Source organism: Amycolatopsis sp. lyj-23, assembly GCF_046549135.1.
Lineage (GTDB): Bacteria > Actinomycetota > Actinomycetes > Mycobacteriales > Pseudonocardiaceae > Amycolatopsis.
In genome coordinates, this window is record NZ_JAJPWN010000004.1 from 335,186 (window position 1) to 445,577 (window position 110,392).

111 protein-coding genes, 1 tRNA gene and 2 pseudogenes (2 of these 114 cut by a window edge) are annotated in these 110,392 nt (G+C 72.4%); 61 read left to right on the forward strand and 53 right to left on the reverse strand.

The features are described 5' to 3' along the window. From ctaD to ACLJPY_RS10975, 4 genes are all read left to right on the forward strand, one after another. Window positions 1-356 carry the 3' portion of a cytochrome c oxidase subunit I gene (gene ctaD / locus ACLJPY_RS10960; RefSeq protein ID WP_410587909.1) on the forward strand. 1,432 nt of this gene lie to the left of the window's left edge, so 356 of the gene's 1,788 nt are visible here — the last part of the coding sequence; the start codon falls outside the window, past its left edge; its stop codon occupies window positions 354-356. 116 nt (window positions 357-472) lie between these two features. Continuing rightward, the gene (gene serB, locus ACLJPY_RS10965; protein ID WP_410587910.1) at window positions 473-1,702 is read left to right on the forward strand and encodes a phosphoserine phosphatase SerB; all 1,230 of its coding nucleotides are present in this window, start codon (window positions 473-475) and stop codon (window positions 1,700-1,702) included. Next, a complete protein-coding gene (locus tag ACLJPY_RS10970) occupies window positions 1,699-2,478 on the forward strand; it encodes a peptidyl-tRNA hydrolase (protein WP_410587911.1) in 780 nt (259 codons plus the stop codon). Before serB ends, ACLJPY_RS10970 begins: the two co-directional genes overlap by 4 nt. A gap of 16 nt (window positions 2,479-2,494) precedes the next feature. Beyond that, the gene (locus tag ACLJPY_RS10975) at window positions 2,495-2,896 is read left to right on the forward strand and encodes an OsmC family protein (RefSeq protein ID WP_410587912.1); all 402 of its coding nucleotides are present in this window, start codon (window positions 2,495-2,497) and stop codon (window positions 2,894-2,896) included. Here the strand turns inward: ACLJPY_RS10975 and ACLJPY_RS10980 are convergent. The 4 genes from ACLJPY_RS10980 to ACLJPY_RS10995 all read right to left on the reverse strand — a co-directional run bounded on the left by ACLJPY_RS10980 (window position 2,856) and on the right by ACLJPY_RS10995 (window position 6,280). Then, complete coding sequence (locus tag ACLJPY_RS10980; RefSeq protein ID WP_410587913.1) at window positions 2,856-3,137, reverse strand: hypothetical protein; 282 nt, start codon at window positions 3,135-3,137, stop codon at window positions 2,856-2,858. The genes ACLJPY_RS10975 and ACLJPY_RS10980 overlap by 41 nt on opposite strands. Before the next feature lies 1 nt (window position 3,138). After that, window positions 3,139-3,480 (reverse strand): hypothetical protein, encoded by a 342-nt coding sequence (locus ACLJPY_RS10985; RefSeq protein ID WP_103348344.1) that lies wholly within the window; start codon window positions 3,478-3,480, stop codon window positions 3,139-3,141. 58 nt (window positions 3,481-3,538) lie between these two features. Continuing rightward, window positions 3,539-5,587 (reverse strand): ATP-dependent DNA helicase, encoded by a 2,049-nt coding sequence (locus ACLJPY_RS10990; protein WP_410587914.1) that lies wholly within the window; start codon window positions 5,585-5,587, stop codon window positions 3,539-3,541. 105 nt (window positions 5,588-5,692) lie between these two features. Beyond that, window positions 5,693-6,280 carry a biotin transporter BioY gene (locus ACLJPY_RS10995; RefSeq protein ID WP_410587915.1) on the reverse strand — a complete coding sequence of 196 codons (588 nt, stop codon included), beginning with the start codon at window positions 6,278-6,280 and terminating at the stop codon, window positions 5,693-5,695. 210 nt (window positions 6,281-6,490) lie between these two features. Between ACLJPY_RS10995 and ACLJPY_RS11000 the strand changes: the two genes are divergently transcribed. Then, the gene (locus ACLJPY_RS11000) at window positions 6,491-7,108 is read left to right on the forward strand and encodes a choice-of-anchor P family protein (protein WP_410588284.1); all 618 of its coding nucleotides are present in this window, start codon (window positions 6,491-6,493) and stop codon (window positions 7,106-7,108) included. Here the strand turns inward: ACLJPY_RS11000 and ACLJPY_RS11005 are convergent, their stop codons facing one another. Genes ACLJPY_RS11005 through ACLJPY_RS11015 form a run of 3 tightly spaced genes read right to left on the reverse strand, consistent with a single transcriptional unit; the run spans window position 7,109 to window position 9,659 of the window. Then, window positions 7,109-7,753: a bifunctional 4-hydroxy-2-oxoglutarate aldolase/2-dehydro-3-deoxy-phosphogluconate aldolase gene (locus tag ACLJPY_RS11005; protein ID WP_410587916.1), complete on the reverse strand. Its 645-nt coding sequence runs from the start codon at window positions 7,751-7,753 to the stop codon at window positions 7,109-7,111. Further along, a complete protein-coding gene (locus ACLJPY_RS11010) occupies window positions 7,750-8,328 on the reverse strand; it encodes an isochorismatase family protein (RefSeq protein ID WP_410587917.1) in 579 nt (192 codons plus the stop codon). Before ACLJPY_RS11010 ends, ACLJPY_RS11005 begins: the two co-directional genes overlap by 4 nt. A gap of 29 nt (window positions 8,329-8,357) precedes the next feature. Beyond that, complete coding sequence (locus ACLJPY_RS11015) at window positions 8,358-9,659, reverse strand: nicotinate phosphoribosyltransferase (RefSeq protein WP_410587918.1); 1,302 nt, start codon at window positions 9,657-9,659, stop codon at window positions 8,358-8,360. 74 nt (window positions 9,660-9,733) lie between these two features. Here ACLJPY_RS11015 and clpS point away from each other — a divergent pair, with 74 nt between their 5' ends. From clpS to ACLJPY_RS11030, 3 genes are read left to right on the forward strand one after another with little or no spacing between them, the layout of a single operon-like run. After that, window positions 9,734-10,033 carry an ATP-dependent Clp protease adapter ClpS gene (clpS, locus tag ACLJPY_RS11020; protein WP_103348337.1) on the forward strand — a complete coding sequence of 100 codons (300 nt, stop codon included), beginning with the start codon at window positions 9,734-9,736 and terminating at the stop codon, window positions 10,031-10,033. Continuing rightward, a complete protein-coding gene (locus tag ACLJPY_RS11025) occupies window positions 10,030-10,587 on the forward strand; it encodes a DUF2017 domain-containing protein (protein WP_043776746.1) in 558 nt (185 codons plus the stop codon). The genes clpS and ACLJPY_RS11025 overlap by 4 nt, the downstream gene beginning before the upstream one ends. Beyond that, window positions 10,584-11,555, forward strand: a complete 972-nt coding sequence (locus ACLJPY_RS11030; protein ID WP_410587919.1) for a P1 family peptidase — start codon at window positions 10,584-10,586, stop codon at window positions 11,553-11,555. Before ACLJPY_RS11025 ends, ACLJPY_RS11030 begins: the two co-directional genes overlap by 4 nt. Here the strand turns inward: ACLJPY_RS11030 and ACLJPY_RS11035 are convergent. Together ACLJPY_RS11035 and ACLJPY_RS11040 are read right to left on the reverse strand one after the other, a co-directional pair. Then, on the reverse strand, window positions 11,552-11,929 hold the full coding sequence (locus ACLJPY_RS11035; protein WP_410587920.1) for a hypothetical protein: 378 nt from the start codon (window positions 11,927-11,929) through the stop codon (window positions 11,552-11,554). The two genes, ACLJPY_RS11030 and ACLJPY_RS11035, sit on opposite strands and share 4 nt — an antisense overlap. Window positions 11,930-11,964: 35 nt before the next feature. Continuing rightward, a complete protein-coding gene (locus ACLJPY_RS11040) occupies window positions 11,965-12,348 on the reverse strand; it encodes a hypothetical protein (RefSeq protein WP_410587921.1) in 384 nt (127 codons plus the stop codon). 81 nt (window positions 12,349-12,429) lie between these two features. Here ACLJPY_RS11040 and ACLJPY_RS11045 point away from each other — a divergent pair, with 81 nt between their 5' ends. From ACLJPY_RS11045 to ACLJPY_RS11060, 4 genes and pseudogenes are all read left to right on the forward strand, one after another. Continuing rightward, window positions 12,430-12,837, forward strand: a complete 408-nt coding sequence (locus tag ACLJPY_RS11045; RefSeq protein WP_410567957.1) for a Mov34/MPN/PAD-1 family protein — start codon at window positions 12,430-12,432, stop codon at window positions 12,835-12,837. 64 nt (window positions 12,838-12,901) lie between these two features. Further along, window positions 12,902-13,174, forward strand: coding sequence for a MoaD/ThiS family protein (locus ACLJPY_RS11050; RefSeq protein ID WP_176175260.1), 273 nt, complete (start codon window positions 12,902-12,904; stop codon window positions 13,172-13,174). Window positions 13,175-13,177: 3 nt separating this feature from the next. Next, window positions 13,178-14,128, forward strand: coding sequence for a PLP-dependent cysteine synthase family protein (locus ACLJPY_RS11055; protein ID WP_410587922.1), 951 nt, complete (start codon window positions 13,178-13,180; stop codon window positions 14,126-14,128). A gap of 182 nt (window positions 14,129-14,310) precedes the next feature. Continuing rightward, window positions 14,311-15,026, forward strand: a pseudogene (locus ACLJPY_RS11060) (aspartate/glutamate racemase family protein). Between the two features lie 2 nt (window positions 15,027-15,028). Here the strand turns inward: ACLJPY_RS11060 and ACLJPY_RS11065 are convergent. Continuing rightward, entirely contained in the window at window positions 15,029-15,871 is an 843-nt protein-coding gene (locus ACLJPY_RS11065) for an arylamine N-acetyltransferase family protein (protein ID WP_410587923.1), read from the reverse strand. Window positions 15,872-15,962: 91 nt separating this feature from the next. Between ACLJPY_RS11065 and ACLJPY_RS11070 the strand changes: the two genes are divergently transcribed. Genes ACLJPY_RS11070 through rdgB form a run of 5 tightly spaced genes read left to right on the forward strand, consistent with a single transcriptional unit; the run spans window position 15,963 to window position 19,591 of the window. Next, entirely contained in the window at window positions 15,963-16,592 is a 630-nt protein-coding gene (locus tag ACLJPY_RS11070) for a rhomboid family intramembrane serine protease (RefSeq protein ID WP_410587924.1), read from the forward strand. Continuing rightward, complete coding sequence (murI, locus tag ACLJPY_RS11075) at window positions 16,589-17,395, forward strand: glutamate racemase (protein ID WP_410587925.1); 807 nt, start codon at window positions 16,589-16,591, stop codon at window positions 17,393-17,395. Before ACLJPY_RS11070 ends, murI begins: the two co-directional genes overlap by 4 nt. Window positions 17,396-17,424: 29 nt before the next feature. Beyond that, entirely contained in the window at window positions 17,425-18,192 is a 768-nt protein-coding gene (locus tag ACLJPY_RS11080; RefSeq protein WP_410587926.1) for an MBL fold metallo-hydrolase, read from the forward strand. A gap of 23 nt (window positions 18,193-18,215) precedes the next feature. Further along, window positions 18,216-18,992 (forward strand): ribonuclease PH, encoded by a 777-nt coding sequence (rph, locus tag ACLJPY_RS11085; RefSeq protein ID WP_410567968.1) that lies wholly within the window; start codon window positions 18,216-18,218, stop codon window positions 18,990-18,992. Next, the gene (rdgB, locus tag ACLJPY_RS11090; protein ID WP_410587927.1) at window positions 18,989-19,591 is read left to right on the forward strand and encodes an RdgB/HAM1 family non-canonical purine NTP pyrophosphatase; all 603 of its coding nucleotides are present in this window, start codon (window positions 18,989-18,991) and stop codon (window positions 19,589-19,591) included. The genes rph and rdgB overlap by 4 nt, the downstream gene beginning before the upstream one ends. A gap of 29 nt (window positions 19,592-19,620) precedes the next feature. Here rdgB and bcp read toward each other — a convergent pair whose 3' ends face one another. The 5 genes from bcp to ACLJPY_RS11115 all read right to left on the reverse strand — a co-directional run bounded on the left by bcp (window position 19,621) and on the right by ACLJPY_RS11115 (window position 23,044). Beyond that, entirely contained in the window at window positions 19,621-20,094 is a 474-nt protein-coding gene (gene bcp / locus ACLJPY_RS11095; RefSeq protein ID WP_410587928.1) for a thioredoxin-dependent thiol peroxidase, read from the reverse strand. Window positions 20,095-20,109: 15 nt separating this feature from the next. After that, the gene (locus ACLJPY_RS11100; protein ID WP_410587929.1) at window positions 20,110-20,655 is read right to left on the reverse strand and encodes a hypothetical protein; all 546 of its coding nucleotides are present in this window, start codon (window positions 20,653-20,655) and stop codon (window positions 20,110-20,112) included. A 190-nt stretch (window positions 20,656-20,845) separates the two neighbouring features. Further along, the gene (locus ACLJPY_RS11105) at window positions 20,846-21,028 is read right to left on the reverse strand and encodes a hypothetical protein (RefSeq protein WP_364278317.1); all 183 of its coding nucleotides are present in this window, start codon (window positions 21,026-21,028) and stop codon (window positions 20,846-20,848) included. Window positions 21,029-21,158: 130 nt separating this feature from the next. Next, window positions 21,159-22,046: a hypothetical protein gene (locus ACLJPY_RS11110; RefSeq protein ID WP_410587930.1), complete on the reverse strand. Its 888-nt coding sequence runs from the start codon at window positions 22,044-22,046 to the stop codon at window positions 21,159-21,161. 50 nt (window positions 22,047-22,096) lie between these two features. After that, complete coding sequence (locus ACLJPY_RS11115; RefSeq protein WP_410587931.1) at window positions 22,097-23,044, reverse strand: saccharopine dehydrogenase NADP-binding domain-containing protein; 948 nt, start codon at window positions 23,042-23,044, stop codon at window positions 22,097-22,099. Between the two features lie 70 nt (window positions 23,045-23,114). Between ACLJPY_RS11115 and ACLJPY_RS11120 the strand changes: the two genes are divergently transcribed. Next, window positions 23,115-24,032, forward strand: coding sequence for a helix-turn-helix domain-containing protein (locus ACLJPY_RS11120; protein ID WP_410587932.1), 918 nt, complete (start codon window positions 23,115-23,117; stop codon window positions 24,030-24,032). Window positions 24,033-24,092: 60 nt separating this feature from the next. Here the strand turns inward: ACLJPY_RS11120 and ACLJPY_RS11125 are convergent. Beyond that, a tRNA-Leu gene (locus ACLJPY_RS11125) sits at window positions 24,093-24,166 on the reverse strand. A gap of 98 nt (window positions 24,167-24,264) precedes the next feature. On the opposite strand from ACLJPY_RS11125, the gene ACLJPY_RS11130 reads away from it, so the two are divergent. Then, window positions 24,265-24,486 (forward strand): DUF3618 domain-containing protein, encoded by a 222-nt coding sequence (locus ACLJPY_RS11130; RefSeq protein ID WP_004559246.1) that lies wholly within the window; start codon window positions 24,265-24,267, stop codon window positions 24,484-24,486. Between the two features lie 3 nt (window positions 24,487-24,489). Here the strand turns inward: ACLJPY_RS11130 and ACLJPY_RS11135 are convergent, their stop codons facing one another. Further along, a complete protein-coding gene (locus ACLJPY_RS11135; protein ID WP_410588285.1) occupies window positions 24,490-24,906 on the reverse strand; it encodes a hypothetical protein in 417 nt (138 codons plus the stop codon). Window positions 24,907-25,110: 204 nt separating this feature from the next. Further along, the gene (locus ACLJPY_RS11140; RefSeq protein ID WP_410588286.1) at window positions 25,111-25,668 is read right to left on the reverse strand and encodes a TetR/AcrR family transcriptional regulator; all 558 of its coding nucleotides are present in this window, start codon (window positions 25,666-25,668) and stop codon (window positions 25,111-25,113) included. A 113-nt stretch (window positions 25,669-25,781) separates the two neighbouring features. Here ACLJPY_RS11140 and ACLJPY_RS11145 point away from each other — a divergent pair, with 113 nt between their 5' ends. Further along, window positions 25,782-27,239 carry a flavin-containing monooxygenase gene (locus ACLJPY_RS11145; protein WP_410587933.1) on the forward strand — a complete coding sequence of 486 codons (1,458 nt, stop codon included), beginning with the start codon at window positions 25,782-25,784 and terminating at the stop codon, window positions 27,237-27,239. A 44-nt stretch (window positions 27,240-27,283) separates the two neighbouring features. Here ACLJPY_RS11145 and ACLJPY_RS11150 read toward each other — a convergent pair whose 3' ends face one another. The 3 genes from ACLJPY_RS11150 to ACLJPY_RS11160 all read right to left on the reverse strand — a co-directional run bounded on the left by ACLJPY_RS11150 (window position 27,284) and on the right by ACLJPY_RS11160 (window position 31,909). Beyond that, window positions 27,284-27,754, reverse strand: coding sequence for a helix-turn-helix domain-containing protein (locus tag ACLJPY_RS11150; RefSeq protein WP_410587934.1), 471 nt, complete (start codon window positions 27,752-27,754; stop codon window positions 27,284-27,286). Between the two features lie 179 nt (window positions 27,755-27,933). After that, window positions 27,934-29,610 carry an LCP family protein gene (locus ACLJPY_RS11155; RefSeq protein ID WP_410587935.1) on the reverse strand — a complete coding sequence of 559 codons (1,677 nt, stop codon included), beginning with the start codon at window positions 29,608-29,610 and terminating at the stop codon, window positions 27,934-27,936. Window positions 29,611-29,755: 145 nt separating this feature from the next. Next, on the reverse strand, window positions 29,756-31,909 hold the full coding sequence (locus ACLJPY_RS11160) for a phospholipase (RefSeq protein ID WP_410587936.1): 2,154 nt from the start codon (window positions 31,907-31,909) through the stop codon (window positions 29,756-29,758). Between the two features lie 182 nt (window positions 31,910-32,091). Here ACLJPY_RS11160 and ACLJPY_RS11165 point away from each other — a divergent pair, with 182 nt between their 5' ends. After that, window positions 32,092-33,345 carry a hypothetical protein gene (locus ACLJPY_RS11165; RefSeq protein ID WP_410587937.1) on the forward strand — a complete coding sequence of 418 codons (1,254 nt, stop codon included), beginning with the start codon at window positions 32,092-32,094 and terminating at the stop codon, window positions 33,343-33,345. Window positions 33,346-33,407: 62 nt separating this feature from the next. On the opposite strand, the gene ACLJPY_RS11170 is transcribed toward ACLJPY_RS11165, so the two are convergent. Both ACLJPY_RS11170 and ACLJPY_RS11175 read right to left on the reverse strand, forming a co-directional pair. After that, complete coding sequence (locus tag ACLJPY_RS11170; protein ID WP_410587938.1) at window positions 33,408-34,823, reverse strand: diguanylate cyclase; 1,416 nt, start codon at window positions 34,821-34,823, stop codon at window positions 33,408-33,410. A 284-nt stretch (window positions 34,824-35,107) separates the two neighbouring features. Beyond that, entirely contained in the window at window positions 35,108-36,355 is a 1,248-nt protein-coding gene (locus ACLJPY_RS11175) for an MFS transporter (RefSeq protein WP_410587939.1), read from the reverse strand. Window positions 36,356-36,657: 302 nt separating this feature from the next. On the opposite strand from ACLJPY_RS11175, the gene ACLJPY_RS11180 reads away from it, so the two are divergent. Further along, entirely contained in the window at window positions 36,658-37,557 is a 900-nt protein-coding gene (locus tag ACLJPY_RS11180; RefSeq protein WP_410587940.1) for an SDR family NAD(P)-dependent oxidoreductase, read from the forward strand. Between the two features lie 95 nt (window positions 37,558-37,652). Here the strand turns inward: ACLJPY_RS11180 and ACLJPY_RS11185 are convergent, their stop codons facing one another. Further along, a complete protein-coding gene (locus ACLJPY_RS11185) occupies window positions 37,653-39,509 on the reverse strand; it encodes an AMP-dependent synthetase/ligase (RefSeq protein ID WP_410587941.1) in 1,857 nt (618 codons plus the stop codon). A 197-nt stretch (window positions 39,510-39,706) separates the two neighbouring features. Between ACLJPY_RS11185 and ACLJPY_RS11190 the strand changes: the two genes are divergently transcribed. From ACLJPY_RS11190 to ACLJPY_RS11210, 5 genes are all read left to right on the forward strand, one after another. Then, on the forward strand, window positions 39,707-40,363 hold the full coding sequence (locus ACLJPY_RS11190) for a transcriptional regulator (protein WP_410587942.1): 657 nt from the start codon (window positions 39,707-39,709) through the stop codon (window positions 40,361-40,363). A gap of 596 nt (window positions 40,364-40,959) precedes the next feature. Then, window positions 40,960-43,503 (forward strand): nitrate- and nitrite sensing domain-containing protein, encoded by a 2,544-nt coding sequence (locus ACLJPY_RS11195; protein WP_410587943.1) that lies wholly within the window; start codon window positions 40,960-40,962, stop codon window positions 43,501-43,503. After that, entirely contained in the window at window positions 43,503-43,919 is a 417-nt protein-coding gene (locus ACLJPY_RS11200) for a roadblock/LC7 domain-containing protein (protein ID WP_020640887.1), read from the forward strand. Before ACLJPY_RS11195 ends, ACLJPY_RS11200 begins: the two co-directional genes overlap by 1 nt. Beyond that, complete coding sequence (locus tag ACLJPY_RS11205) at window positions 43,916-44,287, forward strand: DUF742 domain-containing protein (protein WP_308672787.1); 372 nt, start codon at window positions 43,916-43,918, stop codon at window positions 44,285-44,287. The genes ACLJPY_RS11200 and ACLJPY_RS11205 overlap by 4 nt, the downstream gene beginning before the upstream one ends. Continuing rightward, window positions 44,268-44,870 carry a GTP-binding protein gene (locus tag ACLJPY_RS11210; protein ID WP_086674902.1) on the forward strand — a complete coding sequence of 201 codons (603 nt, stop codon included), beginning with the start codon at window positions 44,268-44,270 and terminating at the stop codon, window positions 44,868-44,870. Before ACLJPY_RS11205 ends, ACLJPY_RS11210 begins: the two co-directional genes overlap by 20 nt. A 15-nt stretch (window positions 44,871-44,885) precedes the next feature. On the opposite strand, the gene ACLJPY_RS11215 is transcribed toward ACLJPY_RS11210, so the two are convergent. After that, window positions 44,886-45,326 (reverse strand): DoxX family protein, encoded by a 441-nt coding sequence (locus ACLJPY_RS11215; protein ID WP_410587944.1) that lies wholly within the window; start codon window positions 45,324-45,326, stop codon window positions 44,886-44,888. A 113-nt stretch (window positions 45,327-45,439) separates the two neighbouring features. On the opposite strand from ACLJPY_RS11215, the gene ACLJPY_RS11220 reads away from it, so the two are divergent. Then, window positions 45,440-45,907 carry an NUDIX domain-containing protein gene (locus tag ACLJPY_RS11220; protein WP_410587945.1) on the forward strand — a complete coding sequence of 156 codons (468 nt, stop codon included), beginning with the start codon at window positions 45,440-45,442 and terminating at the stop codon, window positions 45,905-45,907. On the opposite strand, the gene ACLJPY_RS11225 is transcribed toward ACLJPY_RS11220, so the two are convergent. The 6 genes from ACLJPY_RS11225 to ACLJPY_RS11250 all read right to left on the reverse strand — a co-directional run bounded on the left by ACLJPY_RS11225 (window position 45,897) and on the right by ACLJPY_RS11250 (window position 52,373). Next, window positions 45,897-46,544: an HAD family hydrolase gene (locus tag ACLJPY_RS11225; RefSeq protein ID WP_410587946.1), complete on the reverse strand. Its 648-nt coding sequence runs from the start codon at window positions 46,542-46,544 to the stop codon at window positions 45,897-45,899. The genes ACLJPY_RS11220 and ACLJPY_RS11225 overlap by 11 nt on opposite strands. 28 nt (window positions 46,545-46,572) lie before the next feature. Then, window positions 46,573-47,091, reverse strand: coding sequence for an O-acetyl-ADP-ribose deacetylase (locus tag ACLJPY_RS11230; RefSeq protein WP_410587947.1), 519 nt, complete (start codon window positions 47,089-47,091; stop codon window positions 46,573-46,575). Between the two features lie 60 nt (window positions 47,092-47,151). Then, window positions 47,152-49,617, reverse strand: coding sequence for a hypothetical protein (locus tag ACLJPY_RS11235; RefSeq protein ID WP_410587948.1), 2,466 nt, complete (start codon window positions 49,615-49,617; stop codon window positions 47,152-47,154). Window positions 49,618-49,664: 47 nt separating this feature from the next. After that, entirely contained in the window at window positions 49,665-50,456 is a 792-nt protein-coding gene (locus ACLJPY_RS11240; RefSeq protein WP_410587949.1) for an alpha/beta fold hydrolase, read from the reverse strand. Next, window positions 50,453-51,097, reverse strand: a complete 645-nt coding sequence (locus tag ACLJPY_RS11245) for a DUF998 domain-containing protein (RefSeq protein WP_410587950.1) — start codon at window positions 51,095-51,097, stop codon at window positions 50,453-50,455. Before ACLJPY_RS11245 ends, ACLJPY_RS11240 begins: the two co-directional genes overlap by 4 nt. A gap of 154 nt (window positions 51,098-51,251) precedes the next feature. After that, a complete protein-coding gene (locus tag ACLJPY_RS11250) occupies window positions 51,252-52,373 on the reverse strand; it encodes a metallophosphoesterase (protein ID WP_410587951.1) in 1,122 nt (373 codons plus the stop codon). A gap of 70 nt (window positions 52,374-52,443) precedes the next feature. Between ACLJPY_RS11250 and ACLJPY_RS11255 the strand changes: the two genes are divergently transcribed. Next, window positions 52,444-52,716 (forward strand): DUF6412 domain-containing protein, encoded by a 273-nt coding sequence (locus ACLJPY_RS11255; RefSeq protein WP_410587952.1) that lies wholly within the window; start codon window positions 52,444-52,446, stop codon window positions 52,714-52,716. Between the two features lie 62 nt (window positions 52,717-52,778). After that, window positions 52,779-53,423 (forward strand): YidC/Oxa1 family membrane protein insertase, encoded by a 645-nt coding sequence (locus ACLJPY_RS11260; RefSeq protein WP_410587953.1) that lies wholly within the window; start codon window positions 52,779-52,781, stop codon window positions 53,421-53,423. On the opposite strand, the gene ACLJPY_RS11265 is transcribed toward ACLJPY_RS11260, so the two are convergent. After that, entirely contained in the window at window positions 53,406-53,819 is a 414-nt protein-coding gene (locus ACLJPY_RS11265; protein ID WP_410587954.1) for a DUF1992 domain-containing protein, read from the reverse strand. The genes ACLJPY_RS11260 and ACLJPY_RS11265 overlap by 18 nt on opposite strands. A gap of 60 nt (window positions 53,820-53,879) precedes the next feature. On the opposite strand from ACLJPY_RS11265, the gene ACLJPY_RS11270 reads away from it, so the two are divergent. Next, window positions 53,880-54,650: a TetR/AcrR family transcriptional regulator gene (locus tag ACLJPY_RS11270; RefSeq protein ID WP_410587955.1), complete on the forward strand. Its 771-nt coding sequence runs from the start codon at window positions 53,880-53,882 to the stop codon at window positions 54,648-54,650. On the opposite strand, the gene ACLJPY_RS11275 is transcribed toward ACLJPY_RS11270, so the two are convergent. The 3 genes from ACLJPY_RS11275 to ACLJPY_RS11285 form a co-directional block, all read right to left on the reverse strand. Beyond that, a complete protein-coding gene (locus ACLJPY_RS11275; RefSeq protein ID WP_410587956.1) occupies window positions 54,647-54,907 on the reverse strand; it encodes a hypothetical protein in 261 nt (86 codons plus the stop codon). The two genes, ACLJPY_RS11270 and ACLJPY_RS11275, sit on opposite strands and share 4 nt — an antisense overlap. After that, entirely contained in the window at window positions 54,904-56,091 is a 1,188-nt protein-coding gene (locus tag ACLJPY_RS11280; RefSeq protein WP_410587957.1) for a lytic transglycosylase domain-containing protein, read from the reverse strand. Before ACLJPY_RS11280 ends, ACLJPY_RS11275 begins: the two co-directional genes overlap by 4 nt. Before the next feature lie 195 nt (window positions 56,092-56,286). Next, on the reverse strand, window positions 56,287-57,201 hold the full coding sequence (locus ACLJPY_RS11285) for a LysR family transcriptional regulator (protein ID WP_410587958.1): 915 nt from the start codon (window positions 57,199-57,201) through the stop codon (window positions 56,287-56,289). 103 nt (window positions 57,202-57,304) lie between these two features. Between ACLJPY_RS11285 and ACLJPY_RS11290 the strand changes: the two genes are divergently transcribed. The 3 genes from ACLJPY_RS11290 (at window position 57,305) to ACLJPY_RS11300 (ending at window position 59,146) form a co-directional block, all read left to right on the forward strand. Then, the gene (locus tag ACLJPY_RS11290) at window positions 57,305-58,012 is read left to right on the forward strand and encodes an SDR family oxidoreductase (RefSeq protein ID WP_410587959.1); all 708 of its coding nucleotides are present in this window, start codon (window positions 57,305-57,307) and stop codon (window positions 58,010-58,012) included. A gap of 88 nt (window positions 58,013-58,100) precedes the next feature. Continuing rightward, complete coding sequence (locus ACLJPY_RS11295; protein WP_410587960.1) at window positions 58,101-58,811, forward strand: hypothetical protein; 711 nt, start codon at window positions 58,101-58,103, stop codon at window positions 58,809-58,811. A gap of 152 nt (window positions 58,812-58,963) precedes the next feature. Next, window positions 58,964-59,146, forward strand: a complete 183-nt coding sequence (locus ACLJPY_RS11300) for a hypothetical protein (RefSeq protein WP_410587961.1) — start codon at window positions 58,964-58,966, stop codon at window positions 59,144-59,146. 33 nt (window positions 59,147-59,179) lie between these two features. Here ACLJPY_RS11300 and ACLJPY_RS11305 read toward each other — a convergent pair whose 3' ends face one another. The 5 genes from ACLJPY_RS11305 to ACLJPY_RS11325 form a co-directional block, all read right to left on the reverse strand. Next, on the reverse strand, window positions 59,180-60,658 hold the full coding sequence (locus ACLJPY_RS11305; RefSeq protein ID WP_410587962.1) for an alpha/beta hydrolase: 1,479 nt from the start codon (window positions 60,656-60,658) through the stop codon (window positions 59,180-59,182). A gap of 84 nt (window positions 60,659-60,742) precedes the next feature. After that, a complete protein-coding gene (locus tag ACLJPY_RS11310) occupies window positions 60,743-62,134 on the reverse strand; it encodes an MDR family MFS transporter (protein ID WP_410587963.1) in 1,392 nt (463 codons plus the stop codon). Between the two features lie 90 nt (window positions 62,135-62,224). Continuing rightward, entirely contained in the window at window positions 62,225-62,554 is a 330-nt protein-coding gene (locus ACLJPY_RS11315; protein ID WP_410587964.1) for a hypothetical protein, read from the reverse strand. Between the two features lie 231 nt (window positions 62,555-62,785). After that, window positions 62,786-63,682 (reverse strand): hypothetical protein, encoded by an 897-nt coding sequence (locus tag ACLJPY_RS11320; RefSeq protein ID WP_410587965.1) that lies wholly within the window; start codon window positions 63,680-63,682, stop codon window positions 62,786-62,788. Window positions 63,683-63,804: 122 nt separating this feature from the next. Next, a complete protein-coding gene (locus ACLJPY_RS11325; protein WP_410587966.1) occupies window positions 63,805-64,272 on the reverse strand; it encodes a GNAT family N-acetyltransferase in 468 nt (155 codons plus the stop codon). A 65-nt stretch (window positions 64,273-64,337) separates the two neighbouring features. Between ACLJPY_RS11325 and ACLJPY_RS11330 the strand changes: the two genes are divergently transcribed. Further along, window positions 64,338-64,955 carry a TetR/AcrR family transcriptional regulator gene (locus ACLJPY_RS11330; protein ID WP_410587967.1) on the forward strand — a complete coding sequence of 206 codons (618 nt, stop codon included), beginning with the start codon at window positions 64,338-64,340 and terminating at the stop codon, window positions 64,953-64,955. Here the strand turns inward: ACLJPY_RS11330 and ACLJPY_RS11335 are convergent. Then, window positions 64,912-65,877, reverse strand: coding sequence for a GlxA family transcriptional regulator (locus tag ACLJPY_RS11335; RefSeq protein WP_410587968.1), 966 nt, complete (start codon window positions 65,875-65,877; stop codon window positions 64,912-64,914). The two genes, ACLJPY_RS11330 and ACLJPY_RS11335, sit on opposite strands and share 44 nt — an antisense overlap. Window positions 65,878-65,920: 43 nt before the next feature. Between ACLJPY_RS11335 and ACLJPY_RS11340 the strand changes: the two genes are divergently transcribed. The 7 genes from ACLJPY_RS11340 (at window position 65,921) to ACLJPY_RS11370 (ending at window position 72,970) form a co-directional block, all read left to right on the forward strand. Beyond that, window positions 65,921-66,310 (forward strand): cupin domain-containing protein, encoded by a 390-nt coding sequence (locus ACLJPY_RS11340; protein ID WP_410587969.1) that lies wholly within the window; start codon window positions 65,921-65,923, stop codon window positions 66,308-66,310. Window positions 66,311-66,915: 605 nt separating this feature from the next. Then, window positions 66,916-67,419 carry a winged helix-turn-helix transcriptional regulator gene (locus ACLJPY_RS11345; RefSeq protein ID WP_410587970.1) on the forward strand — a complete coding sequence of 168 codons (504 nt, stop codon included), beginning with the start codon at window positions 66,916-66,918 and terminating at the stop codon, window positions 67,417-67,419. 60 nt (window positions 67,420-67,479) lie between these two features. Continuing rightward, window positions 67,480-67,971, forward strand: coding sequence for an SRPBCC family protein (locus ACLJPY_RS11350; RefSeq protein ID WP_410587971.1), 492 nt, complete (start codon window positions 67,480-67,482; stop codon window positions 67,969-67,971). Then, window positions 67,968-68,993 (forward strand): LLM class flavin-dependent oxidoreductase, encoded by a 1,026-nt coding sequence (locus tag ACLJPY_RS11355; protein ID WP_410587972.1) that lies wholly within the window; start codon window positions 67,968-67,970, stop codon window positions 68,991-68,993. Before ACLJPY_RS11350 ends, ACLJPY_RS11355 begins: the two co-directional genes overlap by 4 nt. Then, window positions 68,990-71,314 (forward strand): molybdopterin-dependent oxidoreductase, encoded by a 2,325-nt coding sequence (locus ACLJPY_RS11360; RefSeq protein ID WP_410587973.1) that lies wholly within the window; start codon window positions 68,990-68,992, stop codon window positions 71,312-71,314. Before ACLJPY_RS11355 ends, ACLJPY_RS11360 begins: the two co-directional genes overlap by 4 nt. 7 nt (window positions 71,315-71,321) lie before the next feature. Next, window positions 71,322-71,867, forward strand: a complete 546-nt coding sequence (locus ACLJPY_RS11365; RefSeq protein ID WP_410587974.1) for a dihydrofolate reductase family protein — start codon at window positions 71,322-71,324, stop codon at window positions 71,865-71,867. Continuing rightward, the gene (locus ACLJPY_RS11370; RefSeq protein ID WP_410587975.1) at window positions 71,864-72,970 is read left to right on the forward strand and encodes an epoxide hydrolase family protein; all 1,107 of its coding nucleotides are present in this window, start codon (window positions 71,864-71,866) and stop codon (window positions 72,968-72,970) included. The genes ACLJPY_RS11365 and ACLJPY_RS11370 overlap by 4 nt, the downstream gene beginning before the upstream one ends. Here the strand turns inward: ACLJPY_RS11370 and ACLJPY_RS11375 are convergent. Continuing rightward, on the reverse strand, window positions 72,967-74,490 hold the full coding sequence (locus ACLJPY_RS11375) for an AMP-binding protein (RefSeq protein ID WP_410587976.1): 1,524 nt from the start codon (window positions 74,488-74,490) through the stop codon (window positions 72,967-72,969). The genes ACLJPY_RS11370 and ACLJPY_RS11375 overlap by 4 nt on opposite strands. A 60-nt stretch (window positions 74,491-74,550) precedes the next feature. On the opposite strand from ACLJPY_RS11375, the gene ACLJPY_RS11380 reads away from it, so the two are divergent. After that, entirely contained in the window at window positions 74,551-75,378 is an 828-nt protein-coding gene (locus ACLJPY_RS11380) for a hypothetical protein (protein ID WP_410588287.1), read from the forward strand. 201 nt (window positions 75,379-75,579) lie between these two features. Further along, window positions 75,580-76,308 carry a nitroreductase/quinone reductase family protein gene (locus ACLJPY_RS11385; protein WP_410587977.1) on the forward strand — a complete coding sequence of 243 codons (729 nt, stop codon included), beginning with the start codon at window positions 75,580-75,582 and terminating at the stop codon, window positions 76,306-76,308. Window position 76,309: 1 nt separating this feature from the next. Here ACLJPY_RS11385 and ACLJPY_RS11390 read toward each other — a convergent pair whose 3' ends face one another. From ACLJPY_RS11390 to ACLJPY_RS11405, 4 genes are all read right to left on the reverse strand, one after another. After that, window positions 76,310-77,158 (reverse strand): LLM class F420-dependent oxidoreductase, encoded by an 849-nt coding sequence (locus tag ACLJPY_RS11390; RefSeq protein ID WP_410587978.1) that lies wholly within the window; start codon window positions 77,156-77,158, stop codon window positions 76,310-76,312. A 32-nt stretch (window positions 77,159-77,190) separates the two neighbouring features. Further along, entirely contained in the window at window positions 77,191-77,880 is a 690-nt protein-coding gene (locus tag ACLJPY_RS11395) for a TetR/AcrR family transcriptional regulator (RefSeq protein WP_410587979.1), read from the reverse strand. Between the two features lie 29 nt (window positions 77,881-77,909). After that, complete coding sequence (locus tag ACLJPY_RS11400; protein ID WP_410587980.1) at window positions 77,910-78,836, reverse strand: phosphotransferase enzyme family protein; 927 nt, start codon at window positions 78,834-78,836, stop codon at window positions 77,910-77,912. Between the two features lie 136 nt (window positions 78,837-78,972). Further along, on the reverse strand, window positions 78,973-79,881 hold the full coding sequence (locus ACLJPY_RS11405; RefSeq protein WP_410587981.1) for a hypothetical protein: 909 nt from the start codon (window positions 79,879-79,881) through the stop codon (window positions 78,973-78,975). A gap of 211 nt (window positions 79,882-80,092) precedes the next feature. On the opposite strand from ACLJPY_RS11405, the gene ACLJPY_RS11410 reads away from it, so the two are divergent. From ACLJPY_RS11410 to ACLJPY_RS11420, 3 genes are all read left to right on the forward strand, one after another. Continuing rightward, window positions 80,093-80,392, forward strand: coding sequence for a YciI family protein (locus tag ACLJPY_RS11410; RefSeq protein WP_410587982.1), 300 nt, complete (start codon window positions 80,093-80,095; stop codon window positions 80,390-80,392). A 110-nt stretch (window positions 80,393-80,502) separates the two neighbouring features. Beyond that, a complete protein-coding gene (locus tag ACLJPY_RS11415) occupies window positions 80,503-81,081 on the forward strand; it encodes a dihydropteroate synthase (RefSeq protein ID WP_410587983.1) in 579 nt (192 codons plus the stop codon). Further along, window positions 81,078-81,815 carry a dihydrofolate reductase family protein gene (locus tag ACLJPY_RS11420; RefSeq protein ID WP_410588289.1) on the forward strand — a complete coding sequence of 246 codons (738 nt, stop codon included), beginning with the start codon at window positions 81,078-81,080 and terminating at the stop codon, window positions 81,813-81,815. Before ACLJPY_RS11415 ends, ACLJPY_RS11420 begins: the two co-directional genes overlap by 4 nt. Window positions 81,816-82,026: 211 nt before the next feature. Here ACLJPY_RS11420 and ACLJPY_RS11425 read toward each other — a convergent pair whose 3' ends face one another. The 3 genes from ACLJPY_RS11425 to ACLJPY_RS11435 all read right to left on the reverse strand — a co-directional run bounded on the left by ACLJPY_RS11425 (window position 82,027) and on the right by ACLJPY_RS11435 (window position 84,556). Next, window positions 82,027-82,428, reverse strand: a complete 402-nt coding sequence (locus tag ACLJPY_RS11425; RefSeq protein WP_410587984.1) for an NUDIX hydrolase — start codon at window positions 82,426-82,428, stop codon at window positions 82,027-82,029. Window positions 82,429-82,443: 15 nt separating this feature from the next. Continuing rightward, a complete protein-coding gene (locus tag ACLJPY_RS11430) occupies window positions 82,444-84,114 on the reverse strand; it encodes a hypothetical protein (protein ID WP_410587985.1) in 1,671 nt (556 codons plus the stop codon). Between the two features lie 76 nt (window positions 84,115-84,190). Further along, on the reverse strand, window positions 84,191-84,556 hold the full coding sequence (locus tag ACLJPY_RS11435; RefSeq protein ID WP_410587986.1) for a VOC family protein: 366 nt from the start codon (window positions 84,554-84,556) through the stop codon (window positions 84,191-84,193). A 242-nt stretch (window positions 84,557-84,798) separates the two neighbouring features. Between ACLJPY_RS11435 and ACLJPY_RS11440 the strand changes: the two are divergent. From ACLJPY_RS11440 to ACLJPY_RS11455, 4 genes and pseudogenes are all read left to right on the forward strand, one after another. Next, window positions 84,799-85,116, forward strand: a pseudogene (locus ACLJPY_RS11440) (IS481 family transposase); the annotation flags it as partial. Between the two features lie 322 nt (window positions 85,117-85,438). After that, complete coding sequence (locus ACLJPY_RS11445; RefSeq protein ID WP_410587987.1) at window positions 85,439-86,578, forward strand: serine hydrolase domain-containing protein; 1,140 nt, start codon at window positions 85,439-85,441, stop codon at window positions 86,576-86,578. A gap of 337 nt (window positions 86,579-86,915) precedes the next feature. Further along, complete coding sequence (locus tag ACLJPY_RS11450) at window positions 86,916-87,098, forward strand: hypothetical protein (RefSeq protein ID WP_410587988.1); 183 nt, start codon at window positions 86,916-86,918, stop codon at window positions 87,096-87,098. A gap of 92 nt (window positions 87,099-87,190) precedes the next feature. Continuing rightward, entirely contained in the window at window positions 87,191-89,800 is a 2,610-nt protein-coding gene (locus ACLJPY_RS11455; RefSeq protein ID WP_410587989.1) for a CHAT domain-containing protein, read from the forward strand. Between the two features lie 10 nt (window positions 89,801-89,810). On the opposite strand, the gene ACLJPY_RS11460 is transcribed toward ACLJPY_RS11455, so the two are convergent. Both ACLJPY_RS11460 and ACLJPY_RS11465 read right to left on the reverse strand, forming a co-directional pair. Then, window positions 89,811-90,776: an aldo/keto reductase gene (locus ACLJPY_RS11460; protein WP_410587990.1), complete on the reverse strand. Its 966-nt coding sequence runs from the start codon at window positions 90,774-90,776 to the stop codon at window positions 89,811-89,813. A gap of 2 nt (window positions 90,777-90,778) precedes the next feature. Beyond that, complete coding sequence (locus ACLJPY_RS11465; protein ID WP_410587991.1) at window positions 90,779-91,564, reverse strand: SDR family oxidoreductase; 786 nt, start codon at window positions 91,562-91,564, stop codon at window positions 90,779-90,781. Window positions 91,565-91,768: 204 nt separating this feature from the next. Between ACLJPY_RS11465 and ACLJPY_RS11470 the strand changes: the two genes are divergently transcribed. The 5 genes from ACLJPY_RS11470 to ACLJPY_RS11490 are packed head-to-tail and all read left to right on the forward strand — an operon-like array spanning window position 91,769 to window position 103,737. Then, a complete protein-coding gene (locus tag ACLJPY_RS11470; RefSeq protein WP_410587992.1) occupies window positions 91,769-97,765 on the forward strand; it encodes an SDR family NAD(P)-dependent oxidoreductase in 5,997 nt (1,998 codons plus the stop codon). Continuing rightward, window positions 97,759-101,583 (forward strand): beta-ketoacyl synthase N-terminal-like domain-containing protein, encoded by a 3,825-nt coding sequence (locus ACLJPY_RS11475; protein WP_410587993.1) that lies wholly within the window; start codon window positions 97,759-97,761, stop codon window positions 101,581-101,583. The genes ACLJPY_RS11470 and ACLJPY_RS11475 overlap by 7 nt, the downstream gene beginning before the upstream one ends. Further along, window positions 101,580-101,870, forward strand: a complete 291-nt coding sequence (locus ACLJPY_RS11480; RefSeq protein ID WP_003096809.1) for a phosphopantetheine-binding protein — start codon at window positions 101,580-101,582, stop codon at window positions 101,868-101,870. Before ACLJPY_RS11475 ends, ACLJPY_RS11480 begins: the two co-directional genes overlap by 4 nt. Further along, window positions 101,858-102,634, forward strand: a complete 777-nt coding sequence (locus tag ACLJPY_RS11485) for an alpha/beta fold hydrolase (RefSeq protein WP_410587994.1) — start codon at window positions 101,858-101,860, stop codon at window positions 102,632-102,634. The genes ACLJPY_RS11480 and ACLJPY_RS11485 overlap by 13 nt, the downstream gene beginning before the upstream one ends. Beyond that, entirely contained in the window at window positions 102,610-103,737 is a 1,128-nt protein-coding gene (locus ACLJPY_RS11490; protein WP_410587995.1) for a glycosyltransferase, read from the forward strand. The genes ACLJPY_RS11485 and ACLJPY_RS11490 overlap by 25 nt, the downstream gene beginning before the upstream one ends. Here ACLJPY_RS11490 and ACLJPY_RS11495 read toward each other — a convergent pair. Further along, entirely contained in the window at window positions 103,734-104,567 is an 834-nt protein-coding gene (locus tag ACLJPY_RS11495) for an ABC transporter permease (protein WP_410587996.1), read from the reverse strand. The genes ACLJPY_RS11490 and ACLJPY_RS11495 overlap by 4 nt on opposite strands. After that, window positions 104,564-105,493 carry an ATP-binding cassette domain-containing protein gene (locus ACLJPY_RS11500; RefSeq protein WP_410587997.1) on the reverse strand — a complete coding sequence of 310 codons (930 nt, stop codon included), beginning with the start codon at window positions 105,491-105,493 and terminating at the stop codon, window positions 104,564-104,566. The genes ACLJPY_RS11495 and ACLJPY_RS11500 overlap by 4 nt, the downstream gene beginning before the upstream one ends. A gap of 252 nt (window positions 105,494-105,745) precedes the next feature. Here ACLJPY_RS11500 and ACLJPY_RS11505 point away from each other — a divergent pair, with 252 nt between their 5' ends. The 5 genes in view from ACLJPY_RS11505 to ACLJPY_RS11525 are tightly spaced (at most 5 nt apart) and all read left to right on the forward strand, a layout consistent with a single transcriptional unit that may run on beyond the window. Then, window positions 105,746-107,326 (forward strand): DUF6801 domain-containing protein, encoded by a 1,581-nt coding sequence (locus ACLJPY_RS11505; protein WP_410587998.1) that lies wholly within the window; start codon window positions 105,746-105,748, stop codon window positions 107,324-107,326. Window positions 107,327-107,331: 5 nt separating this feature from the next. Next, entirely contained in the window at window positions 107,332-108,063 is a 732-nt protein-coding gene (locus tag ACLJPY_RS11510) for a hypothetical protein (protein ID WP_410587999.1), read from the forward strand. Next, window positions 108,060-108,845 carry an MlaE family ABC transporter permease gene (locus ACLJPY_RS11515; protein ID WP_410588000.1) on the forward strand — a complete coding sequence of 262 codons (786 nt, stop codon included), beginning with the start codon at window positions 108,060-108,062 and terminating at the stop codon, window positions 108,843-108,845. The genes ACLJPY_RS11510 and ACLJPY_RS11515 overlap by 4 nt, the downstream gene beginning before the upstream one ends. Next, window positions 108,846-109,661 carry an MlaE family ABC transporter permease gene (locus ACLJPY_RS11520; RefSeq protein ID WP_410588001.1) on the forward strand — a complete coding sequence of 272 codons (816 nt, stop codon included), beginning with the start codon at window positions 108,846-108,848 and terminating at the stop codon, window positions 109,659-109,661. Beyond that, on the forward strand, window positions 109,658-110,392 hold the 5' portion of the coding sequence (locus tag ACLJPY_RS11525) for an MCE family protein (protein WP_410588002.1). The gene runs 456 nt beyond the window's last position; 735 of the gene's 1,191 nt are visible here — the first part of the coding sequence; the start codon lies at window positions 109,658-109,660; its stop codon lies off the right edge, out of view. The genes ACLJPY_RS11520 and ACLJPY_RS11525 overlap by 4 nt, the downstream gene beginning before the upstream one ends.

Genomic DNA, 110,392 nt, shown 5'->3' on the forward strand with positions numbered 1-110,392 from the left:
CGTACATCCTCGGTGCCTCGACGCTGCCGTTCATCTGGAACGTCTTCAAGAGCTACCGGTACGGCGAAATCGTCACGGTCGACGACCCGTGGGGCTACGGCAACTCGCTCGAGTGGGCCACGTCCTGCCCGCCGCCGCGGCACAACTTCACCGAGCTGCCCCGGATCCGCTCCGAGCGGCCCGCGTTCGAGCTGCACTACCCGCACATGATCGAACGCATCCACTCCGAAGGCGAGATCGGCTTCTTCGGCAAGCAGAAGGTCAACAGCCACGCGGCGCCGTCGCAGCTGCTCACCGAAGCGGTGATCCCCGGAGATCACTCGAACGACAACGCGAGCGAGCAAGGCGACAAGTAACACCCTGATCGAGTGAGCGCGTGCCCGGCTTTTGTGAAGCCGGGCACGCGCTCTACTTATGTCCGACCCCGGACCGGCAGACTGGCCGTGCAGCGTTGCCGAACGAGGGATGACCAGTGACCCAGACCCCCGTCCTGATCACGACCACCGGCCCCGACAAGCCGGGTGTCTCGTCCGTGCTGTTCGCCGTGCTGACCCGGCACGACGTCGACGTGCTCGACGTCGAGCAGGTGGTCATCCGCGGGCAGCTCGTGCTCGGGGTGCTCGCCGGCGTCTACCGCGACCCGGAAGGCCTGCAGGAGGCGGTCGAGCAGGCGATGGCGTCGGTCGGCATGCAGGTCGACGTCAAGATCGGCCGCGCGATCGGGGACGACCCGTTCGCGCTCGGCCGCCGCGATTCGACCCACGTCCTGGTGGTGCTGGGCCGCCCGGTGACCGCCCGGGGCTTCTCCGAGGTCGCCCGTCGGCTGGCCTCGCTGGGCGCCAACATCGACGCGATCCGCAGTGTCGCCGACTACCCCGTGACCGGGCTGGAGCTGTACGTCTCGGTCGACCGGGACACCCCCGAGGCCGACGCCGCGCTGCGCTTGGAACTCGCCGACGCCGCCGTCGAAGCCGGGGTCGACATCGCCGTCGAGCGGGCGGGCATCACGCGCCGGGCGAAGCGGCTCGTCGTGTTCGACGTGGACTCGACCCTGATCCAGGGCGAGGTCATCGAGATGCTCGGCGCGCACGCCGGGGTCGAGCCGGAGATCCGTGAGATCACCGAAGCGGCCATGCGCGGCGAACTGAACTTCACCGAGTCGCTGGAGCGGCGGGTCGCGCTGCTGGCGGGCCTGCCGGCGACGGCGATCGACCAGGTCGCCGCGTCCATCGAGCTGACTCCCGGCGCGCGCACGACGATCCGGACGCTTAAGCGGATGGGCTTCCGCACCGGCGTCGTTTCGGGCGGCTTCAACCAGGTCATCGACGGCTTGGTGGAGGAGCTCGGGCTCGACTTCGCGGTGGCGAACGAGCTCGAGATCGTGGACGGCAAGCTGACCGGCAAGGTCATCGGGGACGTCGTCGACCGCGCAGGCAAGGCGAAGGTGCTTCGCCGCTTCGCCGCCGAGTACGACATCCCGCTCGAGCAGTGCGTCGCCGTCGGGGACGGCGCCAACGACATCGACATGCTTTCGGCCGCGGGCATGGGTGTCGCGTTCAACGCGAAGCCCGCGCTGCGCGAGGTGGCCGACACGGCGCTGTCGCACCCGTACCTCGACGCCGTGCTGTTCGTGCTCGGCCTCACCCGCGGCGAGGTCGAAGCGGCCGACGCCGCCGACGGGCTCGAGCTGATGCGCCCGTGAGCAGCGTTCTCGACCCCCTGGGCGCCCGCTACGCCTTTTGGCTGGGCCTGCCGGCCGAAGACACGTCGGACACCTCCGACGAACTCCCCGAGGAAGTCCGCGCGATGCCGGTCATCCTCCGCATCGAACGCGCCGAGCCGCCCGGGCGCACGCCGCTGCTGGAGGCGGCGGCCGCGGCGGCGCTGGCCGTGTGCCTCGACGAACGTGCCCGGCCCGGCGGCGAGTGGGCCGAGCCGATGCACGCGTGGCTCGACAACCGGATCCGGAAGGTCGCGCGGCGGGCGCGGGGCGCGCACTGGGCGGCGGTGCAGGACCTGCCGGGCATCACCGTCGAGGTCGACGGCGCCGAGGCGCGGGCGCTCGTGCCGGGGCTCGTCACCGAGACGCCCAAGGAAGTCGCGCGGCTGCAGATCTCCGGCAGCGAGCTGCCGCCGGACGAGCCGGGCCCGATCCCGGACGGCGTCCCGCTGCTGCTGCTCAACCCGCACGTCCCGATGACCGTCGGCAAGGGCGTGGCCCAGGTGGGGCACGCCACGATGATCCTCGCCGCACTGCTGGGCGACGCCGAGCGGGCGGCCTGGGCCGCTCAAGGCTTCCGGGTTGCCGTGCGCACGGCGAGCCCCGTGCAGTGGAAGGAACTGCACCCCGGCGACGACCCCGAGGGTGCGTGGCGGCGCGACCGCGTTGTCGCCGTGCGGGACGCCGGGTTCACGGAGGTCGACCCCGGCACGATCACGGTTCTCGCCCAGTGGGCGCCGGAACAAGCGGCAGGCTGAGCCGGTTGGAGCGGGCATGACACTCGAAGTGGAACGCACGGGCGAGCACGCCTTCGTCGGGCGCAACGAGCGCGGCGCGGAGGTCCGGCTGGGCCGCAAGGGCGCCGAAGGGGCGTTCTCGCCCGCCGAACTGCTGCAGATCGCGGCCGCGGGCTGCAACGCGGTGACCGCGGAAGAGCTGATCACCCGGCGGATCGGCGAAGACGCCAAGTTCCGCGTCACCGTGACCGCGGACCGCCGCGAAGGGGCTTCGGAGCTGGACGCCGTCCACGTCGCTTTCGATGTCGACGTGTCGACGTTGGCGGCGGATCAGCGGGAAGCGCTCGCCGGCGCGGTGGACCGCGCGATCGAGCGGCTCTGCACGGTGAGCCGGACGCTCAAGAAGGGGATTCCGGTGACGGAGGAGTTTCCGGCGTAGGGTCCGGCGCGACGGGGATCAGCTCGTCGAACTCCTCGCGAAGCTTCTCGAGCTTTTTCTCGTCGAGGAACGGGAGGAGCACACCACACGATCGGCAGGCCCGGCCTCGGCTCGCGGCGAAGGCCGGGCGGGCGTCGAGCAGGTCCGGCCGCTTGAACCGCAGCCGGGGCAGCTCCCACTTGACGTCGAGTTCGCCGAGCGGGCTCAGGCTGTCTTCCGCGCCGCAGACCGGGCAGCGCACGTCAGTTCTGGGCCGATTCCCAGACGACGTAGGCCTGGTCGGCGTCGGTCGTCATGGCCTCGATGAACTTCTCGTTGTCGAAGCCCGGGAGGGCTTGCAGGCGCTCGATCAGGGCGTCGGCCGCCGGGTCGCCGCTCGGGACCGCCGTGCCCTTGCCGTCGGTGCCGACCAGCATGAAGAACACGTCTTCGTTCCACGGGCCGTCGGGGATGACCCGCACCATCACCGAGGACAGGCCGGCCCACGTGACGGCCTCTTCGCTGCCGTCCGCGAGCCGCCGCCGCACTCCGGTGTCGTCGACGCTGACGGTCCGGGACTGGGCGCTGGACGAATCCTGGGTCAACCGGTGCTCCCTTGTTGCTTCGGTGACTTCACCGTACCGGGCGCGGCTGTGGACCGCGTCACGCGGGCGCGGCTGCGTCCAGCCGGCGTAGTGCTTCCCGCACCACCTTCGGGTCCATCGTCGGCCAGAACGGCGGCAGCGACGCGCGCAGGAAGCCGCCGTAGCGGGCGTTCGCCAGCCGCGAATCCAGCACCGCCACGACTCCGCGGTCGCTGACCGACCGGTGCAGCCGCCCGGTGCCCTGCGCCAGCAGCAGCGCCGCGTGCGTGGCCGCCACGGTGAGGAACCCGTTGCCGCCGCGGGCTTCGACCGCGCGCTGCCGCGCCGAGGACACCGGGTCGTCCGGGCGCGGGAAGGGGATCCGGTCGACCACCACCAGCTGCAGCGACGGCCCGGGGACGTCCACGCCCTGCCACAGGCTCAGCGTGCCGAACAGGCACGTGCGGACGTCCTCGGAGAACTTCTGGACCAGCAGCGACGTCGCGTCGTCGCCCTGGCAGAGGATCGGGAAGTCCAGCCGCCCCCGCATCTCCTCGGTGGCCTGCTTGGCTGCCCGCATCGAGGAGAACAGCCCGAGCGTGCGGCCGCCCGCGGCCTCGATCAGCTCGGCCAGTTCGTCCATTGTGGACGACGTCAGGCCGTCCCGGCCCGGCGGCGGCAGGTGCTTGGCCAGGTACAGGATGCCGTTGCGCCGGTGGTCGAACGGCGAGCCGACGTCCAGCCCGGTCCACTTCGGGCCCGAGTCGTCCGACGGCGCTTCCTTCTCCGTCGCCGCGCCGGGTGCCTGCTCCACCCGGGCCGCGCCGGGCGGGAGCCCCCACTGGCGCGCCATGGTGTCGAACGTGCCGCCCAAGGTCAGCGTCGCCGACGTCAGGATCGTCGTGTGCTGGTTGAACACCCGCTCCCGCAGCAGACCGGCGACACCCAGCGGGGCCACCTTCAACGCCGGCGGCCGCGGGTTCGACGAGTACTTGTCGCCGGACAGCCAGACGACGTCGCGCTGGTGCGCCTGGTCCTCGTCGTACGCCTCCAGCAACCGGACCGCGGTGTCGTGCACCTCGTCGAGCAGCGAGCGCGCCAGCTTGCGCGCGGTGGCCCCCTCGACGTCCTCCTTGCGGTCGTTGCCCAGCGCCGTGATGCACCGGTGGGCGGCGTCGCGGACCGCCGGGATGATGCCCTGCAGCGGCCGCGGCAGCTCGTCCAGCCGGCCCGCGGGCAGGTCGTCGAGGATCAGGGCCAGCCCGTCACCCGCTTCCAGCAGGCCGTCGGCGACGTCGGCGTCGATGAGCTTGCCGCAGCGGCGCGCCGCCGCCGCGCACATCGCGCTGGTCAGCTCGCCGGTGGCGACCGAGGTGACCCGGTCGACGAGGTCGTGGGCCTCGTCGATGATCACCACGTCGTGGTCCGGCAGGACCTGGTAGCCCTGCAGCGCGTCGATCGCCAGCAGCGCGTGGTTGGTGACGATGACGTCCGCCCGGCCGGCCTCGGCGCGGGCCTTCTCGGCGAAGCAGTCCGTGCCGATCGGACAGCGCGAAGCGCCGAGACATTCCTTCGCCGTCACGGAAACCTGACGCCACGCTTGGTCGGTGACGCCGGGGACCAGCTCATCGCGGTCGCCGGTTTCGGTGTCCGACGCCCACTCCCGCAGCCTCGTGACCTCCTTGCCCAGCCGCGACACCGCGAACGGGTCGAAGAGCTGGGCGTCCTCCGGCTCGTCCGGCGCGCCGGAATCCAGCCGGTGCAGGCACATGTAGTTGCGGCGGCCCTTGAGGATGGCGAAGGTCGGTTCGCGGCCGAGCGGCTTCTTCAGCGCCTTCGCCAGGCGCGGGAGGTCGCGGTCGACGAGCTGGCGCTGCAGCGCGATCGTCGCCGTGGAGACCACGACCGTGGCTTCCTTCTCGACGGCGTGACGGATCGCGGGCACGAGGTAGGCCAGTGACTTGCCGGTGCCGGTGCCGGCCTGCACGGCCAGGTGCTCACCGGTGCGGATGGCGCGGCCGACGGCGTCGGCCATCTGGACCTGGCCCGGGCGTTCGGCACCGCCGACGGACTCCACCGCGTGGGTGAGGAGTTCGAGGACGCCGGGGAAATCGGTTCGGGCGGGCACAGCGACACACATTAGCCGCCACCACCGACAGAGATCGGTGCTCCGTCGCGAACGGGCCACTCGCGTCGCGGGGGACCTCCCACGCGAGAGGTCCCCCGGCGAGCGTCAGTCCTGGTTGCGGCCGGAGACGAGCTTCCAGGTCAGCGGCAGCAGCCCGGCGGCCACCACGATCTTGACCGCGTCCCCGATCAGGAACGGCACCACACCCTTGGCGAAGGCCGTGGACAGGTCGAACCCGGTCGCGGCCATCAGCCACGGCACGCCGAACGCGTAGATCACCACGTTGCCGAGCACCATGGTGCCCGCGGTGCGCACCGGCGTCCGGTCGCCGCCGCGGCCGGCGAGCGCGCCTACCATGGCACCGGCGAAGACGAACCCGACGATGTAGCCGGCGCTCGCGCCGGACAGGCCCGAGGTGCCGTGCTGGAACCACGGCACCCCCACCGCGCCGACCAGCAGGTACACGAGCATCGACGCGGCACCGCGCGACATGCCGAGCGACGCGCCGACGAGCAGCGCGGCGAACGTCTGGCCGGTCATCGGCACCGGGCTGCCCGGCACCGGGATCGTCAGCTGCGCGGCGGCGCCGGTGAGCACGGCACCGCCGGCGACCAGCGCGATGTCCCGGACGAGTGAGCCGGGGACGAGGTCGGCCAGGACGGGCCGCTTGCCGGCGAAGGACAGCGAAGACACGAAACCTCCCGAGGAGAACAGGCGACGACCGAGGTTAACGCTCGTTACCGTCCCGCGGACCCGCCGAGTTGCCTTCCTCACCGGCCACTCGTCCGGGTGGACCCGATCAGGGCCGGCGCCGGATCGGCCGATGACGAAGTGCACAGCTGCGATCTGTCACGGAACCGAGGAGGCCGAAGCGTGCGAACCGCCAGGAAGAGGACATACCGGTTGCTGGCCGTGACGACACTCGCCGTTCCGCTCCTCGGCGCGGCGCCCCCCGTCACGTCCACCGGATGGGCGTCGTCCGGCTCGGCGGACGTGCTGATCGACAACGAGCACGTCGTCACCGGTGAACTGGCGAAGTGCACCGTCGACGGCCCCTACAAGGGCTGGACGCAGGGGGGCGCCACCGGCGACATCGCGGTGTTCGGCTCCGGGGACACCGGCTGCGGGCGGTCCGGCGCGACGTCGATCGCCGAGGCGGCCGGGCGCCGCTTCAAGGCGACCGTGCTGCAGCGCTACGGCGGTCCGGAGCTCACCGTCCGCACGTTCTCGGCGAAGTGCGCCACGACGGACACCGGCAGCGTCGGCGAGGTGGCGGTCGGCGCCGTCGAGGGCGTCACCGTGCCGTCGGAGATCCCGCCGAACTACCGGATCGTCATCCCCGGCGGCGCGGCGGGCACGGCGCTGGCGACGGTCGTCCTCAACGAGACCGTGACGCCCCAGCCGCCGGACGGCAGCCTGGTGACGCACGCGGTGCACATCAAGCTGTTCCCGCAGGGCGGCCCGGCGAGCGGGGACATCTACCTGGGCACCGCCGCCTGCGACCCCTTCGGCAAGAAGTGATCAGGCGGTGGTGAAGCGGGCAGCGGCGGCGACGAACTCGCCCGCCCGCGTGGCCAGGTCCGGCAGGCTGCCGCCGGCGGTCAGCGCGTCGCCCAGCAACGGCGTCGCCGCGGCGACCGCGATCGCGCCCGCGCGCAGGTAGCCCTCGACGTCGGCCAGGTGGACGCCGCCGGTGGGCACCAGCGGGACGTCCGGCAGCGGCGCCCGCACCGCGCGCAGGTACGCGATCCCGCCCACGGCGGCGACGGGGAACACCTTCACCGCGGCCGCGCCGAGCCGCCAGGCCTGGTCGATCTCCGTCGGCGTCAGCGCCCCGCAGACCACCGGCGTGTCCCGGGCCGCGGCGCGCTCGAGCACCGCCGGGTTGACCGTCGGCGTGATCAGGTACGCGGCGCCCGCGTCGACCGCGATGTCCACATCGGACGGCTCGCGGACGCTGCCCGCGCCGATCAGCGCGTCTTCGCCCAGCGCCAGGCGCAGCGCGGTGATGGCCGCGGGCGCACCCGGCGTCGTCAGCGTCGCTTCGAGCAGGCGGACGCCCGCCGCGTGCAGCACCATCGCCGCGTCGGCGAACCGCGACGCGTCGACGGCCCGCAGGATCGCGACGAGCCGGTGTTCCGCCAGCGCCGCCCGCAGGTCCTTCACGCGGCCGGGCCGACGGCGGCGGTGCCGGTGTAGGCGACACCCGCTTCGTCGAAGTCCTTCAGCGTCGCGTCCACCGTCGGCTGCGAACCGCCCACGGTCAGGTCCAGCAGCACTCGTACGCCGAAGCCGGCCTTCGCCGCGTCGAGCGCCGTCGCGCGGACGCAGAAGTCCGTCGCGATGCCGACGACGTCGACATCGGTCACGTCGTGCTCGCGCAGCCACGCCTCCAGGGACTTCCCGTCGCGGGCCGCGCCCTCGAAGCCGGAGTACGCAGCGCTGTACTCGCCCTTGGAGAACACCTCGCCGATCGGGACGACGTCGAGCGCCGGGTGGAACGACGCGCCCGGCGTGCCGGCGACGCAGTGCACCGGCCAGCTGTCCTTGAAGTCCGGGGTCTCGCTGAAGTGGTCACCGGGGTCGATGTGGTTGTCCCGGGTGGCCACGACGTGGCTGTACCCGCCTTCCGCGGCCTGCTTGGAGATGCCGGCGGCCGCGGCCGCCCCGCCCGGCAGGCCGAGCGAACCCCCTTCGCAGAAGTCGTTCTGCACGTCCACCACGATCAGCGCGGTCGCCATCGGTCGGCCTTCCTCTCAGACAGCTTCGGTCACAGGAACTGCGTCGGGATCGCGGGCTCGCCGTGCGAGAGCTTGAGGCCCTCCCACGGCAGGCTGACCAGGCCGCGGCGCAGCCGCTGCCTCGCGTCGTCGAGCGTAGGCAGGTCCGGCTCCGGACGGCCACCGCGGATCAGGGGGATCTGCAGCGGCCGGTCGTTCGCCTCGGCCTCGGGGGCGGCACCCGAAGTCGTCCAGACGACCTCTTCGACCGCCGTGCCGGTGCTGCGGTGGCGCCGCAGCGCGGACTTGCGGCCGCCGCGCGACTCCTTGTGCGCACTGCGCTTGGCGACCGGCTTGCCGTCCACCTCGACCAGCTTGTAGACCATGCCCGCGGTCGGCGCACCGGACCCGGTGACCACCGAGGTGCCGACGCCGTAGGCGTCCACCGGCTCCGCGCGCAGCGCCGCGATGGCGTGCTCGTCGAGGTCGCCGGACACCACGATCCGGGTGTCCTTGGCGCCGAGGGAGTCCAGCTGCTCGCGCGCGCGGCGGGCGAGCGGGCCGACGTCGCCGGAGTCGATCCGGATCGCGCCGAGCTCGGGCCCGGCGACGCGGACGGCCGTCTCGATGCCGGCGGTGATGTCGTAGGTGTCGACCAGCAGCGTCGTGTCCGGGCCCATCTTGCCCACCTGGGCGCGGAAGGCCGCCTCCTCGCTGTCGTGCAGCAGCATGAAGGCGTGCGCGACGGTGCCGCGCGTCGGGATGCCGTAGCGGCGGCCGGCTTCCAGGTTGGACGTCGTCGCGAAGCCGGCCAGGTAGGCGGCGCGCGCGGCCGCGACCGCGGCGTACTCGTGCGTGCGGCGGCCGCCCATCTCGATGATCGGGCGGCCGTGCGCGGCGCCGGACATCCGGGCCGCCGCCGACGCGATGGCGCTGTCGTGGTTGAGGATCGACAGGACCAGCGTCTCCAGCAGCACGCATTCGCCGAACGAGCCGGTGACGGTGAGGATCGGCGAGCCGGGGAAGTACAGCTCGCCCTCGGGGTAGCCGTCGATGTCACCCGAGAACTCGTAGTCCGCCAGCCAGGCGAGCGTGGCGTCGTCGACGACCGCGGTGGCCTCGAGCTGCGCCAGCTCGGCGTCGGTGAAGCGGAAGTCGGCGATGGCGTCGAGGACGCGGGCCGTGCCCGCGACGACGCCGTAGCGCCGGCCGTCCGGCAGCCGTCTGGCGAAGACTTCGAACACGCAGGGCCGCGCGTGCGTCCCGTCCGCGAGTGCGCTGCCCAGCATGGTCAGCTCGTAGTGGTCGGTGAGCAGCGCTGTGCTGGCCGTGGCCGGTTCCGGTGAACCCATGGGGTAAGCCTATTCACCCACATGGCCGGACCTGGCGCGGCGTACCCGGTGACCCCCGTGACACCATGGGGTGCATGTCCACGCCTGTCGCATCCGAACAGACGCAGGTCGAACCGGCCGGTGCGGAAGTCGCCGAGTCGGACACACCGTGGCGGACCGTGGTGTGGAACGACCCGGTCAACCTGATGTCGTACGTGACGTACGTCTTCCAGAAGCTGTTCGGCTACAGCCGTGACCACGCCACCAAGCTGATGCTGGACGTGCACCACAAGGGCAAGGCGATCGTGTCGTCCGGCAGCAAGGAGAAGGTCGAGGTGGACGTGGCGAAACTCCACGCGGCGGGCCTCTGGGCGACCATGGAGCAGCCCTCGTGAACGGTTGGCGGCGCAAGGGCGCGGTGATCCACGCGGGGTTCGAGCAGCAGGAAGCGGCCGTGCTGCGCGGGCTGGTCAGCCAGCTCGAGGACATGCTCACCGCGCGCGCCGAAGAGGCCCCGCAGGACGAGCTCGCCGAGCTCACCGGCATCCGGACCGGGCCGACCGAGTCCCCGGACGACCCGGTGCTTTCGCGGCTGCTGCCGGACTTCCACAAGCTCGACCCGGACAACCCGTCCCGTGAGGACATCGACTCGGTCGCGGCGATGCGGTCGCTGCACGAGCCGGAGCTGCTCGACATCAAGGTCGGCGTGGCCAAGATCGTGCTCGACACGCTGCCCCGCGACGGCGGCCACGTCCGGCTGACCGAGGAGCAGGCCGACGCCTGGCTGGGCGCGCTCAACGACGTCCGGCTGGCGCTCGGCACCGCGCTCGACGTCACCGAGGACATGCCCGACGAGCTGCCCGAGGACGACCCGCGGGCGCCGCACCTCGGCGTCTACCACTGGCTGACCTGGGTGCAGGAGACGCTGATCCAGGCACTGACGGGATGATCACCGACGTGCCGGGTGTCCTGGTCGGGCACCACGAGCGGGTCGGCGACGGCTGGGCCACGGGCACGACGGTGGTGCTGGTGCCCGGGGGTGCGGTCGGCGCGGTCGACCAGCGCGGCGGCGCACCCGGCACGCGCGAGACGAACCTGCTCGAGCCGGAGAACCTGGTGCAGCGGGTCAACGCCGTGTGCCTGTCGGGCGGGTCGGCGTACGGCCTCGCCGCGGCCGACGGCGTGATGCGGTGGCTTTCGGAGCGCAACCTGGGCTTTCCGGTCGGGACGCAGCCGCACGAGGTCGTGCCGATCGTGCCCGCGGCGGTGCTGTTCGACCTGCCGCGCAGCGAGTGGGGCAACCGGCCCGACGCGTCCTTCGGCTACGCGGCCTGTGAAGCGGCTTCGACGTCCTTCGCGCAGGGGACGGCCGGCGCCGGAGCGGGCGCGGCCGTGGGGTCGTTGAAGGGCGGGATCGGGTCGGCGAGCGAGGTCGTCGGCGAGTGCACGGTCGGGGCGCTGGCGGTGGTCAACGCGGCCGGCCAGGCCGTGGACCCGGCGACGGGCCGGGCGTACGCGGCCGACCACGGCGACTTCGGCGTGACCTGGCCTTCGCGGCCCGTGGAGCTGCCTTCGCGGCGGACGGACCTGAACACGACGATCGGCGTGGTCGCCGCCGACGCGGCCCTTTCGAAGGCCGAAGCGCGGCGGCTGGCGGTGGCGGCGCAGGACGGGCTGGCGCGCGCCGTGCGCCCGGCCCACACGATGTTCGACGGCGACACGGTGTTCGCGCTGGCCACGGGCGCGCGCGAGCTGCCGGCGGCGCCCGGCCCGGCGGCCCGCCCGGCGGCGCTGGACGCGCTGTGCGCGGCGGCGGCCCGGGTCTTCGCCAGGGCGATGGTGCACGGCGTGCTGGCCGCGACCACCGCGGGCGGGGTGCCCGCCTACCGGGACGTCTGGCCGGAAGCGTTCGGCTAGAGGTCCGGCAGCGGATCCGGCGGCAGGTCGCGGGCACCTTCGAGGTTCGCCGCGCGGACGGCGCTGACGTACTCCTCGTCGATCTCCAGGTGCAGCCGGGCGAAGGACAGCACCGGGCCGAGCGACGGCTGGACCTCGACCGGGCCGATCTCGGTGCGGCGGGGGAGCCGGTCGAAGACCGCTTTCGGCGTGTAGCGGCGGAACCGGCCGCCGTAGAGCACCGTGATGGCGCGGTCGGTGACCACGACGAAGAACGCGGCCCGGGTGCGGACGCCGTCGACGTAGAGGGAGATGCCGGGGATCAGGTACTGGATCGACTCGCCGTCTTCGAGGAACTTGCGGCAGCGTTCGCGGACGTGCGCGGGCATCGGCATGACCCGATTCTGCCGGTGCGCGCGCGGCCGGTGGATCAGCCGCCCGGGTACGGGTCCTCGGGCAGGCCGGCGGCGCCGGTGATCTCCAGGTTCGCCGCGCGGACCGCCGCGACGTACTCCTCGTCGATCTCGAGGTCGATGCCGCCGACGGACAGGATCGGCCCGAGGGACGGGTGGATCTCCAGCGGGCCCAGCTCGGTGCTGCGCGGCAGGCGTTCCCAGATCTGCGTCGGCCGGTTCAGGGACCAGCGGCTGCAGGCCAGCAGCGTGACGTGCCGGTCGGTCACCATGACCAGGAAGCCGACCCGCGCGTGCATGCGGTTGACGTACAGCGACATGCCCGGGATCAGGTACTGGATGCGCTCGTCCGTGCCCAGGTACACCCGGCACCGATCGCGGACTTTCGACGACAGCGGCACCCCGTCAGTGTCCCAGGAACGGCAGGTGAGCGGTATGTCTCATCATCTGGACCGGCTTTGTCCACCACCTAAGATGTCGGTGTGCTCCGGATCCGCCGTGAACTCGTCGACGAGATCGTCGCCCACGCCCGTCGTGACCACCCCGACGAGGCCTGTGGCGTGATCGCCGGGCCCGAGGGGTCCGACTCGCCCGAGCGGTTCATCCCCATGCTGAACGCCGCCCGGTCACCGACGTTCTACGAGTTCGACTCCGGTGACCTGCTGAAGCTCTACCGCGAGATGGCCGCGAACGACGAGGTGCCGGTGGTGATCTACCACTCGCACACCGCGACCGAGGCCTACCCGTCGCGGACCGACGCGAACATCGCGGCCGAGCCGGACGCGCACTACGTGCTCGTCTCCACCCGCGACCCCGAAGTGCACGAGTTCCGGTCGTACCGGATCGTGGACGCCGAGATCACCGAGGAGCCGGTCGAGATCATCGACTGACGACCGGAATAAACCGCCGCGCCACCGGCGTCTGCGTGTAAGAACCCACCGGAGGTAAGAACCCATGGCCGTGACCGTCTCCATCCCGACGATCCTGCGCACCCACACCGGCGGCGAGAAGTCCGTCGAGGCGAAGGGCGCGACCGTCCTCGAGGTCATCGACGACGTCGAGTCCCGGCACGCCGGCCTCAAGGCGCGCCTGGTCAAGGAGGAGAAGCTGCACCGCTTCATCAACGTCTACGTCAACGACGAGGACGTGCGCTTCGCTGGCGGGCTCGAGGCCGAGGTCAAGGACGGCGACACCCTGACCATCCTCCCCGCCGTGGCCGGTGGCTGATCGATGGCTCGCTTCGAGTCCCTGCTCGACGCGCTCGGCGGCACGCCCCTGGTCGGGCTGCCCCGGCTCTCCCCGACGCACGACGTGCGGCTGTGGGCGAAGCTGGAGGACCGCAACCCGACCGGCTCGATCAAGGACCGGCCCGCGCTGGCCATGATCGAAGCCGCCGAGCGCGAAGGCAAGCTTCGGCGCGGCTCCACGATCCTCGAGCCGACGTCGGGCAACACCGGGATCTCGCTGGCCATGGCCGCCAAGCTCAAGGGCTACGGGCTGGTCTGCGTGATGCCGGAGAACACCTCGACCGAGCGCAAGCAGCTGCTGCAGGCGTACGGCGCGCGGATCGTGTTCTCGCCGGCCGCGGGCGGCTCGAACGAGGCCGTCCGGCGGGCGAAGGAACTGGCCGAGGCCAACCCCGACTGGGTGATGCTCTACCAGTACGGCAACCCGGCCAACGCCGACGCGCACTACCGCGGCACCGGCCCAGAGCTGCTCAAGGACCTGCCGACGCTGACGCACTTCGTCGGCGGCCTCGGCACGACCGGGACGCTGGTGGGCGTCGGCCGGTACCTGCACGAGGCGAAGCCGGACGTCCAGATCATCGCGGCCGAGCCGCGCTACGGTGAGCTGGTGTACGGCCTGCGCAACCTCGACGAGGGGTTCGTGCCCGAGCTGTACGACGCGTCGGTGCTCAACGGCCGGTACTCCGTGGGCGCGTACGACGCGTTGCGGCGTACGCGCGAGCTGCTGGAGCACGAAGGCATCTTCGCGGGCATCTCGACGGGCGCGGTCCTGCACGCGGCGCTGGCGGTGGCCGAGAAGGCCGCGGCGCGCGGCGAGGCGGCGGACGTGGCTTTCGTCGTCGCGGACGCGGGGTGGAAGTACCTCTCGACGGGGGCCTACTCGGGCTCGCTGGACGAGGCGGCCGAGCGGCTCGACGGACAGCTCTGGGCCTGAGCTCCTAGAGCTCGGGCCGGGCGCTTCGGCGGCTTGCTCAGTGGGCGCAGGAACGCGTCCGGGTCGGCTCTACCCCGCACCAGCTCCGCGAACGGCTCGTCCGCCAGGCCGTAGCCGTACTGGAGCTTCCGCGATGTCGAAACCCCGGCGACCGCGGTGCGGGGTTCGGGCATGCTGTCGCCATGAAGGTCATCGGGCTGCTCGGCGGCATGAGCTGGGAATCCTCGATCGAGTACTACCGGCTCGTCAACGAACGGGTGAAGACCCTTCTCGGCGGGTTCCATTCCGCGCAGACCGTCCTCTACTCCGTCGACTTCGCCTCGATCGAAGCCATGCAGGCCGCCGGCCGCTGGGACGAGGCCGGCGCCGAGCTCAATCGCGCTGCCAAGGCCCTCGAGGCCGCGGGCGCAGACTTCGTCGTGCTCTGCACCAACACCATGCACAAGGTCGCCGACCAGCTCGAAGACGGCCTCGGCATTCCGCTGCTGCACATCGGCGACGCCACGGCGGCGGCCATCGAGGCCGCCGGTGTCCGCCGCGTCGGTCTGCTCGGCACCGGGTTCACCATGGCCCAGCCCTTCTACCGCGACCGCCTCGCCGCGCACGGCTCGACGTGCTCGTGCCGGACGCCGAGGACCGCGACCTCGTGCACCGGATCATCTACGACGAGCTGGTGCTCGGCGTCGTGAAGCCGGAGTCGCGCGAGGCCTACCGCGGCGTGATCGCGCGGCTGGCCGATGCGGGCGCCGAGGGCGTGATCTACGGCTGCACCGAGATCGAGCTGCTCGTCGGGCCGCAGGACAGCCCGGTGCCGACGTTCCCGACGACCCGCCTGCACGCCGAGGCGGCGGTGGCCTACGCACTGGGCGAGGCCGCGCTGCCGGTGCCGCCCGCCTGAGTTCACACGCCGACCACCGCCTCGCCGCTCGTGTGGGCTTCGTGCTGGGCGACGACCTGCCGCCACAGCCGCTCGCGCTCCTCGGCGGTGAACTGCGCCGGCGGGACGCCGAACACGTCGGCCGCCGCCGTCCACCAGTCCGACGGTGTCCCGATCAGCTCCTTGCTGCCGTGGCGGTTCAGGGTGAGCGCCCGCAGGGTGTCGGCGCCCGCCGCGTCCCGCCGCTGGAGGATGCAGACCCGCACGAACCCGGACTCCGGTGCCGTCGAGAGCCACTCGTGCTTCGCCGCGAAGTCCGCCATCTCCGCGGGACCGGGCGCGAAGTCGAAGCCCGCGAAGCTGCCCGAAGGGTCGTGGTCGAAGCGCCAGCCGCCCGGCGCCACCTCCGACGGCCGCAGCCGGTAGGTGTACGGGCCCTGGACGTAGGTGCCTTCCCGGAGGGGCAGCGGCTCGTGCGGGCCGTCACCCAGCCCGACGTCCACCAGCCAGGCCACCGACGGGTCTTCCGGCAGGCCCGTGACGGTGAGGGCCAGGTGGTTGCGGTCGACGTTCGGCGCGTCCGCCGCGCTGCCCTGCACCCCGCCCAGGTGGCGCGTGACCCGGTAGCCGAGCGCGTGCAGCAGCGCCGAGAAAGCGCCGTTCAGGTGGTAGCAGTACCCGCCGCGGCCCCGCAGGATCCGCGCCAGCGATGCCGACGGCTCCAGCGGGGTCCTCCGCCCGAGCTGGATCTCGAGCGCTTCGTACGGCACGCGCTCCACGTGGGCCGCGTGCAGGCGCCGCAGCGCCGCCAGGCTCGGCGGCTCGGGGTCGAGGCCGAGCCGCGCGAGGTAACCGGTGACGTCCATGCGGTCACGCTAGCGGCGACCACTGACAAAACCGGCGGATCAGGGATTTCACCCGAGGTGGCGCGGCCACGGCCCGCCGTAGCCTCCAAGGGTGAGCACCCTGAACCCCGCCCCGGAAACCGACGCCGCGAAGCGCGTGCTGCCGCCGAAACCGGTGGCGGCCGCGATCGTCGCGTTGTCGTTCACCCTCCTGCTCTACCTGGTCGAGCTGGTCGACGTCATCCTGCCCGCCGACCTGGACCAGGGCGGCATCCACTCGCGGTCGCTGTCCGGCCTGGACGGCGTGCTGTTCGCCCCGGTCCTGCACGCCGGCTGGTCGCACCTGTTCGCGAACACCGTCCCGGTCCTCGTGTTCTCCTTCCTCGCGATGGCCGCCGGGATCGGCCGGTTCGCGCTGGTCACGGCGATCATCTGGGTGGTCTCCGGGCTCGGCGTGTGGCTGCTCGGGCCGTCGGACGGCGTCACCGTCGGCGCGTCCGGGCTGGCCTTCGGCTGGCTCGCCTACCTGCTGGTCCGCGGCCTCTTCAACCGCGCGGCCGGGCAGATCGTGGTGGCCGTCGTCCTGCTCGGCGTGTGGAGCGGCATGCTGGCCGGGCTGCTGCCGGGCAACCCCGGCGTCTCCTGGCAGGGCCACGTCTTCGGCGCGCTGGCCGGTGTCCTCGCGGCCTGGCTGACCACCCGGCGGTCCCGCCCGGCCGTCCCGGGTAACCTCGAAGGGTGACGTCTTCGCCCGCTGATGCCCCGATCGGCGTGTTCGATTCCGGCGTCGGCGGGCTGACGGTCGCGCGGGCGGTCCTCGAGCAGCTGCCCGCCGAGCAGCTCCGCTACGTCGGGGACACGGCGCACAACCCGTACGGCCCGCTCCCGATCGCCACCGCCCGCAGCTACGCGCTCGCCGCGCTCGACGAGCTGGTCGAAAGCGGCGTGAAGGCACTGGTGATCGCCTGCAACACGGCGTCCGCGGCCTGCCTGCGCGACGCGCGCGAGCGCTACGACGTCCCGGTGATCGAGGTGGTCCTGCCCGCCGCCCGCCGTGCCGTCGTGGCCACGCACACCGGCCGCGTCGGCGTGATCGGCACCGAGGGCACCGTGCGGTCCCGGGCCTACGAAGACGCCTTCGCCGCGGCGCCGGACATCACGCTGACCAGCGTCGCGTGCCCGCGGTTCGTCGACTTCGTCGAGCGCGGCATCACGACCGGCCGCCAGGTGCTCGGGCTCGCGCAGGGCTACCTCCAGCCGCTGCTCGACGCCCAGGTCGACACGCTCGTGCTCGGCTGCACGCACTACCCGCTGCTGCAGGGGGTGCTGCAGATCGTGATGGGCCAGGAGGTCACCCTGGTGAGCAGCGCGGACGAGACCGCCAAGGACCTCGTCCGGGTGCTCACCGAGCGGGACCTGCTGGCCACGCGGGACACCCCGCCGCGCCACGAGTTCCTCGCCACCGGCTCGGCCGAGCCGTTCACCCGGCTCGCCCAGCGGTTCATGGGCTTCGCTCCGGGTGTCCTCGCTCCCACCACCGCGTGATCGCGGCGGCGGACGCTTAGGGTGTCGTCGTGCGACTGACCATCCTCGGGTGCTCCGGCAGCATCCCCGGGCCGAACGCCGCCGCGTCCGGTTACCTGGTGGAGGCCGAGGGCTTCCTGCTCGGCCTCGAACTCGGCAACGGCACGCTCGCGCAGCTGCAGGCCGTGGCCGACCCGTTCGACCTGGACGCGCTCGTGCTCACGCACCTGCACCCCGACCACTGCGCCGACGTCAGCGCGCTGACCGTCCTGCGGCGCTACCACCCGGCGCCGCCGTACCCGGCGCGCCCGCGGCTGCTGCCGCTGTACGCCCCGCCGGACGCGCCGGTCCGGCTGGCCAACGCGTACGCGCCCAACGAGACCGAGCGGGCCGTCACGGACCTCTCCGACGTCTACGACTTCCGGCCGCTGCGGCCGGAGCCGTTCCGCATCGGGCCGTTCGAGGTGGTCGCGGTCGAGGTCGACCACCCGACCCCGGCGTACGGCCTGCGCATCTCCTACGGCGGCCGGATCCTCGCGTTCACCGGCGACACCGGGCCGTGCGCGGCGCTGAACGAGCTCGCCGACGGCGTCGACCTCCTGCTCGCCGAAGCGTCCTGGACGGACTCGGCGGAGCGGCCGGCCGGTGTGCACCTGTCGGGCAAGCAGGCCGGCGAGCTGGCGCGCGAAGCCGGTGTCGGGCGGCTGCTGCTGACGCACATCGCGCCGTGGACCGACGCCGGGGCGGTGCTGGCCGAGGCCTCGGCCGGGTTCCCCGGCGCCGAGGTCGTCAAGCAGGGTGCCGTCTACGACGTCTGAGCGGGCGGTCATAGAGTGCACCTGTGGCTCGTAAAGATGGCAGGAACGACGACCAGCTCCGCGACATCAAGATCACCCGGGGGTTCCAGCAGTGGCCGGCGGGGTCGGTGCTGATCGAATTCGGCAACACGCGGGTGCTGTGCGCGGCGAGCGTCACCGAAGGGGTGCCGCGCTGGCGGGCCGGCTCGGGCCTCGGCTGGGTGACGGCCGAGTACGCGATGCTGCCGTCGGCGACCAACACGCGCGGTGACCGCGAGTCGGTGAAGGGCCGCATCGGCGGGCGCACGCACGAGATCTCGCGGCTGATCGGCCGGTCGCTGCGGGCCTGCATCGACCTGGCGGCGCTGGGCGAGAACACGATCGTCATCGACTGCGACGTCATCCAGGCCGACGGCGGCACCCGCACGGCCGCGGTGACCGGCGGTTACGTGGCACTGGCGGACGCGATCACGTGGCTGGGCGCGGCGAACCGGCTCAACGACCCGCAGCCGCTGTCGTCGTCGGTGGCGGCGGTGAGCGTCGGCGTCGTCGACGGCCGCGTGCGCCTCGACCTGCCGTACGAAGAGGACTCGCGCGCCGAGGTCGACATGAACGTGGTGGCGACCGACGCGGGCACCCTGATCGAGGTCCAGGGCACCGGCGAGGGCGCGACCTTCGCCCGGTCCACTTTGGACAGGATGCTGGACGTGGCGCTGGCGGGCTGCGCGGAGCTGACCCGCCTGCAGAACGAGGCGCTGGCGCTGCCGTACCCGGGTGAGCTGCCGGAGCCGCGTCCGGACAAGAAGAAGGGCTCGAAGTGACGAAGCTGCTTCTGGCGACACGCAACGAGAAGAAGCTGGGCGAGCTCCGGCGGATCGTCGAGGCGGAAGGCCTGTCCGGGATCGAGGTCATCGGACTGGCGGACGTGCCGTCGTTCGCCGAGGCCCCCGAGACGGCACCGGACTTCGAGGGCAACGCGGTGGCGAAGGCGCGTGACGCCGTCGCCGCAACGGGTTTGCCTGCCATCGCGGACGACTCGGGTATCGCGGTCGACGCGTTGAACGGAATGCCGGGTGTGCTGTCGGCGCGGTGGTCCGGCCGCCACGGCGACGACGAGGCGAACCTGGACCTGGTGCTGGGCCAGCTGCGTGACGTGCCGGACGAGCGCCGCGGAGCGCAGTTCGTGTGCGCGGCGGCGTTGGTGCTGCCGTCGGGCGAGGAGACGGTGGTCCGCGGCGAGTGGCGCGGGACGCTGGTGCGGGAACGCCGTGGCAGCAACGGATTCGGGTACGACCCGATCTTCCGGCCGGACGGCGAGTCGCGGACGTCGGCGGAACTGGAGCCCGCGGAGAAGGACGCGGTTTCCCACCGGGGGCTGGCTTTGCGGCTGCTGGTGCCGGCGCTGCGGGAGCTGGGTTAGCCCCGGCAGCGCCGGTTCGGCGGCGTGGTTCAGGAAGCCAGGCCGAGGTCCCGGATCAGCTTCGCCACGTGCCCGGTGGCCCGCACGTTGTACCAGGCGTTCGCGATCTTGCCGTCGGCGTCGACGACGAACGTCGAGCGGATCACGCCCAGGTACGTCTTCCCGTAGTTCTTCTTCTCGCCGTACGCGCCCCACGCTTCGATGACCGTCTTCTCCGGGTCGCCGAGCAGCGGGAACGTCAGGCCTTCGTTCGACGCGAACTTCGCCAGCTTCGCCTGCGTGTCCGGCGAGATGCCGATGACCTGGTAGCCGGCGTCGTTCAGCTCGGCGAGGTTGTCGCGGAAGTCGCACGCCTGCTTGGTGCAGCCCGGCGTGCTCGCCGCCGGGTAGAAGTACACGACGACGGACCGGCCGCGGAAGTCGTGCAGCGAAACCTGCTTGCCCTCGCTGTCGGGCAGGGTGAAGTCCGGGGCTTCGTCACCGGGGGAAAGGCGCTCGGTCATGCGCCGAGCCTAACGTCACGCCGGGCCGCAGTAGGTGACCGCGACGGCTTCGGTCGCGCTCGGGCGGATCTGCAGCCGCAGCTGCGTCTGTTCGCGCGGGACCGCGAACGCCAGCGTGAGGTGCACCGAGCGGCCCGGCAGGACGTCCTTGCCCGCGTCGGTGATGCCGGTGAAGCCCTGGGTGGTGTCCACGACCTGCTTGACCGGGGTGCCGCTCGTGGTGGCGGTGACGTTGAGGCCCGAGAGCTTGTACGTCGTCGAGCCGTCGTTGGTCAGCTGGACGTCGAAGGCCGCGCCACGGGGGCTCTGCGGGTACGCCGACGGGCTGGGCCGGAACGACTGCGGGGAGCCGACGGAGATGGTGAGGCCGCTGGCGAACCGGTGGTCGGCGCCGAACTTCAGGTCGTTGCCCGCCGGCGAGGCGGAGGCACCGGCCACGGCGGGTGAGCCCGCCGCGCCGAGGGCCGCGGTGCCCTCACGGGCCGAAGGGACCCCGCACGCCACCGCCAGGCCGAGCAGTCCTGCGGTGAACATGATCTTGCCGGTGCGCGCGAGCGCCATTGCGGGTACTCCAGTCGGCGGGTCGGGTGCCGTCGGCAACGGGGGATTGCCGGGCGAACCCGCTCCACTGTGGCCGTGATCGCGCGTGGTTACGAGGCGCAACCGGGGGTTGTCGCGCACCTGGTGCCGCCCCGTGGCCAATCCGTGACCGGAACGGCACGGCTGGTGACAATCTCTGGCCACATGCCACTTAAACCGCGAGCGCGAACAACAGGATGAAGATCGCGACGCCGGCCACCCAGGCCGCCATCAGCCAGCCGAAATCGCGGACCGGGTCCACCGCGCGGCTCTCTTCGCCGGGCACGTACACGCCGCGCTCTTCGAACCAGTCCGCCCAGCGGGCGAACCAGTGCAACGGGTTGCGCGACGACACGCCTCACCTCCGGTACCCGATCCGTCGCCGTCACAGTACGCGTTCGGTCACGCACACCGGAAGACGCGGGCGGCCGTCCACTTCCGACTCACCACGGCCGGGTGAACCGCGCTGTCGATCGTGTAGCAGTTCAAACCAGTCCGTGACGCTGCAGCACCGACACCGCCCGCACGGTCGCGCAGCCGCGCCATTCGAGCGCCGCGGCGGGCGAAAAGCTCGCGAAGTCGACCCGCCAGCCGCCGTCGTCCTGCTGTTCGCCCGCGAGCCGCTGCAGTTCGGCGTCGATGACGCCGGCGGCGAACAACGCGCGTGCCGGGCGGTCCGGCCGCGGCGCGAAGTCCAGGGCACGCAGGGTCTCGCCTTCGGACCCACCGGCCACCGGGGCCAGGCCGTCGGCCGGGACGAAGCCGGCGAGGTGCGCCAAGAGCTCCGCCGCCTCCTCGTGGAGTTCGTGCGCGGCGTCCGCGAACTGCACCGCGAAGGACAACGCGATCGCGTGCGGCGGCTCGGAAAGCTCACGGATGGCCCGGAAGCAGTACTGCGTCGCCGCGGCCAGCCACGGGTGCTCGCGGACGGCCCGGTCGTGGCGGGCGACGCGCAGGGCCACGCCCGCGGCGAACGCCGTGCTCTGCAGGCTGGCCGCCGCCGGATCGGCCTGGACCCAGAAGGGGGCGCAGCCGGCCGGGTCCGCCACGGGCCGGGCGAACGGCAGGCCACCGTCCGGGCGGGACGCCGTGGCCAGCCAGTCGCAGAGCCGCACCGCGTGCGGTGTCGTGTCGGGGGCGATCTCCTCGAACACCTCGAAGGCGTGCAGCGCGCCGCCGGGCTGGCTTTCCGGGGCGCGCAGGTCGGGTTCGAGGCCCCAGCCGTAGCCGCCGTCGGGGTTGCGGTAGCCGTCGACGGCGGCCAGCACGGCGTCGGCGTGCACGGCGCCCACGAGCAGTTCGAACCGGCGGCGGTCGAGGAGGCGGGCGTGCGTCGCCATGAAGGACGCCGCCGCGGAGAGGTGCACGGACATGCCGTCAGCGTCGCACCCCCCGCGGGCGGCGGTCTTGAACGGATCGGACGTCAGGGCCGCTCCACCGCGATGCGCGGGGCCAGCGCCCGCAGGAAGTCCGCCGCGTCGAACACCTCACCCGCCGTCGCGACGCCCTGCACCTTCGTCCGCCCGGTCAGGAGGCGGTCGACCGCCTCCACCGCGAGCGGCGCGCTGACCGCGTAGATGTCCTTGCCGCGGGCCACGATCCGGCGTTCCTCACCGCCGGCCCGCACGACGACGTCCACCACGAACTCCTCGGCCGCCTCGCGCTCGCCGGCCGCCGCCAGCTCCTGCACCGCGTCGGCCGTCAGGTAGCTGGTGACGTCGCGGACCCGCAGGTGCCGCGGGATCGTGACGATGTCGGCCATCGAGAACTCGCCGAAGACGGGCCGCGGGCCGAGCGGTTCCGGGAAGACCCACTCGCGCCTCGGCAGGGCGTCGTCGCGGTACTCCAGCCGTCCGCCCGCGTAGCGGACGCGCTTGCCGTCACGGCGTTCCCGGGACACCCGGCCCGCGGCGAGGGTCCCGGGAGTCGGGTGCCAGCCGCTGAGCCCGTAGGCGACGTGCACCTCGTCCGCCGCCGTCCAGCCGTCCATCGCCGCGGTGGCCAGCAGGTCGGCCAGGCCGCCGAAGAACGCCATCGCGGGCACCACGGCGGTGTCGGCGGTCAGCCCGAGGGTGTCGAGGTTCGCCTCGATCTCGGCGGCGACGTCCACGTACGGGACGCCGGCGCGGATGGCCGCCCGGGCGACCGGGAGAGCCGTCTCGGCGAACGGGCCCGCGCAGTTGATCACCGCGGCCACGCCTTCGAGCGCGCGGTCGAGGGACGCCGGGTCGTCGACCGACGCGGTGCGCCCGCCCGGCAGCTTCGCCGGATTCCGTCCCGAAGGGACCGCCTCGAACCCGCGTTCCCGCAGCTCGTCGACCACGAAGCGGCCGGTGTGCCCGTAAGCGCCGTAAACCAGTACCGGAGTCATGCGGCCATCCTGACGACGGCTGCCTGCCGTCACCAGTGTCCGGAACGACGTGCTGCGTACACTTTCGGACATGCACGCTGTCGCGCTCGCGGCCACCGACGGGATGCTGTCGTTCGAGCTCACCATCGCCACCGAGGTGTTCGGCGACGACCCGCGGTACGGCTTCGCGGTCTGCGGTCCGGCTCCGGTGCGGGTGGGCCGGTTCCTGCTGGAGCCGGACCACGGCCTCGACCGGCTGGCCCGCGCGGACACCGTGCTCGTGCCGGGCTGGGCCGACGTCGACGCGGCTCCGCCTGCCGATCTGGTCGGCGCGGTGCGCGCGGCCCACGCGCGCGGGGCCCGGGTGGCCTCGCTCTGCACGGGTGCGTTCGTGCTGGCCGCGGCCGGCCTGCTGGACGGCTTGCGCGCGACGACGCACTGGGCGCACACGGACGTCCTCGCCGCCCGCTACCCCGCGGTGACGGTCGACCCGGACGTCCTCTACGTCGACAACGGCCAGGTTCTCACCTCGGCGGGCAAGGCCGCGGCGCTGGACCTGTGCCTGCACCTGGTCCGCGCCGACCACGGCCCGGCGGCGGCCAACGCGATCGCCCGCCGCCTGGTGGTGCCCCCGCACCGGGCGGGCGGCCAGGCCCAGTTCGTCCCGGCCCCGGTGCCGGCCCGCGACGACCACCCGCTGGCCTCGCTGCTGCCGTGGATCACCGCGCGCCTCGACCGCCCGCTGACCGTGGAGGACCTGGCCCGCCGGGCGAACCTGAGCACCCGCCACCTGAGCCGTCACTTCCGCGCGGCGACGGGCACGACCCCGTTGCGGTGGCTGCTGAACCAGCGCATCCGCCGGGCGCAGGAGCTGCTGGAGAACACGGACGCGGGCATCGACGCGGTGGCGGAGGCGGTCGGCTTGGGCACGGCGACGACGCTGCGGCGGCACTTCAACCGGACGGTCGGGGTGCCGCCCGACACCTACCGGCGGACGTTCCGCTCGTGAGGAGCGTGGGGCCGACCAGACGCCGAACCGAGGGGATCGGCGCCGGTCAGCGCGTTCGCGTGGGCCCGGAGAGACTCGAACTCTCACTGGCACGGACCTAAACCGTGTGCCTCTGCCAATTGGGCTACGGGCCCGCGGTAGTCCGCAGCCTAGCGTGCGGCGTGGCCCGTGCGGCGGCGGCGGGGCGGTCGACTAAGTTGGGGCCTGCAAGTCCCTGCGGCGAGGAGGACACGTGGCCCGCGATCCCGAGACGATCGAGCGTGAGATCGAGCAGGCCAGGACGGCCCTGGCGGCGACGCTCGACCAGCTGACCGTCAAGGCCGACCCGAAGAAGCTCGCCGACGCGGCCAAGGACGGCGTGCGCGCCAAGCTGGACAACCCCAAGGTCAAGTTCCCGCTGATCGGTGCGGGCGTCCTCGTGCTGGTCCTGCTGGTGCGCAAGCTGCTCAAGTAGCGCTCAGGCCTGTTTCGCCGGCGCCTTGCTCTCCGCGGGCGCCGGCGCCGCCGGGCTCTTGCGGTCCTCGACCGCCTTCGGGAGCTGCTTGCTCGGCGGCAGCTGCGGCTTCTTGTCCGCGGACGCCGGAGTCTGCTGCTTCGGCACGCTGCCGGGCGGCGGGACCTCGAGCGGCGGGAGCTTCGGGAGCGTCAGCCGGGCCGTCATGTACGCGCTGGTGAAGTCCAGCGCACTGCCGTTGAGCAGGTGCACCACCGTGGTCCTGGCCTCGCCGGCGAGCTCCTCGACCAGCTGGTCGGCCCGGTCGCGCGCGGCGATGATGCCCGGCGCGCGGGCGGTCAGCTCCTTGCCGCGGCCGCTGACCGTGATGGCCCAGTCGGCGTCTTCCTGGACGTACGTCGCCGTGATCGTTTCCACCATCTGCCTCACGCCCCTCTCCCTCTCCAGCATCCTTACACAACCGTGACGCGGCCACCGTGCAATCGTGACGTGGTTCCCGCGCCCCTCCTCCGGTCGCGAAGGTCCAGCACACTTTCTACCTTGTCGGCAGTCCAGTAGAGCAACTCTGTGTTACAGGACACGATTGCGCTGGGTAATCAGTGCATGGCCCAGTGCACGCGCACGCTAACGTGCACGCTGCCGCAGGCCGGTCCACAGCACGTCCATGGCGTATTCGGTCGCCGTTTCGGGGCTGACTTCCTCGTGCCGCTCGCACCAGATCGCGAGCCGTTCGCACGCTCCGACCACGAATTCCGCCGCCGCTTCGGCCCGGAGGTCGTCCCCGCTGTCGAAGTAACCGCTCATCAGCGCGGCGATGAGGTCGGTCTGCTGGCGGCGGGTTTCCTCGACCTCGTCGGCGGCCGGCGTGCCGATCAGCGCCATTTCGTGCCGCAGCAGCGACCATGCCTCGCGCCGCTCGCGGATGAACACGAAGAAGGCCAGCAGGCCGCGTCGCAGCGCGTCCTCGGCGTCCGCCGCCCCGACCGTCGCCTGCTCGGTGACTTCGCGCAGCACGGCCCGCGACTCCCGGATGCAGGCCAGCAGCAGGCCCTCCTTCGACTTGAAGTACTCGTAGAGCATCGGCTTCGAGACGCCGACCAGTTCGGCGATCTCGTCCATGGACGCCGCCGCGTAACCGCGTGCCGAGAAGACCTGCTCGGCGACCTCGATCATTTGCCGCATCCGGTCGGCCCGTGGCATTCGCTTGCGCTTGGCGGTGGTCACGGGTCACACTCTACCGCTGGTAACCTACTCCCAGTAAGATGGACGACGGGTAACAGAAACTCGGAGGCGTCATGGGCAACCGCACGGAGACCGGGGTCGTCATCGTCGGGACCGGGTTCTCCGGTCTCGGCATGGCGGTCCAGCTGCGCAAGGAGGGCCGCGAGGACTTCGTCATCCTCGAGAAGGCCCACGACGTCGGCGGCACCTGGCGGGACAACAGCTACCCGGGTTGCGCCTGTGACATCCCGTCGCACATGTACTCGTTCTCCTTCGAGCAGAACCCCGGCTGGTCGCGGGCCTACTCGCCGCAACCGGAGATCTGGGGCTACCTGCGCGAGGTCGCCGACAAGCACGACCTGCGCCGGTTCATCCGGTTCGGCCAGGAGATGACCGGTGCCCGCTGGGACGCCGAGGAGAACCGGTGGCACGTCGCCACGAGGGGCGGCGACGAGTTCACCGGGACCGCGCTGGTCGCCGGCGTCGGCGCCCTGCACCTGCCGATGGTCCCCGAGCTGCCGGGGATCGAGCGGTTCGAGGGCCCGGCCTACCACTCCGCGCGGTGGCGGCACGACGTCGACCTCGCGGGCAAGAAGGTCGCCGTCATCGGCACCGGTGCCAGCGCGGTCCAGTTCGTGCCGAAGATCGCGCCCGAGGTGGCGGAGCTGACGCTGTTCCAGCGGACGCCGCCGTGGATCATGCCGAAGGCCGACCACGAGATGTCCGGCCGGACGCGGACGCTGTTCAAGGCGCTCCCGCCGGTCCAGCGCGCCTACCGCACCCTGCTCTACTGGCTGCTCGAAGCGCGCGCGATCGGCTTCAACGGCCAGTCGTGGGTGATGAAGCTCGGCCAGCGGATCGCCCGGCGCCACATCGACCGCGCGATCGAGGACCCGCAGCTGCGCCGGAAGGTCACCCCGGACTACACGATGGGCTGCAAGCGCGTGCTCATCTCCAACGACTACTACCCGGCGCTGGCGCGCGACAACGTCGACGTCGTGACCGAGGGCGTGCGGGAGGTCCGCGAGCGCAGCGTCGTCGACGCCGCCGGTGTCGAGCACGAAGCGGACGTCATCATCTACGGCACCGGCTTCCACGTCACCGACGCCTTCGACGACCTCGAGATCGTCGGCCGCGACGGGCGCAACCTCGGCAAGGAGTGGGCGACCGAGGGGATGCGGACGCACCTGGGCATCACCGTCGCCGGGTTCCCGAACCTGTTCTTCCTGCTCGGCCCGAACACCGGCCTCGGGCACAACTCGGTCGTGTTCATGATCGAGGCGCAGATCTCCTACATCGCCGAGGCGCTGCGGCTGGCCCGCGGCCGGGGGATCGAGCCGAAACCCGAGGTGCAGGAGCGGTTCAACGCGCGGATCCAGCGCAAGCTCGCGAAGGGCATCTGGACCCGCGGGGGCTGCAAGAGCTGGTACCTGGACGCGAAGGGCGTCAACCGGACGATCTGGCCCGGCTTCACCTGGCGGTACTGGCTCGACACGCGGAAGGTGCGGCGCGAGGACTTCCTCGTCGGCTGACCGGGGCGGGTCCCTCGTCGGAGGGGAGGGACCCGCCGCGGAGATCAGCGGGAGGTGTAGCGGCGCAGACGCGCGATCAGCTCCACGGTCGGCAGGCGGCAGAGCTCGGCCATGCGCTCGAGCGCGGGCAGGTCGAGCGCGACCTCGCCGCCGCCGTGCTCGCCGCTCTGCCGCAGGCGGTCCTCCGCCCAGCGGCGCAGCGGCATCAGGTCGGCCGGGGCGTCCGCGACGACCTTGCGCAGGTCGACGCGGACCCGGCCGGGCTCGTCCAGGAACACCCGGCGGTGCACCTTGGCCAGCAGGTCCTGGGGCAGTTCGTCCATCGCGACGCACAGCTCGACCAGGCGCACGACGGAGCACTGTCTGGTGCCCAGCTCGTAGGTGGCCAGCGTCTGCAGCGAGATCTCGCTCTGCAAGTGCTGGTTCAGCTCCTTGCGCGTCCACCCTCGGCTGCGCCGGAGCTTGCGGAGCTCGTCTCCGAGTATCCGCTGGTACTCCTCAGCGTCGATCAGCACATCAATGTCCCCTGCCGTGCGCTCCCGCGGCACCGCCCGGGCGTGATGATTCCCGTGCAGGTGCACCCTCACGTGTATGTAAGTGCGCTGGAGCCCGGCCCTTACGCGATTTCGGGCATGTCTTTGATACCGATTGCGCGAGTTAGGCCGAACGGGTTAACGGCGGCTCGTCCGCCGACTCAGTTGACGCAGGGAACGCCCTCGGCCGTGATCGGCTTGTCATCGCCGGCTGCGGCCGGTGGCGGCGCGGCTGCCTGCGACGTCGTCCCCGCGGCGCCGGCCCCGGCGCCCGAGTTCGCGTCGGAGTTCGTGCCCTGGTAGTCGGCGCCGAGGAACACCGTCACGTGGCCCGCCGGCACGCTCTTGTCCTCTTGGATCGTCGGCGAGCCGCCCAGGGCGTCGGCGACGGCCTGGCCCTTGTCCTTGCCGCCCTTCGGCACCCAGATCACCGTGGTCTTGCGCGCGGTCGCGTTGGCCGTGTCGCCGGAGGTGAAGCCCTTGTTCTCCAGGGTCTTGGCGACGTTCGCCGCGAGGCCGGTGCGGCCGGAGGCGTTGCGGACGTCGACCGTGGTCGCCTTGTTGGCGGGGTCGGCCTGCTGAGCGGGCGGGGCCGGCTCGCCCGGCTGCGGCCCGGCGAGCCCCTGCACGAACTGCTTCACCTGGACGGGGTCGACCTGGATGGCGACGCCGTCCTCGGGCGTCCGGTACTCGACGTTCTTCACCGGGATCGTGCGGAACTCGAGCTGGCCGCCGGTCAGGCCCTTCATCTGCTGGGCGAAGCCGAAGATGTCCCAGTTCTGGTTGAGCACGACCGACTTCTTGATCGCCTCGATCAGGTCGTTGAGCTTGCCCGGGTTGGTCAGCGTGCCGGCCGAGAGCACCTTGCGGGCCATGCCCGCCATGAACACCTGCTGGCGGACGACCCGGTCGAGGTCGCCGTTGGGCAGGCCGTGGCGCTGGCGGACGAACTCGAGGGCCTCGACACCGGAGATCGTGTGCTGGCCCTTGGTGAAGTTCGCGCCCGAGTAGTCGTCCTTGACGGTGTTGTTCAGGCAGACGTCGACGCCGCCGATGGCCTTGGTGATCTCGCTGAAGCCGAGCAGGTTCACCGCGGCGTAGTTGTCGATGGTCGAGCCGGTCAGCTTCTCGACGGTCTCGATGAGCTTCTTCGCCCCGGCCTGGTTGGCCTTGACGTCGAGCTCCTTCGGGTCGGTGACGCCCTGCTTCTGCAGGTCCTTGCGGGCCTGCAGCATGGCGCGCGCGTACGCGGAGTTGATCTTGTGCTTGCCGTAGCCGGGGATGTCGACGTAGGAGTCACGCGGGAGGGACATCGCGACGGCCTTGCTGCCGTCGTTCGGGATGTGCACGAAGATCAGCGAGTCGGTGTTCAGCTCGCCGTCGGCGTCGCCGGCGCGCAGTTCGTCGAGCACCTCGCGCGGCAGCGGGTTGCCCTGGGCGTCGGTACGGCTGTCGAGGCCGACCAGCAGGATGTCGCGGGCGCCGTCGGCCGGCTTGTCGCCACCGCCGCCGTCGCTGAGCACGTTCGTGTAGTTCAGCCCGTTGACCAGCCCCTGCATGGCCGCCCACGCGTACCCGGTCAGGCCCACCACCAGCAGCGAGACGACGGCCAGCGCGACCTTCGCGCCGCGGAAGGAGTTCGCGCGGGCCCGCGGGGCCGGGCGCGGCTGCGGGCGGCGCGAAGGCGACGTGGCCGAGCGGCGTGCGTCCACCGGTTCGCGGCGGGGCGCGGGCCGGCGCGCCGGGGTGCCGCGGCGTGCGTCGTCCCGGCCCGGCTCGTCCTGCCAGGGCCGGGCGGGGCGGCGGCCGCCTTGCCCGTTCCGAGGCGGGTGCTCCACGCGGGTGACTCCTCACTCATGCGATCGGGTGGTGCTAGGGGATGGGACGCATGGTGCCTTCCCCGGGTTGCCAGAGAGTTCCACATCCCCCTGCCAATGTGTCCTGCACCACTCAGTTTCCCGCAGGTTCGACGGTTTCGCCTGGTCAGGACGGCACATTTGCCGGTGACCGGCCCGGGATCAGCGTGCCCGCGGCGGCCAGCAGGGCGAATCCGGCCGTGACGGCGTGGAGCGTGACGCCGAGGAAGCCGGGCGTGTTGCCGTCGGCGGCGAACAGCAGCGAAGGCGCGCAGGCCAGTGCGGTGGCCAGCCACGTGCCGGTCGCCGCGCCGGCTCCGATCCGGATCGTGTGCAGCAGGAAGACCCCGAGGAGCAGGTGCACCAGGCTCTGGATCGGGTCCAGCCGCAGGCCCAGCAGGTCGGCGTCGGCGGCCACCCCGCCGAAGCGGGTCAGCGCGAAGCCGAACACCCCCAGCGTCGCGTAGCCGATGCCGAGCCCGGCCGCGGCCCGGGTGAGCACCGCCGTCCGGCGGCCGGGGTGGTCGGCCGCGCGGGGCTGCCGGACGCCGTGGGTGTGCCGTTCGAACCACCAGAACACGAGCGTGGCGGGCACGGCGAGCAGCCCGACCGCGACCAGCGTCCGCGGGCGGACCAGCCAGCTGAACCCGTCGGCGATCCGGCCGGGCAGGCACACGACGGCGACCAGCAGCAGCATCGCGGCGAGGAAGGCCAGGTAGAGGCTCATCGGCGCGCGCAGGACGAGCCGGCAGACGCGCGCGACGCCGGGCCGGTCGCCGAGCCTGCCGAGCGGGCGGGCCAGCAGCCCGAGCACGCCCAGCTGGACCAGGCCGAGCAGCAGCACGCCCCACGGCGGGGCGGAGAACGCGGCGGGTGCGCCGGGGCTGCCGAGCAGGACGGGTGGCCCGTCCCGCAGGACGCTCATCCCGGCGAGCCCCGCGACCCCGGTGAGGGCGGCCGCGGCGAGCAACCCGCGTGCCGGGCGGACGCCGTCGGCGTGCGCGAAGGCGAGCTGCTGGGCGAGCAGGGCGATGGCGAACGTCGCCGCGTACCGCGGCAACGGCGAACCGGACCAGCTCGCGGTCAGCTCGCCGGCGCCCACCAGGGCGAGCAGTCCCACGGCCGCGCTCACCGGCGCCCGGCGGTGCAGCGCCAGGAGCGCGGGCGCGCAGACGATGGTCAGCAGGTAGACACCCAGCAGCCAGAGCGGGTGCAGCGCGATCCGCATCACGGTCGCCGTCGTCCCCGCCGGGCTGCCGAGCAGTTCGAGCGCGAGCGGCGTCAGCAGCGCGACGACCGCGAAGATCAACGCGGGCCGCAGCAGCGGGCTCGCGCGTTCGGCGAGGTAGTGGCGGTAGCCGCCGCCCGCTTCCTGCTCGGCCCGCCAGCCGGCCGCGTTGGCGTGCCCGCCGGCGAAGTAGATCAGCGGGGCGAGCTGGGCCAGCCAGGTCAGCGGCCACAGCGCGGGCTCGGGGGCCCCGGCCCAGTGCGCCAGCGCCGTCACCGATTCGCCGAGCAGCAGGAGGACGACCCCGCCGGCCCCGAGCAGCGCCCACCGGCTCACCTCGGCGGGGAGGGCGGCCGCCGCCGCCGGCCGCGGCTCGCGCCGGGCCCGCAGCCAGCCGCGCAGCCGGAAGACCAGCAGGCAGCCGATCACCAGCACGCCGGCGACCATCGGGCCGATCGGGTCGCCGACCGGCGGGCCCCACCGCTGGTGCCAGGAGTTGACGACCAGGCCCGCCGAGTAGAGGGACGCGACGACCCGGCAGGACAGCGCCGAGTTCACCGGGTTCAGGTCGCAGGTGTGGTGCATGTCGTAGGACAGCCGGTCGTCGAGGGCCTCCCGGACCTCCGGCCCGAGCGGGTGGCCCTTGCGGTCGGCGTAGCGCAGCAGGTCGTACCCGAGGTCGTGCGCCTTGCACGGCACGGCGTAGTCCCACTTCGTGTTGTCGTCGCCCCAGGGTGTCGAACAGCCGCCGTCGACGTGCACGGCGCGGACGGTGCCGTCGCGGGCCGGCAGCGCGCCGGGGGTGACGCCGCTGAGCGCGGTGAAGTCCTTCGGCAGCCGGGCGAGCGCGTCCGGGTGCGGCCCGGGGTGGACGAGCGCCTCGACGGCGTTCTGCGCGGCGAGCACATCACCGGTGGGCGGCCCCTGGTCCGGCGGCGACGGCGGGCGCGAGGCGATCAGCCCGAAGGCGAAGACCACCAGCAGGACCAGCAGCAGCCACCCGGACGTCGACCAGGGTCGGCGGGTGCGTGACGGGACGGTCGGTGCCGGCATGGGTTCAAGGGTGCCAGCCCCGTTGTGGGACCGACATGGGGATAACCCCACCGATGCGGGTGCTGCCGGGGTGGCCGGTTCTTGGGCGGGAGTGCCCGGATGGCTGCCCGTTCTACCGTTACGCGGCCGTGGGTGTCCTGGTGAGACTGTCGACGGGGGGACGTGGCGACCAGGAGGCCATCGTGCGCTCGACCGAGCTCGCCGTGCCCGTGGAGAACACCGTGCGCGCACTGCGCCGGCTCGCCCCCGGCGCCCGGCTGCGCCGGCCGCGCACGCCGGACCTGCGTGCGATCGCCACGGCGTTGCGCGGCTGCACGCCGGCGGAGCTGGCCCGGTTCCACCCCGGACCGGTCGCCCGGGCGGTGCTGGCGGCGCAGCTGCGGGAGCTGGACCGCGCGATGACGGGGTTCTTCGCCGCCACCGGCCCGGAGGGCACCCGCCTGCTCCGAGCGGCGCACTACAGCCGCCTCCACCGGGCACGTCCGCTGCTGGACCGGCCGGCCGTCGCGCCGGGCCTGCACACGGCGGCGCTGGCGTGGGCCGAGGCGCGCGGGTACCGGCTGCTGGCGGGCGAGTTGCGCGGGGCGCCGGAGTTCCCGCGGGAAGAGGACGGCCGCCGGGCGGGGGAGCTGGCGGTGGCGGCGTTGCTCCCACGCCCGGAAGCCACGGCGACCGGCCGCGAAGTCCTGCTGCCCTGGTCGGCCGGCGGTGGGGTGAGTGGGCCGCCTGCGGCGGATGGTGGTGACGGCGGGCGGCCTCGGGTGGCTGGTGGTGGGAGTGGGCCGCCGCGGCCGGGTGGCGGTGACCCGGCCGGGACGCCGAGCCGGGGCGAGAGCGGGTGGGGCGGTGTGCCGCGTGCGGCGGATGGTGGTGACGGCAGGCCGCCTCGGGTGGGTGACTCGTCCGGTGCGCTAAGCCGGGGCAAGAGCGGGCAGGGTGGTGTGCCGCCTGGGGCCGATGGTGTCGACGGTGGGCCGCCGCCGGGCGCGCCCGGCGGCGGGGCGGATGGTGGGGCTGGGCGGCCGCGGGCGGAAGGCGGTTCGGCCGGTTCGCCGCCCGGCCTCGGTGAGCGCGGGGCAGGTGGTGGCGATGGTGTGCCGAGGTGGCCCGATGGCGATGATCCGCTCGACACGCCCCGGACCGACCCCGGCGGTAGCGCTTTCCTGCACGTCCTCTCCGTCCGCGTCACCGAGCACGGCTTCCAGGTCGCCGTCCACGCCGATGCGCCCGTCGAACTCCTCCGCGACGGTGACGGCCTCACTCTCCGGGCCCTCTGGTGGAACGGCCTCGGGAGGGTCGCCGACGATCTCGGGCACGAGTACCTCGTCCTCGCCAAGGACCCCCGCCGGCGCCGGGGTCGTGCGGCACTGGTGCCACCCGCGGCCCGCGGCCGGGGCGCGGGTGCTGCGGCTGGAGTCCGCCGGCTACCGGGGTGAGCGGATGCGGCTCGAGCCCGCCGCCGCCGGGACCTGTGCCGAGGTGCTCGTCAAGCTCGAACTCACCGTGCGGCTGGGGGCGTGACCGCGTCCGGGGCGAAGCAGACCTGGTCGCGGCCGTTCTCCTTCGCCAGGTAGACCGCCGCGTCGGCCGACTGCAGCAGGCGCTCGAGGTTGTCGCCGTGGCGGGGGTGGCGGGCGACGCCGATCGAGGTCGTGCGGTCGGCGATGGTCGCCGGGTCGCCGCGCTTGTCCGTCGTCACGATGTGCAGCTTGGCGACCGCGATCCGGATGCGCTCGGCGGCGTCCCAGGTCGCCTCTTCGCCGATGTCCGGCAGCAGAATGAGGAATTCCTCGCCGCCGAAACGGCCCACCAAGTCGCTCGGTCTGGTCACTTCGTCGAGCGTTTGCGCAACCGTGCGCAGCACGTCGTCGCCCGCCGGATGTCCATAGGTGTCGTTAATCCACTTGAAGTGGTCGAGATCGACCATCAGCAGCGCCAGCTGATCACCCGAGCGAGCGGTCCGTTCAAGCGCCCGCTCCGCCGCCTCCGACCAGCCACGCATGTTGAGAATGCCCGTTTTCGGGTCCGTCCGGACGTCGTTCTGGAGCTGGTCGAGTTCCGCCAGGCGATTGAAGACCACGGTGACCACGGCCATCACCGCCACCATCGGCGGGACGGCGGCGAGCAGGATCGCGGTCACCGCGCCGAGGCCGATGGTGATCGCTTCCAGCATGTTGTCGGCCGGGCTGCCGAGGACGTTGCGGAGGGTACGCCCGGCGGGGGATCCCAGCAGCAGGACCCCGCCCACGTACGCGATCTGGATGGCTTCGTAGATGGCCCCGGTGACGACGATGGTGCCGAACTCGTGGAGGAAGTCGCCCCAGCCCGGCCGGCCCAGCAGGTGCGGCCCGAGCGCCGTGTACGTGAGGTGCGCGAGCGCGCCCGCGAGGCCGTGGGTGATGGACGAGAAAATGAAGTTGTGGGCGGGCCGCCGCGCGATGAACCAGTGCTGCAGCCGGATCACGGCGATGACGGAAAGGGTGAGCGGTACCGGCAGTATCATCGCCGCGGAAAACGTCCACACGGCGGTGAGGTCGATCAGCACCGTTTTGGTCCGGTTGCGCCGCCGCTCTTCCTGGCGCTGGGTCAGTTGAATGTGGACGGTGGCGCCCGCCGCCAGGATCGCGAAATTGATCCAGTCGTTTCCGGACGGAATCGGCGAGCGCGCGAGCGAGACGGCGAGAATGGCGAGCGCGACGGCTTCGGCCGCCAGCATGAACGCCACCTGCGCCGGACGGCGGCGCCAGAGCGCCCAGTTCCCCGGCCAGTACGCGTGGTGGACCCGGGGACCACCGGTCGTGGTCGCGGGCGCACCTGTGGTCACGTCCGGTCCGGCAGCGCTTTCCGCCCGCGCCGGCTGCGGCCCGCCCGGTTCGCCCGGTGTGGCCGCGTCCCCGTCCGGTCCTGGATGCAATTGGTCACCTCCTTTCCAGCCTAGTCCGGCTCTTGAGTAATCTCATCGGTACCTGGCAGAGTGTTCACGCATTCCGCAGCCGGGTACCATCCCACAGCAACGGATCGGCCAAGAGCCCGGCGTAACTGCCGGGAACGCGGCGCAAAAGGTCCTGCGAGACTCTCCCCGCATGGAGGTGGCCCCATGAGCAACCGCGACTTCTGAACCACCCTCGAATTGTCGCTCGTGCTGTCCGCGAATGCCATTCATGATCTTGGCCGTACCTCGGAGGTGGCTCCTGGTGCTCACGACGGCCACGGTCGCGGTTCCGCCCCGCCCACCCGGCGCCAGGCGAACGCCACCGGCACGGCCAGCAGCAGACCCACCGCGCCCGCGAGCGCGATGGTCGTGTGCGCGGACCCGAGCACCTGCGCGGCCAGCCCGCCCACGCCGACGCCGAGCCCCTGCGCGACCCGCAGCCCGGTCCGGTACAGGCCTCCCGCGCTGCCCCGGATGTCGTTCGGCACCCAGGTGATGAACGTGGCCGACACCGTGATGACGTACGCGCCCGTCGCGCCCGCCAGCGCGAGCAGGAGCAGCGCGAACACCAGGTTCGGCCGCAGCGCGAACGCCGCCAGCGCGGCCAGCGGGAGCGCGGCCAGCACGCCGAGCAGCTTGCGGCGGTGCTCGGTCGTGACGAACCGCGACAGCAGGAACGTCCCGAGGACGAAGCCCAGCGGGTCGGCGGCCAGCAGCCAGCCGACCGCCTGCTCGCCCGCGCCCAGCTGGGCGGCGAGCGGCGCCGCGAGGCCCTCCGGGATCACCGCCAGGCCGACGAGCCAGGACAGGTAGAGCAGCACCCGCAGCCGTTCGTCGCCGAAAACCTGCCGGACGGCGCCGAACCACGGCGCCCCGCCGGTGCCCGCGGCGGGCCGGCGCAGCACCAGCAGCCGCACGGCGACGGCGGCGACCAGGAACGTCAGCGCGTCGATCGCCAGCGCCCACGACGTCCCGATCGTGGTCACCAGCAGGCCGCCCACGGCCAGGCCGGTCAGCATCGCGGTGTTGTTCGTGATCCCGCGCAGGTCCTGGCTCTGCAGGTAGACGTCATCGTCGGCGAAGACTTCGCGGCCGAGCGCGTTCTGCGCCGCGTTGCCCGGCGCGTTCGCCAGCCGCGCTAGCACGAACAGCGCGAACAGCCAGCCCATCGGCATCCCGGGCAGGGCCATCAGCCCGATCAGCACGGCCTGGGCGAAGGAGCCGGTGACCAGCACCGCGCGGCGGGGGAACCGGTCGGCCAGCTGGGCCAGCCCGAGCCCGCCGGCCAGCGCGGGCAGGAACGTGAGTGCGTAGACGACGGCCGAGAGCAGCGGCGACCCGGTCCGGTCGAAGGTCAGGATGGCCAGCGCGACGATGGTCAGCTGGTCGCCGAGCATCGACTGCGTCTCGGCGAACCACAGCGCGCGGAACTCCCGGTTGGCCAGGACGGCCCGGAGCCGGGGTGTCGCGCGTGTCGTCACCTCGTAACCACCGTCCCCCGATCGAGTGAACATGGACCGTCCGCATTGTGCCTCTCCGGTGACGATCACAGCGGGGGGTGTCACCGTTCACCACCGGGAAGCACCCACAGTATGCCGCCGGTTACGGGCCGATGTCCCCTGAATGCGAGCCGGTCACCCCCTCGTGACCGGCTCGCGGATACGTCCGGGCTGATCGAACCGGACTCGCTCGGCGCAGGGCGGCGGCCGCTCGTCGTCGCGCCGATGCCGGGTTGGACCGAATGGGCCAAGACTGGACATGAGCCGGCCGGGGTGGGCGGACCGCGCGCCGCCGGCGCTGCAGATCGGGGAGAGCGATGGACGGGTTGATGCAGGGCAAGGCGGTCGTGGTCACCGGGGCCGGCCGGGGCCTCGGGGAGGCGTTCGCGGTGCACGTCGCGCGGACGGGCGGGGCGGTGGTGGTCAACGACGTCGACGCCGACCTGGCCGAGCGGACGGCGGAGAACATCCGGGCGCACGGCGGCCGCGCGGTCGCGAGCGGCCACAGCGTGGCCGAGGCGGGCGAGGCCCAGGAGATCGTCGACCTGTGCGTCAAGGAGTTCGGCGGGATCGACGGGCTGGTCAACAACGCCGGGCTGAACTACGAGGCGCTGCCCTGGGAGGACGACGCCGAGCAGGCGCGGGAGCTCGTCGCGGTCAACGTCCTCGGCGTGGTGAACACCGGGCTGGCCGCGATCAAGGCGATGGTCGACGCGGGCACCGGCGGCTCCATCGTCAACATCTCCTCCGGCGCCTCCCTCGGGCAACGCAAGCTCGGTGTGTACGCGGCGAGCAAGGGCGCGGTCGCGTCCCTGACCTACTCCTGGGCCCTCGACCTCGAAGACGTCGGGATCCGCGTCAACGCCGTCTGCCCGCTCGCGCACACGCGGATGGTGTGGAAGTCCGAACGCTCCCTGCGCGCCTGCCCGCCGGACCGCACGCCGGCCCGGATCGCACCGGTCGTGCTGTTCCTGCTCGGCGACGGCTCGCACGGCATCACCGGCCAGATGATCCGGTGCAACGGCCCGCAGCTGCACATCATGGGCCAGCCGTTCCTCAAGCAGCCGATCCTCGAGCGCCCGGTGTGGGACACCGAGACGGTGCAGAAGGCGTTCGACGAGGTCTTCTCCGCCCACCTGGAGAACTACGGCCTGGAGAAGCGCGTCCCGCCGCGGCTGCGCAAGTGGACGGAGACGACCTCGCCCCGCACCGCCTGACCCAAGCGCCCCAAGGTGGCCTTCGGTGCGTCACACGCACCCAAGGCGGCCTTCGGTGCGTCTGACGCAACCAAGGCCGCCTTGGGGCGCTTGGGTCAGGAGCCGGCGGCGGGTTCGGGGTCGCGGACCGCCGCGTAGAGGGCCTCGATGTCGGTCGAATAGCGGTCGTTGATGACCCGGCGCTTGAGCTTGAGCGTCGGGGTCAGCTCGCCCGATTCGGGGGTCCACGTCTTCGGGAGCACGTGGTAGCGCTTGATCTGCTCGATCCGCGCGAGCCTGCTGTTGGCCGACTCCACCGCGCGTTCCAGCTCGGCCCGCACCGCCGGGTGCGACGCCAGCTCGTCCGGTGACGCCTCGACGCCGTTCGCCGCCGCCCAGCCGGGGGCGATCTCGTCGTCGAGGACGATCAGCGCCGTCACGTACGGGCGGTCGTCGCCGATCGCCACCGCCTGGCCGATCAGCGGGTGCTCCTTGAGGAGGCCCTCGATGCGGGTCGGCGCGATGTTCTTGCCGCTCGAGGTGATGATCAGTTCCTTCTTGCGGTCGGTGATCGTCACGAAGCCGTCTTCGTCGATCGTGCCGATGTCGCCGGTGGCGTACCAGCCGTCGGCGTCGGTGGCGTCGGCGATCGTGCCGTCCTCCTGCAGGTAGCCGAGGAACACGATCGGGCCGCGCACCAGCAGCTCGCCGTCCTCGGCGACCTTCACCTCGACGCCGTCCAGCGGCTTGCCGACGGAGCCCGCGCGGAAGTCCGAGCCGGAGTTGGACGTCGCCGCGCCCGTCGTCTCGGACAGGCCCCAGACCTCGCAGATCTCGATGCCGAGCCCGGCGAGGAAGTAGATGATCTCCACCGGCAGGGCGGCCGCGCCGCTGGAGGCGACGAGCACCTTGTCCAGGCCCAGCAGCGCGCGCACCGGCGCCAGCGCGGCTTCGTCGGTCTGCCGGATCTTCTCGGCCAGCTCTTCGGGCACCGGTTTCCCGGCGCTGCGCAGCTTGTAGCCCTGCTGCAGGAGCTCGTTCGCCTGCAGCAGCGCGGTGCGCCGGTCCTCCGGCACGCCGGCGAGCATGTTCTTGAGCCCGGCGACCATCTTCTCCCAGACGCGCGGGACGCCGAAGAAGCTCTCCGGGTGCACCTTCCCGAGCGCGCCGACGACGCCGGACGGGTCGGCGAGGGTGTGCACGTGCCCCGCCCACACGATCGGCAGGTAGATCGACAGCTCCCGCTCGGCGATGTGCGCCAGCGGCAGGTACGCGATGTTCGTCGCGTGCATCGGCGGGTGGTGCAGCTCGGTGACCGCGTACGCCTGGTGGATCGCGTTGCGGTGCGAGAGGACGACGCCCTTCGGGTCACCGGTCGTGCCGGAGGTGTAGATCATCGACAGCGGGTCGTCGGGCTCGATCTCCGGCCAGGAGCGCTCGAAGGCGTCCGGGTCGGCGGCAAGCGCTTCCCGGCCCTGGGCGCGGAGGTCGGCGAAGGAGCGGAAACGGCCGTCGCCGCCGGGGATCGCGGCCGCGTCGAGCACGACGATGTGCCGCAGCGCCGGGAGGTCGTCGAGCACCGGCCGCCAGCGCGCCAGCTCGTCCTCCCCGCCGAGCACCACGACCGGCGCCGCGCTGTGCCGCGCGACGAACCGGATCTGCTCCGGGCTGAGGGTGGCGTAGGCGGTGCAGGGGATCGCCGAAAGGTGCACCGCGGCGAGGTCGGCGACGATGTGGTCCGGGCAGCCGGGCGCCATGATCAGCATGCGGTCGCGCGCGGCGAGGCCGAGCCCGGCCAGCCCGCGGGAGACCTCGGCGATCGCGGTGCGGAACTCCAGCCAGGTCAGCGTCGGTTGCCCTTCGACGTCGAGCGAGGTGATCGCCGGCAGGTCCGGGTACTCGACGGCGTTGCGGTGCAGCAACCGCGGGATCGTCTGGCCCTCGGTCTGCTCGGCGACGGACGGGGTGGTCAACGCTGGCCTCCTCGGTACTCCGGATGGCCACACTTTAGGGGCTCCCGGCGCGGGTGGATAGAGAATCGCGGCCACGTCGAGCAGTGCCATCGAACCGGACAAAGCGGCCAGGCGCCCACGACTGTCCACTGTGTACGCGGGCGTCGGCGCCGGAACCGCGCTTCAATGGAGGGGGACACGGACTCCAGGGGGAACCGATGACGCGGTCGGCTCGTGAACTGCTCGTGAAGATCCAGGACGAACTGGCGCCGCGCGACGGCGACAACCGGCTCGTGCCGCTGATCACCGCGGGCCGGGCGCCGCGGGCGGTGTTCGCCGCGCTCGCCGCGGAGGAGAAGCTGATCACGCTCAGCGATTGGCGGAGCTTCCACGCCCTCGCCGCCCGGGCCGACGAACCGAACGCGCGCCTCTTCTTCGGCGGGCTCGCGCCGGGCGAGCAGCAGGCGAACGGGATGCTGGACAGCCTGCTCGCCGCCACTGGTCCAGACCATGGCAAGGAACTCCCGCGCGCGGGCTGCCAGGTCTACCCGGCGTACGTCGCCTGGCTGGCGCTGAACGGCGAGTCGTCGGCGACCGCGGCGGGGATCTACGCCAACTTCGCCGCCTTCGGCCGGTACTGCCGGGACGTCGCGGCGGGCATGCGCCGGCACTACGGGTTCACTGACGCGCAATGCGCTTTCTTCGACTTCTTTGCTGCGGACGTCCCGGAAATAGAAGAACAAGCGCTCGCCGCGATCCAGGCCGGTCTCGACGCGCGCCGGCTCGACGAACGGGAAGCGCACCGCTGCGCGCGGCTGTTCCAGAGCTACGAACTGCTGTTCTGGAACACCTTGGCCGACGAGTTCCCGGGCTGAGGGGCCGGCGACGTCGCGGAACCGGTTCCGGACCACCGCAGCGTGACCGTCCGGCTGCGAATGCGGAATGACGGGAAATCCGGCGTCGTACCCGGTGAATCCGCGGCCGCGCTCGTCGATCCTGCGCATTCCGCTTTCCCGCGGCTGTCTACTCCGGACGAAGCGGCTGTGCGGGGTGACGCACGCGCACCCGTGATGTTTGTCACCGAACGATTCGCCGCTGTCGTACGTAGAGGGCGCCGCGGAGGCCCGCGCCGGATCCGGGAGCGCTCCCAGTGCTCACCTGGTTGCGTGGAACGGAAGTAGCCTTGCGGCGAAAGTCACGACTTACGGTGGTGGACTTTCGAAGCGCAGGCGGCAAGTGTGGACGGGTCACCGGTTCAAGATCACGTTCTCGCCACGGACTTGACGCGCCCTGGAGGGCTGCCTAACGTCGTCGCGGGCGAAGCAGACCACGGTGATGTTGATCCGGCTGGTCGGAATCCGGGTGTTGACCGCCTCGGGCGACCCGAAACCATGTACTGCCGGAAGGAAAACGGACCCAGGTGAAGCAGATTTCTCTTCGACGCAACCGGGGATCCTCGATTCGGAAGCGCGTGCTCACGATCGCGCTGATCCCCAGTGTGGCCCTGCTGCTGGTCGGCGTGGCCCTCGCGGGCTACCTCATCTACGACGCGGTCACCGCTCGTGATTACACCAGCCGGATCCGGAACTCGGAAGCCCCCGCGATCCCGTTCTTCGCCGCGCTGCAGCAGGAGCGCCAGGCGACGCTGAGCCTGCTGGCCGGCCAGAGCAACCAGCGTGCCGTGCTCGCGGCCGTCCGCCCCAAGACGGACGCGACCGCCGCGAAGGAGATCGAGAACCTCCGCGACAACTTCGCCGACTACGACAACACGCCGCCGAGCGTGCAGAAGAACATCGCCACGTTCTTCGGGCTGTTCCAGCAGCTGCCGCAGACCCGCCAGGCGGTCGACAGCGGCCAGATGCAGATCAGCCAGGCGTTCGCCTACTACAACAAGCTGTTCGACCAGTTCACCGACGGCGTCGCGGGACTCGCGCAGAACGCGCGCGGCGCCCAGAACGCCTACGACCGGCTGACCGCGATCCCGCTGTTCACCGCAGCCGACGCGATGCAGCGCAGTGACGCGCTCGCCGCCGCCGGGCTGGCCGCGGGCGGCCTGACGAACGACGACTTCCGCGCCTACGTCGGCCAGGTCGGTGCCTACCACGCCCAGCTGGACGCGTCGGCGCCGAAGATGATCCCCGACGTCAAGGCGAAGTACGACCAGCTGCTGGCCAGCCAGCCGTGGCAGGCCGTGACCCAGGTCGAGACCGCGTTCCTGCGCGGTGACCTCTCGAAGCTGCCGGTGCCGCAGGACCAGTGGCGGGCCGCGGCGCGCCAGGTCGGCGACGCGCTGATGGGCATCTTCATCCTGCAGAGCTCGAACGCCAGCCAGGCGGCGATCAACGACGCGGACTCGACGTTCACCGAGTCGCTCGTCGCCGGCGTGGTCGCGGTCCTGTTCGCGGTCTTCGTGGTGTTCGTCGCCGTCCGGCTGTCGAACCGGCTCATCGGCCGCCTGCACCGGCTGCGCGAGGACACCCTCGACGCCGCCGAGGTGCGGCTGCCCGAGCTGGTCGCCCGGGTCCAGGCGGGCGAGCCCGTCGACCTCGAAGAGGGCGGGCACTTCCTCGACCACGGCACCGACGAGATCGGCCAGGTCGCCGACGCGTTCAACAAGGCGCAGCAGACCGCCATCGCGGCCGCCATCGACGAGGCGAAGACCAGGGAGGGCACCAAGACGGTGTTCCTCAACATCGCCCACCGCAGCCAGGTCATCGTGCACCGCCAGCTCAAGGTGCTCGACCAGGCCGAGCGCAAGCAGGAGGACCCGGACCAGCTGGACACGCTCTTCCAGCTCGACCACCTCTCCACCCGCGCCCGCCGCAACGCCGAGAACCTGATCATCCTCGGCGGCGGGCAGCCGGGCCGTCAGTGGCGCAACCCGGTCGGGCTGGCCGAGCTGGTCCGCGGCGCGTCCGCCGAGACCGAGGACTTCGCGCGGGTCAAGACGGCGGTGCTGCCGCAGATCGCCATCCGCGGCCCGGTCGTCGGCGACCTCGTGCACCTGCTCGCCGAGCTGATCGACAACGCGACGTCGTTCTCGCCGCCGCAGTCGCGGGTCGAGATCCGCGGCAACGTGGTCGGCAAGGGCGTCGTGATCGAGGTCGAGGACCAGGGCCTCGGGCTCGAGCCGGACCAGACCGAAGAGATCAACGCGATGCTGGCCGACCCGCCGGACTTCGGGATCATGGCGCTGTCGGACGAGCCGCGCCTCGGCCTGTTCGTGGTCGCGCGGCTGGCCGCCCGCCACGGCATCCAGGTGCACCTGCGGGAGTCGGCCTACGGCGGCACCCGGGCCATCGTGCTGGTGCGCACCGACCTGCTCGCCCCGCTCGCCGAGATCGAGCCGGAGCAGCCGATCACCCCGCCGAAGCCGGAGCTCGTCCCGAACCTCTCGGAGCCCGAGACGACGGCGAACGACGAGGTCGCCCCGCTCAAGCGGCCGGTCCGCCGCCCGGCGCGGCACCGCACCGAGCCGCCCGCCGCGCCCGTGACGGCGCCCGCCGCCGTGACGCCGCCGCCCGCGGCCACTCCGCCGGTCACCGTGCCGCCGCCGGTCCCGGACCGCACGCCGCCGGCCCAGCCGTCGTCCGCTCCGACGCCGGTCCCGGCCGGGTCCGTGTCGGAGCCGGTGAGCCAGCCGACGCAGGTCCAGCCGGTGGCCGCGGTCCGGCCGCCCGCCCCGCCGTCCCGGACCTCCCGCCCCGCCCGTCCGGCCGCGCAGCAGCCGGTGTGGCCGCCGCAGGAGCCGCGCGCCGCGACGACGCCGGAAAGCCGTCCGCAGCAGCCGCGCCGCCCGGAGGCACCCGGCCGCCCGCCGCTGCCGCAGCGGCGACGCCAGCAGAACCTCGTGCCCCAGCTGCGGGAGGACAAGCCCGCACCGGAACGCGAAGAGGTCCGGCTGGACTCGCCGGAGGCCGCCCGCAGCAGGCTGTCCGCCTTCCAGCAGGGCACCCGCCGGGCCCGTGACGAAGAGTTTCCCGAGAACGACGACAGGTACGGAGAGCGCGAGTAATGGTCAACTCAGGCGCCCACGAGCTCGACTGGCTGCTGGACGACCTCGTCAAGCGGGTCGCCGGGGCGGACCGGGCGGTGGTGCTGTCCTCGGACGGCCTGCTCATCGGGAGGTCCGGCAACCTTTCCGAGGAGGACGCCGAACACCTGTCCGCGGTGGCTTCGGCGTTCCAGAGCCTGGCCCGCGGCACCGGGCGGCACTTCGGCGGCGGCAACGTCCGCCAGACGATGGTCGAGATGGACCACGCGTTCCTGTTCGTGACGGCGGCCGGGCGAGGCGCCTGCCTCGCCCTGCTGGCCCGCGAAGACGCCGACATGGGGCTGGTCGCGTACGAGATGAACCTGATGGTGAAGCGGGTCGGCCAGGTCCTCACCTCCGCGCCCCGCACGGGCGCCGGCGTCCAGCCCACGCCATGAGCGCACGGCACGAAGCCTGGTTCGACGACGAGGCCGGCCCGCTGGTCCGGTCGTACGCGGTCACGGGCGGCCGCACCCGGTCGGACACGCTCGGGCTCGACCTCATCACGCTCGTGGTCGCCCTGCGCACCGCGCACGAAGCGGGCATGCTCGAACCGGAGTACGCCCGCATCATCGCCTTGTGCCAGCGGCCGGTCTCGGTGGCCGAGGTGGCCGCCCGGGTCGATCTCCCGCTGCCCGTGGTGAAGGTGATGCTGAGCGACCTCATCGAACAGAACCTGGTGCTGTTCCGTACCGCGGCACCGGCCCAGGAAACTCCCAACCGACACGTATTGCAGGCGGTTCTTGATGGCATCCGGAAACTCTGACCCCCGGCGGAACCTGACCGCGACCGCGGTCAAGGTACTCATCGCCGGCGGGTTCGGGGTCGGCAAGACCACGATGGTCGGTTCGGTGAGCGAAGTCCCGCCACTGCGCACCGAAGAGGTCATCACCACCGCGTCCGAGGGTGTCGACGACCTGTCGGGCATCGAGCAGAAGACCACGACGACGGTCGCGCTCGACTTCGGCCGCATCACGATCAACCCCGACCTGATCCTGTACCTGTTCGGCACGCCCGGGCAGGACCGGTTCTGGTTCATGTGGGACGAGCTGGCCGAAGGCGCGCTCGGCGCCGTGGTGCTGGCCGACACGCGGCGGCTCGACAGCTGCTTCGCCGCGGTCGACTTCTTCGAGCGCCGCAACCTGCCGTTCGTCGTCGGCGTGAACTGCTTCGACGGCGCGTACCGCTACGGCACGGAGGAGGTCCGGCAGGCGCTCGACGTCGGCATGGACGTCCCGCTGCTGCTGTGCGACGCCCGCGAGCGGGAGTCGACGAAGCAGGTGCTGACCAGCCTGATGGAACACGTGATGGCGCGGTCCGACCTCGCGGCCGCCCAGGGCGGCTACTGACCGGACCGCGCTCGATCAGCGGCGGTGCTTGCGCAGGTTGTCGAGCGCGAACCGGCCCGGGCCGATCGCGGCGAACAGCAGGAAGACCCACGAGTACACGGCGGCGGGCTCGCCCATGTTCTGCAGCGGCAGCAGGCCCATCGGGGCGTGCACGGTGAAGTAGGCGAAGGCCATCACGCCGGAGAGCAGGACCGCGGCCGGCCGGCTGGCGAGCCCGACGAACAGCAGCAGCGCGCCGGCGAGCTCGAGGACGCTGCCCCACCACCCGGGGAAACTGCCGAACGGGACACTGCCGCCCTGGCCGTCGATGCCGCCGAAGAAGCCGAATCCCTGCAGGCCGTGGAAGCCGAACAGGAACGAGATCACGATCCGGCTCGCGCCGATGACGATGCCGGTGATCGGGGTGGTCTTGGTCTCGGTGGCGGTCCGGGTCTCGGTGGCGATCGTGCTGGTCATGATGGGGTTCCTTCCTGGTGACTGGCTTGCCTTCTGCTTGGGCGTCGAGTGGGTGCTCCCCGGATCGACAGCCCCGCGGAAAAACTTCGGACGAGTTTCGGCAGACTGGGCCGATGGCGGGCAAACAGAGTGCCGGGCTCCTGCTCTACCGCGGCCGCGGCGACGACCTCGAAGTGCTGCTCGGGCACATGGGCGGCCCGTTCTGGGCGAAGAAGGACGCGGCCGCGTGGTCGCTGCCGAAGGGCGAGCTCGACCCGGACGAATCCCCGGAGAAGGCGGCTCGGCGCGAGTTCGAGGAGGAGCTGGGCCTGCCGGCGCCCGCGGGGGAGTACGTCGAGCTGGGCGTGGTGAAGCAGTCGGGCGGCAAGGTCGTGACGGCGTGGGCGGTCGAGGCCGACCTCGATCCGGCGGCGGTGGTGCCGGGCACGTTCACGATGGAGTGGCCGCCGCGCTCGGGCCGTCAGCAGGAGTTCCCCGAGGTGGACCGGGTCGCGTGGTTTTCGCCGTCGGTGGCCAGGGAGAAGCTCGTGAAGGGCCAGTTGCCGTTCCTGGACCGGCTGCTCGCGCTGGTCAGCGGCTGAGCAGGGCCTCGAGCGGCTTCGCGGTGAACGACGGCAGGACGACGTCCGCCTGCCCGAAGTCGAGGTTCCGGGTGATCGCGTTGGGCACGGCGACGCAGGTGAGCCCGGCGGCCTTGGCGGAGGTCACGCCGTGCGGCGTGTCCTCGAAGGCGATGGTCTCCGCTGCGTCGGCGCCGAGGGCGTCGAGGGCCGCGAGGTAGAGGTCGGGATCGGGTTTGGCGCGGTGCAGGTCCCCGGTGAGGACGGCGTCGAAGTGGTGGTCGATGCCGAGCCGTTCGAGGTGCGGGTTCACCCAGGCCCCGGACGAACTGGAGGCGACGGCCAGCTTCAAGCCGTGCTCGCGCGCGGTTTCGAGGTAGCGCCGGACCCCGTCGCGCGGGCCGAGGTCTTCGAGGAGCCGCAGGACGTGCGTCCGGAGCCCGGGCCGCAGCGAGTCCGGGTCGATGCCGGGGACGTGCTCGCCGAGCAGGGCGACCATGGCCGGGGTGGTCCGCTGGGTCCCGATGACGGCGTACCAGGCGGCCAGCGGCAGTTCGGTGCCGTGTTCACGGAAGATGGCCTGCCAGGCCTGGAGGACGGCGGATTCGGTGTCGGCGAGCGTGCCGTCGAAGTCGAAGACCAGGGCGCGGGTGGGCACGCCTGCACCCTGCCCGCTGGGTGATCGTTCAGGCAAGGGAGTTGTGACGAGCCCGAAACGCGCGGAGGGCCGTTTCGCCGCGCAGAGCGAAGACGACCTCTTCGACGGAGCCGGGTTCGGCTTCGGAGACGGTGGTGAGCGCGATCTCCGCGGCGGACTCCATGGGCCAGCGGTAGACGCCGGTGGAGATCGCCGGGAACGCGACGGTCCGGGCGCCGAGGTCCCGCGCGACGCGCAGGGCGTTGCGGTGGCAGTCGGCGAGCAGCCCGGAGCGGTCGTCCGTCGCCGACCACACCGGCCCGACGGTGTGCACGACCCACTTCGCGGGCAGCTTCCCGGCGGTGGTGGCGACGGCCTGCCCGGTCTTCAGTCCCTTGCCGTAGTGCCCGGCCCGCAGTGCCCGGCAGGCGGCGAGGATTTCGGGGCCACCCGCGCGGTGGATGGCCCCGTCGACCCCGCCGCCGCCGAGCAGCGAGGAGTTGGCGGCGTTGACGACGACGTCGACCTCGAGGGTGGTGATGTCGGCGTCGAGGATCCGGATGCGCATGGGGATGATCCTGCCGGACACACTGGGCTGGTGCTGCTGAATTCCATCGCCGCCGCCGGGCTACGGCTGGACGGTCAGCCGGTACAGGCGTTCGCCGATCTTGTAGTACAAGTCGCCGAACCGGTCGGCCGTCAGGTCCTCCACGCCGGACTTCGTCAGCAGCACCGTGACCGCCTTCGTGGTCTTGTCGATCTTGAAGATGCGGTCGCCCTGGGTGCCGTAGACGTGGTCCGGGTCCTTGGGCACCGTCAGCAGCACGCCGTCGCGCCAGGCCATCGTGGACTTCGTGTCGTAGTCCGGGTCCGCGAACAGGCGCTGCGTCTTCACCGCGGCCGGTGCCGCCGGGTCGAACGTCAGCAGTGATCCGCCGGACAGGCCCCACACCCGGCCGTCCACCTCGGCCAGTGCGGTGACCGCCCGGGCCGACGGCAGCGGGTACCGCGTCACCGCGCCGTTCGCCGGGTCGTACGAGAACACCTCCGCCGAGGCACCCGGCGCGAACACCGGATTGACGCCCAGCGCCCCGCGCGTCGACGTGCCGCCGAAGACCTTGCCGCCCGCGTAGGCCAGGGAGACCACCGCCTGGTCCGGGACGACGCAGATGGTCCGGCCCGGGGTGCCTTCCTTCCAGATGTTCAGTGCGCCGCTGCGCTTGCCGTACTTCGGGACCGTTCCCATGTAGACAGTGCCGTCCGGGGCGCCGGCCAGCGCGTACGGGCGGTCCTGCGGCGGCGGGCCCTCGCCCGCGTGGCAGTCGGCGGCCTTGTCGCCCGCCGTGCCGCCGGTGTACTGCAGCTTCGGCGGCCACTCGCCGCCCGGCACGTAGCTGTACAGCCGGGCCGAGGGGTAGACGCCGATGTAGAGCTTGCCGTCGTGGCCCAGCAGGCTGTCGGTCTGGTTGAGGCCGGTGCGGGTCGGCGTGTCCGGGTGGTTCTCGTCGGTGTCGCCGTGCAGCGGGTCGTACACCCCGGTGCCGCCGGTGAGGTAGCCGCCGGTGTAGATCCTGCCGTCCGGGCCGGTGCCGAGCGCGTTGATCGCGGCGGGCAGCACCGGGGTGCCGGTGACGAGCCGGGTGCTCGACGCGCCCGTCGCCGGGTCGTACTTGAAGATCCGGGTGCCGTCCGGCGCGCCGCCGAGGCCGGCCAGGGTGCCGTTCTCCCAGCTGTAGCCGGTGACGTCGAGGTCAGGCCGGACAGTCGTCGGCTGCACGGCCTTCGTCGCGATGTCGTAGGACTGCAGCAGCCCCTCCTTGACGAACCAGACCTTGCCGTCCGCGGCCGGGGAGTGGTGCAGGTCGGTGTCGGGGATCGCCGCGTCGACCACCGAGCGGTACGAGCCGTCGGCGTTCTTGACGACCTGCAGCACGAGCAGCGTGCGGTCGAGCCAGGCGAACAGCCGGCCGCCGGTCCAGGTCAGCCCGCCCACCATGGAGTTGTGCGCGTACTCGGCGGGCAGCAGGCTGTCGGTCCGCCCGGTGACGTTGTCGTAGCGCACCAGCGAAGCGTTCGTCCCGGTGCCGAGGTAGGTCGCGTTGGCGGCCGGGTCGTGGGCGATGCTGCGCACGTACTCCGCGCCGGCGACGATCGGCGTGGCGCCGATGGTGGTGAACTTGCCGTTGTCGTACTTGAAGTAGCGGCCGTCGTTGTAGGTGCCGCCGTAGACCTTGCCGCCGGCGCCGGCTTCGAGGTCCCAGATGAAGGAGTACCCGCCTTCGGCGCGGCCGAGGTCGGTCAGCGTGGTGGTGCCCGGCACGTGGCGGTACAGCTTCGAGTTCGGGTAGGTGCCGAAGTAGACGCTGCCGTCGGTGGCGGTGGTGGCGGCCCAGCCGCCGACCGTGGGCGTGTCGGTGGTGTCCGGGAAGGTGAGCTGGGAGGTGACCTTTTCGGTGGCGACGTCGATGACCGCCAGCTGGGGGTTGCTGTCCGCGGTCCCGGTGTACACCGCGTAGGCCTTGCCGCCGGCGAAGGTGGTGGCGTTGGGGACGCTGCTTTCCAGCTGGACGCCGAGGTCCGTGTCGTCCTTGCCGATCACCACCTCGTCCCAGTACGCCGTGCCGACGTTGCCCACGCCGGCGTAGATCAGCGCGGAGACGCTGGTGGTTCCCGCGGGCGCCGTCCCCGAGGCGGTGGCGGTGTTCCACTGCCTGCCCGAGACCGAGCCGCCGGTGACGCTGCCGAGCAGCTGCCCGGACGAGTCGCGGAACCGCAGGTACAGGTCGGCCGCGCCGCTCTCGGTCCACACCTGGGCGTAGGCGGTGTACCGGACGCCGGCGGTCGCGGTCAGTCCCGGCTGGCTCTCCCGGCCGTAGGCCTTGTCCGGCGCCGTGTCGTCGATGCGGGCCGCGGTGCGCCCGTCCCACGTCACGGCGGTGACCCCGCCGGGGCTGTGCGACCCGCTCCAGCCGGTCAGCCCCTGGTCGAACCCGCCGTTGGTGATCCGCAGGTCGGCCGCACCGGCCGGGGTGGGCGCGGCGAGCACCCCGGCGGTCACCGCGACGGCGAGTGTGGTGCACAGCGAACGTCTCATGGCGGCCACGATCGGACGCGGCCGTACAAAACGGGTACAAGCGCCGGTCAGCGCCGGAAGAAGTCCTTCAGCACCGGGGCCAGTGCCGGCGCCTTGACGATGTGCGTCTGGCCCGGCAGCGTCCGGTACTCCGCCGAGGGCAGGACCTTCGCCAGCGACGCGACGCCGTGGCGCATCCAGTCCGGGCTGCGGCCGCCGTCGAGGCACAGCGCCGGGATCGTCACCTCCGGCCAGGCCGGCGGCAGGGGCTCGCCCGACTGGTGGTCGCCCACCACCGCCGTGTCGTACGGGATCGTGTGGGCGACGCGCTTGAGCTTCGCCCAGAACGGCATGATCCGCATCAGCGCCACCGTCCCGCCGCTGAGCCCGACGCCTTCGGTCATGAACATCTTCACCGCCTTGCCGCGCTTGCCCTCCTTCAGCGCCTCGTCGAGCCGGGCCGGGTAGTCGGCCGCGACGCGGCTGCGTGAGTCATCGACGATGAACGGCGGCTCGTACACCGCCAGCTTCGGCACCGGCAGGCTGCGCGCCGCTTCGAGGGCGAGCGCGGCGCCGGAGGAGATGCCGAACAGGAACGCCTCGCCGCCGGCCTCCTTGACCAGCGCCGCGATGTCCCCGACCTCCCGCTCGACCGTGTACGGCCCGGTGTCGGTGCTTTCGCCCCGCCCGCGGCGGTCGTAGGTGTACACCGTGAAGTGCGCGGCCAGCTCCTTCGCCAGCGCGTCGTTGGGGGACGAGCCGCGGTAGCACATCGCGCCGTCGACCAGGACGAGCGCGGGGCCGGCCCCGGCGCGGGTGTAGGCGATCTTCGTGCCGTCGGCGGAAACCGTCGTGCTCATCGGGACTCTCCTCGCGACAGCAGGTGGCCGGACGTGGTGGCGAGCCAGGCGAAGGCGATCACGACCGCCGCCCAGAAGCCGAGGGTGACCGCCGGGCTCGTCGATCCGGACGCTACGCCCGCGAAGCCCGCGAGGAACAGCAACCCGCTGACCCGGGAGTACCACGCCCGGACGGGTGAGAGGTGCGAGCCGATCGCGAAGCAGGCCGCGACCAGGGCGAGGAACCCGATGCCGCCGGCGGCGAAGTGCAGCGTGCCGTGCCAGCTGACCGACGACGGCGGCCCGGCGGGCGTGCCGGCCGGGAAGCCGTCCTGCGGGTCGGCGCGGAACACGCCCGCGCACAGCAGGCCGACCCCGTAGACCGTCAGGAGTCTCGGCCCCCACCGGCCGGGCAGGACGCGCCGGATCCCGGCCGCGGCGGCGATCGTCAGCAGGCCGGTGACCAGGAAGTTCGTGATCTGGACGAAGCCGAGGGAGCCGTTGGACAGGACGCTGGCGGGGTGCCGGGTGAAGTCGAAGCCGGCGCGGGTCAGCCCTTGGAGGACACCGGTGCCGACGAAGACCGGGCCGGCGAGGATTCCGCAGGTCAGCAGCGTGCGGGTGGTCGAGAAGGTGCGGGTGCGAAACGCTGTGGTGGTCATGGTGCCAGCCTGACAGCCGATTGTCGAAACTGTCAAGACAAAAAAAATTGTCGGTGACACACGAGCGCCCCAATGTGGCCTTCGGTGCGTCAGACGCAACCAAGGCGGCCTTCGGTGCGTGAGACGCACCGAAGGCCACATTGGGGCGCTCGGGTCAGGCGGAACGCAGCGTGAGGAGCGTGATCTCGCTGGGGGCGAAGATCCGGAACGGCGGGCCCCAGAACCCGGTGCCGCGGCTGTTGTACAGCTGCGTCTCGCCGTGCCGGGTCAGGCCGGACAGCGTCGGCTGGTCGAACCGCACCAGGAGGTGGAACGGCCAGATCTGCCCGCCGTGCGTGTGCCCGGAGATCTGCAGGTCGACACCGGCCTCGCGGGCCTGGCGGATCTGCTTCGGCTGGTGGGCGAGCAGGACCACCGGCACGTCGGCGGGCCGGTCGGCCAGCGCCGCGGCCAGGTCGGGGCCGTGGCCGGGCAGGCCGGAGGCCGCGCCGGTCGGGTCGTCGATGCCGGCGAAGAGGATCCGGTCGCCGCCGCGCTCGAGCAGCGTCGAACGGTTGTGCAGGGTGTCCCAGCCGAGGCCTTCCATGTGGTCCAGCCAGGCCTGGGCCTCGCCGAAGTACTCGTGGTTGCCGGTGATGTAGAACCGCCCGAGCCCGGCCTGGACGCCGCCGAGCGGGTCGACCTGCTTGCGGCGCTTGGCCACCGCGCCGTCGGCGAGGTCGCCGGCGTGGCAGACGACGTCCGCCTCGAGCGCGTTGACCGCCGCGACGACCTCCTCCGACCACTTCGTCCGGTCGATCGGCCCGAAGTGGGTGTCGGTGAGGACGGCGACACGCAGGCCGTCGAGGCCCGGCCCGAGCCGCGGGAGCACGACGTCGACCGCCTTCACCGGCGGGACGCGCATGGCGACGCGGTTGCCGTGCACCAGCAGCCCGGCGGCGATCAGCGCGGTCGCGCCCGCGACGATCCGCGACTGCTGTGGATCGTCGACGCCGAGCAGCGCGACCCGCAGCACCAGGCTCAGGATCGACCAGCTGAACAGCACCCAGATCACGGCGAGCAGCGAGTCGCCGAGGCGGGCGGCGGCGTCGCTCTGGTGCCGGGAGTGGCCGCGGAACATCGCGACCGGCATGGTCACCAGCCCCGCGACGAACAACGCCGTCCCGGCGATCGTGCCCGCGGTACCCCACTCGGGCGCGAGCACCAGCGTCCACCAGGGGACGGTGAACAGCAGGAGCACCGCCAGAAGCGGCACGACGACCAGTTGCCCTCTCATCGAACCAGGTTACAGCCCATCGGGCTGTTAGCGTTTTCGCTACGCTGGAGGAGAAGGAAGGGGGGACGCCGTGCACACGTTGCTGGAGCTGGCGTTCCCGGCCTTGGCCAGCCCGGCCGCGCTGGTCGCCTTCGCCTCCCTCGCCGCCGCGAGCCTCCTGGTCGTCCTGCTGGCCGGCAGCACGCACCGCGCCGAGCTCGCGTTGTGGTCGGCCCCGGTGCGCAGCCGCGCCACGGCGTTGCGCCGCCGGGCGCGGCGCGCCGAGTCGATCCGGCTCCGCGACCCCGGCCGGCCGGGCCGAAGCCGTCCGCGAGCACCCGGTTCCCGCAGCCCGGCTGCGTAGGAACCCTCCCGGCGCAGCCAATCCGCTGACCCCATTCCTTCCACTCGTGCGGAGTGCTGCCCGTGTCCGGTTTTCTCGACGTGCCCGTCGAAGGCGCGTACCACCTGATCCACGCCCTCACCGGCCCGTTTTCGACGGGTCTGGCCATCGTCGTCTTCACCCTCTGCGTGCGGCTGTTGCTGCACCCGCTCGCCCGCTCGGCCGCCCGCGGCGAACGAGCGCGGGCCGCCCTGCTGCCCGAGATCCGCGCCCTCCAGGAGAAGCACGGTCGCGACCGCGAGCGGCTGGCCGCGGAAATGACGAAGCTGCAGCAGGAGTCCGGGACGTCGCTGTTCGTCGGCTGCCTGCCGATGCTGCTGCAGCTGCCGTTCTTCACGGTCATGTACCGGCTGTTCACCACGGCCACGATCGGCGGCGAACCCAACTCGCTGCTCGGCGCGACCCTGCTCGGAACGCCACTGGGCGCGCACGGCCTGGCCGGCAGCCCGCTCGTGTTCGTGATCGCGGCCGGGCTGGTCGTCGTCGCGTGGTTTTCGGTGCGCTTGCAGCCGGCGGCGAGCGACGCTCCGGGCGGGAAGCTGCTGCGGCTGCTGCCCTACGGCACGGTGCTCGCGACGCTCGTCGTGCCGCAGGCCGCGGGGATCTACCTGCTCACCACGACCGCGTGGAGCGCCGCGGAACGGGCGTTGCTACGACGCGGCTCGTGAGCGGTGCCAGTCCTGGACCGCTTCCTCGACGTCCACCAGCGCGACCGTCAGCGGCGGTCCGGTGTGGTGGTTGAGGTAGGCCTGCCGGATCCGGTCGTTGAGGTCGGCCACGACCTCCCGCACCCGCACCTCGGTGCGTTCCGCGGCGAGCGTCTCCGGCAGGTCCTGGACCTCGCGTTTGAGCGCGAGCGCCGGCGGCAGCAACGCCGTCGTGTCGTGCCCGCCCTTCTTGACCTCGCGAAGGACCCAGTCGGTCACGGCGTCGTTGCCGGTGGGTCTGGGCAGCGGCTTGCCGCTGCCGGGCAGGTCCTCGAAGTCGCCGCGTTCGCGGGCTTCGTCGATCTGCCGGTCCACCCACCAGCGGAAGGACACCTTGGGTGGTTTGCGCCTGCTCATCTCCGCACACCCCCTCCGTCTGCTTCCAGGGTAATGTCCGAACGACGACGAGGGGATCGCATGACCGCCGAACGCACTGGCGCCGACGACGTCGACCGGACGCTCGCGCTGCTCTGGCGCGCCCGCGGCGGGGCCGCCGAACCGACCAGGGGCCGCCGCCCGACGCTGACGATCGAGCGGATCGTCGCCGCCGCGATCGCGGTCGCCGACGCCGACGGGCTCGCCGCGGCGTCGATGCACCGGGTCGCCAAGGAGCTCGGCAACGGCACGATGACGCTCTACACGTACGTGCCCGGCAAGGCCGAGCTGGTGGACCTGATGGTCGACGACGTGCTCGTCGGGCGGCGGCTGCCCGGGCCGGGTGAACCGCGCCCCGGTGACTGGCGCGAGCAGGTCGCGCTCTACGCCGAGCGGACCCGGCAGGCCTACCGCGCGCACCCGTGGCTGTGCGAGGTCTCGCGCGTCCGGCCGCCGCTGGGGCCGGGCCAGCTGGCGGGCCAGGAGTACCTGCTGTCGATCATGGACGAGCTGGGGCTGCCACCGCGCCAGGCGGTCGCGGCGGCCAACGGCATCGGCACGTACGTCGACGCGAACGCCGCGCTCGACGCGGAGAACACCCGGCTGGAGCGCAGCACGGGCCAGTCGACCGAGGCGTGGTGGCACCAGCGGTCGTCGTTCTGGGAGAACTACTTCACCGTCGACGAGCACCCGGCGATGAACCGCATCTGGCTCGGCGGCGGCTTCGACCAGAGCGCCAAGACCCAGGGCGACACGGCGTACGAGTTCGGCCTGAACCGGATGCTCGACGGCATCCAGGCCCTGGTCGGCTAGCGCCGGCTGCGCCACCGCAGCCCGCGCCGCTCCTGCCGGGGCACCGCGGCCGACGGCGGCGTGCGCAGGACGTCCCGGCACACCGGGTCGAAGCGGCCCGGCTCCTCGATCATCGGCGCCGCCAGTACGACGTGCCCGCACACCGCGCGGAACCGCCCGTCGTGCCGGCCCGCTGCGAACTCGTCCTCGGTGACGGCGTGGGTGTAGCCGTCGGTGTCGCAGCGGATGTGCACCAGGAACGGCTCCACCCGGCTCACTTGGCCGGGCTGGTCGAGGTGGTTTCCGTCGGGGTGTTCGTCGCGTCCGCCGCCGGGGTCGCGGCGGCCGTCGACGGCGGCGGGGTGGTGGTGCTGGTCGTCGACGGCGGCGGCGTCGGCGTGTCCGACGACGGCGGGGTGACCGGGGTCGAGGAGGCCGGGCTGGTCGGGGTCGTCGACGCCGGCGTGGTGGAGGTGGGCGTCTCCGACGTCGTCGGGGCCGGGGTCGTCGAGGTGCCCGGGAGCGCGTCCGCCGGCGGGGTGACGGCCGGGGGTGCCGGCGGTGCGGGCACGCCGACCGGGGACCCGGCCGCGGCGGCGTCCGGGGCGTTCGGCACGCCGATCGGCACCTGGCTGTCGGGCAGCTGGGCGACGCCGCCGCGGTAGGCCGCGGCCCACGCCACCACGGTGTCCACATAGGACTGCGAGTTGTTGTAGCGGCGCACGGCGATGCGCTGCCCCGCGTCGGTCGAGAGGTCGAGGCCGCCCGAGCAGAGGTAGCGCGCGGTGGCCAGCGTCTCGTCGTAGATGTTGTTCGGGTTCGACACGCCGTCGCCGTTGCCGTCGGAGGCGTAACCGCGCCACGTCGACGGGATGAACTGCGTCGGGCCGACCGCGCGGTCCCACACCGGGTCGCCGTCGTACTTGCCGCCGTCGGTGTCCGGGATCGCGGCGAACGCGCCGGCGCCGTTGAGCACCGGGCCGAGGATCGGCTCCAGCGTGTCGCCGTTGGCGTTGACGTACCCGCCGCGGGCGTGGTTCGACTCGATCCGGCCGATGCTGGCGATCAGCGCCCAGTCGAGGTGGCAGTTCGGCTGTTCCGCGGCGAGGATGCCGGCCGCGTTCTTGTACGCCCTGAGCATGCTGCCCGGGATGCCGAGCGACCCGGAGATGCCCGCGGAGCCGGCGCGCCCGCCCGGCACGACCAGCGGCTCCGGCAGCGGCGGCTGGGGCAGGCTGCCGTCGACCGCGATCGGCGGCATGACGATGTTCGGCTGCTGCTGCGGCGCGGCGGCGACGGTCTGGTCCGGCGCGGCGTCCCCGGCGTTGGCCACCACGACCGGCGCCGGCAGACCCGTGGTCAGCGTGGGCAGCACGACGAGCGCCCCACCCGCGAGCGCGGCGGCGGTCCGGCGCACCGAACGCGCACTCCCGCTCCTGCGACGTGGCCGGTGCTTGGGCATGCTGGTCCCCGCTTCCCTCGATCTGTCGCTGATCGCCTCACCCGATCGGCCTCACCCACCGGTACTGACCGGTAGGAGCAAGCTATCCGATGGAAGCAAACTTTGGCGAATGCCACAGCCCAATCTGCCTCTGAGGGCGAAGTTCGTCTGGATGGCACAAAACCTTCGTAGGGAATCTGTCAGATTCACCAGGACTTAACCGGTGGCTGCGGACAGTTTGTCCGACAGGACACCGGGGACGGTGAGCCCGCGGTGCGTCACGTCCGAAGCAAACCGCCGGACGAGCGAATCCGATGGCGTCGCGGTGAACGTCACGACGTCCCGGTGCAGCGGGGGCTCAAGCCGCCGCAGCGCCCCCGGGTAGGTCCGGGTGAGCGCGGTGGTCGGGACCAGCGCCGCACCCAGGCCCGCGGCGGCGAGCTGGGCCGCCGTCGCCGCCTGCTTCGTCCGCATCACCGCGTCCAGCACGACGCCGCGGCGGGCCGCCTCCTGGTCGAGCCAGCCGCCGAGGCCGTTGTCGCGGTGGTAGTGCACCACCGGCAGCCCGCCGAGGTCGGTCATCGACAGCGCGGGCCGGGCGGCGAACGGGTGGTCCGCGGCCAGCGCCACGACGATCTCTTCGCGGCCCACGACCTCGGCGGACCCGGTCCAGCGGCTCGGCCGCGGCCCGACCGCGACGTCCGCTTCGCCCGTTTCCAGCGCTTCCGCCAGCGCATCCGCGCTCATCGTCTCGGTGAGCGTGATCAGCACTTGCGGCCGGTGGCGGTGCCAGACGCGCAGCACGGGGGCGAGCAACCCGGCGGTCATGCTCTCCGCGCACGCGATCCGCAGGGTGCCTTCGCCACCGCCGGCCACCGCCCGGCCGGTCCGGACCACTCGTTCGGCGGCGGTGAGCGCCGCCCGCGCGTCCGAGAGAACGGCGCGCCCGGCGGCGGTCGGGCGAACGCCGCGCGGCAGCCGTTCCAGCACCGGCGTTCCCAGTTCCCGTTCGAGCGCCCCGATCTGGTGCGACAGCGCGGGTTGTGACAGGTGCAGCCGCGCGGCCGCCTCGGTGATCGAGCCCGCGTCCAGGACCGCGACCAGGCATTCGAGGGCGCGCAGCGTAGGCATTCGCGAATTCTATCGCAGACATCGAAAACCTCTGGTTCACGACGGGATTGTTCCGGGGCCGTCCGGCGCTGAAGGCGGTGTGCGAGACGGAAGGAGCACGGAAATGTCGTTCGAGGGAAAGCGGCTGGTCGTCGTGGGCGGTAGTTCGGGGATCGCCCGGCGGATCGTGACCGACGCGCACGCGGCGGGTGCGGAGGTGACCTGGGCGGGCCGGAACCCGGCCGCGCTCGCGGAACCCGGTGTCCGCGCGGCGTTCGCGGATCTCGGGGAAGAAAGGTCGCTGAAAGCGCTTGCCGAGGAAGCCGGCGAAGTCGACTTCCTCGTCTCGCTCGCCGCGGCGCCGGCGAACGGCCCGGTGGTGACGTTGGAGCGGGACGCCGTCACCCGGGCCTTCGACGCCAAAGTGGTCGGTCCGCTGCTGCTGGCCAAGCACTTCGCGCCCCGCTTCCGCGAAGGCGGCGCCATGGTGTTGTTCTCCGGCGTCGCCGCGTGGCGCCCGGTGCCGGAACGGACGGTCATGGCGACCACGAACGGCGCGGTCGCGTTCCTCGCCGAAGCGCTCGCGGTGGAGCTGGCGCCGATCCGCGTCAACGCGATCTCGCCGGGCATCGTGGACTCGGGCGCGTGGGACCGCCTCGGCGAGGCGAAAGCGGAGTTCTTCCGCCGGTCGGCGGAGGCGAACCCGGCCCGCCGGGTGGGGCGGCCCGCCGACGTTTCGGCGGCCACGCTCCAGCTGCTCGCCAACCCGTTCGTCACGGGGTCGGTGCTGCATGTGGACGGTGGCGGGCGGCTCGCCGGAAACCGTGGGTGAGCAAGCCTTTACAGCGACTTGAACGGTTCCTATGATCGGCCGTCCGGATGCGCCGCCGCCCGTCCGGACGGCCCAGGTGGAGGGTTTGATGGCACGTAGGGCTCCGCGCCGAGAGCAGGTCACCGTCGCCGAGTTGCTGGGCCGCTCCGGCGGACCGCGCGATGAGGACCGCGATCAGGACCGTGATCAGGACACTGTGGTCTTCGCGCGGGCGCGCCACCGCGAGAAGCCGCCGGTGCTGCGTTCGCTGGCGCGGCTGCGGGTGATGTCGGTGGTCGCGGGAGCGCTGGCGCTGACCGGCGGTGTCAGCGCGGCGGTGTCGATGCCGTCCTCTCGCGACATCGCGGCGGCGTGGCCCCCGATCGGCCTGGAGCCCCCGGCGGTGGCGCTGGTGCCGCTGCCCGCGGACGTCGTCGTCCCGCCGGCCAAGCACGCTCCACCTTCGGCTCCTGCCGATCCGGAATCCGCGGTGACACCCGCCGAGCCGGACGAGATCTCCCCGGCGGGTGTGGATTCCGGGCCGGATTCCGCGAGCCCGGTGGGTCACCGTGGATCACTGGCCCGGGCGGTGAAGATCGTCGACAAGGTCAAGTCGCCCCCGCTGGCGAAGGCGAAAGCGAAGCCGACGTCGCCGGAGCAGACGGCGCCGGTGCGCCACGAGATCCCGGACGTTCCCCTGTGGGCCGGCGGCCGCCCGAAAACCCCGGACTGGCCCGCGATGTGGGCCGCGCACCGCCCCGCGGGCTTCCCTTCGGGCGCCCACCACGGCTGCGGCGGCGGTGGCCGGCACCGCCGCTGAGACCGGGCGCGGGGACACGCGCCGGACACAACTCACGAGTAAGGTGACGAACCCGAATCAAATTCATAGAATCGCGGAGCCCGGGTCGGCGAAAGCAGCGGAGGTTCCTGATGGCGCGCACGGCGCACCGTGCCACCGGAAGACGTGTGACGGTGGGGGAGCTGATGTTGCGGCCGGATGTCCGCGGCCGGCGTCGTCCGGAAGACCTCGAGGTCCTGGAGCTGGCGTACCGCATGCGCCGCAGGATCGGCCCGGAGACGGCGGCGCAGGTCCCGTCGCCGGGAGCCAGGGCACTGGCGGCGGTGGCGGGCCTTTGGCGGCGCCGGGGCCGGTAGGCCGGTCCCGCCGCGGTCGTCGTGTGAGAGGAACTAGAAGCTGATCGTCGAGGGAGGCCGGGCGATGGTGCTCGCCGCCCCCGGCTCGACCGCCGCGCAGTGCGTGCCCGGCGCCGGAAGCCGGCCGCTGATCAGGTAATCGTCGGTCGCCTTGACCACGCAGGCACTGTTCTTGAAGTACGCGCCATGGCCCCAGCCGTCGTAGGTGAGGAGCGTGCCGCCCGTCTGGCGGGCCACGGTCTGCGACCACGCGTAAGGCGTCGCCGGGTCGTGGCGGCTGCTCAGCAGCAGCACCGGTGGCGCGCCGTGCACCCGCAGCGGGTGCTGGGGGTTGCTCGCCGGATCCGGCCAGCCGAGGCAGCTGGTCACCGCGGTCCAGCCCAGTGGGTTGACCTTGACGTCCGGGGCGAACGCCGCCGCCACGCGCCGGTAGGTCTCGAGCTCGGCGAAGTCGTGCACCGGCATCCGCCAGTCGTCGCAGAACACGCTCGGGAAGACGTAGTTGATCGGGATGTCGTCACGCAGGCTCGCCGGCGCGGCGCCGTCCGCCAGCCGCTCGAGCACCGTGGCGAGCCTGTTCCAGCTGGGCACGTAGGAACTGCCCTGGATGTCCGCCGCGAGGTCCAGTGGCTCGACCGGTTCGCCGCTCTGCGGATCCTTCAGTTCGCCGCGCGCGGCCTTGTCCTGCAGATCGCGTGTCAGCCGGGACACGTCACGGCCGTGGAGCGCGCAGCTCGGCGTCCGGTCGCACCAGGCCGTGAACTCGGCGAACTCCGCCTGCAGCGACCGCGTTTCGCCGAGCAGGAACTCCGCCGCGGTCGACTGGGAGTGGTCCATGTTGCTGTCCAGCACGAGCGCGCGGACCTTGTCGGGGAACAGCTCCGCGTACTGCTGGCCCATCAGCGTCCCGTAGGAAACGCCGTAGTAAGTCAGTTTCGGTTCGCCGAGCGCGATGCGGACGGCGTCCATGTCCCGCGCGACGCTCTTCGCGTCGGCGAACCGGCCCAGCGGCCCGGAAAGGCGGTCGCAGCTTTCGCCGAGCTTCCGGTTGTACGCGGCGAGCTGGTCGAATTCGGCCTGGTTGCGGGGCACCCGCGGGTGGTCGGCGATCAGTTCGTCGAGCCCGCACGAAATCCGGCCGCTGCTCCCGATACCGCGCGGGTCGAACCCCACGGTGTCGAAGCGCCGGGTGATCTCCGGCGACAGCGACCAGCCGTTCTTGACCTCCTCGGTGCCCGACCCGCCGGGCCCGCCCGGGTCCATCAGGACCGAGCCGATCCGGGCCTGCGGGTCCGCGGCCTTGCGCCGGGCGAGCGCGACGGTCGTGGTGCCCCGGTCCGGGTGCGCCCAGTCCACCGGCACGGTCACCGCGGCGCAGTCGACGCCGGGCGCGTCGGCGCACGGCTGCCAGTCGACGGATTCGGCGGCCGACGCGGGCGTTGCCGCCGGCAGGCTTCCCAGCAGCGTCGTCACGGCCACCACCGTCACCAGCCGCCTGGCCACCCCCGACATGGTCAGCCCTCTCCCCTCACTGACAGTGTTCGACCGGTTCCAGCAAATCACCGATCCGGGGTTCGCGCCAGCTTCGCCGGTGGATCAAGTCGTGCTGTCCACTGTGGACGAACGATCGGCCCGCCGGAGCCAGGCCGTGGTCACCACGCCGGCCACGCACAGCGCCGTCAGCACACCGAAAGCCCGGCCGAACCCGGTCGCCGGGCCGGCGGTCAGTCCCTCCGACAGCACGAGCACGCACAACGCGCCGCCGAGGGCGCCGCCGACGCGCATCACGATGTTCACCAGTGCCGTGGCGTGGCCGAGTTCCGCCGCGTCGACCGACGCGTACGCCGCCGTCGACGCGGGCATGATCGACAGCCCGAGACCGGCGCCGCGGACCAGCAACAGGGTCTGGACCAGCCACATCGGTGTGTCCGGGCCGCGCCAGGGGAACGGCAGCGTGCTGGCCAGCACCACGAGTGACCCGGTCAGCGCGACGGTGCCGCCGCCGAGGCGGTCGGTCATCCGGCCGGCCACGAAGACGAACACCGTCGTCGCCAGCCCCATCGGCGCGAGCAGGACGCCGGTCTCGGCGGGCCCGGCGCCGAGCCGGACCTGGAACCACAGCGGCAGCAGCAGGACGGCGCCGAACATCCCGGCTCCGCCGAGCAGCACCGACGCGAGCGCGGCGCCCAGCACCGGCCGCGCGGCGAGCCGCAGCTGCAGCACCGGGTGCGGTGCGCGCAGCGACCACCACGTGAACAGCGCCATGGCGGCGGCACCGACGGCCGCGAGGGCGACGTCGAGCGAGCCGGGGGTGCCGAGTTCGGTGAGCGCGTACACCAGCAGCGGCAGGCCGAGCGACACCATGGCGAGGCCGCGCCAGTCCATCGGCGGCGGCCGGTGCCGGTCGCCGCGCGGCACGTACCGCAGGGCCAGGCCGAACGCGAGCAGCCCGATCGGGAGGTTCAGCCAGAACAGCACCGGCCACGAGAAGTGCGCGAGCAGGAACCCGCCGACGCTCGGCCCGACGACCGGCGCCAGCCCGACGACGAGCGCGAGCGTGCCCATGGTGCGGCCCAGCCGTTCCGGGCCGACGGCCAGCCCGATCACGGTCTGCCCGGCGGTGACCATGACACCGGCGGCCATGCCCTGCACGGCCCGCACGCCGATCAGCGTGCCCGCGTCCGGGGCGAGTGCGCACGCCACGGACGTGAGCAGGAACGCGGCCAGCGCGCCGAGCCACAGCCGTCCGGCGCCGAACTTGCGCCCGAGCCACGGTGTGAGGGGCAGTGCGGCCGAGAGGCCCAGCAGGTACGCGGTGGCGACCCACTGGATCTCGACGAGCGCGACGCCGAGGCTGTCGCGCATGGATTCGAGCCCGACGGCGACGATCGAGGCGTCCATGTTGCCCAGGAAGCCGCCGAGCGCCATCACCCCGGAGGCGATCCAGACGCGGCGCGGGATCGGCGGGGCGGTGCGGAGTCCGGTCATGCCGCCGACGGTAAAAGCTCGAGGAAGCTTGAAGTCAACCTCGCTCGTGCGCAGTGCCGGTGTTACCGGTCCGATCGGTTCAGCACGTTCTCACTGGGCCGAACGGCGGCTGACGACACTCCGGCTGCCCGCTTTGAGGCCCCGGTAGTGCTCGAGGGCCGCCACGGATTCGGTCACCTGCTCGAAGCTCGGCAGGGCGCGCACGTTGGCCACCAGCGTCATGTCCTTGCGCGGGATTTCGATGAAGCAGACCTCGACGCCGGCGTGCTCCGCGTGCGCGGCGACCTCGGCCTGCCAGCCGGGCAGATCGAGGTCGTCACCGAGCCATTCGTGCAGGTAGACGCACCACTTCCCGCGCAGCAGCTCACCCGCGATGGCTTCCAGGCCGACCACGTACGGCTCCGTCACGTGCTCGGACACGAGCGTTCCCCGCAACACCAAGGCACTGCTTCCCTCCTGCACCCGGCGGTGACCCCTACCGCCGGAATGCGCTCTCTTCGGCGGTGCCTCCCCACATCCGCCGAGCAGCGCGAAACCCGGTGACCGATGACGAACACCGGGTTTCGCCAACCTACCGGTGGTTTTGGTTCACAGCAACCGTTCCCCCGGACCACCGGAAATCGCGTGCACAACCGGCGTGCGGATGCACGCTCAGCGCACTCGCGCGCGCAGCAGGTTGGGCGATCCGCCGAAATACGCGCTGTCGGCCACGTACAGCGTGTCACCGCGCACGGCCACCGACGTCGGGTTGGCCAGGCCGTCCGAAGTGGACAGGATGGTCCGTGTCCCGTTCCGGTCGACGGTGACCACCCGGTTCTCCTGGTTGACGGCCGCGACGACGGTCTCGCCGTGGAACGCGAAGTCGTCGACCGGCCCGAGACCCGAGACGACGACCCGGCCGGGTGCGCCGGTCAGCGGGAACCGGACCAGCGTGCCGCGATCCAGGTTGGACACCCAGACCGCGCCGTCGTGGACCTTCACGCCGTTGGCGCCGAACCCGCCGGCCGGGGCGAGCAGCGCGCCGGTGGCCCAGTCGGTGACCCGGCCCGTGCGCGGGGAGACGCGCCGGACGACCGAACCGAACGAGTCGGCGACGAAGATGTCCCCGCTGGCCGGGTCGCGGGCGACGCCGTTCTGGAAGCCGGCCGGTGACAGGGCCGCCACCTGGACCGGCGTGGTTCCCGGCCGCACGCGGTACAGGCCGGTCGCCGGTGTGCCGGTCGAAACGGCGACGTACAGGTCGCCGCCGGGAGCGCGGACGATCCCGCCGAGGAACAGCTTCCGGTGCACCACCGGGACGTCGCCGTCGGCGGGGACCGGGATCCGGGCGATGACGCCGACCCGGCCGTCCGGGGTGACCCGGCCGATCTCGCCGGTGTAGGCGAAGGTGAGGTCGGCGGAGCCGTCGGGCTCCAGGGCGATGTTCTCGGGTTGCTGCCCGGCGGCGAGGTCGAGCGGGACGATCCTCGGCGCCGCGTGGGCGGGCGTGGCGGTACCGGCCAGGACGGCGGCCGCGGCCAGCGCGGCGCCGATGTGCTTGATGCGCAAGGGAAACTCCGGTTCGTGAAGGGAGCGGCGAAAAGAACCCCAGATCGCCGTGCCCTCGAAGGTAGGCCCGGTGCGCACCCCGCCGCCAATAGCCCGGCTTGGGGCAGCCATCGGAAAACCGATCACAGCTCGCGGGCGAAGCAGCGGGAGAGCGGTTCGCCGCGGTACGGCCCGTAAGCCTCGATCGGTTCGTAGCCTTCGCGCCGGTAGAAGGCGATGGCGTCCGGCTGGCCGGTGCCGGTCTCCAGGAGCAGGCGCGTGATCCCGAGGTTCCGCGCGTGGTCTTCGAGAGCGCGCAGCAGCGCGGTCGCGACGCCGGTGCCGCGGGCCGGCGGCTCGACGTACATGCGTTTGACCTCGCCCGTTCCGGGATCCAGCGGTCGCAACCCGCCGCAGCCCACGGCGGTGCCCGCGGAGTCGCGCGCGAGCAGAAAGACGGCGACGGTTTCGGCGGTGGGGACCGTGCCGGGCTCGTGGTCGTCGGTGCCGTAGCGGGCGTCGAGTTCGGTGCGCTGGGCGCGGCGCAGGCGGACGGCGTCGGGATCGTCCCAGGTCACCGCGGTGATCGTCGGTGGGCAATCGATCGGCATGGCCGCCCCCGTTCCGTAACAAGCGTTACCGTAGCAGCTGTTACGCTAACCTGGAAGGGAGTCCGATGCCGAAGCAGCGTGACGTCCGGGCGCAGCGGGAACTGCTGTCGAACGCGACCTGGCGAGTGCTCGCCGACGACGGCCTGCCGGGCCTGACGCTGCGCGCGGTCGCCGAGCGCGCCGGCTGCACGACCGGGCTGGTGATGCACGCTTTCCCGACGAAGAAGGCGTTGCTGCTGCACGCGCGTGACCTGCTGCACGAACGCACCGCGATCCGCGCGGACGCGGCCGAAGCGGCGGCCGCCGACGCGCCGGGCGCGCTCGCCGCGGTGCTCGGGCAGGCCGTGGACCGCCCGCACGGCCACCACGAGGAATCCCGGGTCTGGGCCGGCTTCCTGGCGGCGGCCCTGGCCGACGCCGATCTGGCCGAACGTCACCGCGCGGCGAACCGGTCGTTCGTCGACCGCGTCCACCGCCTGGTGACGGCGTGCCGCCCGGAGTGGCCGCCGCCGCGGCGCGAACTGGCGGCGAAGAGCCTGGTGGCCCTGGTCGAGGGCCTGAACGTGCTGGCCGCGGCCGACCCGGAGACCTACCCGGCGCGGCTGCAGCGGGAGGCGCTGGCCGCGGCGCTCGCCGAGGTCACGCCGCCGGGCCGAAGCGGCGGCGGTAGGCGCTCGGGCTGAGGCCGGTGTGCCGCCGCAGCTGGGCCCGCAGGTTCGCGGCGGTGCCGAAGCCGCTCGCCGACGCCACCCGGTCCAGCCGCAGCTCGCCGCGCTCGATCAGGCGGCACGCCAGCGTCACCCGTTCCGTCGTCAGCCACGCCAGGGGCGTGGTGCCCAGTTCCGCACGGAACTTCCGGTGCAGCGTCGCCGGGCTGGTCGCGGCCCGCGCGGCCAGGTCCGCGACGGTCAACGGCGTGTCCAGCCGCTCGAGCGCCCAGGCGAGGACCGGCGCCAGCGACGTCTCCGGCACCGCGGGCACCGGGCGGGCGATGAACTGCCGCTGGCCGCCGTCGCGGTGGCCGGTGAACACCAGCCGGCGGCTGACCGCGTTGACGACTTCGGCGCCGTGGTCGCGGTGGATGAGGTGCAGGCCGAGGTCGAGCGACGCCGCACTGCCCGCCGCCGTCAGGACGTTCCCTTCGTCGATGAACAGCACGTCCGGCTCCCACCGCACGCGCGGGAACCGCGCGGCCAGCGCCGCGGCCCACTGCCAGTGGGTGGTGGCCCGCTTGCCGTCGAGCACGCCCGCCTCGGCGAGGGCGAACGCCCCGGTGCAGAAGCTGACCAGCCGGGCGCCGCGGTCGGCGGCCCGGCGGATCGCCGCGATGATCGCCGGGTCCGTCGGGACACCGGTGTTCGGGCGGGCCGGGACGATCAGGGTGTCCGCCGTGTCCGCGGCTTCGAGGCCGGCCACGCCGGAGAGGGTGAACATGCCGAGGTTCATCCGCACCGAGGGGGTCGCCGCGCAGAGCGTGAAGTCGTACCAGGGCCGGTCGAGTTCGGGACGGCGGAGCCCGAACAGCTCGGTCGCGACGCCCATCTCGAACGGGTTCGACTCCTCGGTGACGATGGCGACGACCCGGTGCGAGAATTCTTGCGGCATGTGCGATTCCTAGCACTCCCGGCTCGGTCGCACCAGGACGAGCATGAGCGGCATGAACCCGATCGACCTCAACGAGGTCCTGGCGAGTTTCGACGCCGCCTGGAGCCCGCGCATCGTCACGCGCGTCAACGACTACGACATCCGCCTCGCCCGGTTCGACGGCGAGCACGTCTGGCACGTCCACGAGGACACCGACGAGTTCTTCCTGGTCCTGAACGGCGAGATCCGGATCGGCCTGCGCGACCCGGACGAGCGGTTCGTCACGCTCGGCCGCGGGCAGGTGTTCGTGGTCCCGAAGGGCACGTTCCACAAGCCGTCCTCGAAGTCCGGCGCGAGCGTGCTCCTGGTGGAACCGGCGGGCACGCTCTCGGTCGGCGACGAGCACGACGAGGTGCCTGACCACGTCGACGTCACCACCGGCCACCTCGTCTGACGGCGGACATCGCGGGCCATGGCGGGCATCGCGGGCCCCCGGCACGGCCCGCCCTCCCTGGGGGGTGCCCCCGCTTCCAGCGTATCGAGGGGGCCCGACGGAAATCGGGGATGTGCGGCGTCGGCGGCCTGGTTGTCCACAACTCCTGAGGGCTGTGGACAACCGGCCGCCGTGGGGCGGGACAGGCGCGGGCCTGGCCGCCACGGGCCTGGCCGGGCGCGGCTGTGCAACGGCCGATGCGGCACAGCCGGGGTGGCCAACCCGGCTGTGCCGCCAGCTGCCTGGTCAGTGCCCGCCGACCGGCTGCCGCGTCTCGCCGAGGGCGAGGCCGGGGCAGCACCACCGGATGGCTGCCCGCCAACCGGCCTTCGGACTGGCCGCCCCTGGCGATCGGCCGCCCCGGCTGGCGCCACCGGTCCTCGGACTATCCGCCCCGGGCGACCGGGCGCCCCGGCTGCGCCACAACCGCCCTCCGAACTGTCCACCCCGGCCGACCGGCCCCGGCTGAGCGCCACCGGCCACCGCCCCAAGCCACGAGCCACCCCGAACCCGAGCAACCCGCTGACCTGCTGAGTCCTGTCCCGGAACGGCGTACTCTCGCCCTCATGAAACGGACATCGTTCGCGCAGTGGCCGTGCTCCATCGCGCGCACCATGGATCTGCTCGGCGACTGGTGGACCCCGCTCGTGCTGCGAGACGCCTTCTACGGCGTGCGCCGCTTCGACGAGTTCCAGCAGGCGCTCGGCATCGCGCGCAACACCCTCGCCGACCGGCTCAAGCGGCTGGTCGACGAAGGACTGCTGGAGAAGGTGCCCTACCAGACCGAGCCCGTGCGCTACGACTACGTCCTCACCGAAAAGGGCCGCGACTTCTACCCCGTGCTGCTGGCGATGACCCGCTGGGGCGACAAGTGGCTCGCGACCGAGGCCGGCCCGCCGATCACCGTCCACCACCTCGCCTGCGGCCACGACACGCACGCCGAAATCGTCTGCGCCGAGTGCCGGGCGCCGATGACCCCGGACGACACGCGGATGCGCCGCGGACCCGGCTTCCCGGCCCGGCTGGCGCAGCGCCCGGACGTCGAGGAGCGCTTCGCCGGGCAAGAGTGATTGACAGAGTCAGTCTATCTACGCAACTATCGTGGTCAACCGGGAGAAAGGGCGGCCACGATGGAGTGGACGGGTGCGCGGTACGCCGACCTGCCGACGGCCGAGGTTTCGACCTGGATCGACGCCGCGCCCGAGGACGTCTGGCCGGTCGTCTCGGACATCTCGCTGATGCCCGAGATGAGCCCGGAACTCCAGTCCGTCGAGTGGTGCGAAGCCGATCGCAAGTTCGTCGGCCGCAGCAAGCACGACGCGCTCGGCGAGTGGGAGACGACCTCGTACGTCGTCGAATGCGAAGCGCCGCGGGTGTTCGCGTGGGCCGTCCAGGACCCCGATGAGCCCAGCGCCGTCTGGAAGTTCACCCTCGAGCCCGACCACGGCGGCACCCGCCTGAGCCAGTGGATGCGGATGGGCCCCGGCCGGTCCGGGCTGTCGTTCGCTATCGACCGGATGCCGGAGAAGGAACAGAAGATCGTCTTCGTCCGCATGCGGGAGTTCGAGACGGCGATGGCCGGCACGGTCGCCGCGATCAAGGCCCGGGTCGAACAGCGATGAAGACGGCGACCACCGTCGAGTTCTCCCGTGACACGCGCACGACGCTGGACTTCGTGCTGGAGGCGGAAAAGCTCGGCCTCGACGTCTGCTGGGTGGCCGAAGCCTGGGGCTCGGACGCGCCGTCCGCGCTCGGCTACCTCGCCGCCCGCACCGACCGCATCCGGCTCGGTTCCGGCATCATCCAGCTCGGCACCCGCACGCCGGTCGCGATCGCCCAAGCCGCGCTCACCCTCGCCGACCTCTCCGGCGGGCGGTTCGCGCTCGGCCTCGGCCCGTCCGGGCCGCAGGTCGTGGAAGGCCTCCACGGCGTCCCCTTCGCGAAGCCGCTGACACGCATGCGCGAGACGGTCGAGATCATCCGGCAAGCCTTCGCGGGGGAGAAGATCGCCTTCTCCGGTGAGGCGTTCGAGATCCCGCTGCCCGGCGAAGCCCGGCCCATGAAGCTGTCCACCGCGCCGAACCCGGACATCCCGATCTACCTCGCGGCGCTGTCGCCGAAGCTCCTGGAGCTCACCGGCGAGGTCGCGGACGGCTGGCTCGGCACCAGCTTCGTGCCCGAAGGCGCCGACGCGTATTTCGCGCACCTCGACGCCGGGCTCGCGAAGGCCGGCAGGCAGCGCAAGGACATCGACGTCTGCCAGGGCGCCGAAGTCGCCTTCGCGGACAACGAAGACGAGTTGCGCGCTTTGGTCGGCAGCCGCAAGAAGGAGCTCGCCTTCAGCCTCGGCGGGATGGGCTCGGCCACCACGAACTTCTACAACAACGCCTACAGCCGCCAGGGGTGGGCGGACGTCGCCGCGGAGGTCCGCGAGCGCTGGCAGGCCGGTGACCGCGACGGCGCCGCCGCGCTCGTCACCGACGAGATGGTGCTCGGCACGACGTTGATCGGCACCGAAGAGATGGTGCGCGAACGGCTGCGCGTCTGGCGCGGCACCGGCATCGACACCGTCCGGCTCTACCCGGCCGGCGAAACCCTCGACGCGCGTCTCACGACGCTCGGACGTGCATTGGAGCTGGTGTGACCGGCGAGTGGCAGCGAACAGCGTGCAGCCTCTGCTACCTCAACTGCGGGCTGGAGGTGCAGCTCGACGGCCGGAAGATCACCCGCGTCCGCGGCGACAAGGCGCATCCGCGCTCCGGTGGGTACCTCTGCCAGAAGGCCCAGCGCCTGACCTTCTACGGCGACCACGAAGACCGCCTGACGACTCCGCTGCGCCGTCGCCCCGACGGCACGCACGAGCCGATCGACTGGGACACCGCGCTCACCGAGATCGCGGCGAAGCTGCACGCGATCCGGGACGCCGACACCGCGGCCGGGCGGCCCGGCTCGTTCGCCTACGTCGGCGGCGGTGGCCAGGGCAACCACTCCGGCGGCGCGTACGGCACGTCCCTGCTGAAGTGGATGAACTCGACGCGGCACTTCAACGCGCTCTCGCAGGAGAAAACCGGCGACTTCTGGGTCAACGGGCAGTTGTTCGGTTCGACGGCCGTGCACACCGCCGAGGACGTCGAACACTGCGACCTGCTCGTCGTGCTCGGCTGCAACCCGTGGCAGGCGCACGGGTTCAGCAACGCCCGGCACGCGCTCAACACGCTGAAGAACGACCCGTCGCGGCGGATGATCGTGATCGACCCGCGGCGCACCGAGACCGCGGAGCTGGCCGATCTGCACCTCCCGCTGCGGCCGGGCACCGACGCCTACCTGCTGGGCGCGATCCTGGCGCTGCTGCTGGAGGCGGGTGCCGCCGACGAGCAGTTCCTCGCCGCCCGCACCGAAGGCTTCGACGAAGTCGCCGCCGCGCTGGCGAAAGTGCCGGTGGACGAATGGATCGCGCACGCCGAAGTGTCCCGAGTGGACGTCGAGCGGGCCGTCGACCTGATCCGCGCGGCGAACGCGATGACCGTGCGCGTCGAGCTGGGCATCCAGCAGGGGCGGCACTCGACGCTCAACAGCTACCTCGAGAAGCTGCTGTACCTGCTCACCGGGCACTTCGGCAGGCGCGGCACGAACAACCTGCACTCGTGGCTGCTGCCGCTGTGGGGTGCGACCATCGGGAGCCGGTCCGAAATCACCGGCTTCGAGTACATCGGCGGCCTGCTGCCGGCGAACACCCTGGCCGAGGAGGTCCTCGCCGACCACCCGAACCGCGCCCGCGCGGTGTGGGTGGAGTCGTCGAACCCGGCGAACACCTTCGCCGGGACACGGGACGTCGAACGGGCGCTGCGCGCTGCCGAGCTGTCCGTCGTCGTCGACGTCGCCTACACGGAAACGGCCGCGCTGGCGGACTACGTGCTGCCGGCGGCGTCGCAGCACGAGAAGTGGGAGTTCACGCTCTTCACCTTCGAATGGCCGGCGAACTACTTCCAGCTGCGGCGGCCGTTGCTCGAACCGCTGCCGGGGACGCTCGTCGAAGCCGAGATCTACACGCGGCTCTTCGACGCGCTCGGCGTGCTGCCGCCGTCCGACGTCCTGGCCGAGCTGGCCGCCGGTCCGCGCGCGGACCTGCAGGCGGGCCTCGGCGCGCTGGTGCAGGCGATGCCGGAACGCGCGGCGCTCCTGCCGGTGCTGCTCTACCGCACCCTGGGCGCGTCCCTGCCCGACGGCGCGGCGTCGATCGCGCCGCTGTGGGCGGGCTGCCACCGCGCGGCGAAGGCGATGACCGTGCCGGTGCAGCGCGCGCTCGGCAGCTCCGCCACCGGTCCGCGGCTGGGCGAGGAGCTCTTCGAGCGGATCCTGGCCGGTCCGACGCCGTTTTCGGTGCACGAGCAGGACGAGGTGTGGAGCCTGATGCGCCGCCCGAAGGTCCGGCTGGCCGTGCCGGAACTGCTGGACTGGCTGGCCGCGCTGGACCCCGCCGCCGAACGGCCGGACCCGGCGTACCCGCTTTCGCTGCTCAACGGCCAACGGCGGGCGCACAACGCCAACCAGATCATCCGCGACCCGCGCTGGCGCCGCACTGACCCGGACGGCGCCCTGCGCGCGCGTCCCGAAGAACTGGCCGCGATCGGCGCTTCCCCGGGTGACTGGGTGGCGGTCGTGACGCCGGCCGGGCGCGTGGTCGTGCGCGCCGAGGCCGACCCGGCGCTGCGGCCGGGCCAGCTCGCGCTGCCGCACGGTTACGGCATGGCCCACCCGGACGCCCACGGCCGCCGCGTGGTCAGCGGCCCGCGGATCAACCTCCTGACCGACGCGCTGGACCGCGACCCGATCGCCGGCACCCCGCACCACAAGGACGTTCCGGCGCGCCTGGAGCCGGCGACCGAGCAGGAGCGCGCCCGGGCGGAAGCGGACAGCGCGCGCATCCGCGAGACCGTCGGGAGTGGACGTCCGACCGGTTTATAGTGGGCCCATGCGCAAGATCGTCGCGAACCTGTTCATCTCGCTGGACGGCGTTGTCGAAGCGCCGGACAAGTGGTCGTTGCGCTACTGGAGCGACGAAATCGGCCAGGCGGTCGGCGGTGGGATGGCCGCCGCCGACGCGATGCTGCTCGGACGCGTCACCTACGAGGGCTTCGCCGAGGCCTGGCCGGGCCGGACCGTCGAGGACGACGAAGGCGCCGAGTTCATGAACAACGTGCGCAAGTACGTCCTTTCGTCGACGCTGTCGGAAGTGACCTGGAACAATTCGACGCTGCTGACCGGAGACCCGGCCGAAGCGGTCCGGGCGCTGAAGGCCGAGCCGGGCGGGGACATCATGACCAGCGGCAGCACGACGGCCGTGCGGTGGCTGCTGTCCGAAGGACTGGTCGACGAGCTGAACCTGCTGCTGTACCCGATCGTCGTGGGCCGCGGAAAGCGCTTGTTCCCCCAGGACGGCTCGTCGTTCTCGCTGGAGCTGAAGAAATCGGCGACGTTCGGCAACGGCGTCGTGCAGCTGACCTACGCGCCTGCGTGAGCACGCCGTTCCGGATCGAGGTCCCCGAAGCCGATCTCGAGGACCTGCGCGCACGGCTGAGGCGGACGCGGTGGCCCGAGGCCGAGCCGGTGGACGACTGGAGCCAGGGCACGCCGCTGAGCTACCTGCGCCCGCTGTGCGAGTACTGGGCGGCTTCCTACGACTGGCGTCGCGTCGAAGCCCGGTTCAACCGGTTCCCGCAGTACCGCACGGAAATCGACGGCCTGGGCATCCACTTCCTGCACGTGCGCTCGCCGGACCCGGCCGCGCTGCCGTTGATCCTCACGCACGGCTGGCCGGGTTCGTTCATCGAGTTCTCGAAGGTCATCGAGCCGCTGGCCGAGGAGTTCCACCTGGTGATCCCGTCGCTGCCGGGCTACGGCTTCAGCGACAAGCCGTCGGCGCCCGGCTGGGGCATCGAGCGGATCGCGGCGGCGTGGGCGTCGCTGATGGCCCACCTGGGGTACTCCCGCTACGGCGCGCAGGGCGGCGACTGGGGGACGTCGATCACGACGTCACTGGCCCAGCAGGACGCGGCGCACCTGGCGGGCATCCACCTGAACCCGCCGATCGCGGCACCGGACCCGGCGACGTTCGACGACCTGACGCCGTCCGAGCGGGAGGCGCTGGACGCGTTGGAGCACGCGCAGCGGTGGGAAGACGGGTACTCGGTGCTGCAGTCGACCCGCCCGCAGACGATCGGCTACAGCCTGGCCGACTCCCCGGCGGGGCTGTGCGGCTGGCTGGTGGAGAAGTTCCACGCCTGGTCCGACGGCTTTCCCTTCACGCGTGACGAGTTGCTGGACGACATCACGCTGTACTGGCTGACGGGCACCGCGGCGTCGTCGGCCCGGCTGTACTGGGAGAGCATCCGCAAGGTCCAGAAGTGGTTCTCGGCGGCGACGGACGACACGGTGGACGTGCCGACGGGGTGTTCGATCTTCCCGGCGGAGATGCCGCGGCCATCCCGCCGGTGGGCGGAGCGGCGGTACACCGACATCCGGCAGTGGCACGAGCTGGACCGGGGCGGCCACTTCGCGGCGTACGAGCAGCCTGAACTGTTCGTCGACGAGGTGCGGACGTTCTTCCGGCTGGTCCGCTAGTTCACCTGGCGGGACTGCCCGCGCCAGAACGGCTCCCTCAGCTTGAACTTCTGGATCTTCCCGGTCGCCGTCCGGGGCAGCTCGGCCAGGAACTCGATCCGCTTCGGGCACTTGTACCCCGCCAGGTGCTCCCGGCAGTGCCGGATCAGCTCCTCCGCCGTGACGTCGCCCTCGACCACCACCAGCGCCGTGACCAGCTCGCCCCACTTCTCGTCCGGGATGCCGATCACCGCCGCCTCGCGGATCGCCGGGTGGGAGTTCAGCGCGTCCTCCACCTCGATCGACGACACGTTCTCGCCGCCGGAGATGATCACGTCCTTCTTGCGGTCCGCGATCGTCAGGTAGCCGTCTGCGAACGACCCGCCGTCGCCCGTGTGGAACCAGCCGCCGTCGGTCACGCGGGCCGTCTCCGCCGGGTTCTCCCAGTAGCCGTCGAGGTTGTGGTTCGACTGCGCGAGCACCTCGCCGTCGGTGTCCACGGCGATCCGGACGCCCAGGGCCGGCGTTCCCGCGCGGCCCAGCAGCCGGGCCTGCTCGTGCGGGTCGAGGCCGGCCCACTCGCTGCGCATCCGGTTCACCGTCAGCAGCGGCGAGGTTTCGGTGAGCCCGTAGATCTGGATGAACTCCCAGCCCAGCTCGGCCCGGACGCGCTCGATCGTGCGCGTCGGCGGCGGCGCGCCGGCCACGACGATCCGGACGCGGTCGCGGCCCGGGACCTCGCCCGGCCACGAAGCGGCGCCGTCCAACGCCGCCGTGACCACGGCCGGTGCCGCGCACAGGATCGTCACGCCGTGCTCGTCGATCCGCCGCAGGATCTCCGTGCCGTCGACCTTCCGCAGCACGATGTGGCGGCCGCCGAGGCCGGTCACCGCGTAGGGCATTCCCCAGCCGTTGCAGTGGAACATCGGCAGCGTGTGCAGCAGGACGTCGTTGTCGCTCAACGTCGTGTGCAGGCCGAACACCGCCGCGTTCAGCCAGATGTTGCGGTGGGTGAGCTGCACGCCCTTCGGCCGCGCGGTCGTCCCGGACGTGTAGTTGATCGTGGCGGTGGCCGACTCGTCGCCGTCCCAGGGCACGGGTGTTCCGCCGCCGCCCCAGACGGCGTCGTCGTCGCGGCCGAGGACGAACACGTGCTTCGCCGTCACCGTGTCGAGCAGGTGCTCGAGCTCCGGGTCGACGATGAGCACCTCCGCCCCGGAGTGCTCCACTATGTACTTGACCTCGGCCGCGGCGAGCCGGAAGTTCACCGGCACCAGGATCCGGCCCCAGCCCGAGACGCCGAAGAACGACACGAGCAGCCGTGCGGCGTTGTGCGACACGATCGCGACCCGGCCGCCCGTCGGCACGCCGAGAGCGTCGAGGTTGGCCGCCTGCGCGCGGGCCCGCCGCGCCACCTCGCGGTAGGTGAGCGAACCCCAGCTCGGCGCGGGCTGGTCCGGTTCGTCGACCACCGCGACGCGGTCCGGGTACACCGTTTCCGCGCGGTCGAGGAAGTCGCGGACGCCCAGATCGAAGAACATCCCCCGATGATGACTCGTCCCGGGTGCCCGCACCAGTCCGATGTGGTTCGCTGGAGCGCGATGGACTTCGACACGGTGGCCGGCGAGCTCTACGGGGGCGACCTCGCGGAGTTCACCAGCGCGCGCAACAAGGCGGCGAAGGCCGCGAAGGCGGAAGGGGACGCCGAGCTCGCGAAGCGGATCCAGCAGCTTCGCAAGCCGACCACGGCTGCGGCGATCGTCAACGGCCTGGCGCGGGACGACTCCGAGCAGCTGCGAGACCTGGCCGAGCTCGGCGCCGAACTGCGTGGCGCGCACACCCGGTTGGCCGGTGACGAGCTGCGGGCGCTGACCCGGCGCCGCGGCGAGCTGGTGCGGCGGATCCTCCACGAACTGCCGTCGACGAGCGACACGGTCTCCCGCGAGGTCGAAGCGACCCTCGAGGCGGTCGCGGCCGACCCGGACACCGCCGCGCTGGCGCTCGCCGGACGGCTGACGTCGGTGGCGCACCAGGACACCGACCAGTGGTTCAGCCTCGCCGCCAGTGTCCCGCCCGTCACCGGCAAGCGCTCCGCGAAGCTGGTGGACAAGGCCGAACCGGCCGAGCCGAAGCGGGACCACCGGCGCGAAGAAGAGGAACGGAAGCGGGCCCGCGCGGAACGCGAGCGCCTGCGGAAGGAGGCCGCCGAGCGGGACCGCGACCGCGCGGCGGCCGAGCGCGACCTGGTCCGCACCGAGCGCGCGGCCGAGCAGGCCAAAGCGCGCGTCGACGACCTGCGCGAGCGCCTCGCGGAAGCCGAGGAACGCGCCGAGCGGGCGACGGCCGACTTCGACGCGGCGAAAGCGGCCTTCGACGAAGCCGACGCGGCCGCGACCGCCGCGCGGAAAGCCGCTGACGCCGCCCACTGAGCGGGCTATGCGGTTGAGGGATGGCCGGGTGCCGGTCCGATGGGTAACCTGCGATGGTGCCCCGGATGGGCCGACACACGGAGGTAGTGGCTACTCAGCCCCCTTGAGATCGACACGTTCTGCCGTTCCCCGGCGGAGCTGTGCCTTTCGTGTCGGCCTCTCGGCCTCCGGTGACTTCTGCATCGGAAAGGACCACTCGGTTTGATCAGGCTCACCACGACCGGCGCCCGCACGGGCCGGAAGCACCGGGTTGCCCTGAGCGCCTTGGACATCGACGGCCGGCTGGTCGTCGTCGCCTCGGCGATGGGGTCGCCCAAGCACCCGGCCTGGTACCACAACATCCGGCGCAACCCCCTCGTCCTGGTGGAAACGGACACCGAGTCGTTCGAGGCGATGGCGGCGCTCCCGCCGGACCGCGACAAGCTGTTCCTCGAGGTGGTCGAGCGGGAGCCGGGGTTCGCGCAGTACCAGGCGCGGACGACCCGGATCCTGCCCGTCGTCGAGCTGCACCGCGTCGACACCGCGCGCCGGATGGGTGACTGGCTCGTCGAGATGCACGACTGGCTGCGCGGCGAGCTGAAGGAAATGCGCGCCGAACTCGGCTGCGGTACCCCGCGAGAGCTGCGCCTGCGCTGCGCCGGGTTCTGCACGGCCCTCACCCGGCACCACACCGGTGAGGCGAACAACATCTTCCCGCTGCTCGCCGAGCGGTTCCCGGCACTTGCGCCGACGTTGGCGAAGCTCGACGAAGAGCACGTCGTCGTCGCGCGGCTGCAGGAGGAGGTGCAGCAGCTCGTCGAGCAGGAAGCCGATCCGGTCCGGCTCCGCGCGGAGTTCGACCGGCTTAAGTCCGAATTGGACAGTCACTTCGCCTACGAGGAGCAGGCGCTCGTGGCCGCGCTCAACGCCCTGCTGCCCGCGCCGGGCTGAGTCAGAGCAGCACTTCGGCCAGCCGTCGCTGGTTCACCAGCTCCGCTTCGGGTGACGGGCCGAGCACCTGCACCGCCACGTGGTCGGCCCCGGCGTCCACATGGGACCGGAGGCCCTTGGCGATCGTCTCGCGCGTGCCGTGCAGGACGAGGTCGTCGATCAGCCGGTCGCTGCCGCCGCCGTCGACGTCGGCCTCGGTGTACCCGTGGCGGAGCAGGTTGTTCACGTAGTTGCGCAAGCCGAGGTAGGGGGTCTGGACGTACGGGCGTCCGATGGCGCGCGCCGCCACCGGGTCCTCGTCCACGACCACCTTCTGCTCCGGCGCCAGCAGCTTGCCCGCGCCCAGGATCGCCCGCGCGCGCCGGGTGTGCGCGGGCGGCACGAGGTACGGGAGCGCGCCCGCGGTGCGCTCGGCGGCCAGCTCCAGCACGCGGTCGCCGAGCGCGGCGAGCATCCGGGCTTCGGCCGGGACGCCGGCCGCGTCGAGCCGGTCGAGGTAGTCGACGACCTTGGCGTACGGGCTGCGGTATTCGGTGACGGACTCCGGGTGGCCGACGCCGATGCCGAGCAGCAAGCGCCTGCCGTAGCGGCCGGCGAGCCGGTGGTAGGACTCGGCGAGGGTTTCCGGTTCGTCGAGCCACATGTTGACGATCGCCGTCGCCACGGTGATCCGCTCCGTCGCGGCGAGGATGTCTTCGACCAGCGCGAGGTCACCCACCGAGTTGCTCCCGGTGCCGAGCCACACCGCGCCGTAGCCCAGCTCGTCGGCCGCGATCGCCTGCTCCTTGCGGGTCACGTCGTCGCGGTGCGGAGCGAGGAACAGGCCGAACTGCTTCACTACAATTGCCATAGTGGTCAATGTAGCGAATGTAGCGGCCGCTGTCAGGCCGCCAGCCGGTGCAGCCACTCGCGCAGCATCCGGCGCTCGGTCGTCGTCAGGGCATCAGTGTCGTCTTCAAGTGCGGTCGACAAAGCGACAGCGAGCGCGCCCACGGATGACCCTTCGGCGGGGCGGTCGACGAGCAGCCCGGCCAGCACCGAATCCCTGACCTGCGCGGACATCGCCAGGTCGCGGCTTTCCCCGGGCTGGGCGATCAGGCTGAGCGTCACGCCGCTGTTGGCCGCCGCGAACTGCCGCGCGGCCTCCGCCGCGTCGACACGCAAGCGGCCGTCGCGCGCCAACGGCGTGAACAGCTCCAGCAGCATCGCTTCGGCGCTCGAGGTGAGGTTGCAGGGCACGCCCGGCTCGATCTGGCCGTAGAGCAGCACGTAGAAGGCCGGGTGTTCCAGGCCGTACTCGACGTGCCGGTCCCAGCCCGCCCGGATCCGCGCCACCGGGTCGCCGCCGGGCTCGGGGGCTTGGACGTACTGGGTGAAGCCGTAGTTGACGACGGCGTCGAGCAGGCCCTGCTTGCTGCCGAAGTGGTGGTACAGCGTCGGGGCCTGGACGCCGGCGCGTTCGCAGATCGCCCGCGTCGACACCGGCCCGTCGCCGGCCTCGTGCAGGAGCCGGCCCGCGGCCATGAGCAGGCGGTCGCGGGTGCTGGTGGCGTTGCTCGATCGTCCGGCCATGTAGCAATTGTAACGGCGGTTTGTAGCGGTCAGCGCAGCCGGAGCTGGACCCGCCGGAGCCCGGCGAACGCGGCCAGCACGTCCGGGTCCGTCGTGGCCGCGTCCGGGCGGACCGACCGGTAGCCGTCCAGGAGCGCTTCCTTCAGCTCTTCCCGCTGCGGCAGGTGCGCGAGTGCGGAGCAGGCGACGGCGAGGTCGTAGGCGTAGTGGCCGTACCCGCAGCCGTCGAAGTCGATCACGCCGACGCGGCCGCGGTGCAGCAGGTAGTTCCGCTGGTGCAGGTCACCGTGCACCAGGCCGAAGGCGTCGGCGCCGAACCCGAGTTCGGCCCGCACCGCGCGGACGCGGGCCACCGCCCGGCGGATCCGTTCGTCGCCGCCCGCCGCCGCGACGGCCCGGTCGACGACGGCGGCGGAGAAGCCGTCCACCTGCGTGCGGCCGTACTCGGTCAGGTCGTCGACGCGGCCGCGGTCCAGTCCGTTCATCCGGGTGCCGTGCAGGTGCAGCCGCGCGGCGAACTCGCCGACCGCGTAGAGCTGCGGCGCGTTGAGCCGCTCGTCGAGGAACCGGCCGTCGACCCAGTGGCAGAGCGCGCAGGTGCGCGGCTCGGGCACGGCCGGGTCGGCGACCACGGTGACCAGGTCCCGCGCGCGCGTCGGCACCGGCTGCGGGACGACGAGGCCGGTTTCCCGGCGCAGCTTGGCGAGCCAGGCCAGCTCGGCCCGCACCTGCGCCACCCCGGGGCCGTCCGGCCGCTGCACGCGCAGCACGTACCGGTGGCCGTCCGCGCCGTCGACGCGGAACGCCGTGTTGTGCCCGTGGGCCAGCGGGGTCAGCCGCGCCACCGGCACGGCGTAGGCGGTCAAGGCCGCTTCGGCGAGCCGGCGCAGGCGCCGCGTCCGGCCGGCGCGGTCGAGCTCGGCGAACGGCCGGGTGTTCGCCTGGAAGTCGGCCATCGCCCAGGTGCTCAGCTGATCGACCGTTCCGGCTGCGCGGGGCCCATCGCCCGGGCCACGGAGAAGAACGACGGACTGGGGGCCGAAAGGCCGTGGAAGGTCATGCCGTGCCGCACGCGTGTTCTCCGTCCGCCGGTTACCGGCCCCTTGCCTTCCCGGTGAGCACACGTGCGAACCGGACGGCCGGTTCAACGCCGGACAGCGCGTGGATCCCGGTGCCCACCAGCACCGCGGCCGCCAACGCGGACAGGAGCGTGAGCGGCAACGGTGCCGCCAGCGGGTCGATCCCGGCGAAGGACTCGAAACCGATCACGGCGGTGAGCACGGCGTCCGCGGCGACCGCGGTTTCGACGACCCGCACGCGGTGCGCTTCCGGCCAGGGGGTGAAGCGCAGCAGCCAGGCCAGCGCGGGCAGCACCAGGATCGCGTGCATGGCCACCGCGTGCAGCGGCTTGAGCGAACCGGCCGTCGTGTACGCCAGCTGCGGATCGCCGCCGCGGGCCGCGACCACCCCGCGGCCGATCATCACCGCACCGGTGGCCAGCGCGACCAGCAGCACGACCAGGCCGGCGCGGACGGCCAGGCGCAGGCTCGGCGCGGCCGGGCCGGGCTCGACGAGCGCGGTGGCCGTGAAGCCGATGACGGTCAGGACGAGCACCCCGCCGCCGGCGGCCAGCGTCATCGAGACGGAGGTGTCGAACGACGTCTCGAAGTTGAAGTGGGACGGCACGCCGCGCCACGCCTGCATGCTGACCAGCACGACTTCGGCGACGCTCGCCGTGGTGAACGCGCCGAGCAGGACGCTGCGCAGCCGGGGGCGCATCGTGAGGAACGACGTCGCCCAGGCGACCGACGCGAGCGTCAGCCCGAACGACAGGCCGAAGGTGACGGCCTTGCGCATCGACAGCGGGCCCAGCCACGAACCGCCGGTGGCGATGAGCACGAGAGCGTGCGCGACGCCGCTCAGGAACAGCGCCGCGCCGACGGCGTGGGCGATGCGCTCGGGCCGCCGTCCGTCGGACCAGATCCGGGTCAATGCGTTCATGGGTGGAGTCTGGCTTCCCCGACCGGGTCGCCGCGTCGGCCCGGCGGCGGCACCACGACGTACGACGAGCGGCGTACGGCAATCGGTGAGTATGTCGAAAAAGCGCCGGTAAAGGGATTTCGTTGTTCTTGACGGAATATTGACGAATGGCGTGTGGGGAGCCACTCGCCAGGCGGATGCGGTGGCCGCGAAAGCGTTCTACGCTGCGAACATGTACATCGCCCTGTTGACATACACGGCACCCGAAACAGAAGTCGACTACGCGTTGCCCGACCATTCGGAGTGGGTGCGCAAACAATTCACGAAGGGACTCTTCCTGGTTTGCGGAAAGGGTAACGGCTCGGCCGACCACGTGATCCTGATCCGCTCGGTGCTGCGCGGCAAGCTCGACGCCGTGCTCGCCAGCGATCCGTTCGTGGTCCGCCGGCTCGCTCGCTACGACGTCATCGAGTTCACCGCCACGCGCACCGCGCAGGAACTGCTGGCCATCAACGAGGCGATCGCCTCCTGATCCGTCGTGGTCGGGTGGCCCGGCGACGAGGCCCCGCCACCTGACGGCGAAGAAAGCTCACCCGCTGGTCCTCGCTTATGATCGCGAAGACGTCCAGCAGGGAGAGTGCGATGAAAACCCCCGACCTCGTCTTCCGGGGCCGCCGGTTGAGCCGTGACCGCGCGCTGGTGCTGGCCGCGGTCGAGTCGCTCCCCGCGGCCCGCGCTGCCGTCGCCGAGGGCGCCGATCTCGTGAGTTTCGCCGGTGCGGACGCCGAGTCCCTGGTCGCGTCGGCGCGTGAAGCTTTCCCCGGCCTCTTCGTCGGGGTCGACACCGCGGACGCCTCGGTCGCCGCTGCCTGCTGCGAGGCGGGCGCCGACCTGATCCTCGCGCGCGCGGACCTCGCCGGGGTCGCGGCCCGGTACGGCGCGGGTTACGCCGCTCCCGCACTCCCTTCCCCGGCCGGTTTGCCCGATTCCGGAGTCGTACTGGACATCGGGGAGTTCCGCACGCCGTTGCCGGATTCGCCGGTGCTGGCTTCGGTGCCCGGCGACGGAACGCCCGGCGGGCTGGCGCTGGCGGCGCTCGCGGCGTCGGCCGGAGTGGCGATCCTGCGGACGAAGCACGTCCGCGAAGTGCGTCACGTGGCGGAAATGGCGGCGAGCATCGCGGGCACCCGCCCGCCGGCGAAGGCGGTCCGATGGGAGTGATCCGCCAGGTCTGGCCGTCCGCGCGCGAACTGGCCGCGCACGACCTCGAGCAGCTGTACCGCTACCCGGCGGACGGCCGCTGGCTGGCGGTGAACTTCGTGTCGAGCGCGGACGGCGCGATCACGGTCGACGGCCGGTCGGGCGGCTTGTCGACCCCGGCGGACCGGATCGTCTACCGCCTGGGCAACGACCTGGCCGACGTCGTCCTGGTGGGCGCGGGAACGGCGATGGCGGAGGGGTTCGAGGGCCTGCGCCCCGACGCGGCGACGGCCGACCGCCGCCGCCGGTTCGGCCTGGCCCCGATCGCCCCGGTGGCGGTGGTGACCACGGGCCGTTCCCTGCCCCCGGACGCCCCGGTGATCACCAGGGCCGCGGTCCCGACGCTGGTCTTCACGTGCGCGTCGGCGCCGCCGGATTTGCGCGAAGCGTGGACGGCCGGGGGTGCCCGGGTGTTCGTGGTGGGGGAGTCGTCGGTGTCGGCCGAGCGGGTGGTGTCGACGCTGGTCTCGGAGGGCTTGGCGCGCATCGACTGCGAAGGCGGGCCGCGGTTGTTCGGCTCCTTGATCGAGGCGGGGGTGGTCGACGAGTTCCGCTTGACGGTGGCACCGTTCCTGGTCGCCGGAACGTCGAGCCGGGCCGCCCTCGGCGGGGTCGTCGATCCGGCGGAGCTGGAGCTGGCTTCGGTGCTCACCGACGGCGCCAGTGTGCTGCTGAGGTACCTGGCGCGTCACTAGTTTTGTCGGTGCCTTCCGGTAGTGTGGAATTCGGGGGATCCCTAGGCGGTTTTCCCCTGGTGCACAAGGGAAAAAGCCGCTCGGCTCCTCGTCGTGAGTTCACCCGTTCCAGCGATGACGGTCGCACGTTTGTTCGACTATCGTCGGAGACATGATCACGACCCGAAGACCTCCGCGGCACCGCGAACCGGTGCTGCGGCCAGGAAAACCCCTACCGATCGAGCAGCCGCCGGAAGTGGTCCGGCAGCGGCAGTTCCCGAGCTTCTTCCCGCGTCAGCCAAGCGAAGTCGTCGTGCTCCGCCGGGTTGAGCACGACGTCGCCGCCGGCCTCTTCCGCCACGGTGTAAACGAAAGCGTGGATGCGCAAAGCGCGGCCGGCGATGTCCGGCCACGCGTCGCGCGCCAGTTCGCCGGTGATGCGCACGCGCAACCCGGTCTCCTCCGCCGCTTCGCGCGTCGCTGTGTCCTCCAAGCGCTCGCCCGGCTCCGCCGTGCCGCCGGGCAGTTCCCACCGGCCGGCGAGGAACACGCCGGGCCCGCGGCGGAGGAACAGCACCCGGTCGCCGCGGGCGATCCAGCAGTAGGCCAGGTGCTTGTGCGCGAGCTCGGTCATGCGCGCGATTCTCGCTCAGTTGGTCTTCGACGTCGGCAGGTGGGCGCCGAGGTACCCGACGTACACCGTGCCCGTGCGGTCGGTGTCGTCGAGGAAGTGCAGGCGGGGAGCGGGCGACTTGAAGCGCTCCAAGGCGATGTGGGCGCCGAAGTAGTCGCGCCCGGCCGGGTTCGTCCGGGGATCGACGCGGAACGTGCGGGCTTGGCGGAGCCGCTCGTTCGTCGTCACCGTGTCCGACTCGGCCAGTGCGATGATGTTCGCGCTGATCAGCGAGCCCGGCTGGCCGGTGCGGGCGAACGCGAGCACGTCCGACAGCTCGGGGCCCGGGTCCTGGCCCGCGCCGAGCAAGGACGTCCGGGCGCCCGCGTAGGCGTCGAGGGTGCGGAGCGCGTCCCACGCCTTCCGGCGCCAGGCAGCAGCCTTGGGGTGGTGGTCGAGGATCGCGGCCGGTGCCGGCTCGGCGGTGATCGCGAGGTGCTTGAGCGAAGCCATCGCGGCGCCGATCAGTTCCGCGAAGCTGGGGAAGTCTTCCGGCGGCCGCTCGGCGGCGGCGACCTCGTCGTCGGCGTCGTGGTGGCGGGCGAGCCGGCCCGCCAGGAGGCCGTTGACCCGCCGGAGCTCGTCGCGCTCGGTCTCGGTCTCCTCGAACGCCCGCGCGTAGTCGTCGACCTCCGCCTGCAGCTGGGCGAGCTGGTCGCGCAGGCAGGCGACGTCGGTGGCGCACGCGTCCTCGAGGCGGCGGCGGAGCTTCTTGACCTCGCGGGCGTGCCGGTCGCGCTCCTCGGCGTGGGCCTTGGACTTCTTCCGGAGGATCGTGATCACGCCCCGCGCCTCGGCCAGTTCGCGCTCGGCGCGGCCGAGCTTCTCGACCAGCTCGGCATCGGGCTCGCGCTCCGGCGAAGCGAACGGGTCGGTCTCGTACCAGCTCCGCACGCTCGGCACGTCCGCCCACTCCTCGGGCAGGGGCGTCCGGCCGCGGGTCTGGATGAGCCGGGTGATGGCGCCCTGCAGCGCTTCACCGGAGACCGGGCTGGCGGTCACGACGAAATCCGGGAGCTGGTCGCACGGCGGGACGTAGAGCCGCGCGCCCTGGGGCACCGCGCAGCCGAGCGGGAGGTGCCGGTTGAGGGTGTGGCGGAAGCGGTCGTCGACGTCAAAGACGTTGACCAGCCCCGGCCAGCCCTCGACCGGCACCGTGGGCGGCTCGGTGAGCACCAGCACCGCCGAAGAGCGCCAGGGCGCCACCAGGGCTTCGCTCAGCAGGTCCGCGAGGTGGTCGCACTCCTTGCGCGACCAGCCGCGCATCGCCAGCACCGGCGTTTCGATCGGGATTTCGTCGCTGCCGCTGGCGCCCAGTTCCTCGAGCCCGATCCGCTGCGCCGGTGCGTCGTGGCAGCTGCGCCACGGCCGCGTGCACGCCGCGCTCAGCAGCCACGTCACCCGGTCTTCGCCGGCGCGGTAGCAGAGCGAAAGCAATACCTGAACGGAGTAGCGGCCTTCGGTGCTGCCGTAGGCGAACTGGAGGTCGCACCGGCGCGAACCGCCGTCGTCGGACGAACCGAGGTCGGTCACCGTGTAGTCGTCGTGCTGCCGCTGGCGGCTGATCAGCCTGCTGCGCAAGGCGTCCAGGGGGCGTTTTCCCTCGGTGGGGACCAGTCCGTGGTGCCAGAGCCGGTGCACCCCCACAGGACTCAACTCCGTTCGCCGGAAACAGGACCTCAGCCGAACATAGCGGATCCAGTGACCGTTCGAACGCGGGGCGTCACCCCGTGCGGATCCAGAGGCAGAAGGGGTGCCCGGCCGGATCCAAGCAGACGCGGACGTCGTCCTGCGGCTGGAACTCGGCGACCACCGCGCCCGCCGCGGTCGCCGCCGCCGTCGCCTCCTGGAGGTCGTCGACTTCGATGTCGAGGTGCAGCTGCATCTGCTGGGTGCCCTCGGCCGGCGGCCACACCGGCGGGACGTGCCCGGTCTCCAGCTGGAACGACAGTCCCGCACTGCCGTCGTCCGGGCGCAGGGTCACCCACTCCGGTTCGTCCGTGCGGATCGGCCAGCCCAGGAGCTTCGAGTAGAACTCGGCGAGCGCACGGGGTTCCGGCGTACCGAGCACGGTGGAGGTCAGCTTCATGATCGGACTGGTACCCGCGAGGCGGAATTCCTACCGCGGTCCGGAGGTGCCCGTGTCGAAGTAGGCGATCACCGGGCCGACCCGCCGCCACGACGTCGTCGCGAACACCGCGGCGCCCGCGAGCGCGAGCAGCGCGGCGACGACGGCCAGCGTGGCGCCGACACGGCCGGGTGCGTGCGCCGGCGCAGACGCCGAAGACCAGCGCCAGCTGTGAAGTCCAGGGACGTTGTCCCGGGTTAGCCCGCACCGGGACCGCGTTCGTGCACACGGTCATCGGTGACCACTCTCGCGTCGCCTAAGCCGAAATCCACGCCGACAAAACCGCGGTGACTGCCACCGGCGTGTTGCGCCGGGCCGTGGCTTGGTTCGCCGACCTGGGCGTTATCCCGAAACGGACTCGACCTTACCGGCCGCAGGCCGATGGCAAGATCGAACGTTCCACTGAACTCTGGCCGATGGGTGGGCTGCGCCCGCTTCTACCCGTCGGAGGCCCTGCGGCGGGCCGCTCGACCGGCGGCAAGCCGCCGGTCGCCCGGCTGACCAACCTCTCCGGACATCACAGCCAGCACGCTGATCGGCAGCAGCGCGAACCACAGTGCGCCGAGGACCAGCACGAACGCCTGCGCATCCAGGACACCGCCCAGGCCGACCCGGCCCCGGCCGGACGATCAGCCAGGCCGCCCAGGTCGCGACCGCAAGCGTGAGGCCGGAGGCGCCGATCGCGATCGCCAGGCCGCGGCCGGCCCGGGTGGTTCGCCTGCTTCGGACTCCGGTTCCCCAAGCCCGGAACATCCCGCCGGGACGATCCGGTGTTGCCGGAATACCTCCGCACCTCGTGGGTTGGTTCCTGGCGCAGGCGTTGCGATCACTGAGGGAGCTGCCATGTCGTCCGAGCACATCCAGGGAACCGTCGCCGACGGGTTCGAGTCCGTCCGGGAGGAGTTCGCCGCCGTCGCGGCCGACGAGGGTGGCGACTACGCCGCTCAGCTCGTCGCCCACGTGGACGGCGAACGCGTCGTCGACCTGTGGACCGGCCCTGCCATCACCGGCGACTCGCTGACCGGCGTGTTCTCCTCGACGAAGGGGGCCGCGCACCTGGTGGTCGCGCTGCTCGTCCAGGACGGCGTGCTGGACCTCGACCAGCGGGTCGCCCACTACTGGCCGGAGTTCGGCGCCGCCGGCAAGAGCGGGATCACCCTGCGGGAGCTGCTCGCGCACCGCGCCGGGCTCGTGGGCGCCGACGACGGCTTCACGGCCGACGAGCTCGCGGACGACCGCGTCATCGCCGAGCGCCTGGCCCCGCAGCGGCCGTACTGGCGGCCCGGCACCGCGTTCGGCTACCACGCCCTGGTGATCGGCGCCCTGACCGGCGAGGTGGTCCGGCGCGTCACCGGCCGCAGCATCCAGGAGCACTACGAAGAGCGGATCCGGAAGCCGTTCGGGCTGGACTTCTACCTGGGGCTGCCCGAGGAGCTGGAGCCGCGGTTCCTGACGACCCAGCCGATGCTGCCGACTCCGGAGCAGCTGGCGCAGCTGGAGGCGAACGCGACGGGGCCGAACAGCATCACCGGGATCGCCTTCGCCCGCAACCACCCGAAGGCGCCCGAGCTCTGGGAGCTGCCGAACATCAAGCTCGTCCGGCAGCTGAGCCCGGCCTCGGTGGGCGGCGTGGCGTCCGCGCGGGGCCTGGCCGGCATGTACGCGGCGGCGATCAGCGGCCCGGAGCCGCTCCTGCGCCCGGAGACCCGGGCGGAGTTCGCCCAGATCCACTCGACCGGCGACGACCTGGCCACGCGCAACCACAACGCGTTCGGCCTCGGCTTCGCGATCGTCTCGGACGACTACCCGGTCCTGGGCCAGGGCGCCTTCGGCCACAGCGGCGCGGCGGGGTCCCAGGCGTTCGCCGACCCCCGCAGCGGCCTGGCCTACGGCTACAACCGCCGCCGGTTCGCCTTCCCGGGTGGAGCGGCCCCGGAGAACGTCCGCCTGGTCCGCGCGGTCCACGCAGCCGCGACGGCCTGATCGTCCACACAGGACACGCCGCCGCGGACCGTCGATCCTTGGTCACGTACCGTACCCGGAGCAACACGTGCCTGCGGCCGGTCCCGGCGGCGTTCCCCCGGCCGCGGGAATGCACGTCCGGAGTGGACGTCGTTACAGACTTCACCCGTTAGGACGTTCCGACCCGACATCGACCCTGCTCACGCGCGTCGGTCTGACTTTCCGTAGCGAAAACTCTCCCGATCATTGCTCCGATGTGAAACTATTGGTCCGTTCGCGGGGAGAGGGCCTCGCGACAAGGGGACTCACCGTCACGGCAGCGTCCCCATGAAGATCCCCAGGGGAGAGGAGATCGACCATGTCGACGCCCACGGATGTCAAGCCCGAGGAAGTTCCCGAGCCGATCGAGCAGGCCGGCCCGGTGGTCCCGCACCCGGAGCCGGACGAGTTCGGCTGGGTGCACATCGACCACGTCTTCTCGAAGGACGACCCGGTCGTGACGCCGAACTGCGCACCGCCGTGCTACCAGAAGGTGAACTGAGCTTCACCAAGCTGTGACCGCCCGCCTGCCGATCTTTGACCGGTAGGCGGGCTCCGTTCTGCTTTCGCCTGTGCTGTCATAGGAGAGTGCCTGTGACAAAGCTGGACCCGTCCGAGACCATCGACAGGGTCCGCAAACTCCAGCAGACCGCTTCGGACGTCTCGTGTCTCGGGCGTTTCCACGAGGGTGTCCGGCTCCTCCGCAAGGGGATGAGCCTGCTGGAAGCGATGTACCCGGTCGAACCCGAGCACCACACCGACTGGATCGTCACGCGGATCCGTCTCTCCAGCACGCTCGTGGCACTCACGTCCGAGATCTCCGGGGACTTCAAGGCCGGCCTGGCCGGGCTGAACGACGTCCGCCTGCTCATCAACGGGGTGGTCGACCCCGTCGTGCGCGCCGAGCTGAGTGCGGCGCTGGAGCACAACTACGGGGCCCGGCTGATGAGCGTCGGCCGGAACGAGGAGAGCCTCGCGTACTTCGCGGCGTCGATGGAGCACCGGCGCTACTGGCTCGACCACACGCCCGAACCCGAGCCCCGGATGGTCGGCCTGGTGCAGACCCTGGCCGCCACCGGGTGGGTGCACACGAAGCTCGGCAACGTCGCCCAGGCACGCGAAGACCTGAACCGCGCGATCGAGCTCGCGGAGAAGTTCGAGCTGCGGGCGGACGCGGCGGACGGGCGCCGGTTCCTCGGCACCCTGGCCCTGCGGACCGGTGACGTGCCGGAGGCCCTGCGCCTGTACGAGGTCAGCGAACGCTCGTACCGGGCACTGGACCTCGACGTGCCGTCGCAACTGCGGTTGGAACAGGCCGAGGCGCTGCTCGCCGCCGGACTGGCCGGGGAGGCGGGCGAGCACCTCGACGACCTGATGACGTCGATGCAGTCGCAGCCGAGCGTCACGCGCGAGCTGGCCTACATCGAGCTGCACCGCGCGGAGGCCGCGCTGATGGCGGACGACCTCGGGCTCGCCCGGCAGATGGCGGGCTCGGCCCGGCGCCGGATGCTCAAGGTGGGCTGCCAGACCTGCGTCGGGAACGCGAAGATCATCGGCCTGCAGGCGGACGTCCGGGAAGCGCTGCGGTCCGGGGAGATCCCGGCGGCGTTGCCCCATCGGGCGATCCGGACCGCGGAGACGCTGCCCGTTCCCCGTCTCGCCGAGCAGGCCGCCACCGCGCGGATGCTCGCCGTGCGGCTGGACATCCGGCGGGGCAACCTCAAGCGGGCCGTCGAGACCCTCCGCAAGGTCCCCCGGCCCGGGCAGCTCACCCCCATCGACTACCGGATGCTGCGGCGGCTCTGCCGGGCCGAGCTCGCCGTCGCCCAAGGGGACCGGGCCAAGGCGCTCACCGAGATCCGGTCCGGGCTCACCGAACTCGATGCCGTGCGGGATCGGATGGGTGGGCTGGATCTCGTCTCCGGGACCGCGCTGCACGGGCAGGAGCTCGCCGATCTCGCCGTCAAGCTGGTGCTCGAACGCAATGATGCGCGGCGCCTGTTCGTCTGGCTCGAACGGACCCGGGCGCAGACCTACCGCTACGAACCCCTCTCCGCCGGGACCGATCCGGAGCTCGCCGCGCGCGTGGCCGAAGTGCGCGGGCTCGGGCAGGCCATCCAGGAGGCCCAGCACGACGGGCACCCCATCGCCGGGCTGCGGGCGAAGTACAACGAACGGCTGCGGGAAGCGCAGCGGCTCGGCTGGCACACCGGGCGGTGGGGCCGGCCGCGGCCCGTGGCCGGGCTCGCCGAAGTCGCGGCCCGGCTCGGTGAGCGGGCCATGGTCAGCTTCGCCGCTTCCGGGGACGAGCTCGTCGCCGTCGTCGTGGCCGGCGGTGAGTGCCGGCTCGTCCGGCTCGGGTCCGCCGAGGCCGCCGCCGAGTCCGCGCGCGTGCTCAACGTCGACCTCGATGCCCTCGCGCCGGACAACCTGCCCGAGCGGCTCGCCGAGGTCGTCATGGCGTCGGCGCACAAGCAGGCCGACAAGCTCGACACGCAGCTCATCCAGCCCCTCGCCGACGTCATCGGCGACCGGGAGCTGGTCATCGTCCCGACCGGGCCGCTCTACGCCGTGCCGTGGGGGGTGCTGCCGGGGCTGCGGGGCCGCCCGGCCGTCGTCGCGCCGTCGGCGACCGCCTGGCTCGCCGCCGAGCTGACGAAGTCGTCGCGCGCCCGCAAGATCGTGCTCGTCCGCGGGCCCGGGCTGGCCGGTGCGCGCGGTGAGCTCGAAAAGCTGACCACGCACTACCGCACCGCGACGACGATGACCGGCGCCAAGGCCACCGTGAAGTCCGTGCTGCGGGCGATGGACGGCGCCAAGCTCGCGCACTTCGCCGCGCACGGCGCGCACGAGCCGGAGAACGCGCTGTTCTCGCGGCTCGAACTCGCCGACGGCGCTTTGTTCGGCCACGAGATGGCCGGGCTGCGGCAGCCGCCGCGGCAGGTCGTGTTCGCCGCCTGCGAGCTGGCGATGAACCGGATCCGGCCCGGCGACGAGGCCCTCGGGTTCGCCAGCGCGCTGCTGGCCAGCGGCTCCCGGACGGTGATCGCGCCGCTTTCGCGCGTCGGCGACCTGGCCTCGGCCGCCGCGATGGACGACTACTACCGCGCGCTGGCCGTCCGGGAGAGCCCGGCGCTCGCGCTGGCCGACGCGATCGCCGTCGACCCCTTCCGGCGCCCCTTCGTCTGCCTCGGCGCGGGCTGACGGCCGCGGGCTAAGACACCGTCGCCGGCGGCGACCACACCAGCCGCGGGTCGGTTAGGACGAAGCTGCCGAGCAGCTGGTCGATCCGGGTCAGCACGTCGAGGTCGAGCCGGACGCCGGCGGCCTTGGCGTTCTCGGTGACCTGCTCCGGCGTGCTCGCGCCGGTCACCGCCGCGGCGACGCCCTCGTGCTGCAGCGTCCAGGCCAGCGCGAGCTGGGCCATCGTCAGGCCGGCGTCGTCGGCGACCCCTCGCAGCAGCGCCACCCGCTCCAGCAGCTCCGGCGCGAGCAACGGCCGCGCGTGCGGCTGCGCGGCCGCCCGCGATCCCGCCGGGATCCGGCCGTCCCGGTACTTGCCGGTCAGCACGCCCTGGGCGAGCGGCACGGACGCGAACTGCCCGACGCCGATCCGCGCGGCCACCGGCATCACCTGCGCTTCGGGCACCCGCCACAGCATCGAGTAGTGCGGCTGGTTCGCGATCAGCGGCACGTCGTACCGGGCGGCGGCCTCGTGGGCCTGCAGCAGCTGCTCGGCCGTCCACTCCGACGTGCCGACGTACCGGATCTTCCCCTGCCGCACCAGGTCCGAGAGCGCGAGGAACGTCTCCGTGACCGGTGTCCGGTAGTCGAAGCGGAGCAGCTGGTGGACGTCGACGTAGTCGGTGCGCAGCCGCCTCAGCGACCCTTCCAGCGACGCGATCACGTGTTTGCGGCTCAAGCCGGCGTCGTTGGGGCCGGGGCCTTCGGGCCAGAACACGCCGGTGCACAGCACCAGGTCTTCGCGGCGCACGCCGGCGAACGCCGCCCCGAGCGCCTCCTCCGCGGCGCCGCCGTCCCACGCCGCCGCGGTGTGGAACGTCGTGACGCCGGCGTCCAGCGCCGCGGCGACGCAGCCGGGTGCCCGGTGCGTCAGCCAGTTGCCGTACGCGATCTCGCTGACGGCGAGCCCGCTCGCGCCCACCCTGCGGTGTTCCACCTTCAGCCTCCCACGGCCATCTCGTCGATCCACGCGTCGACCGCGCCCGCCTTGCGGGCGAAGGACTCCCGCACCGATTCGTGCGGCAGGATCAGGAATTCCTCCTTGCCGAGCCCGCGGACGACCGCTTCGGCGACGTCTTCGGGGTCGATGAGCGGGGCCGCCGCGGCGATGGCCAGCGCGGCCGGGTGGCCGGCCGCGATGCCGGGTTCCAGCAGCGCCGTCCGGACGCCGAGCGGGCACAGCGCGCTGACCCGCACCCCGCGCGGCCGGTAGGTGATCGCCAGCCACTCGGCGAGGCCGACGGCGGCGTGCTTGGTGACCGAGTACGGCGCGTCGCCGGGGATGCCGAGCAGGCCGGCGCCCGACGCGGTGATCAGCAGGTAGCCCTCGCCGCGGGCCAGCATCGACGGCAGCACGACCTGCGCGGCGTGGACGTGCTGCATGACGTTGATCTCCCACGACCGCTGCCACTGCTCGTCGGCCGCGTGCACGCCGGTGCCGAACGCGGCCCCGGCGTTGGCGCAGAACACGTCGATGCGGCCGTACTCGGCGCGGGCCGTCGCCACCAGCGCCTTGAGGTCCTTTTTGGACGTCGCGTCGGCGGTCGTCGCGACGGCCCGGCCGCCCGCGGCCGCGATCTCCGCCGCCACCCGGGCGGCGCCGTCGGCGTCCACGTCGGACACGACCACCCCGGCCGCGCCTTCCGCGGCGAAGCGGCGGGCCATGGCGGCCCCGATCCCGTGTGCCGCGCCGGTCAGCGCGACCACGCGTCCAGTCAGTTCCACGCGGGCTCCAGTCATTTCGGCTTCGAATTGTCACGTGCGTGCGGGAAATCTGTTTTCAGCTTGCGACGCCGGTGATAAAAGCGCTGGTCAGGGCCTTATCTTGACGCGTTCCACAGTTTTGCACGTTAGCACGACTATTGCGTTTCCCGTGCCTCGTGCGTTATTCCTGAAGATCGCCACTCCCCGCGCACAGGAGGTCCGCCGATGGCCGAGCTCGTCCCGCCGTCGCACGCTCGCCGGCTGCGGTGCCTGGGGATCGGCGACCCCGACGCGGTCGCCGCGGTCGCGCGCCGCGGCGGCCTCGGCGTGCTCGACGGCGCCGATCCGGCGGCCCTGCGGCTGGTCGCGGCCCGGGTCCGGGTGCCGTACGCCGTGCGGACGGACGGCCCGCGGCCGGAAGGCGCGGCCTTCGCCGTCCGCACGAAAGCACCGTGGACCGGGTCGCTGGCGGAGGTCGCGGACGTCGCCACGGCTGCCGAGGCGGTCCGCGGCGGCGCGGCCGGGCTCGTCGCCCGCGGCGGCGAACTGAGCGATTTCGTCTTGCTGCAACAGCTTCTGAACAACTTCGACGTCCCGGTCTGGGGCAGCGTGGCCGGGCCGCGGACGGCGGTGGGTGCGCTCGCCGGGGGTGCGGCGGGGGTCGTCGCCGAGTCCACTGTGGACGTGGGTGCGATCGTCGGCGCGGAGGTGCCGGTGCCCGGGTTCGGCACGCGGCTGGGCCGGACGCTGGGTTGTGCGCTGCCGGTTGTCCAGGGCCCGATGACGCGGGTGAGCGACCAGCCGGGTTTCGCGGCCGCGGTCGCCGACGCCGGCGGGTTCCCCTTCATCGCCGTGGCCACGTCGAACGGCACGCGCACCGCCGAGCTGCTCGCCCGGACCGCCGAGCGCCTCGGCAACCGGCCGTGGGGCGCGGGCATCCTCGGCTTCGTGCCCGACGACCTGCGCGCCGCCCAGCTCGCGGCGATCCGGGCGGCACGGCCGCGGTGCGTGCTGGTCGCGGGTGGGAAACCGGGTCAGGCCAAGGCGCTCGAAGCCGAGGGCATCGCGACGTTCCTGCACGTGCCCTCGCCGATCCTGCTCCGCCAGTACCTCGACGCCGGCGTCCGCCGGTTCGTCTTCGAGGGCGCCGAGTGCGGCGGGCACGTCGGTCCGCGGCCGAGTTTCGAGCTGTGGGAGGAACAACTGGCCGTTCTCGGCGCCGCGAAGGACGTCGAGGTGCTCTTCGCGGGCGGGATCCACGACGCCCGCTCGGCCGCGATGGTCGCCGCGATGGCGGCGCCGCTCGACGCGGCCGGCGTCCTGATGGGCACGGCTTACCTCTTCACCGAGGAGGCCGTCGAACACGGCGCGATCACCGGGCTGTTCCAGGAGCGCGCGCTCGCCGCGGACGCGACCGTGACGCTGGAAACCGCGCCCGGGCACCGCACGCGGTGCTTGCCCAGCCCGTACACGGCGGAGTTCGCGCAGGTCAAGGCCGGTCTGGCCGAGACACCCGAGGCGTGGCAACGGCTGGAGGAGCTGAACACCGGACGGCTGCGCGTCGCCAGCAAGGGCGTGCGCCGCGACGGCGAGCCCCTGGACGCCGCCACGCAGCTGGCCGAGGGGATGTTCATGGCGGGCGAGGTAGCCGTCCTGCGTGATCGCCGGACGACGATCGCCGAGCTGCACCGCGAGGTCGCTTCCGGCAAGACGTTCGCCCGCCCGGAGGAACCGGTGCCGGACTCGGGCGACCTCGCGATCATCGGCATGGCCTGCACGTTCCCCGGCGCGCGCGACCTGCCTGCCTTCTGGTCGAACGTCCTGCGCGGGGCCGACGCCGTCACCGAAGTGCCCCGCGAGCGCTGGGACCCGGACGTCTACTTCGGACAGTCGACGTCGAAGTGGGGCGGCTTCCTGCCCGCGCTGGACGTCGACCCCCTCGCCTTCGGCATCCCGCCGTCGGCGATGGGCAGCATCGACCCGGCGCAGCTGGTGTCCCTGGAAACGGCGCGCCGCGCGCTGGCCGACGCCGGCTACGCGAACCGGGACTTCGACCGCGAGCGCACGAGCGTCGTGTTCGGGGCGGAGGCGGGCGGCGACCTGGCGAACGCGGGCACGCTGCGGTCACTGCTCGACGGCTACCTCGACGAAGTGCCGCCCGAACTGCTCGCGCAGCTGCCGGAACCGACCGAGGACACCTTCCCGGGCACCCTGGCCAACGTCATCTCCGGCCGGATCGCCAACCGGCTCGACCTCGGCGGCGCGAACTACACGGTGGACGCCGCCTGCGGGTCGTCGCTGGCCGCGCTCGACCTCGCGGCGAAGGAACTGCGCGCGGGCACGAGCTCGCTGGTTCTCTGCGGCGCGGTCGACCTGCACAACGGCATCCACGACTACCTGATGTTCACCTCGGCGGGGGCGTTGTCCCCGACGGGCCGCTGCCGCCCGTTCGACGCGGCGGCCGACGGCATCGCGCTGGGCGAGGGCGTGGCGTGCCTGGTCCTCAAGCGACTGTCCGATGCGGAACGCGACGGCGACCGGATCTACGCACTGGTCAAGGGCGTCGGCGCGGCGAGCGACGGCAAGGCGCTCGGCCTGACGGCGCCCCGGCCGGACGGCCAGCGCCGAGCGCTGGAGCGGGCGTACCGGGACGCGGGAGTGTCCCCGTCGGCCGTCGGGCTGGTCGAGGCCCACGGCACGGGAACGGTGGTCGGCGACGCGACGGAACTGCGGACGCTGACGGACTTCTTCGCGGCGGCGGGTGCCGGGGTGGGGTCGTGCGTGCTGGGCTCGGTGAAGAGCCAGATCGGCCACACGAAGTGCGCGGCGGGGTTGGCGGGGCTGATCAAGGCCGTGCTGGCGCTGTGGCACGAGGTGGTCCCGCCGACGCTGCACCTGACCAGCCCGAACGAGGCTTGGGACGCGACGGCCAGCCCGTTCACGTTCACGACGAGCGCCCGCCCGTGGGCGAACCCGGCCCGGCTGGCGGGGGTGAGCGCGTTCGGCTTCGGCGGGACGAACTTCCACGCGGTCCTGGCCGCGGCCCCGGTGGCCCCGGACCGGCGGCACGGCCTGCGCGACTGGGCACCGGAGGCGGAGAAAGCGCTGGCCGAGCTCGAGCACGTGGTGGCGGAGAAGCGGGCCGCGGGGCAGGCGGGCGCACCGAGTAGGTCCGGCGCGGGTGGGTTTGCCGCCGGTGCGGCGGGGGTTGGCTTGGCTGGCGTTGCTGATCCCGGCAACCCCGGCGCGGGTGGGCTCGAGCAGCCGATGTCCGTGGCGATCAGCGCTGCTGTTCCGGGCGACGCGGGTGCGGGTCGGTTTGCCGTGGGCGCGGCGGGCGTCGGCCTGACCGGCGTTGCTGATCCCGGCAACCCCGACGCAGCTCGGCTGGAGCAGCCGGAGTCCGCGGCGACCAGCGCCGACCCCGGGAAGATCGCCTTTCTCTTCCCCGGCCAAGGCAGCCAGCGCACCGGGATGCTCGCCGAGCTCTTCGTCCACTTCCCCGAACTCGCCGAGCTCCTCCGCCTCGCGCCCGACATCGCCGCCAAGGCCTTCCCGCCGCACGCCTTCCCCCCCGAAGCCGCCGATGCCCAAGAAGCCGCCCTCACCGACACTCGCGTCGCCCAGCCGGCGCTCGGGCTCGTCGAGACCGCCGTGGCCCGGCTCCTCGCCCAACTCAACGTCCACCCCGACTTCCTCGCCGGGCACAGCTACGGCGAGCTCGTCGCCCTCTCGGTCGCCGGCGCCTTCGACACCGAGACCCTCCTCCACCTCAGCCGGGCCCGTGCGCAGGCCATCGCCGAGGTCGCCCGGCCCGGGACGATGGCCGCCGTCAAAGCGGAACGTGACGCCCTCACCGCCACCCTGATCGGCCCGGACGTCGTCGTCGCCAACCACAACGCTCCTGAACAGGTCGTCCTCTCCGGGCCCGTCGCCGCCGTCGAACGCGCCGTCCGGCGGCTGCGGGAGACCGGCATCAGCGCGCAGCGGATCCCCGTCGCCTGTGCCTTCCACAGCCCGCTCGTCGCCGGTGCGGGGGAGGTTTTCGCCCGGGAACTCGGCAAAGCGACCGTGAAGACGCCGCAGAAACCCGTGTGGGCGAACCGGACCGCGAAGCCGTACCAAGAGGACGTCCGTGATGAGCTGGCCGCGCAAATCGGTGCCCCCGTGCGGTTCCTCGACCAGATCGAAGCCATGTACGCGGCCGGGGCTCGCATCTTCGTCGAGGCCGGGCCTGGGCGCGTCCTTTCGCGGCTGGTCAAGGACATCCTCGGCGACCGGCCGCACACCGTCGTCGCCTGCGGGCCCGACCTGACCACCTTCCTCACCGCGCTGCGGACGCTCGCCGAAGCCGGCGTCGACGTCCGTACCGAACGGCTGACCCGGCCGTCGCCACCCGAACCGTCCGCCACCGCCTGGGCCGTCGACGGGCGGTCCGTCCGCGCGCCCGGCTCGGACACCCCCGCCCTGCCGACGGCCCGACGAATCCGGAGTACCGCCATGACCCAGCCCCCGCCCGGCCGTGACCAGGCGATCGTCGACTTCCTGCGCACCACCCGCGAGCTCGTCGCCGCCCAGCGCGAGGTCATGCTCGGCTACCTCGGCAGCGCGCCCGCCCCCATCACCATCGAGAAATCCGTCATCGAAGAACCGGTGGCCGAAACCCAGCCGGAACCCGAACCCGAAGCAGCAGACGTCATGAGCACCGTGATCGGCGTGATCAGCGAACGCACCGGCTACCCGGCCGACATGATCGCCGTCGACCTCGACCTCGAGGCCGACCTCTCGATCGACTCCATCAAGCGGACGGAGATCGCCGGCACCCTGCTGTCCCGGCTGGGCCTGCCCGCCGACGACCGCACCGACCAGCTCAGCCGCGGCCGCACGGCGAATGCCCTCGCCGCGCACCTCGAAAGCTGGCTGAACCCGACGCTGGCCGCGGCCGCGCCGACGCGGTACCGGCTCGAACGGGTGCCCGTGCCGCTGGACCCCGACCCCGGGCGGCTGCGCGGGAAGACCGTGGCCGCGCCCGACGACGCCGTGCGGGCCGCCTTCGCCTCGGCCGGGGCGGAGATCGTCAGCGGCGACGCGGACATCACCGTGCTGTTCGCCCGTGACCTCACCGAGGTGTTCACCCGGCTCAAAGCACTGCGGGGTGACGTCCTCGTGGCGGCGGAGCCGGCCACCGTGCCCGGGCTGCGGGGCTTGGTTCGGTCCGCCGCGCTGGAACGCGACGGCGTGACGCGGCTGGTCGAGGTCACCCAGGACGTGGCGAAGACGCTGGTGGACGAAGCCCTCAGCGACGGCCCCGCGGTCGTCGGCCACGACAACGCCGGTCGCTTCACGATCGAGCCGCGGCCGGCGGACCTCCCGTCGATCGCCTACTCCGGCGCCGGTCCGGGCGGTGGCGAGCTCGCCGCGCTGGGCCTCGGCCCGGACTCCGTCGTCCTGCTGGCCGGCGGGGCCCGCGGCATCACCGCCCGCGCGGCGGTCGCGTTGGCCGCCTCCGGCTGCCGGCTGGAACTCGCCGGGCGGACCCCGTGGCCGGGCGAGCCGGACGACCTGCCCGAAGACCCCGCGGCGATGCGCGCGGTGCTGGCCGGCCGCGGTGGCTCGGTCGCCGGGATCGAACGCCGCGTCCGGACCGTGCTGGCCCAGCGCGAGATCGGCCGCACCCTCGGCGAAATCCGCGCCGCGGGCGGGAACGCGCGCTACACCTCGCTCGACGTGCGCGACCCCGACGCGGTGCGGCGGCTCGTCGAAACCCTTCCCGCCCGGCTCGACGGCGTCGTCTTCGCGGCCGGGGTGATCGACGACAAGCTCATGGCGGACAAGGACGAAACGTCGTTCCGGACGGTGTACGAGACCAAAGTGGACGGCGCCAGAACGCTGCTCGACGCGCTCGGCGCCGAGCCCGGGTTCGTCGCGTTCTTCGGCAGCATCGCCGCGGTGCTCGGCAACCGCGGGCAGACCGACTACGCCGCCGCGAACGACGCGCTCGAGACGATCGGGGCGAACCGGCCGGGCCGGGCGGTGACCGTCCACTGGGGACCGTGGGCGCCGGCCGGAGACCACGGCGGCATGGTGTCGCCGGAGCTGGCGCGCGAGTACGAACGCCGGGACGTCGCCCTGCTCGACCCGGCCGAGGCCACCGCCGCCCTGCTGCGCGAGCTCGCCTACGGCACCGACCGCGCGGTGCTCTACACGGCGTCGCTGTGGTGACCCCGGTCGCCATCGTCGGCATGGGCGTGTTCCTGCCCGGTGCGTCCACGGTGGACCAGTACTGGCAGAACCTGGTGGACGGCACCGACGCCGTCACCGACGTCCCGCCGCACCGCCGCGACCCGGAGTTCCACGGCCGTGCCGGCACCGCGCCGGACCGCACCCACGGCCGCCGCGGCGGCTTCACCGCGGACACCCTGGACTTCGACCCCCTCGCCCACGGCGTCCCGCCGACCTCCCTCGACGGCACCGAGCCGGACCAGCTGACGGCGCTGGCCGTCGCCGTCGGCGCGGTCGGGGACGCCGGTGGCCTCGGCCGGCTCGGCGACCCCGAGCGGATCGGGGTCGTGCTCGGCCGTGGCGGGTACCTCTCGCCCGGCCTGCAGGGCTTCGACCAGCGGGTCCGGACCGTCCGGCAGATCACCCGCACGGTCGGCGAGCTGATGCCGTCGGCCGGGCCCGCGGTGCTCGAGCGGCTGCGGACGGCTCTGCTGGAACCACTCGGCGAGTTCCGGCCGGAAACCGCCGCCGGGCTGGTGCCGAACCTCGCCGCCGCGCGCGTGGCCAACCGGCTGGACCTCGGCGGCCCGGCCTACACGGTGGACGCGGCCTGCGCGTCTTCGCTGGTCGCCGTCGACCAGGCGATCGGCGAGCTGACCCGCGGCCGCTGCGACGCCGTCCTCGCGGGCGGGGCGCACCAGACGCAGGACGACACGCTGTGGTCGCTGTTCACCCAGCTCGGCGCGCTGTCGCCGAGCCAGCGGATCAGCCCGCTGTCCCGCGCCGCGGACGGCATGCTCATCGGCGAAGGCACGGCGATCGTCGTGCTCAAGCGGCTGGCCGACGCCCGCCGCGACGGCGACCGCGTGTACGCCGTGATCCGCGGCTGCGGCACGTCGAGCGACGGGCGCGGCGCGAGCCTGCTCAGCCCGTCCGTCGCCGGGCAGACCCTCGCCCTGCGGCGGGCCTGGGGCTGGGCGGGACGTGACCCGGCGCAGATCGGCCTGCTGGAAGCGCACGGCACCGCCACCCCGGCCGGGGACGCCGCCGAGCTGACCACCGTCGCCGACGTCTTCGGCCCGGCCGCCGGGCCGCGCGCGGTGATCGGCTCGGTCAAGTCGATGATCGGGCACACGCTGCCGACCGCCGGGGTCGCCGGGCTGGTCAAGGTGGCTCTCGCGCTGCACCACGGCGTGCTGCCGCCGACGCTGCACTGCGCCGACCCGAACCCGCTGCTCGACAAGACCCGGTTCCGGGTGCTGGCCGAGGCCGAGCCGTGGGGCGCGCTGCCGCGGGTGGCCGCGGTCAACGCGTTCGGCTTCGGCGGCATCAACGCCCACGTCGTGCTCGAAGCCGGCGACCCGGGCCCGAAGCGCCGCGTGCGCGTCGACGAGCCGGAACGCGTGCTGCGCCTGGCCGCCCGCACGCCGGCGGAACTGCTCGACCGGCTCGATCGGCCCGGTCCGGGTGACGGCCCGTGCCGGCTCGGGATCGTCGCCCCGGACGAGCGCAAGCGGGCCGCGGCCCGCCGGGTGCTCGCCAAGGTGGCGGCCGAGGGCCGGTCCTGGCACGGCGCCGGTGACGTCTGGTGCAGTGTCGACCCGCTGCTGCCGGGCGGTAAGACGGTGTTCGTCCACCCGGGACTGGAAGCCGGCGCCGAGCCGCGCCTGGACGACGTCGGGAAGCACTTCGGCCTCGACCGTCCACAATGGTCGACGGCGAGCGTGCTCGACCGCGCGGCGAGCGTGTCGGCGACCGGGCTGCTGCTCGGCGAAGTGCTGCGGCGGCTGGCGATCCGGCCGGACGCGCTCGCCGGGCACAGTGTCGGGGAGTGGACCGCGATGCAGGCCGCCGGGATGTACCGGGCCGCACCGGACACCGTGGCGCGGTACTGGCCGGACGGCTTCGAGCTGCCCGACGCGGACTACCTCGTGCTGGGCGCTCCCGCGGCGCGGGTGACCGAGCTGCTGCCCGGCGACCTCGTCGTCTCGCACGAAAACGCGGCCAAGCAGACGATCGTGTGCGGACCGCCGGCCGCCGTCGCGGACTTCGCGGCGACCTGCCGCGGCCGCGGGATCGTGGCCACGACGCTGCCGTTCCGCTCCGGCTTCCACACCCCGCTGATGCGGCCGCACCTCGAGCCCTTCGCCCGGCTCGTCGCGGACCTGGACCTGCGTGCTCCGGTGCTGCCGGTGTGGTCGGCGACGACCGCGCGGCCGTACCCCGCGGCGCCGGACGAGGTGCGCCGGCTCTACCTGGACCACCTGCTGCGCCCGGTCCGGTTCCGGGCGCTGACCGAGGCGCTGCACGACGCCGGCTTCCGGGTGTTCGTGCAGGTCGGCGCCGGTCAGCTCGGCTCGTACGTCACCGACACGCTGGGCGAGCGGCGGCACCTGGTCGTCGCGGCCGCGTCCGGCACCCGGCCGGGGCTCGCGCAGCTGCGGCGCCTCGCCACCGCGGTGTGGACCGAGGGCGGCGACCCGGACTTCGCGGCGCTGGAGCCGCGGCGGATCCGGCTGTCCACCGGGAACCCCCTGCTGTCGCTGGGGGAATCGGCGCGCGGGTTGCTGGACGAACCGAGCCTGCCCAGCGGAGCGCCGGAGGCGATCGTCGCCGAGTTCACCGCGTTGCTCACCGAAACCCGCCGGGCCGCGGCCGACGTCGTCGCGGCCGCCCGGCGGCGCTTTGAGTCCACGGTGGAGGTTTCGCTCGCGGCCATGCCGTACCTGCGGGACCACCGGTTCTTCCGGCAGCGCGCCGGCTGGCCCGAGGAGTCCGACTTCCGGCCCGTGGTGCCCGCGACCACCCTGGTCGACCTCGCCTGCCGGGCCGTCGAACGCGCCTGGCCGGGCACGACGGCGGTCGCGGTGCGGGACGCCGTCTTCTCGCGGTGGCTGATCGCTTCCCCGGCCCAGCGGGTGCCGCTGACGATGAGCCGCGAGGACGACCACGTGACCGTCGAGATCGGACCGTACGCGCTGCTGACCGTCGAGCTGGGGACGCGCACCCCGCCGCCGCCGCGGACCGCGGTACCCGGGCCGGAGACCGCGCCGCCGCTGAGCGCGGCCGAGGTCTACGCGCGGCGCGAGATGTTCCACGGCCCGGCGTACCAGGGGCTGTCCCGGCTGACCGGCCTCGGCGAGCAGCACATCCGCGGCGAACTGGTCGTCCCGCAGGCGCCCGGCGGGCTGCTCGACAACGTCGGGCAGCTGCTCGGGTGCTGGCTGATGGCCACCCGGTCCGACGGCCTGCTCGCGTTCCCGCGCTCGATCGGCCGGCTGACGTGGCACGGCCCCGAACCCGCGCCCGGAACGCGGCTGGAGTGCCTGGTGCGGGTCCGGCTCCCGCGGCCGGACGTCCTCGAGATGGACGCCGAGCTCGTCGGCGACGGTGCCGTGTTGGCGAGCATCGAAGGCTGGCGGGACGTCCGGTTCCCCTGCGACCGCGCCGCCCACCGCGTCTACGCGTTCCCGGCGGAAAACCTCCTCGGCGAACGGCGGGACGACGGCTCGGTCGCCGTCACCGACCGCTGGCCGACGGTCGCCGCGCGGGACATCTACGCCGGGATCTACCTCGGCGCGGACGAACGCGCCGAGTTCGCCGCCGTCCCGCCGCGGCAGCAACGCGGCTGGCTGCTGCGGCGGATCGCCGTCAAGGACGCCGTCCGCGCCCGGCTCGGCGTACCCGTCTACCCGGCGGAGGTCCGCGTCCACGACGACGGCACGGTGTCCGGGCACCACCGGGACCTGCCGCCCTTCGCCGTCTCCGTCGAACTGGCCGGGGACACCGCCATCGCCCACGTCAGGAGCACTGCATGACCATCGACCACGCGTCCGCCACCTTCGACGTCGTCGCCGAGCTGCTCGCCGAGCTCGTCGGCGACGCCGAGGTGCTCGGCATCGAGATCACGCCGGACACGACGTTCCACGAGGACCTGCAGCTGGAGAGCATCGACCTGGTGACCTTCGCGAGCATCCTCGCCGAGCACTTCGGCGCGGACGTCAACCTCGCCGAGTACCTCGCGGAGAAGGACCTCGACGACGTCATCGGGCTGACCGTCGGCGACATCGCCCGGTTCGTGGGGGAGCGCACGTGCCCACGATGACCGTCAACGGGCTGCGCACGAACGTGCAGCTCGTGCCCGCCGGCGGCACCGAGACCGTGGTGTTCCTGCACGGCATGGGCACCGACAGCCTGGCGAGCTTCTACCTCACCCTCGCCCCGCCGGTCGCGGCCGCCGGCATCGACGTGATCAGCTACGACCTGCGCGGCCACGGCAAGACCGAGCGGCCGGAGCGCGGGTACACCCTGGGTGACTTCGTCGCCGACCTGGACGACCTGCTGCGGCAGCTCGGCGTCGACCGGCCGGTGCACCTGGTGGGCAACAGCTTCGGCGGCACGCTGGCCTACAGCTACGCCGTGGCCAACCCCTCGCGGGTCCGCAGCATCGTGTGCATCGAATCCGAGCCGGCGACCGCGGTGTGGGCGGAGAAGATGAGCGCGATCCTCGCGCACACCGTCCGGTTCCTGCAGGTGGAGGAAAGCTTCGACTGGATCGAAGCGAACTTCAGCGCCCACCACCGGCGGCTCGCGCGGCTGGCGGCCGAGCGGATCACGTCGACGAAGATGGCCGAGGAGGTGCCGCTCGGGCCGTTGCTGACCTGGGAGCAGGTGGCGGCGATCGGCTGCCCGGTGCTGTCCATCCTGGGCAGTCACGGCTACCAGGCCGACGACCTCGAAGCGCTCACGTCCGTGCTGCCGAACGGCGAGCTGCACGTGTTCGAGGGCCAGGGGCACTCGGTGCTGGTGGAGCAGCACCGGGAGGTCCGCGAGCTGGTGCTGAAGTGGATCGAACGGCACGCGGCGTGAGGTTCCTGCTCGTCGTGCCGCCGCTGGCCGGCCACGTGACGCCGGTGCGCGCGGTGGCCTCGGTGCTCTCTTCGCGGGGGCACTCGGTGGCCTGGTGCGGGCCCGAGCCCGCGCTGTCCGCTTTGGTCTGCGGGCCGGTGTTCCCGGCCGGGGATTCGGGGCCGTTCGACCTGGCCCTGCGGCCGCCGGAGCTGCGGGGGTTCGCCGCGCTGAAGTACCTGTGGGAGTCGTACCTGGTGCCGCTGGCCGACGCGATGGTGCCCGGGGTCGCGGCCGCGGTGGCGGCGTTCGCGCCGGACGTCGTCGTGGTGGACCAGCAGGCGATGGCGGGAGCGCTGGTGGCGGCCCGGTGCGGCGTGCCGTGGGCGACCTCGGCGTCGACGTCGACCGAGCTGGCGGACCCGCTGGGGTCGCTGCCGAAGGTCGCGTCCTGGGTTTCCGGGCTCCAGGCCGGGTTGCGGGCCCGCCACGGCGTCCTGCTCGGTGACCTGCGGTTTTCGCCGCACCTGGTGCTGGCCTTCACGACCCGGGCGCTGGCCGGGGAGTGCCGCGTGGCTGTTCCGGTGTCGTACGTCGGCCCGGCGCTTCCCGCGGTTCCGGGCGAATGGTCTCTTGTGGACGATCGCCCGCTGGTCGTGGTGACGCTGGGAACGTCGAACGCGGCGGCCGGCACCCGGTTCCTGGCCGAGTGCGTGGACGCGCTCGCCGGGATGCCGTCGGTGCGGGGGCTCGTGGTGGACCCGTCGGGCGAGCTGGTGAGCGAGAGCGTGCAGCTGGCGCGCTGGATCCCGCAACCGGCGGTGTTTTCGCGGGCGTCGGTGGTGGTCTGCCACGGCGGCCACAACACGGTGTGCGAAGCGCTGTCGTCGGGAGTCCCGCTGGTGGTGGCCCCGATCCGCGACGACCAGTCGATGCTGGCCCAGCAGGTGGTGACGGCCTCGGCGGGCGTCCGGCTGCGCTTCGACCGGGCCAAGGCGGGTGACATCCGCGAGGCGATCGAGTCGGCTGGGGAGTGCCGCCCGGGTGCGGAGAGGATCTGCGACTCGTTCGCGGCCGCCGGTGGCGCGGAAGAGGCAGCGACCCGCCTGGAGTTGCTGGGTTAGCTGCGGGCGCGGAAGGTGCGGGCGGCCAGGAACGAGCCCGCCACCGCGGCCACCGCCGCGATCGCCAGCGCCGCCGCCAGTGACCAGCCGAGCGGGCGGGCCAGGGCCAGTGCGCGGGTCGCGTCGATCGCGTACGTCAGCGGGTTCACCGTCGAGACCGCGCGGACCCACGCCGGCATCGTGTCCAGGGGCATGTACGCGCTCGAGGAGAACATCAGCGGGAACATCACCACGAACGACGCCGCCTGGAGCGTTTCCGCCTTGCGCAGCCACGTCGTGATCGCCACGAACACCCAGCTCAGGCACCAGCCGACCACCAGCGTCAGCACCAGCGCCAAGCCGAGGCCGACCACCCCGCCCGCCGGGCGGAAGCCCAGGAAGACCACGCTCGCCAGGGCCGTCACCACCAGTTGCACGCCCAGCCGCGCCGAGTCCGCCAGCGTCCGGGCCACGAGGACCGAGGACAGCGAGATCGGCAGGCACCGCAGCCGTCCGGTGAAGCCGCCGTAGATCTCCGCCAGCAGGCCCGCGCCCGAGCTCATCGCCGTCGTCATGGCGATGTTGACCAGCGTGGCCGGCACCAGGAAGTTCACGTACCCCTGGTACGCCGCCACCCCGGGCAGCGCCCCGACGCCGCTGAAGACCTGGCTGAACAACAACAGCAGCACCACCGGCTGCAGCAGGCCGAAGAAGACCAGCCGCCGGTCGCCGAACGCCGTGCGCAGCGAGCGGGCCGTCAGGACCCGGACCTGCGTCCAGAAGCCGGATTCCGGCCAGGCGGCGGGGTCGCCGAGCGCGGCGACGGCGGCTTGGTGACGGGACTGCGTCACGACGTCGCCCGGTGCAGCGAAAGGTAGACGTCGTCGAGCGTCGGCTCGGTCACCGTCAGGTCCCGCAGCGGCGCGCCCGCCGCGTCGAGCGCGCGGACCAGCACCGGGATGTCACCCGGGCCGGACAGGGGCGCAGTGAGCACGAGCCCGGCGCGGCCGGCCGCGAGACCGAGGCGCGACAACGCGTCCACCGCGCGCCGCAACGCCAGCTCGGTGCCGAACGTCAGCGTCGCGGTCCGGGTGCCGAGCCGGGCCTTCAGCTGCGCCGGCGTCCCCGACACCGTGATGTGCCCGAAGCCGAGGACGACGACGTGGTCGGCCAGCCGGTCCGCCTCCTCGAGGTACTGGGTGGTGAGCACCACGGTGGTGCCGCGCGCGGCGAGCCCCTCGACGGTCGTCCACAGCCCGGCCCGGCTCACCGGGTCCAGTCCGGTGGTCGGCTCGTCGAGGAAGAGCACCTGCGGCGCGCCGACCAGGCCGGCGGCGAGGTCCAGCCGGCGCCGCATCCCGCCCGAGTACGTGCCGGCCGGGCGGTCGGCCGCGTCTTCGAGGCCGAAGGCGGCGATCAGCTCGGCGGCCCGGGCCAGCGCCTGCCGCGGCCGGGCACCCAGCAGCCGGGCGATCAGCACCAGGTTCCCGCGCCCGGACAGCGCGTCGTCGACCGCGGCGAACTGCCCGGTGACGCCGATCCGCCGCCGGACCGCGCGGCCGCGCTGGACGACGTCGTACCCGCAGACCCGTGCGCTGCCCGCGCTCGGCCGGACGCGCGTGCTGAGGATGTCGATCAGCGTGGTCTTCCCGGCGCCGTTGTGGCCGAGGACCGCCAGCACCGCGCCGCGGGCGACGGTGAGGCTGATCCCGGCGAGTGCGGTGACCGCGCCGTACTGTTTCGCGAGGTCCGTCACGGCGATGACCGGCTGGGACATGGCCGCTCCTTTCCTGACCCGGGGAAAGATATCGGGACCGGGCCCTGCTGATCAAGAAGAGCGCCGTCGCCCGCCGCGGGTGTGACAATTTCCCGGTAATCGGTTAGCACGCGCGTGATAAGGCCTGACCTGCGTGACTCTTCCTGATCGAGGCGGTCTCCTGCGCGTGACAAAGAATTTCGAGTGGCTTGTTCCCCCGGAAACACGGAGGTAGCTTTGCCGAAATTCCCCCATTTCCCGAGGTGACGACCCGTGAAGTTTTCGTGGAAGTCGAGAAAGCCCGCCTTCGGCCTGGCGGCCGTGACCGCAGTGGGGCTCGCGGCGGCCGTCGCGCTCGTCGGCGCGGGCCCGAGCCAGGCCGCGCCGGTGAGCCTGACGCTGAATTACAACTGCCCGTTCCCGCTGATCGGCGACCAGGTGCTGGCGGTGAAGATCGACACGAACCTGCCCGACAACGCCGTCGCGGGCGCCTCCTCGACGCCGATCACCTTCGACGTCGACGTCACCGTGCCGGAGACCGCCACCGAGGGCCTCGCCCTGGTCGGCGCCACCTCGCTGGACGGCTCGGCGAAGGCCGCGGCCGTGCTGAAGTACCCGGTCGACAAGACGCTGAACCTGAACCTGCCGCTGACGATCGCGTCGACGCCGGTGCCGCCCTCGGGCGCGTTCCACGTCAAGAGCAGCGGCAAGGCCCCGGCTGTGACGTTCCCCAGCCCCGGCACGGCGTCGGTCACGGTCGGGAACTTCAGCACGACGATGACCCCGCGGACCGCGAACGGCCAGCCGACCGACCTCGGCACCTTCACCTCGGACTGCGTCGCCGTCCCGGGCCAGAACCAGCAGCTGGGCACGTTCGAGATCAAGCCGGCGGGCGGGACCACGACCCCGACCACCCCGACCGCGCCCACGACGCCGACGACTCCCACCACGGAACCGACCACGCCGACCACCGAGCCGACGACCCCGACGACTACGACGACGGAACCGACGACCCCGACCACGGAACCGACGACGCCCACGACGGAACCGACCACGCCCACCACACCGACGACCGAGCCGACCACGCCCACCACTGAGCCGACGACGCCGACGACGGAACCGACGACACCGACGACGGAACCGACGACTCCGACGACCGAGCCGACGACGCCGACCACGGAACCGACGACTCCGACGACCGAGCCGACGACCCCGACCACGGAACCGACCACGCCGACCACCGAGCCGACGACCCCAACGACGCCGACGACGCCGACGACCGAGCCCACGACCCCGACCACCGAGCCGACGACGCCGACGACCCAGCCGACGACCACCCCGCCGGGCAGCATCGACGTCAAGTACGCGCTGAAGGGCAAGTCGGAGCTCAAGCAGCTGCACGCCACGCTGCCCCTCGGCCCGGGCACGCTGAACGCGAAGCTCGACGCGGCCTCCGGCAAGTTCGGCGCCCAGCTCGCGCTGCCGAAGTCGGACGTCCGCTTCCGCGTCTTCGGCTTCATCCCGGCGTCGGCGACGGTCAAGCTGGCCCAGGTCGGCGCGATCAACGGCACGCTCACCGCGGGCGCGGTCAAGGCGAACGCCGAAATCGACGTCCAGCTGACCAAGGTCCGCCTGTTCGGCTTCCCGATCCTGTCGTCGAACTCCTGCCACACGGTCAAGCCCGCGGACGTGCCGCTGACCTCGGCGCCCGGGTTCGACCCGCTCAAGGGCGGCCAGCTCACCGCGACCTACGGGATCCCGCAGTTCACCGGCTGCGGCTTCCTGACCGGCCTGATCACCGGCCTCACCTCCGGCCCCGGCAACAAGCTGGACGTGACCCTCACCAAGAAGTGAACTCCATGATGCTGACCCGATTTGCACTGCCGCTCGTGCTGGCAGTGGCCGCGTTCTCGCTCGGCGCCGCGCAAGCGGCGCCGGGCGGGGACGCCCCGGCCGCGAACGCACCCGCCGCGGCCACCCGGATCCCCTTCGGCTTCACCCTCGGGGACGCGCAGCAGCCGACCACGAGCCACGTGGCCAAGCTCGGGTCCGACATCGCCTTCCCGCCCGGCACCTTCGACGGCGCGCTGGGCGGTCTCACCAGCACCGTGCCGATCACCGGCAAGCTGGCCATCCCGCCCACGGACGGCTACTTCGTCGCCTTCCGGTTCATGGCCACCACCGGCCGGGTCGAGATCGTCCCGGACGGCGACGCCGCGGGCACGGCGACCGTCCACACGGGCAAGGACAAGGACTGCCAAGCCACGCAGACCAACATCTGCGCCGACACCGACGTGACCGCGAAGGTGTTCATCAAGCTCTCGGACGTCGAAGTGGACGGACGGCCGCTCGACGTCGGCGCGGACTGCCGGACGGCCCAGCCCGCGGCGGTCACCATCAAGGCCCTGGTCCCGATTTCGCTGCCCGCTCCGCCGGTCAAGGTGACGTCCACCTTCACCACGCCGCCGTTCGCCGGGTGCGTCGGGCACGAGGACGTCAGCCGGTTGCTCACCGGCCTGGTTTCCGGTCCGGGCAACACCTTCGTCTCGAACCTCACGTTGCGCTGCTTCAGCACCGGGTGCAAGGCATGACGATCCAGGTGCAGCAGCGAGCGGCGAACGGCCTGCGCGAGTTCGGCCGGATGTGCGCGATGGGCCTCGACGTCCTGCTCGCCATGCTCCGCCGCCCGTACCAGGTGCGCGAGTTCGTCCAGCAGTTCTGGTTCATCGCCAGCGTGTCCATCACGCCGGCGATCCTGGTCTCGATCCCGTTCGGCGCGGTCATCTCGCTGCAGCTCGGCTCGCTCACCAGCCAGATCGGCGCCCAGCAGTTCAACGGCGCGGCGAGCGTGCTGGCCGTCGTGCAGCAGGCGAGCCCGATCGTGACGACGCTGATCATCGCCGGCGCGGGCGGCAGCGCCATCTGCGCCGACCTCGGCGCGCGCAGCATCCGCGAGGAGATCGCCGCGATGGAGGTGCTCGGCGTCTCGCCGATCCACCGGCTGGTCGTGCCGCGCGTGCAGGCCGCCGTCGGGGTGTCCGTGCTGCTCAACGGCCTGGTCAGCGTGGTCGGCGTGCTCGGCGGGTACTTCTTCAACGTCATCGTGCAGGGCGGCACGCCGGGCGCCTACCTGGCCAGCTTCAACGCCCTCGCGCAGCTGCCCGACCTCGTCGTCAGCTCGATCAAGGCCGTCATCTTCGGCTACCTCGCCGGGGTCGTGGCGGCCTACCGCGGCCTGAACCCGAAGGGCGGCCCCAAGGGCGTCGGCGACGTCGTCAACCAGTCCGTCGTCATCACCTTCCTGCTGCTGTTCTTCGTCAACACCGTGCTGACCGCGCTGTACCTGCAGCTCGTCCCGGCGAAGGGAACCTGAGTGACCCTCCTCGGCAAACCCGGCGACCGGCTGTTCGACCTCGGCGACCAGCTGCTCTTCTACGTCCGCGCGCTCGCCGCCGTCCCCCTCGCCGTGACGCGCTACTTCCGCGAAGTCGTGCGGCTGCTGGCCGAAGTGACGTTCGGCAGCGGCGCGCTCGCGGTGATCGGCGGCACCATCGGCGTGATGGTCGGGCTGTGCGTGTTCACCGGCGTCACCGTAGGCTTGCAGGGCTTCAGCGCGCTGAACCAGATCAACATCTCGGCGATGACCGGCTTCCTGACCGCGTACTTCAACACGCGCGAGATCGCGCCGCTCGTCGCCGGACTCGCCCTTTCGTCCACTGTGGGCAGCGGGTTCACCGCGCAGCTGGGCGCGATGCGGATCTCCGAAGAGATCGACGCGCTGGAGGTGATGGCCGTGCGGAGCATGCCGTACCTGGTCACCACCCGGATCGTCGCGGGCTTCGTCGCGATCATCCCGCTGTACGTCGTCGGGCTGCTGATCTCCTACCTCGGTTCGCGGCTGACCACGGTCGTCTTCTTCGGACAGTCCGGCGGCACCTACGACCACTACTTCACGCTCTTCCTGCCGCCCGGCGACGTGCTGTGGTCGTTCGGCAAGGTGCTCGTCTTCAGCGTCGGCGTGATCCTGACGCACTGCTTCTACGGCTACCGCGCCAGCGGCGGGCCGGCCGGGGTCGGGGTCGCCGTGGGCCGGGCCGTGCGGACGTCGATCGTGCTGATCAGCGTGCTCGACCTGTTCCTGTCCCTGGCCATCTGGGGTGCGACGACCACGGTGAAGGTGTCCGGATGAGCCGCTTGCGCACGCAGCTCGCCGGGGTCGCGTTCCTCGGCGTGCTCGTCCTGCTCGGCTGGCTCGCGGTGGCCATCTACGACAAGGACTTCGACGACGCCGAGCTCGTGACGCTGCGCGCGGACCGCGTCGGCAACCAGCTCGCGCCGACCGCCGAGGTCAAGGTCAAGGGCGTCCCGTTCGGCGAGGTCCGGGCGGTGCGCAGCACCCGCACCGGTGCCGAGATCGACCTCGCGCTCGACCCGGAGAAGATCGGGCTGCTGCCCGGCAACGTCTCCGCGCGGCTGCTGCCGAAAACGGTGTTCGGCGAGCGGTACGTCGACCTCGTCCTGCCCGACAGTCCACACGGGACGCTACAGGCGGGTGACGTCATCGCCCAGGACCACTCCACCAACGCGATCGAGCTCGAACGCGTCCTCGGTGACCTGCTGCCGCTGCTGCGCGCGGTCCAGCCGCAGAAGCTCAACAGCTCGCTCGGTGCGATCTCCCAGGCCCTCGACAACCGCGGGAAACCGCTCGGCGACAGCATCGTCAAGCTGCAGGACCTGCTCGCCCAGGTCAACCCGCTGATGCCGCAGTTCAAGGCCGACGTCACCGGGCTGGCGAACGCGGCCGACGTCTACACCGGTGCCGCACCGGACATCCTGCAAGCGCTCTCGGATCTGTCGACGACCGCGAAGACCATCGTGGACACCCGGGCCGACCTCGGCAACCTCTACACGAGCGTCACG

What these genes read in the sequence shown, in the direction of transcription:
- ACLJPY_RS10975 (WP_410587912.1), top strand. Translation starts at nt 2,495, where the DNA reads ATGACACTCGAAGTGGAACGCACGGGCGAGCACGCCTTCGTCGGGCGC.
- ACLJPY_RS11010 (WP_410587917.1), bottom strand. Translation starts at nt 8,328, where the DNA reads ATGGCGACCGCGCTGATCGTGGTGGACGTGCAGAACGACTTCTGCGAA.
- ACLJPY_RS11015 (WP_410587918.1), bottom strand. Translation starts at nt 9,659, where the DNA reads ATGGGTTCACCGGAACCGGCCACGGCCAGCACAGCGCTGCTCACCGAC.
- clpS (WP_103348337.1), top strand. Translation starts at nt 9,734, where the DNA reads ATGTCCACGCCTGTCGCATCCGAACAGACGCAGGTCGAACCGGCCGGT.
- ACLJPY_RS11030 (WP_410587919.1), top strand. Translation starts at nt 10,584, where the DNA reads ATGATCACCGACGTGCCGGGTGTCCTGGTCGGGCACCACGAGCGGGTC.
- ACLJPY_RS11035 (WP_410587920.1), bottom strand. Translation starts at nt 11,929, where the DNA reads ATGCCGATGCCCGCGCACGTCCGCGAACGCTGCCGCAAGTTCCTCGAA.
- ACLJPY_RS11050 (WP_176175260.1), top strand. Translation starts at nt 12,902, where the DNA reads ATGGCCGTGACCGTCTCCATCCCGACGATCCTGCGCACCCACACCGGC.
- ACLJPY_RS11055 (WP_410587922.1), top strand. Translation starts at nt 13,178, where the DNA reads ATGGCTCGCTTCGAGTCCCTGCTCGACGCGCTCGGCGGCACGCCCCTG.
- ACLJPY_RS11065 (WP_410587923.1), bottom strand. Translation starts at nt 15,871, where the DNA reads ATGGACGTCACCGGTTACCTCGCGCGGCTCGGCCTCGACCCCGAGCCG.
- bcp (WP_410587928.1), bottom strand. Translation starts at nt 20,094, where the DNA reads ATGACCGAGCGCCTTTCCCCCGGTGACGAAGCCCCGGACTTCACCCTG.
- ACLJPY_RS11100 (WP_410587929.1), bottom strand. Translation starts at nt 20,655, where the DNA reads ATGGCGCTCGCGCGCACCGGCAAGATCATGTTCACCGCAGGACTGCTC.
- ACLJPY_RS11110 (WP_410587930.1), bottom strand. Translation starts at nt 22,046, where the DNA reads ATGTCCGTGCACCTCTCCGCGGCGGCGTCCTTCATGGCGACGCACGCC.
- ACLJPY_RS11115 (WP_410587931.1), bottom strand. Translation starts at nt 23,044, where the DNA reads ATGACTCCGGTACTGGTTTACGGCGCTTACGGGCACACCGGCCGCTTC.
- ACLJPY_RS11120 (WP_410587932.1), top strand. Translation starts at nt 23,115, where the DNA reads ATGCACGCTGTCGCGCTCGCGGCCACCGACGGGATGCTGTCGTTCGAG.
- ACLJPY_RS11135 (WP_410588285.1), bottom strand. Translation starts at nt 24,906, where the DNA reads ATGGTGGAAACGATCACGGCGACGTACGTCCAGGAAGACGCCGACTGG.
- ACLJPY_RS11140 (WP_410588286.1), bottom strand. Translation starts at nt 25,668, where the DNA reads ATGCGGCAAATGATCGAGGTCGCCGAGCAGGTCTTCTCGGCACGCGGT.
- ACLJPY_RS11145 (WP_410587933.1), top strand. Translation starts at nt 25,782, where the DNA reads ATGGGCAACCGCACGGAGACCGGGGTCGTCATCGTCGGGACCGGGTTC.
- ACLJPY_RS11160 (WP_410587936.1), bottom strand. Translation starts at nt 31,909, where the DNA reads ATGCCGGCACCGACCGTCCCGTCACGCACCCGCCGACCCTGGTCGACG.
- ACLJPY_RS11175 (WP_410587939.1), bottom strand. Translation starts at nt 36,355, where the DNA reads ATGTTCACTCGATCGGGGGACGGTGGTTACGAGGTGACGACACGCGCG.
- ACLJPY_RS11180 (WP_410587940.1), top strand. Translation starts at nt 36,658, where the DNA reads ATGGACGGGTTGATGCAGGGCAAGGCGGTCGTGGTCACCGGGGCCGGC.
- ACLJPY_RS11190 (WP_410587942.1), top strand. Translation starts at nt 39,707, where the DNA reads ATGACGCGGTCGGCTCGTGAACTGCTCGTGAAGATCCAGGACGAACTG.
- ACLJPY_RS11200 (WP_020640887.1), top strand. Translation starts at nt 43,503, where the DNA reads ATGGTCAACTCAGGCGCCCACGAGCTCGACTGGCTGCTGGACGACCTC.
- ACLJPY_RS11205 (WP_308672787.1), top strand. Translation starts at nt 43,916, where the DNA reads ATGAGCGCACGGCACGAAGCCTGGTTCGACGACGAGGCCGGCCCGCTG.
- ACLJPY_RS11210 (WP_086674902.1), top strand. Translation starts at nt 44,268, where the DNA reads ATGGCATCCGGAAACTCTGACCCCCGGCGGAACCTGACCGCGACCGCG.
- ACLJPY_RS11215 (WP_410587944.1), bottom strand. Translation starts at nt 45,326, where the DNA reads ATGACCAGCACGATCGCCACCGAGACCCGGACCGCCACCGAGACCAAG.
- ACLJPY_RS11220 (WP_410587945.1), top strand. Translation starts at nt 45,440, where the DNA reads ATGGCGGGCAAACAGAGTGCCGGGCTCCTGCTCTACCGCGGCCGCGGC.
- ACLJPY_RS11230 (WP_410587947.1), bottom strand. Translation starts at nt 47,091, where the DNA reads ATGCGCATCCGGATCCTCGACGCCGACATCACCACCCTCGAGGTCGAC.
- ACLJPY_RS11235 (WP_410587948.1), bottom strand. Translation starts at nt 49,617, where the DNA reads ATGAGACGTTCGCTGTGCACCACACTCGCCGTCGCGGTGACCGCCGGG.
- ACLJPY_RS11240 (WP_410587949.1), bottom strand. Translation starts at nt 50,456, where the DNA reads ATGAGCACGACGGTTTCCGCCGACGGCACGAAGATCGCCTACACCCGC.
- ACLJPY_RS11245 (WP_410587950.1), bottom strand. Translation starts at nt 51,097, where the DNA reads ATGACCACCACAGCGTTTCGCACCCGCACCTTCTCGACCACCCGCACG.
- ACLJPY_RS11250 (WP_410587951.1), bottom strand. Translation starts at nt 52,373, where the DNA reads ATGAGAGGGCAACTGGTCGTCGTGCCGCTTCTGGCGGTGCTCCTGCTG.
- ACLJPY_RS11265 (WP_410587954.1), bottom strand. Translation starts at nt 53,819, where the DNA reads ATGAGCAGGCGCAAACCACCCAAGGTGTCCTTCCGCTGGTGGGTGGAC.
- ACLJPY_RS11270 (WP_410587955.1), top strand. Translation starts at nt 53,880, where the DNA reads ATGACCGCCGAACGCACTGGCGCCGACGACGTCGACCGGACGCTCGCG.
- ACLJPY_RS11280 (WP_410587957.1), bottom strand. Translation starts at nt 56,091, where the DNA reads ATGCCCAAGCACCGGCCACGTCGCAGGAGCGGGAGTGCGCGTTCGGTG.
- ACLJPY_RS11285 (WP_410587958.1), bottom strand. Translation starts at nt 57,201, where the DNA reads ATGCCTACGCTGCGCGCCCTCGAATGCCTGGTCGCGGTCCTGGACGCG.
- ACLJPY_RS11290 (WP_410587959.1), top strand. Translation starts at nt 57,305, where the DNA reads ATGTCGTTCGAGGGAAAGCGGCTGGTCGTCGTGGGCGGTAGTTCGGGG.
- ACLJPY_RS11295 (WP_410587960.1), top strand. Translation starts at nt 58,101, where the DNA reads ATGGCACGTAGGGCTCCGCGCCGAGAGCAGGTCACCGTCGCCGAGTTG.
- ACLJPY_RS11305 (WP_410587962.1), bottom strand. Translation starts at nt 60,658, where the DNA reads ATGTCGGGGGTGGCCAGGCGGCTGGTGACGGTGGTGGCCGTGACGACG.
- ACLJPY_RS11310 (WP_410587963.1), bottom strand. Translation starts at nt 62,134, where the DNA reads ATGACCGGACTCCGCACCGCCCCGCCGATCCCGCGCCGCGTCTGGATC.
- ACLJPY_RS11325 (WP_410587966.1), bottom strand. Translation starts at nt 64,272, where the DNA reads ATGCCGATCGATTGCCCACCGACGATCACCGCGGTGACCTGGGACGAT.
- ACLJPY_RS11330 (WP_410587967.1), top strand. Translation starts at nt 64,338, where the DNA reads ATGCCGAAGCAGCGTGACGTCCGGGCGCAGCGGGAACTGCTGTCGAAC.
- ACLJPY_RS11335 (WP_410587968.1), bottom strand. Translation starts at nt 65,877, where the DNA reads ATGCCGCAAGAATTCTCGCACCGGGTCGTCGCCATCGTCACCGAGGAG.
- ACLJPY_RS11340 (WP_410587969.1), top strand. Translation starts at nt 65,921, where the DNA reads ATGAGCGGCATGAACCCGATCGACCTCAACGAGGTCCTGGCGAGTTTC.
- ACLJPY_RS11345 (WP_410587970.1), top strand. Translation starts at nt 66,916, where the DNA reads ATGAAACGGACATCGTTCGCGCAGTGGCCGTGCTCCATCGCGCGCACC.
- ACLJPY_RS11350 (WP_410587971.1), top strand. Translation starts at nt 67,480, where the DNA reads ATGGAGTGGACGGGTGCGCGGTACGCCGACCTGCCGACGGCCGAGGTT.
- ACLJPY_RS11355 (WP_410587972.1), top strand. Translation starts at nt 67,968, where the DNA reads ATGAAGACGGCGACCACCGTCGAGTTCTCCCGTGACACGCGCACGACG.
- ACLJPY_RS11365 (WP_410587974.1), top strand. Translation starts at nt 71,322, where the DNA reads ATGCGCAAGATCGTCGCGAACCTGTTCATCTCGCTGGACGGCGTTGTC.
- ACLJPY_RS11375 (WP_410587976.1), bottom strand. Translation starts at nt 74,490, where the DNA reads ATGTTCTTCGATCTGGGCGTCCGCGACTTCCTCGACCGCGCGGAAACG.
- ACLJPY_RS11380 (WP_410588287.1), top strand. Translation starts at nt 74,551, where the DNA reads ATGGACTTCGACACGGTGGCCGGCGAGCTCTACGGGGGCGACCTCGCG.
- ACLJPY_RS11390 (WP_410587978.1), bottom strand. Translation starts at nt 77,158, where the DNA reads ATGGCAATTGTAGTGAAGCAGTTCGGCCTGTTCCTCGCTCCGCACCGC.
- ACLJPY_RS11395 (WP_410587979.1), bottom strand. Translation starts at nt 77,880, where the DNA reads ATGGCCGGACGATCGAGCAACGCCACCAGCACCCGCGACCGCCTGCTC.
- ACLJPY_RS11400 (WP_410587980.1), bottom strand. Translation starts at nt 78,836, where the DNA reads ATGGCCGACTTCCAGGCGAACACCCGGCCGTTCGCCGAGCTCGACCGC.
- ACLJPY_RS11405 (WP_410587981.1), bottom strand. Translation starts at nt 79,881, where the DNA reads ATGAACGCATTGACCCGGATCTGGTCCGACGGACGGCGGCCCGAGCGC.
- ACLJPY_RS11410 (WP_410587982.1), top strand. Translation starts at nt 80,093, where the DNA reads ATGTACATCGCCCTGTTGACATACACGGCACCCGAAACAGAAGTCGAC.
- ACLJPY_RS11415 (WP_410587983.1), top strand. Translation starts at nt 80,503, where the DNA reads ATGAAAACCCCCGACCTCGTCTTCCGGGGCCGCCGGTTGAGCCGTGAC.
- ACLJPY_RS11425 (WP_410587984.1), bottom strand. Translation starts at nt 82,428, where the DNA reads ATGACCGAGCTCGCGCACAAGCACCTGGCCTACTGCTGGATCGCCCGC.
- ACLJPY_RS11435 (WP_410587986.1), bottom strand. Translation starts at nt 84,556, where the DNA reads ATGAAGCTGACCTCCACCGTGCTCGGTACGCCGGAACCCCGTGCGCTC.
- ACLJPY_RS11445 (WP_410587987.1), top strand. Translation starts at nt 85,439, where the DNA reads ATGTCGTCCGAGCACATCCAGGGAACCGTCGCCGACGGGTTCGAGTCC.
- ACLJPY_RS11450 (WP_410587988.1), top strand. Translation starts at nt 86,916, where the DNA reads ATGTCGACGCCCACGGATGTCAAGCCCGAGGAAGTTCCCGAGCCGATC.
- ACLJPY_RS11470 (WP_410587992.1), top strand. Translation starts at nt 91,769, where the DNA reads ATGGCCGAGCTCGTCCCGCCGTCGCACGCTCGCCGGCTGCGGTGCCTG.
- ACLJPY_RS11480 (WP_003096809.1), top strand. Translation starts at nt 101,580, where the DNA reads ATGACCATCGACCACGCGTCCGCCACCTTCGACGTCGTCGCCGAGCTG.
- ACLJPY_RS11500 (WP_410587997.1), bottom strand. Translation starts at nt 105,493, where the DNA reads ATGTCCCAGCCGGTCATCGCCGTGACGGACCTCGCGAAACAGTACGGC.
- ACLJPY_RS11510 (WP_410587999.1), top strand. Translation starts at nt 107,332, where the DNA reads ATGATGCTGACCCGATTTGCACTGCCGCTCGTGCTGGCAGTGGCCGCG.
- ACLJPY_RS11515 (WP_410588000.1), top strand. Translation starts at nt 108,060, where the DNA reads ATGACGATCCAGGTGCAGCAGCGAGCGGCGAACGGCCTGCGCGAGTTC.